Genomic DNA, 113660 nt, shown 5'->3' on the forward strand with positions numbered 1-113660 from the left:
CGACGACGGCCCAGTACTCCCCGGCGGGGATGTCTTCGGGCTTGCGGGTGTCGCTGACCGTGACGGTGGGCAGGGTGCCGGTGAACTGGCGGGCGGCGGCGTCCGAGCCGCTTTCCTGCAGGGAGACGCCGTTGTTGTCGGCCACGGTCATCGACAGCTGGCCGGGGGTGGTGGTGGGCGTGATGTTGACCGACACGTCGATGCCGCTGCTGGGGTTGTCGTCGGCGGCGGCGGGACCGGCCACGCCGGCGCCGGCGAGGGTGAGGCCGAGCACGGACGCGGCGAGTATCTGGGTGGTCCTGTTGATTCTCATGTATCGCTCCATTTATGAGGGGCGGGGCAGGGCGGATTCATGGGGACGGGGCCGGCCGGCTGGTCGGCCGGCCGGCCGCGGTGTGAGCAGCTCAGCGGCAACTGGCCGCGGTGTAGGTGGCGTCGTAGGTCGAGGTGACCTGCTTGCCGTCGATCGTGGCGGTCGCCTTCACGGTGGCCGTGCCGGCGTCGATCTGGGCGGCGCGGGTGTTGAAGGACTGGTAGGCCTGCTTGCCCGGGGCCACGTCGGCCACGGTCTTGGACCCGTACGGGGTGGTCAGCGTGATCGTCGCCGGCACGCCGGAGTCGTTGACGGCCGTGACCGCCACGTACGCCGAGCTGCCGATGCAGCGGGACGAGGAGGTGACGGTCAGCTTGACTTCAGGCGAGGACGACGGGTTCGCGTCGAAGGACCAGGAGTCGACCTCGAAGAGGTCCGCTCCGTCGGGCCCGGCGTAGGTGAAGTACACGTCGTGCACGCCCTTGACGCCGTCGAGCTTGGCGGTCAGCTTCGTCCACTCGCCGAGCGGCGCGTCGACGGGAATGGTCGCCACCACGGGCGAGGTGCGGCCGTCGAGACGAACCTCGATCTTCCCGCCGACCACGAGCGGGCGCACCTTGGCGGTGACGCCGGCGGCGCCGCCCGTGCCGAAGTCGACCTTCGCGAGCGACGTCCAGTCGCCGTTGTCGATGTCGTGCACCACGAGGTTCGGGGCCTGCGCGCCGAACTCCTCGGACCCACCGTCGATCTTCTTCGTCGCGATGCCCTGCTGCCAGGCGATCGTCTCGGCCTCGATCACCCGGTACGGGTCGAGGTTGTGGATCTGCTCGACGCCCTTGTAGTCGCCCTTCACCTCCTTGATCGTGCCGTCCGGGTTGAAGTCGAGCTTGGCGAGGTGCGGGCTGCGGAAGCCCTGCGTGGCACCGCCCGTGATGCGGCTGTTGAGCGTCTGGGCGTGGTAGGTGAAGTAGTACTGCCCGTCGAGCTTGAACACCGACTGGTGGTTGTTGCCGCCGGCGCCGAAGTAGGTGCCGGGGTTCTTGAAGATGATCCCCTTGTACGTCTCGGGGGTCCACGGGCCCATCGGGCTGTCGGCCATGAGGTAGGCGATCGCCCCGGTCGGCGGGCCGTTGGGGTCGATCGGGCCGCCGAACCCGAAGTTCGACGAGTACGAGTAGTAGTACTTGCCGTCGCGCTTGAACAGGTGACCGGCCTCGAACACGAGCGGCGCGTCGATGACCTCCGCCGAGCCCTTCGTGCTGATCATGTCGTCGCCGAGCCTGATCACCCGCGTGGACTTCGGGTGGTTGGTGTTCTCGGCGCTGCGCGTCCCGTCGTCGCCGCCACCGCCGAAGACGAGGTAGCCCTGGCCGTCGTCGTCGATGAACACGCCGGGGTCGAACAGCCAGTTGATGCCGTTGGACGCGCCCGGCGTCGCGCTCGTGATGAGCAGGTTGCCACGCTCGTCATGCCACGGACCGACCGGCGAGTCGCCGACGATGACGCCGGAGCCGCCGCCGTTGTTGGCAAAGTAGAGGAAGAACTTCTCCTTGCCGTCGACGACCTTGCTCTCCATCGCGGGGGCCCACGAGTTGTTCGCGTAGCGGGCGACCCCGTTCGGGCCGGCGACGGGGATCTCGCCGTGGTCGACCCAGTTCATGAGGTCGTCGGACGAGATGACCGTGATCGTGTTGATGCTGGCGTAGGTGTTCGTCGAGGAGACCCCGGTGGGGCCGGGCTTGTACTCCTGCGTGTCGTTGGTCATGTAGATGTACACGCGGCCGTCGTGGACGAACGCGTTGCCGTCCGCGCCGAACTTGTGCGAGATGAGCGGGTTGCCCTCGCCGGGGTTCTTGCCGAGCGCCTCGATGGTCGTCGACGGGACGAACTCCGTGACGGACACGTCGTCGACCTTGAAGTCCATGAGGTGCGTGTCCGGAGCGGACGCGGGGTTCGACGTCCACGGCGTCTCGAAGAACAGCCTGGCCGTGGAGACGCTCTGCCCGGCGGGAATCGTGAAGGTGCCCTGGATGAGCCCCCACTGTCCGCGGGCCACCGTCACCGTGCCGACGTTCGTGTAGGTCGAGCCGCCGTAGTGCATGGTGGCGAAGAACTGCTTGGTCGCCGGGCTGTTGGGGTTCTCGTACTTCACCCGCGCCGTGATCGCGTACGTCTTGCCGGCCTGCACCTTGCCGGACAGGTCCTGCATCGGGCCGGATCCGGTCGTCTTGCGGCCGGTGACGAGCACGGCGCTCGAGCCCGTGTACGCGTCCGTCGTGGCCGAGAGCGTGGCGCCGTCGGTCGCGTTGCCGTTGTTGACGAACCAGCTGCCGAGGCCGTCCTCGAACCCGCCGTTCACGATGATGTTCGGGGCGGCGGCCTGGACCGGGCCCGCCGTCGCGGCGACCGCCGCGCCCAGCAGGGCACCGGCCACCGCCATGGCGGCGACCCGCCGTCGGGTCGTCCTTCGAACACGCTTCAACACGAAATATTCTCCTTGACCTCAGAATTTTCCGGGGACACGGACCGCCGCGGGGCGGTCGGCTCACTGCGGCAGGGATGGGCGGCCGCCCGCCCTGGCGAACCGCGCAGATGCGCGCGACGTGTTGTGGGGGGCCGGCCGGCTGGTCGGCCGGCCCCGGTGTGGTCAGCGAAGCCGGCCGCGGTGTGAGCAGCTCAGCGGCAACTGGCCGCGGTGTAGGCGACGTCGTAGGTCGAGGTGACCTGCTTGCCGTCGATCGTGGCGGTCGCCTTCACGGTGGCCGTGCCGGCGTCGATGTGGGCGGCGCGGGTGTTGAAGGACTGGTAGACCTGCTTGCCCGGGGCCACGTCGGCCACGGTCTTGGACCCGTACGGGGTGGTCAGCGTGATCGTCGCCGGCACGCCGGAGTCGTTGACGGCCGTGACCGCCACGTACGCCGAGCTGCCGATGCAGCGGGACGAGGAGGTGACGGTCAGCTTGACCTCGGGTGTGGCGGACTTGAGCGTGCCGAGCCGCGCCAGCTGGTAGCTGAGCGCCCGCTCCGGAGCGTCGATCTGGTTCTGGGTGCCGAACTCACCGGCCCGCGCCGCCTTCGCGCCGTCGAGCGCCGCCTGCATGCCGGCCCAGGCGTCCGCCGGGTAGTCGCTCTTGTCGAGCGTGCCCGCGTACGCGATGGCCGCGTCGAGGGCGCTCGTGTCGAGCGCCTTGTTCTGCGCGGTCAGCGTGTCGCTGAGCTTGTAGTAGTCGAAGTCGACGTGCCCGCCCTTCTCCTTCGTCGCGTAGTCGAACAGGCCGATCCGGTGTCCCATGAAGTGCGAGAGGCTGCCGTCCAGGGTCTGCGGGCCGACACGGCTGCCCAGCTGGGTCCACTTCAGCCCGTCGAGGCTGTAGTAGAACGTCGTCCACAGCTGCCCGACGGGCGAGCTGAAGTCGAGGTCCGCCTTCACGTACACCTGGGTCGCGTCTCCCAGCGGCACCGTCGTGCCCGGCACGAAGTTCTCGATCGCCGCCTGGTCGATGTCGACCGCGAACGGCTGCACCCGGTTGACGACGCCCAGCGTGTTCTGGCCGTCGACGCGCTTGACCGCCGCATAGGAGAACCCGCGGTTGTAGGCGGCCAGACCGGCGACGTCACCGTTCTTCATGCCGGAGATGTCCATCCTGGTCTCGACGGACTGCCGCGGCCCGAACGTACGCTGCGAGAGCGTGTTCCGCGCCTCCTCGAACCAGGTCAACTCGTCCCGGTTGGACAGCTTGGTGTAGACGTACTTGCCGGTGACCACCTTGCCGGTCGTCAGCCGCAGCCATCCGTCCCGGTCGGTGAGCGACCAGTAGCGGTTGTCGGGGGCGTGGTTCCACTCCCACACCGGGTCGAGCCGCGACCCGTTGGGGGCGATCTCCTCCTTGGAGGGGCTCTCGGTCGTCACCGGCTGCCCGACGATCGAGACGTCGTCGATCAGGTAGTCCACGCTCGACGACGCCGGCTGCGGGTTGCCCCACGGGGTCTCGACCGCGAACTTGAAGTTGTCCACGTTCGCCGTCGCCGGGATGGTGTACTGGCCCGTCACGGTCGTCCACTGCCCGGCGGGAACGTTCCCGGACGTCATCGTCTGGACGCCCGCGCCCCAGTCGGCCACGAGGTTGAACCGGATGCTGCTCGGGCCCGAGGTGTACTTGATCTTCGCCGACACGGTGTAGGTCACACCGCGCTGCACCTTGCCGTTGAGGAACTGGTTCGGCCCGGAACCGTTGAGGGTGCGGTTGCTCACCTTCAGCGCGGCCGAGCCCGCGGCCGGATCGGTCGTGTCCCGGCCGAGCGTGGCGCCGTACTGCCCGGCCCACGGCGAGACCGCGTCGGACTCGAACCCGGGGTTCTGCAGGAGCTCGACGCCGATGAGCGAGTCGTCGTACTTGGGCGGGTCAGGGATCGTCCACTGCTCGTCCATGTACGCCTTGTGCGGCGCGTCGTTGGCGAAGTCGTCGGAGGCGACGAGGCTCTTCTGCTGCTCGAACCTCTCCTCCTCCGGGCTCAGCTTGATCGGCTTGTCGAAGCCGCCGTTCACCGGCACGACCCCGTTGTTGCCGAACGTCGGCCAGCCGTCCTGCCAGGTGGCGGGAATGAGCGCCGGGGTGCGCCCGATCGGGAAGTTGTCGCGGAAGAACATGCCATACCAGTCGGTGCCGCCGTTGCGGGAGATCGGCACGAGGCTGCCCTGGGCGAAGCCGTTGGAGTTGAGCACCCCGCGCGCCTCGTAGGTGTTCGAGCCGTCCGCCGACGTGTAGCGTCCGAGCAGGTCCTTCGAGCGGAACATGGCGACCTGGCGTCCCTGCCCGGACGGCCAGGTGATGATGACCACGTAGTAGTAGCCGTTGATGTGGAAGACCTGGGCGCCCTCGAACAGGCCGCCGATGAACGGCTTGCCGGCGTAGTCGCTCGCCGCGAAGATGCTCGGAAAGTCCTTGTCGATGCCCGACATGTCGGACTTGAGGCGCACGGCGCTCGTGCTGCCGGAGCCGTAGAAGATGTACGGCGTGCCGTCGTCGTCGAAGAAGAGCGACGGGTCGTGCAGGGCGCGGCCGAGCGGCGTGCGCGTCCACTTCCCGTTCTCGACGTCGTCGGTGCTGTAGAGGTACGCGCCGCCGAGGTTGTTGGTGTTGAAGACGACGTAGAACTTGCCGTCGTGGTAGCGCAGCGACGACGCCCACTGGCCCTGGCCGTACGAGTTCTGCCCGTTGCGCAGGGAGAACGCGTCGCCGATGTCCGCCCGGTCGAACACGTAGTTGACGATCTCCCAGTTCACCAGGTCGTAGGACTTCATGATCGGCGCGCCCGGGCTCAGGTGCATCGTCGTGCTGATCATGTAGTAGACGTCCCGGTGCTCCTTGTTCTCCGCGGCCGGGACGCGCTCCACGCTGATGTCCGGCACGTCGGAGTTGAGGATCGGCACGGTGTAGGTGCCGTCACCGTGGTCGGTCGAGGTGTACGACGGCGTCGGCGACCATCCGCCGGAGGCGTTCGCCACACCACCGTGGGACACGAGACCGCCGCACACGAGCGCGGCGGCAGTCGCGAGCGAGATCCTCCGGAACCGTCGGGGGATCGCCGTGGATCGGCGATTTTCGGGCACGCGAAACTCCTCTGATGGGCGATGTCAGGCGATGCCTGACAGCAGTGGGGGTGGGATCTGAGTGAGCGGTCGACGGGAGTGCGGGTGAATCGCCGGCCCGCGAAGGAGGAGGTCCCGGGTCCGGTCGGCGTGGCGGTCCCGCTGGAAGGGGCGGAGCGTGCGGGCTCGCGGTGAAGGCGGTGTCCTACCGGTTGTGCGGTGTGGACAGGGAGGCGTTCACCTCAGGTGCGCAGGTAAGGCGGACGTGATCCGATCGCGCATGAGGGGGGGCGTATTCGTGCGGGCGGGGCGGCGTGAAACGTTCCCGCGGAGGGGCGGGGTGAGGTGCGGCGGGGGGACCGCTCTCATCGGGGGGCTCCTCGACCTGTTAGCGCTAACATTTTTGGACTGCGGGTAGATGCGGCGATGTCCCGTGACCGTAGGTGGGGACGGCGCGCACTGTCAAGAGTGTGAGACGTGCACCGAGGCCAGTAACGTACTGTCCGTAAGTCGGAAAATTACCGTCGCGGCACGTCAGGGAGCGGTCCAGCAGGGTGGATAACGGATCCGCCTCCGGAGGAGCCCTCTTCGTGTCGGTTTCTGGCGTTCGATGACAAATTGGTGACGTGTCCTCCTTGTCGTGATCAAGGCCGTACCATCCTTGATGTACGACGAGGGGAGTGTTGTGGACGAGCGTAAGGCGCCGGCGGGCGTCGACCCGTTTACGCCGAGCGTCGCCCGGATGTATGACTACTACCTGGGCGGCAAGGACAATTTCGCGGCGGACCGCGAGGCGGCCGAGAAGATCATCGAGATCCTGCCCAACCTTCCCGACATCGCCCGGGAGAACCGCGAGTTCCTGATCCGGGCCGTCACCCACCTCACGCGGCAGGGCATCCGCCAGTTCCTCGACGTCGGCGCCGGGCTTCCGACGCAGCGCAACGTCCACCAGGTCGCCCAGGAACTGGCCCCGGAGTCCCGGGTCGTCTACGTGGACAACGACCCCATCGTCCTCGTCCACGCGCGGGCCATCCTCGCTGAGAACGAGCGGGTGCGCGCGGTCGAGGCGGACATGCGCGACCCCGAGGCGCTGCTGCGGCATCCGGAGGTCAGGGAGCACATCGACTTCTCCCAGCCGCTCGCCGTCCTCCTGCTCGGCGTGCTGCACTTCGTCCCGGACGACGACGAGGCCATGAAGATCGTCACGACCCTTCGCGGCTCGCTCGTGCCGGGCGGTTACCTGGTCGTGTCGCACGGCTCCCTCGGCGACCTGAGCGACGACCAGGAGGAGGAGGGCCGCAAGGTCTTCAGCCGGACCTCCGTCCCCGGCACCACCTCCCGGTCGTACGACCAGATCCTCGCGTTCTTCGACGGCGTCGACCTGGTCGAGCCGGGAGTGGTGCCGCTGCAGGAGTGGCGGCCCGACACCGACCACCCCTTCGTCCGGGAGGGCAAGGCCGGCGCGCTCGGCGGCGTGGGCCGCGTCCGCTGACGCCGAAGCGGGACACCCCGGCTCACGGGGGAGCGGGCAGGCGGGCTTCGGCGTGGTCCCAGGCGGTCTCCCCGCCCACGGGACGGTAGGTCAGGAGCGGTTCGCTGCGGCGTACGAGGTCGCGGATGTCGTCCACCTCGCCGTGGGCGCGGGCCTGCACCAGGCCGTTGCCGAGGGCGGCGGCCTCGACGGGTCCGGTGACCACGGGCAGCCCGGTGGCGTCGGCGGTCATCCGGCACAGCAGGGCGTTGCGTGCGCCGCCGCCGACCACGTGGACGACGTCCACGTCGCGGCCGCTGAGCCGCACGGCCTGGCGGATCGTGCGGCGATAGGCGAGGGCCAGGATCTCCAGCACGCAGCGAACGGTCGCCGCCCACCCGTCCGTACGGGGACGACGACGACCAGAAGTCGTTCCAGGAGACCCAAGGCCTGCTGCAGGCGTACCCGGACCTCAAGGGCATCATCGCGCCCACCACGGTCGGCATCTCGGCGGCGGCGCGCTAGAAGTTGTTCGAGCCGGCCTTCTACATGACCGACGTGCCGGACTGGGGCACCGCCTACGCCCACTGCATGGCGTTGGGGCCGAGGGCGCAGGTCGTGGTGGACACCGGTCATCACGCGCCGGGCACCAACATCGAGATCATCGTGGCGTTCCTGCTGCGTGAGGGCAGGCTCGGCGGGTTCGACTTCAACTCCCGCTTCTACGCCGACGACGACCTCATGGTCGGCGCCGCCGACCCGTTCCAGGAGAGCCGGCGGCACCCAGGCCGGCTGGGGCGCCTGACGTCTCGCGGAATCCCTCCGCACCGTCACCGGTCGCGCCTTGTCGCGGGCCGGTCCGGGGGCCGGTCTCCGGCCGCTCGGCCCGCCGCTGTAGCCTGCCGCCCGTCGCCCGTTTTGCCATAACTCGTCCCATAAGGCCATCATCGTCCGGACCCATCGAACCACTCGTAGGGGGAAATTTCATGACCACGCCGGTTGAGCAGTTGCTCGAACGCGCGCATCTGCTGGGAGCCGATCCCCGCAACACGAACTTCGCCGGGGGCAACGCCTCGGCCAAGGGAACGGCCCTCGACCCGGTCACCGGCACCGACGTGGAACTGATGTGGGTGAAGGGGTCGGGCGGCGACCTCGCCACGCTCACCGAGGCCGGCCTGGCCGTGCTCCGGCTCGACCGGCTGCGCGCGCTCACCGGCGTCTACCCCGGCGTCGAACGCGAGGACGAGATGGTCGCGGCCTTCGATCACTGCGCCTTCGGCAAGGGCGGAGCGGCGCCGTCGATCGACACCACGATGCACGGCCTGGTCGACGCGGCGCACGTCGACCACCTCCACCCCGACGCGGGGATCGCCATCGCTGCCGCCGCCGACGGCGAGGTGCTGACCCGGCGCATCTACGGCGACCGGGTCGTCTGGGTGCCCTGGCGGCGGCCCGGCTTCCAGCTCGGCCTCGACATCGCCGCCATCAAGGACGCCAACCCCCAGGCCGTCGGCTGCATCCTCGGCGGGCACGGCATCACCGCCTGGGGCGACACCTCCGCCGAGTGCGCGGACAACTCGCTGTGGATCATCCGCACCGCCGAGGCGTACATCGCCGAGCACGGCAGACCCGAGCCGTTTGGACCGGTGAAGCCGGGCTACGCGCCGCTGCCGGAGGCGGCCAGGCGGGAGCGGGCGGCGGCGCTGTTCCCCGTGCTGCGCGGCCTGTGCTCGACCGACGTCCGCCAGGTCGGCCACTACACGGACACCCCCGAGGTGCTCGACTTCCTGTCCCGCGAGAAGCACGCGGCGCTCGCCGCCCGCGGCACATCCTGCCCCGACCACTTCCTGCGCACCAAGGTCGCGCCGATGGTGCTCGACCTGCCCGCCGACGCGCCGCTTGAGGACGTGATCTCCCGCCTCGGCGAGCTGCACGCGGCCTACCGCGAGGACTACCGCGCCTACTACGAGCGGCACGCCACCCCCACCTCGCCGCCGCTGCGCGGCGCCGACCCCGCCATCGTGCTCGTGCCGGGCGTCGGCATGTTCTCCTTCGGCAAGGACAAGCAGACCGCTCGCGTGGCGGGCCAGTTCTTCCTCAACGCGATCAACGTGATGCGCGGCGCCGAGGCGCTGTCGGCCTACGCCCCGATCGAGGAGTCGGAGAAGTTCCGCATCGAATACTGGGAGCTCGAGGAGGCCAAGCTGCGCCGCCTGCCGGCGCCCAAGCCGCTGGCCACCCGGATCGCCCTGGTCACCGGGGGCGGCTCGGGCATCGGCGCGGCCACCGCCCGCCGTCTGGCCGCCGAGGGCGCCTGCGTGGTGGTCGCCGACCGCGACCTCGCCGCCGCGGAGAAGGTCGCCGCCGACATCGGGGCCCGCGCCTCCCGTCAGGCCGATGCGGCCGTGGCCGTCCAGGCCGACGTCACCGACGAGGCCCAGGTCGTCGAGGCCGTACGGCAGGCCGTGCTGGCCTTCGGCGGGGTCGATCTGGTGGTCAACAACGCCGGGCTGTCGCTGTCGCGCTCCCTGCTGGAGACCACCGTGGACGACTGGGACCGTCAGCACGACGTGATGGCACGCGGCTCGTTCCTCGTCTCCCGCGAGACCGCCCGCATCATGATCGAACAGGGCATGGGCGGCGACATCGTCTACATCGCCTCCAAGAACGCGGTGTTCGCCGGGCCCGACAACGTCGCGTACGGCGCGGCCAAGGCCGGCCAGGCCCACCAGGTGCGCCTGCTCGCGGCCGAGCTCGGCGAGCACGGCATCCGCGTCAACGGGATCAACCCCGACGGGGTGGTGCGCGGCTCCGGCATCTTCGCCTCCGGCTGGGGCGCCAACCGGGCCGCCGTCTACGGCGTGCCGGAGGAGAAGCTGGGCGAGTTCTACGCCCAGCGCACCCTGCTCAAGCGGGAGGTGCTGCCCGAGCACGTCGCCGCCGCCGTCTTCGCCGTCACCGGCGGCGACCTGTCCCTCACCACCGGTCTGCACATCCCCGTCGACGCCGGAGTGGCCGCCGCGTTCCTGCGGTGACGAGCTGGTGCCCGGCCGGCACGAGGTGCCGGCCGGACCGCGTGCGCGATGAGCCGGGCGGTTCGGCCACCTCGCCGCGACGGCGCGCGCCTCTCGTCGGGGCGGGCCGTCCCCTCGCCCGGCTCTCGGCGAATGATGCCGTTTCCGGGTTCGCCTAACCCGCGATCGCCGGCCCGCACGGTGAAGTAGTAGAAGGTTCATGAAATAAAAATCTGTTACATCTCTTTCACGCATTGTTCGGCGGGTTGAAATCTGTGCTTGTTTCGCGGTGGATAACGCGCTTCGTTTTCTTGTGATGACACCCGGTGGCCCTGTATATCAGCGGCGACGTGAAAAACAATGCTCGGGAATGTGATTGAAGCCACAAGTGAGCGGCGACTTACCGATCTCGTGGCCGGGCCGCGTCGGCTGCCACTGAAACCGCTTTCCTGTCATGAAGCGCGCTGCGGATCCATGATCGCGAAGGGCGTAGACAAAAGAATCTCGCAAAATTCAGAACTCCGCGAAAAAGCCTAGCGTGGTCGGCGTAGTGATCAACTCGACCACTTGGGAGACAACCCTTGCGGAGATCATCCGTAGCCGTCGTCGTCACGACGGCCGCCCTCCTCGGCCTGCCCGCCGTGTCCGCCGCGGCGCAGACCGGCCCCTCAAAGCCCTCAAGCCCCTCTGCCCCCTCCGGTCCTTCCGCGGCGTCGGGAGCCGCCGCGGAAGGCGACCACACGGTCACCCTCGTCACCGGCGACACGGTGAAGGCGCACCTGGAGAACCACGACCTGCGCGTCCTGTCCGTCGAGCCGGGTGAGGGACGTACGGGCATCACCTTCGCGGTCACCGACCGCGGCGACCAGGTGTCGGTGGTCCCGTCGGACGCGGCCCCCCTCATCCGGGCCAACCGGCTCGACCCCCAGCTCTTCGAGGTGGGCACGCTGATCGCGGACGGCTACGACGACGCGCGCAGCCAGATCATCCCGGTCCTGACCACCTATCCCAAGAGCGCCACCAGCCAGAACGCCGAGCGGGCCGACGCCGCGCTCGGTTCGGCGGCCAAGCGCCGGCAGGCCTTCCCCCGCCTGGGTGTCAGCGCCTTCGCCGTCGGCAAGAAGTCCGCTCCCGACGGCTGGCGCGGCCTGACCGGCGGCTCGGCCGCGCCGAGCACCCTGCGCGGCGGTGTCACCAAGCTGTGGCTGGACGGCAAGGTGTCGGCCGGCCTCGACCAGAGCGTCCCGCACATCGGCGCGCCGACCGCATGGGCGAGCGGATACGACGGATCCGGCGTCAAGGTCGCGGTGCTGGACACCGGATACGACACCGATCACCCCGACCTGCAGGGCAAGGTCGTCGCCTCCGCCGACTTCACCGGCAACGCGAACGGCGTCGAGGACGGCAATTCCCACGGCACCCACGTCGCCTCGACCGTCGCCGGGTCCGGCGCCGCCTCGGGCGGGCTGTACAAGGGGGTCGCCCCGGGCGCGAGCCTGGTCGTCGGCAAGGTCCTCGGCAACGACAGCTGGGGCACCAGCTCCGCGATCATCGCGGGCATGGAATGGGCGGTCGGAGAGGAGGGCGCCAAGATCGTCAGCATGAGCATCCAGAGCGACCCGGGCTTCTCCGACCACCCCGTCGCCGCCGCGATCAACACCCTGACCTCGCAGTACGACGCGCTGTTCGTGGTCTGCTCGGGCAACTACGGCCCCGGCACGTCCACCATCAGCTCCATCGGCGTCGCCCAGTCGGCGCTGACCGTGGGCGCGGTGGACCTGACCGACACCGTGGCGGGCTTCTCCAGCCGCGGCCCCGTCGGCACCCAGGGCCTGAAGCCCGACATGACCGGGCCGGGCGTGGACATCACCGCGGCCGTGCCCGGTGGTGGCTACGGCACGATGAGCGGATGCTCGATGGCCACCCCGCACGTGGCGGGCACGGCCGCGCTCGTCAAGCAGCGGCACCCCGCCTGGGGCGCGCAGCGGCTCAAGGACGCCCTGATGGGCACGACCGCGGCCGCCGCCGGGTCCACCCCCTACACGTACGGCACCGGCCGGGTCGACGCGGCCCGCGCCGTGAGCCAGCAGCTCACCGCGAACCCGCCGAGCGCCGCCCTGTCGGTCACCGCCGCCCAGCCCACGGCCACGCAGACCGTGACCTACACCAACGACGCCGCCACCCCGGTCACGCTCAACCTGGCCGTGTCGGCCACCAACTCCACCGGCAGCACGCCTGCCCCGTCCGGCCTGTTCACCCTGAGCGGCAACCAGGTGACGGTGCCGGCCAGCGGCACCGCCCAGGTGACCGTCACCCTGCACCAGCTGACCGGCACCACCAGCCTGTACGGGGGCGTGCTGACCGCCACCTCGACCGGCGGCGCGTCGCTGCGCACCGCGCTCGGCGCGAGCGTCGAGGCGCCCTCCACCACGACCACCGTCCGCGTCCACTACAACCCGGGCACGGGCAACAGGATCGTCCTCCGCGGTGACACACCCCTGAGCTGGACCGCCGGCCAGGACTGCGTCAGCAAGGCGGCCGACCTGTGGGAGTGCGGGGTGAACGTCCCCGTGGGGCAGCAGTTCTTCTACAAGCCCCTGGTCAACGACAGCCTCTGGTCCACCGGCTCCAACTACTACGGCGTCGGCGGACAGACCTACGACATCTATCCCAGCTTCTGATCCTCCGCATCAGCGCCCTGCCGGCCGTGGCCGGCAGGGCGTTCGCGCGTCACGGGTCCGGGTCGCCCACTGCGTCCGAGACGGACTCGGCGCCGGGGTCCGCGGTGGACCGGCCGCTGTAACGCATCCTGATCTTGATGTCGCCGTCACCGTGACGTACCACTTCCTTCAGGCCGAGTCGCTGGTAGAGGGCGTGCGCGCGGTGGTTGACCGCCAGCACGTCCAGGATCAGGTCCTGCCCCCGCCGACCGGCCTGGTCCAGCAGCCCGCTGATGAGGTGGGTGCCGATGCCGCGTCCCTGGTAGTCGGGATGGATCTCGATCCGGGCGAGGTAGATCTCGGTGGGACCGTGATCGACGCTGAGCATGCCGACGTCGACTCCGTCGGCGGTGACGATCCGCGTGTTGCCGGGGTCGAAAACGCGCATGTGATGGTCGCGCTGGTCCTGCTCGTCCCACCCCCAGATCGCGGCAACGACGTCGCCCATGGCGGCCTTGTGCAGTCGGAAGCAGAACTCCTTGTCGGCGGCCGTGGCCGGCCGCAGCCCAATGGTGGTCACGTGACCTCCTTCGGAACACTCCGCCGCCGGCGCCGATGTTCCGACCGGCGACTCGGCGTGCGGTGTGGCTCGCGAGAAGGAATCGTAATCCGGCGGGCTACTCCCTTCCGGATCCGGTGTCACCGGGTGAAGGAACGTGTAGCCGCCCCGTCCGATCGCCGTCCGGGTTGATCTCGAGCCGCCGAAGCGACGGCACCAGTAGCGGCACCAGCATCGCCACCGCCGCCACCCCGCCGCCGGTGACGGCGACCGCCGCCGTTCCGAAGGCCGCGGCGAGGACCGGCGTGGACAGCTGGCCGAGGGGGATGGGCACGAAGGACCAGAACTCGTCGTGGGCGCCGACCCGGGAGAGCAGCCGCTCCGGGACGTGGGTGTTGTGAACGGTCTCCCACACGACGGTGAAGAACTCCGCGACCACTCCCGCCACGAATGCCGCCGCAGAGAGCCAGAACGTGTTCGCGCCGGCGCCGAGCAGGATCAGCGGGCCGGTGGCCAGTGCCATCGAGGACAGCGCCGGCACCATCGGCCGCCGCACCGCCAGCTTCACCATGATCACACTGGCTGTCAGCGCCCCGGCACCACGCGCGCTCAGCACCAGCCCCCAGCCCTCAGCGCCGATCGTGTCGTTCGCGATCACCGGGCCCAGGATCTGCCACACCCCCATGTTGACCGCGTTGAAGACGGCGAAGGCCGACGTCACCGTCCAGATCCACGGCGTGGAGCTGAAGTAGCGCCAGCCTTCCCGTAGTTCGCCGAGCATCGTCGGGTCGCTCTTCGCGCGCGGTGGCGGGCCGGGCAGCGACATCCGAGCGAAGAACGCCGCCGCCAGGAGGAAGGACGCGGCGTCCGCGGCGATCGCCCAGCCGCCGCCCACGGAGGCGGTCAACAAGCCTGCCGCGGTCGGGCCGACGATACGAGTGGCGTTCCTGACGGTCGCCAGCAGGGAGCTGGCCTGCTGGAGACCGCGTCCCGCCGCCAGATTGGAGACGATGCCGCGCAACGCGGGCTTGGTCAGTCCCTGAAAGACGCCGTTAAGGGCGGACAGCGGCAGCAGGAACGCCGGGTGCTGGTGAGCCAGGAGGAGGAACGCGACGCCGACCTGGGTGAGGCCGGCGCCCAGGCCGGCGAGGCACAGCACGGTGTCGCGCCGGTAACGGTCGGCGATTCCGCCGCCGAGGAGGAGCATCGCGACCATCGGGACCAAGGCCGCCGTGGTGACCGCGGACAGCCAGGCCGCGCTGCCGGTGATCTCAAGGACGCCGAAGGCCAGGGCGACAGGCGACATGGCGCTACCGGCCATGGAGATGGACTGGCCGGCCAGGAACCACCGGAAGGCGGCGGAACGGAGCGGATGCCCGGCCGCGAGGCCGGCACCCGATACCGGCGATACGTCGCTTCCGGACGGTTCAGGATCTCGATTCTCTGGCGCATCCGTTGCGGGCACGAGGGACCACCGTGCCAGCGCACGCAGGTCACCTCAAGCGGTTTTCGCAGAGCGGTCGCACCGCCGATCACGTCGCCTCGGACCGCACGCCCGAAGCGACGGCATAAGACGTCGCCGAGGCCGCGGCACTCACAAAGCCACACAGGGGTCGCTCACCCGGACGATTGACTGCGATGCTCGGAATCAGCGGATGTGGGGCCAGAACTGCAGGAGAAAGACTTCGGCCTCGTACTCCTCGGCCCCCAATTCGAAGTACTCGACGTCCTCAGGCTCCAGTTCGACCTCACGAGCCGACAGCCGGACCTGCCAGCGCATGTCACGCGCGCCCAGGTCGATCTGGAGCGGGCTCGCCTCTTCGTCGTCATTCTCGAGATGAACGACCCCCGATGTCGCCCGGAACTGGACGACGGTCTGTTCGTCCCAGACGCCGGCCGCCGTGGGCGGCGGCTCAGCGGTCCAGACCTCGAAGACGAACCTGCCCTTTGTCAGCTCCAGCACGTCGTCGCGCCGCACGATCGTCTCGATGACCATCAGATTCTGGGTGGTGGAGCACAGTTCACCGCCCATGAGCCGCGCGTCTTCCGTGTCGATGGTCGGGCCGTCGGCGTCAGCGAGGAGATAGCGTCCGTATCTGCGCAGGAAGGTGTTCTCGACGGTGATCAGCAAATCGGCCATAACGGCGCCGCCCATCCACCCGTCTCGAAGATCACCCGTGTCGACGATCAACACCATAGCGTCGCGGGTTCAGAAGACGGCGGCGGGCAGGGCGTTGGCGCGATCTTCGCTACCGAGTCGGTGCCCGTGATCGTCGCGGGCGCCGTGCTCACCGGGTTCGCCACCGGGCTGCTGCTGCCGACCCTGCTCACGTGGGCGGTCGGCGGGCTGCCGTTCGCGCGGCGGGGCCCGCGGCACCGGGCTGTGGACCGCCGCGCTGTTCCTCGGCGAGTTCCTGTCGCCGTTGCTCGTCAGCGCCCTGACCGCGGTGACCGGAGGGCTCGGCACGTCCCTCGCGGTGATCGGCGTCGCGTCGCTGGCGCTGGCCGCCCTGGTCGCCACCGTCCTGACCGTCCCGGCGTCACCACTCGACGCCGCCACCACCGCGCAGTAGCGCCGGCGTCTCGCCCGGGGTCACAGACCGGCGAGCGAGATCAGGGGCGTCCGGGTCGCCGCTCCGGCCAGAAGGGGTCCCGGCCGATAAAACCCAGCAGTTTGGTCTGGTTATCCGCATCGCCGGGCACCTCGACGCGAGCGCCGAACTGGCCGGAGGAGCGGATGACCTGCTCCATCTGCTCCATTTCAGCCAGGAGCCGAGCGCAGAAGCCGGCGTCCAGACGGTCGTCCTGGCCGGTGGCCCTGGACAGATCCCAGGTGTGCATGAACACATCGGCGGTGTAGAACCGGTCGATCGCGGTCGCCAGAGGCAGGCTGCCGATGTGTGGATTGGAGAGTTCCCGGTGGGCCGTCCCCGGATCGTCCAGCACCGCCTGCACAGCGTCACAGTGAACCTGCCACGCGGCGACCGGGTTCTCGTCCACCGGCGGGCCGCAGGGCAGTTCGATACCGGCCCCGGCGGCGAGAAACCCGGGGAACCATTCGGTCAGGTGGCGGACGACATCGCGGGCGGCCCAGCCGGCGACGGGGGAGGGCACGTCCCACGCCCTGGTGCCGCGCACCCGTTCGGTGAACAATCCGGCGACCTGCCGGTGCCGCTCGGCGGGGCGATCAGACAGCGCCATCGATGAGCATCCTCTCCAGCTTCGCGTAACCCTCGTCGACACCGACCTTCATACCGCTGCGCAGCCACGCACGCTTTCGAAGCTGCCGGCCGGCGACCGCGCCCGCAGCCGCGTACGGTCGTCGCCCAGGTCCTCGAACCGCAGCGTCTCCGGCGCGACTCCGTCGGGATCGCCCTCGACGTGAACATCTGCACGATACGGCCCGGCCGTACCTCGTGGAAGCGGCTGCCTCTCACCTGGCGCGCTGGCAGCCGGGTGTCAGCGGACGGGCAGCGGTCACGATTACCTCGCGGCGGTGCTGCTCAAGCGCCGCGACGCATGACCGAAGCGGCCCATCTCTGCGCGACGCCATTCGGGTCAGAAGCGGAACGCCTCGACGAACCGGTGGAGAAGCGCGGGATCGCCGTGCACCCGGACGCTGCCGTCGGCGAGTGCTTGGCCGGGGGTCGTGGCGCCGGTCATCAGGGCGTGGATTCCCTGATCGTTCAGCCTCTCGACGACGAGGTCCGGGGCGGGGTGCGGGCCGATGCCGACCGTCAGGACCCCGTCGATGATCTGTAGGCGGAGGGTGAAGTCGCCCATGCGGACCTCGTAGCCGACCACTTCCTCGCCCACGTGCTGCTGCCCGTGCTGCGCTTCGAGACCGACGTCGCCGCGCTGCGCTCCGGGCCCGTGCCGGTCGCCGTCGGCGTCGGAGCGGAATCGGGCGACGGCGTTCCCGCTCTGTCCGCCCGGGTGCTGGCCGAACGGCTCGGCGTCGAGCCGCTCATCTTCCCCGGCGATCCTGGCCCTCGACGTCGCCGCCTGCGCCGATATCATCCACGCGGCCCTCGCCCGACCGGGTCGACAGGGCGGGCCTGAGGCTTCGTGAGCATGACGAGGCCCGGCCGTACGATTCCGACGATGGGACCTGATCGACGATGAACCGACACGACAAATTGTTCACCGGCACCCCGCGCGTGGTGCGGGCGGCGGCCCTGGCCGACGCCGACCTCGATCCGGACCCGCTCGACCCCGCCCAGGTCGTGTCCGGAACCCCCGAGGTCCGCCACCTGGAGCTGGCGTCGGGCACGGACCTGGCGGTCGGCGTCTGGCAGCACGGACCGGGCGTGAGCACCGACACCGAGGCGGACGAGGTCTTCGTCGTGCTCGGCGGCAGCGCGACGATCGAGGTGGAGGACGGCCCGGTGCTCGACGTCGGCCCGGGCGACGTCGTCCTGATGCCCGGTGGCGCACGCACCGTGTGGACGGTGCACGAGACGCTCCGCAAGGTGTACGCCGTGCGTCCCTGATGACCTCGAAGCCTGCTGGTGACCGCGTCGGCGGGGCGTCCGGGGCTACCGGGAGGCCGGCGGGGGCGTCCGGCGGTCTCCCGGATCGAAGGGGACGTGGACGCGGCCCTCGGTGTGCATGAGCTCGAACGTCCTGCGGATCGACGCGGTGTCGTTGAGGTGCGGGAACGGGGCGTCCGGGGGAGCGGCGACCCCGAGGAAGGCGCACAGCGGTCCCCATCCCTCGCGCACGTCGAAGACCAGGAGCCGCTCGGCGGGAAGGGCGGCCAGCACCGCGGCGACATGCCGGTGGTAGGCCGCGACGGCCCGCTCCTCGTCCGGTGTGTGACCGGGCCGCCAGTGCTCGCCGAAGACCGACACGCTGATCCGCTCGAAGAGCGGCCGGAGGCTCGTCATCGCGGCGACGACGGGACGGATGGCCTCGGGTGCCTCGTCCTCCCGCATCGGCTCGCGCGGGCCGAGCGAGCCCAGCACGCGGAAGCTGGCGTACCAGCTGCGCGGGTCGCGGACCGTGAGGACGACCTTGGCGTCCGGATAGGCCCGTGCCAGCTCCCGCCAGAAGAAGCTGGCGGGCCAGTCCACGCAGGACCGGAAGCCCTCGAAGACGCGTTCCCAGTCACCCGGCCCGCCCGAGCAGACGGGCAGCCACCGTTCGGCGAGCTCCGGGCGGAGCAGGACCTCGAAGGTGTGGTAGCAGGGCCCGAAGCCGAGCCGTTCCAGTGCCGCCTTCGTCGACGTCGTTCCGGTGCGCGGAAGTCCCGCGCCGATGACCTCCAGCATGTCCAGGCTCCCGTCGTCGCCCCCGCCGGCTGACGCGGTAGACCATGCCCGCCCGCCCGATGTTCTCACGGCGCGCTGACGCTCCCACGGCATGCCGCCTCCACGATCTGACAATATTTCGGCGTCTCCATGAAACTTTCCAAGAGTCGTCGGTCCCCGGACGGGGCGGAGTGCCCCTGACGTCCTCCTCCTCGTCGGCACAGAACTCGCGATGATCTGCGGCTTGAGTCGCCAGAAAGTTTTAGGCACGCTTCGGAAACATTCACGCCGCCGGATCCGGTGAGGGTGTGGCATCCGCGATCTGCGAGCAGTACGGGAGCCCCGTCCCGGGCACCGTGGCCGCACGCCCCGGTCGGCGCAACCGGAGGAAGGACAGCTCACGTGAGACGACGCATCGTGGCCTTACTGGCCGCCGTGCTGATGCCCGTGGTCGCGGCGGCCACGTTGCTGGTCACCCAACCTGCCGCCGCGGCCTCGCTGACCCGGGTGACCAGCTTCGGCAACAACCCGAGCAACCTGAACATGTACATCTACGTGCCGGACCGGGTGGCCGCCCGGCCCGCGCTGCTGGTCGCCGTCCACTACTGCACGGGCACCGCGTCGGCGCTGTTCAGCGGATACTTCCGCGACTACGTGACCGCGGCCGACCAGTACGGGTTCATCATCGTGTTCCCCGAGGCCACGCGCAGCGGGCAGTGCTTCGACGTGTACTCGCCCCAGGCGCTGAAGCGGGGCGGCGGCAGCGACCCGGTCGGCATCATGTCGATGGTCGACTACGCCAAGTCGCGCTACAACGTGGACCCCGGCCGCGTCTACGTCAGCGGCGTCTCCTCCGGCGCGATGATGACCAACGTGCTGGCGGCCGAGTATCCGGACGTCTTCAAGGCGGGCTCGGCCTTCATGGGCGTCCCGGCGGGCTGCTTCGCCACCACCGACGGCTCCACCTGGAACAGCCAGTGCTCCGGCGGGCAGAGCATCAAGACCGCCCAGCAGTGGGGTGACCTGGCCCGTTCGATGTACTCCGGCTACAGCGGCTCCTACCCGCGCATGCAGCTGTGGCACGGCACCACCGACACCACGCTGAACTACAACAACTTCGGCGAAGAGATCAAGCAGTGGACCAACCTCAACGGCGTCAGCCAGACGCCCGTGTCCACCGACAGCCCGTCGTCGGGGTGGACCCGCACCCGGTACGGCAACACCGGCACCCAGCCGCCGGTCGAGGGCATCAGCGTCTCCGGTCAGGGGCACTCGCTGCCTCTCAACGGCATGATCGCCTATGCGATCGACTTCCTCGGCCTCACCAGCACCACGCCGAGCTCTCCCTCGCCCTCACCGTCGCCCACGCCGTCCCCCACACCGTCGCCCACCCCGCCGGACAGCCCGTCCCCGAGCCCGTCGTCCGGCCCGAGCGGCGGCCCGCCGGCCACGACCCTCGGCGCGGCCGCGGCCCGCAGCGGCCGATACTTCGGTACGGCGATCAGCGCGAACAAGCTGAGTGACTCGAACTACACGACGATCGCGAATCGTGAGTTCAACATGGTGACGGCCGAGAACGAGATGAAGATCGACGCCACCGAGCCGAACCAGAACCAGTTCAACTTCACCAACGCCGACCGGATCTACAACTGGGCGGTGCAGAACGGCAAGCAGGTGCGCGGCCACACGCTGGCCTGGCACTCCCAGCAGCCCGGCTGGATGCAGTCCCTCAGCGGCAGCGCGCTGCGCCAGGCGATGATCAACCACATCAACGGCGTGATGGCCCACTACAAGGGCAAGATCCCCTACTGGGACGTCGTCAACGAGGCCTTCGACGACAGCACCGGCGGACGGCGCGACTCCAACCTCCAGCGCACCGGCAACGACTGGATCGAGGTCGCCTTCCGCACCGCGCGCGCCGCCGACCCGGCCGCCAAGCTCTGCTACAACGACTACAACATCGACAACTGGACCTGGGCCAAGACCCAGGGCGTCTACAACATGGTCAAGGACTTCAAGCAGCGCGGCGTGCCGATCGACTGCGTCGGACTCCAGGGCCACTTCAACAGCGGCAGCGCCTACAACAGCAACTACCGCACCACGCTGCAGAGCTTCGCCGCTCTGGGCGTCGACGTGGCCATCACCGAGCTGGACGTCGAGGGCGCCTCGGCCACCACCTACGCCAACATCGTCAACGACTGCCTCGCGGTCTCGCGCTGCGTCGGCATCACCGTGTGGGGCGTGCGCGACAGCGACTCCTGGCGCTCCAGCCAGACCCCGCTGCTGTTCGACGGCAACGGCAACAAGAAGCCCGCCTACACCTCGGTCCTCAACGCCCTCAACGCCGCCGTTCCCGACACCTCGCCCAGCCCCACCCCGCCGGTGAGCCCGAGCCCGAGCCCGACTCCGCCGGTCAGCCCGTCGCCCGGGAACTCGCCGGAGCCGGGCGGGTGCAGCGCGACGATCCGGACGGTCAACTCCTGGCCCGGCGGCTTCCAGTCGGAGGTCACGGTCCGCGCCGGCAGCTCGGCGGTCAGCGGCTGGACGGTGGACTGGAGCTGGTCCGGCTCTCCGTCCATCACCCAGCTGTGGGGCGGCCTCAAGTCCGGATCCGGCGCCTCGGTCTTCGTGCGCAACGAGTCGTGGAACGGCGCGCTGGCCGCCAACGGCACCACCACCTTCGGGTTCGTCGCCAACGGCAGCGCGGAGACGCCGACGCTGACGTGCGGCGCCTCCTGACCGGTGGAACCGCTATGACGCGCTCCTGACCAGGAGGAGCGCCACGGGCACCCCCGCCACGCGCGGGGGTGCCCCGTGTGCGTGGCGGGGAGTCAGTGCGCGAAGCCGCCGGGCCTGCCGTTCCTGTCGGCGATCAGGCCGGCGAGCGTGGCCACCGCGATCTCCGGAGGCGTACGGGAGCCGATGTTGAGCCCGATCGGGCGGTGTACGCGGGCGATCTCCTCGGGCGGGACGCCCAGCTCGGTCAGCGCCCGCACGTGGGGACCCGGGTGGCGGGGACTGCCCATGACGCCGATCCAGCGCGCGGGGCTGCCGAGAACGTCACGCAGTAGCGGCCCGATCTCCGCGCGATGGTGATCGGTGACGACCACGTCGGCCGTGCCGTCCAGGTGGCCGTCCACCTCCCTGACCACCGGGACCGAGTCCGCCGGGAGGCCGCCGAGCCCGTGGTCCGGATCGGGCTCCAGCAGGATCGGCCGGAAGCCCAGCTCGGCGCCGAATCGCAGCAGATGATTCGCCACCGGAGACGCGAACACCGCGACCAGCGTCCGCCTTGCCTCCTGGGGAAGCGCTTCGCCGTGGGCGGCCGCGCACGCGGGGTCCTCGTCATGGCTGTGGCTCATGTCCGCAGTTTCTCAGCCGTGCGGCCCGGGAGACGACCCCCGGGTCCCGCCGTGCCGCGCAGGCGCGGGCAGGATCGGGGGCGTGAACACGATGCTTCCGGTGACCCCGATGCTCGGCGTCGTGGTGGCGCTGCTCGCGCTGGCCGGGGCGGCCGTCGCCGCCCTGGGCCGATCCGGGCACGCGGCGGCCATCCTGACCGCCGCGGGGCGGGCCGCCGTCCAGCTCGCGCTGGTCTCCCTCGTCATCGGGTGGGCGACCGGGCTGCTGCCCGCCGTGGTGCTGTTCCTGCTCGTCATGTACGGCGTGGCGAGCGGCACCGCCGGTCGGCGGATCACGCGGGGAAGGACCGGCTGGTGGGCCGCCGTGCCGATCGCGGCGGGCACGGCGCCGGTGCTGGTCCTGATGCTGGTCACGGGCGTCCTGCCGGCGCGCGGGATCACGCTGATCCCGGTGACCGGCATCCTGCTGGGTGGATGCCTCACCGCCACGGCGCTGGCCGGCCGCCGCGCGCTCGACGAGCTGCGGCAGCGGCGCGGGGAGGTCGAGGCCGCGCTGGCGCTGGGACTCTCCCCCCGGGACGCGGCGCTGGAGATCTGCCGCCCGGCCGCCGCGCGGGCGCTCGTGCCCGCGCTCGACCAGACCCGAACGGTGGGCCTGGTCACGCTGCCCGGCGCGTTCGTCGGCATGATGCTGGCCGGTTCCGACCCCGTGCACGCGGGGGCCGTGCAGCTCGCGGTCCTCGTCGCCCTGCTGGCCGCAGAGTCGGCGGCCGTCGTGGTCACGATCGAACTCGCCGCCCGCGGGCGTTTCGCCCGCTGAACGACGCCCACGCCCTCTCGGAGCGCTATTGCCTTTCGTCCGCGAGTGGTCAAGACTGAGCAACATCGATCAGATTCGGTCGTCCTGTCGGATGAGGTGCGACCGAACCTGAGCGATTTCGCCTGTCGTCACCCCCCTCAAGAACGCCCGAGGTGACCATGAGACACGCCGTCGCGGTGCTCGCGACGCTCGCGGCGCTGGCCGCGCCGACCGCCCTGACCCCCGCCCCGGCCGAGGCCGCCCACGCCCAGGCGCCGCCCGCGGCGTACCCGGAGGTCGGCAGGGGCACCGCCTTCCTGGACCACGACGCGCTCGTGTCGGGCTACGCCGAGCCGGAGTGGTACAAGGCCAACATCCCGTTCCTGGAGGTTCCCGACCGGGAGATCCAGGACGTCTACTACTACCGCTGGAGCACCTACAAGCGGCACATCCGCTACACCGACTCCGCGACCGGCGACGTCATCACCGAGTTCCACAACCCGCCCGGGTACTCCGCCCCGCTCGGCGGCATCGTGGCCGCCGCCGGTCACCACGTGTACGAGGGGCGCTGGCTGCGCGACACCCGCCCGATCGACGACTATCTCACGTACTGGCTGCAGGGACCGGGCGCAGGCCCCAAGCCGAAGGAGGACTACGTCAACAAGGACACCGACGACTGGGCGCACCAGTACTCCTGGTGGGCGGCCGATGCCGCCTACCAGCGCTATCTGGTCACCGGCGACGCGTCCTTCGTCGAGCGGCTGCTGCCCGACCTGGTCCGGCAGTACGACAAGTGGGGCGGCCAGTACGACAAGGCGCTGGGCCTCTACTGGTCGGTGCCGGTGTGGGACGCGATGGAGTACACCGCCTCCTCCTACGAGACCGACCCGGCCGATCCCTACCACGGCGGCGCGGGCTACCGGCCGACGCTGAACGCCTACCAGTACGGCGACGCCAAGGCGATCGCCGCCATCGCGGACATGGGCGGCGACAAGGCCCTGGCCAAGAAGTTCGAGAAGCGGGCGGCGTCGCTGCGGGACGCGCTGCACCGCTACCTGTGGGACCCGGAGCGGTCCTTCTTCTACCACAAGGCTCGCGCCGACCTGGACCCCCGGCAGCGGCTGGTGTCCACGCGGGAGCAGATCGGGTTCGTGCCGTGGGCGTTCGACATGGCCGAGCCCGGCACGGAGAAGGCATGGGCGCAGCTGCTCGACCCGCAGGGGTTCGCCGCGCCCTACGGGCCGACCACCGCGGAGCGCCGCAGCCCGCTGTTCATGCGCGACGCGCTGAGCGGCTGCTGCCGCTGGGACGGGCCGAGCTGGCCCTACTCCACCTCGACGACGCTCACCGCGATGGCCAACCTGCTCGACGACTACGACCAGGACGTGGTCACCGCCGCCGACTACTACAAGGTGCTGCGGGGCTACGCGCTCACCCAGTACAAGGACGGGCACCCGTACGTCGCAGAGGCGCACCACCCGGACGAGCCGCGCTGGATCTACGACTCCCGCGGGCACAGCGAGCACTACAACCACTCGACCTTCAACGACCTGGTGATCAGCGGCCTGATCGGGCTGCGCCCGCAGCCGGACGGCACGGTCGTGCTGAACCCGCTCGTCCCGGCCGGATGGGACTACTTCGCGCTGGAGAACGTGCCCTACCACGGGCACAACGTGACGGTCCTGTGGGACCGAGACGGCAGCAGATACGGCCAGGGCGCGGGCATGCGCGTCTACGTGGACGGCAGGCAGGCCGCCCGCCGGGCCACGGTCGGCGAGCTGACCGCCCGGGTGCCGGCCGCCGTGACACCCGGCCGGTCCTCCCGGCCGAGCGACGACGCCGCCAACCCGTACGGCACCGGCTACCCCAAGCCGTTCGCGTCGTACACCAACGGCATCGACAACGTGTGGGACGCCGTGGACGGGCGGATCTTCTACGACGACATCCCGCACAACCGGTGGACCAACTACCGCTCCCCGAACGCCGAGGACCATCTCGGCGTGGACTTCGGCGTGCCGACCCGGGTGAGCGACGTGCGGTTCTACGCCTACGACGACGGCGGCGGGGTGAAGGCCCCGGCGTCGTACCGGCTGGAGTTCTGGGACGGCGCGGCGTGGCGCGAGGTGCCTGACCAGACGCGCACGCCCGAACGGCCCGTGGGCGCGGCGCTGAACCGCGTCACGTTCCCGGCCCTGACCACGACCGGGATCCGGCTGGTGTTCGGCAACCCGCCGGGCGCGTACGTCGGCGTCACCGAACTGCAGGCGTGGTCGCCGGCCGCGGGCGACACCACCGTGGACGCGGCGGTCGCCGGGCAGGCGCGTCCGGGCGTGCCCGCCGAGGTGACCACCACCTTCGCCAACCGGGGACGCACGCCCGCCACCCGGGTCACCGCGTCGCTGGCCGTGCCGCCGGGCTGGTCGGCCGAACCGGTCGGCAGCCCGCGGACACCTGTGGTGCGGCCGGGCGGCGAGTTCGCCGTACGCTGGCGGGTCGCGCCGCCCGCCGGAACCGCGCCGCGCCCCGGCGCCCACCCGGTGCGCGCGATCGCCGAGTACGACGGGTCGGCGCGGGCCGTGAGCCCCTACGCTCAGGTGACCGTGGGGCTCGACCCGGACGCCTACGGGAAGGCGGAGGTCGAGGACGACTTCGGTGCCGACACCTCGGCGGGCTACACCCTCTACAGACCCGAGGGCGGCGAGGCCCTGCCGGCGGTCACGGCCGGCGGCGGCCGGTTCGCGGGCACCGGCGCACAGCCGTTCTTCGGCCTGGCCGCCGGCCCGGCGGGGCTCTCGTCGTCCGACGCGATCAGCGTGGTGACGGCAGGGGAGTTCGCCGGCACCGGCAGCCCGGAGGACAGCGTGTTCGTCGGCTGGGTGAAGGACGCGGGCACCTACGTGACCGCCTGGTACAACAACACCCGCAAGCAGTCGGGCATCAACGTGCGGGTCGGCGGCCGGTTCCTGGACACACCGGGCGACGCCCCGCTGACCCTGAGGCCGGGCGACCGGTTCGCGCTGGTGCTGTCCGGCGACACCATCACCTCCTTCGCCTACACCGGGGGCCAGTGGCGTCCGCTGCGTACGGCGGACATCGGCGGCACGCTCGCCACCCCGCAGGCCCGCGAGGGCTTCCGCTACGGCTTCGGCCTGCGCGGCACCTCCGGCACGATCGCGGTCGCGGGTCTGGAGGGCCGTAGTTCCTCGTAGTGAGGGCCGCACGTGAAGGACGCGCGCCGGCACCGGCTGGCGGGGCTCGCTCATTCGAGCAGTCGCACCGCTCCGGTGTCGGCGGACTGCGCCAGCGCCGCGTAGGCGCGCAGGGCCGTGGAGACGTGCCGTTCGCGGTCGCGGGGCCGGTAGCCGGTGCCCCGTTCCAGCCGGGCACGGCGGGCGGCGAGGTCCGCGCCGGGCACCCGGAGGTGGAGGGCGCGTGCGGCGACGTCGACGGTGATGACGTCGCCGTCCTCGACGAGCGCGAGGGGACCGCCCGCGGCGGCCTCGGGTGAGACATGGCCGACCGACAGGCCGGAACTGCCGCCGGAGAAGCGGCCGTCGGTGACCACGGCGCACGTGCCGGCGAGACCGCGGCCCTTGAGGTAGGCGGTGGGGTAGAGCATCTCCTGCATGCCGGGGCCGCCGCGCGGGCCCTCGTAGCGGATGACCAGCACGCTGCCCGGCGTCACCCGCCCGGACAGGACCGCTTCCGCGGCTTCCTCCTGTGACTCCGTCACCACCGCGCGGCCGGTGAAGACGTGCATGCCGTCGGGAACGCCGGCGGACTTGATCACTGCGCCGTCGGGGGCGAGGTTGCCGCGCAGGACCGCCAGCCCGCCGTCCGGTGAGTAGGCGTGGGCCGTGTCGCGGATGCAGCCGCCCGCAGGGTCCGTGTCCAGGGACTCCCACCGCGCCGACTGGGAGAAGGCGGATGCGGAGCGGACGCCGCCGGGGGCGGCGTGGAAGAGATCGAGGGCCTCGGGTGCGGGCGCCGCGCCGCGGATGTCCCAGGTGGCCAGCCACCGGGTGAGCGAGCCGGCGTGGACGGCGTGCACGTTCTCGTGGAGAAGCCCGGCGCGGTGCAACTCGCCCAATATGGCGGGGACCCCGCCGGCCCGGTGGACGTCTTCCATCAGATAGGGGCTGTTGGGGGCGACCTTGCACAGGCACGGCACGGTGCGTGAGCGGGCCTCGATGTCGCGCAGAGTGTAGCCGAGCTCCGCCTCGTGGGCCGCGGCGAGCAGGTGGAGAACGGTGTTGGTGGAGCCCCCCATGGCCAGGTCCAGGGCCATGGCGTTGTCGAAGGCCGCCCGCGAGGCGATGGCCCGGGGCAGGACGGAGGCGTCGTCCTTGTCATAGTGGCGTGCGGTCAGCTCCATGACCGTACGGCCTGCCTGCTCGTACAGCCTCCGGCGGGCGGTGTGGGTGGCCAGGGTCGAGCCGTTGCCGGGCAGGGCCAGCCCCAGCGCCTCCACCAGGCAGTTCATCGAGTTGGCGGTGAACATGCCGGCACACGAGCCGCAGGTGGGGCACGCCGCTTCCTCGATGCGGGCGATGTCCGCGTCGGACACGGCCGGGTCGACCGCCTCGGACATCGCCGTGACCAGCTCCAGGCGGGTGCGCACCGTGCCGTCGGTGAGCACCGCCCGTCCGCCCTCCATGGGACCGCCGGAGACGAACACGGTGGGGATGTTCAGCCGCAGCGCGGCCATCAGCATCCCCGGCGTGATCTTGTCGCAGTTCGAGACGCACACCAGGGCGTCGGCGCAGTGCGCCTGGACCATGTACTCGACGGAGTCGGCGATCAGATCCCGGGACGGCAGCGAGTACAGCATCCCGGCGTGTCCCATCGCGATGCCGTCGTCGACCGCGATGGTGTTGAACTCCCGCGCGATGCCGCCCGCGGCGGCGATGGCCTCGCACACGATGCGGCCCACCGGCTGCAGGTGCGTGTGGCCGGGGACGAACTCGGTGAAGCTGTTGGCCACCGCGACAACCGGCTTGACACCGATGTCCCGGCTCGGCACGCCGGAGGCGCGCATCAGGGCGCGCGCTCCGGCCGTGTTCCGTCCGTGGGTGACCGTACGTGATCTCAGCTGTGGCATGTCCCCATGCTTGCGGCGCGCGAAGGCGGGGCGAAGACGGCCACACTGCTAGTACTTCCACTACCAGCGCTTACCCTGATCCCCGTGGGAACGGCATCGCAGCGGCAGGCGGAACTGGGCGGCTTCCTGCGTGCGAAGCGCACACGCCTGGACCCGGCCGCGGTCGGCCTGCCCCCGGCCGGGCCCCGCCGCCGGGGCGGCCTGCGCCGTGAGGAGGTCGCCACGCTCTCCGGGGTCAGCGCCACCTGGTACACCTGGCTGGAGCAGGGCCGCGACATCCAGCCCTCCCGCCAGGTCCTGGACGCCCTCGCCCGCACCCTCCGCCTGACCGCCGCCGAGCACACCTATGTCCTCTCCCTGGCCGGATACGCCCCGCGGCCCAGCCGGCCCGCGGAGCCGACCGCGCAGGCCGCGCCCGCTCACGTCCAGCGCCTCCTCGACGCGCTCGCCGGCTTCCCGGCCTACGCCATCGCCCCGGACTGGACGATCTGCGGATGGAACGCCGCCTACACGGCGCTCTATCCGAACGTGGCCACGGCCGGACCGGACGAACGCAACCTGCTGTGGCTGGTCTTCACCGACCCTTACGTCCGCGACCTGCTGCCCGACTGGGAGACCACCAGCCGCCGGTTCCTCGCCGAGTTCCGTGCCGAGGCCGGGCCGCGCCTCGGCGACCTGGCCCGCTCGCCGGTCGTCCAGCGCCTGCTGCGGATCAGCGAACCGTTCCGCGACGCCTGGCAGAGCCATCACATCGAGGGCTTCACCTCCCGCGAGCGGGTCTTCAGGCATCCGGTCGCGGGCGTGGTGCGCTTCGAGCACCACCGGCTGGCTCCCGCCGACCACCCGGACCTGCACCTGGTCGTCTACACCCCCGTGGCCGGGTGAGAAGCAGGCACCTGCTTTCCCGAAGACGCGGGGGAGCCGTCGCGCGGACCCTCCGCACGACGGCTCCCCCTTGCGGTTATGGAGCCCAGGCGGCGGTGACGGCCCAGCTCACGTCCTCGGCGTACGAGGCGGGGTTGTCGTAGGGATGCGCGCCGCCGCTGGAGGCGACCCAGACCTCCTCGGCGTAGTGCCGGACGTTCGCGCCCAGTTCGTTGAGCGACGCCAGGCGCACGCTTCCCGGCGTGCCGCCGGGCTGGGCGCAGAAGGTGGCGTCGCGACGGAACAGTTCGCTGCCGTCCGGGGCGTCCAGGCGGACCCGGAAGTCGGCATGCCGCAGGTAGCGGCCCGGATAGTTGCGCGACTCCAGGGAGTAACAGGTCGGCTGGGCCAGGCCGCGCCGTACGACGAACGTCGCGTCCGACTTGAGCAGGGCGTCGCTCCCGCTGGTGACCACGTCGGTGCGGGCCAGGCCGTTCTGGTGCCGCAGGTAGCGGTCGGTGAACCCCGGAGTGGTGACCCGGAACGAACGGGCCTGGTCGAGCGGCAGGCCGGCGCCGCTGCGCCACAGCGGGACGGTCACGGCCCACGTGGTGTCGGCGGCGAAGCTCGCGGCGGCGTCCCACGGGTTGGCGCCGCCCTGCTTCGCGACGTAGACCAGCTCGTTGTAGTGGCGGATGTAGTAGCCGCGCAGGTTGTAGGACTCCAGCCTGGTCCCGCCCTGCCCCTCGCGCGGGCAGAACGTGGCGTCGGCCGCGAACAGGGCCGTGCCGTCCTGGCGGTCCTTGCGCAGCCGGTAGTCCGAGTGGCGCAGATACTCGCCCGGGAAGTCGCGCGACTCGAACGACACGCACGAGGAGTCGGCCAGGCCCGGGCGCGTCCAGAACGTCGCGTCCTGCTTGGCCAGGTCGGAGCTCGCGCCGTCGATCACGTCGGTGCGCGCGAGCCCGTCCTGATGGCGCAGGTAGCGGCCGGTGAAGCCGGGCGTGGTCACCCGCAGCGACACGAGCTCGCCCCGGGGGACGTCGGTGCCCGCCGCGACCGCCAGCAGGTGCCGGTTGGCCTCCCGTACGCGTGACTCGGTCATCTTGAGCACCCGGCGGTCGTAGGTGTAGAACCCGTTGACCTCGTTCTCCACGTCGTACGGCTCGGTGTAGACCGAGGCGGACAGCCCCCGGGTGTGCACGAGCCGCTCCACCTGCCGGGTGACCTCGACGTAGCGGTTCGTCAGCGACCCTTCGTCGGGGTACAGGTCGCCGTAGGCGAACCCGGCGCCGGGCTGGTACTCGTGGCCCTGGACGCGCCTGCCGAGGCCGCCGAACTCGCCCAGCACGGCGATCCGGGTGGCCGAGGGAAGCCGGGTGTCGGTCTCGCCGGGGACCTGATACCAGTGGTCGTCGATCACGTCGCCGTTGGTCGGCTCGGGGTCGGAGATACAGCAGTTCGACCCGGAGTCGTGGTCGATCAGCCGGGTCGAGTCGACGGAGCGGACCAGGTCGACGATGCGCTGGTTGTCGTACTCGCCCCAGCCCTCGTTGAACGGGACCCACATCACGATTGAGGTGACGCCCCTGAGCTGCTCGACGATCCGGCGCAGCTCGGACTCGTAGTTGGCGTGGCTCCGCTCGGGCGTGTCGTCCACCGCGTCGAGCGAGGGCATGTCCTGCCACACCATCAGGCCCAGTTTGTCGGCCCAGTAGTACCAGCGGGCGGGTTCGACCTTGATGTGCTTGCGGACCATGGTGAAGCCCAGGGCCTTCTGCCGCTCCAGGTCGAAGCGCAGCGCCTCGTCCGTCGGCGCGGTGTAGATCCCGTCCGGCCAGTAGCCCTGGTCGAGGGTGCCGAGCTGGAACACGAACTTCCCGTTGAGCACCGGGCGCAGCACCCCGCCGACGACCGCCTTGCCGATCGACCGCATCCCGAAGTAGCCGGTCACGACGTCGCCGCCGCCGTTCCCCGTGAGCGTGACGCGCAGGTCGTAAAGGAACGGGTCGTCGGGCGACCACAGGCGGGCGTTGGGGACGGGCACGCGGATGTGCGCGCCGACCGCGCCGGTGGCCGAGCCGACGACCGTGCCGCCGCTCAGCACCTCGGCCCTGGCCTGGTCGCCGGTGCCCTGCACGACGAGGTCCAGGACCCCGGCGGGCACGTCGGGCGTGGTGTCGAGCCGGGTGACGTGCGCGGTGTTCACCGGTTCGAGCCACACCGTCTGCCAGATGCCCGACGACGCGGTGTACCAGATGCCGCCCGGGTTGCGGCGCTGCTTGCCGATGGGGAACGTGCTGCCGTCGATCGGCGAGGACACCCCGACGATCAGCTCGTTGTCACCGGACCGCAGGGCCGAGGTGATGTCGAAGGAGAAGGCGTCGTAGCCGCCGGTGTGCCGGCCGACCTGGACGCCGTTCACCCACACCCGGGCCTCCCAGGTGACCGCGCCGAAGTTGAGCATCACCCGGCGCCCGGACCAGCCGGACGGGACGGTGAAGGCGCGCCGGTAGAACATCGTGTCCTCGTGGCGCTTGATGCCCGACAGGGCGGACTCGATCGGGTACGGCACGAGCACGCCCTCCGCGAGCGTCCGGCCGATGGGAGGCGAGTCGAGGGTGGACGCGCCGGCGAACTCCCACACGCCGTTGAGGTTGAGCCATTCGGGCCGGACGAGCTGGGGACGCGGATAGTCGGGCAGGGCGTTGGCGGGGGACACCTGGGCGGTCCAGGGCGTGGACAGGGGCGGTGTCTTCGGCTGCCAGACGGCGGCGGACGCGGTGGGCGCGGTGAGCCCGGTGAGGATCAGGCAGGCCGTCGTGAGCAGGAGGGCGGTCGCGGCGGCGAGAATCCGGCGAAGCTGGATCACCGGCATCAGCCCCGCCGCCACTTCTGGTTGGCGCCGCCATGGCACTCCCACTGGATCAGCCGGGCGCCGTCGTTGGGGTTCCAGGCGTCGATGTCGACGCACTTGTTGGACTGCGGGTTGACCAGGTCGCCCGCCGCGCTGAGCACGAACTGCTGAGCGGGGTTGCCGCTGCAGGTCGCGATCTGGATCACCGCGCCGTTGTCCCTGGACCCCCAGGCCACGTCCATGCACAGGTTGTTCTGCGTCCGCAGGGTGCCGCCGGTGAACGTCCACTTTTGAGCATTGGTGCCGTTGCAGGTGTACATCTGCAGCGGCACGCCGTCGCTGAAGTTGGAGTTGGGCACGTCGATGCACTTGTTGTTGAGGCTGCTGATCAGCGCGCTCGTGTCGCCGCCCGTGGTGGTCAGGCTCAGGCCGTACGCGCCGAGGATCTCGTTGACCGGCTGGAAGAAGGTGGTGCCGCCGGTGGAGCAGTTCCCCGCGGCGCCGGAGGTGACGCCCTGGGCCTGGTCGCCGGACATGTAGGCGCCGCCCGAGTCGCCCCCCTCGGCGCAGGCGCTGGTCTGGGTGAGCCCGTAGACGAGCGAGCCGGAGTAGTTCACGGTCACGTTCCTGGCCTGGACGACCCCGCAGCGCCAGCCGGTGGTGCGCCCGGATCGGCAGATCGACGCCCCGACGGGGGCCTCCTGGGAACCGGCCACCGAGACGCTGCCGCCGCCGTAGTTGTTGACCCAGGGACGCGGCGTCCAGTCGCCGTTGGTGCGCACCCAGGCGTAGTCGTTGTCGGGGAACGACGAGGCGACGAAGGTGCCCTGGGCGACGTTGTTGTATCCCAGCGTCGGATTGCCGGCGCGCCCGCAGTGCCCGGCGGTGACGAAGCCGCCGTTGTTCACCGAGAACCCGACGGAGCACAGCACGTTGCCGTTGATGACGTACTGGTCGCCGCCCCGGATGTCGTAGACGAGGCGGGGAGCCTGGGCGACGGAGATCCGCGTCGCCGCGGTGTCGGCGGACGCGGCCCGCACGAATCCCTCCGCCGCCGCCTGATCGGCGGCCGACACGACGACCGCGTTGGCGGCCGGATCGACGTACCAGCCGTAGACGCCGGTGCCCGCGGCGCCGGCGGCCCGGTCGAGCGCGGCCTTGACGGCGCTCAGCTGGCTGTCGCTGCGCTTCACGGAGACGGGCACGGCGCCCGCCTCGCGTACGCGCTCGGCGTCGCTCGCGTCCAGGACCCCGGCGGCCAGGCGCTGCTGCGCGGGGTCGTACCAGGCGCCGGCGAAGCGGTCGCCGAGTTCGGCGCGGACCCGCCGCTCGACGGCCGCCGCCGCGGCCTCGTGCGTCTGGCGGACGCGTGCCTGCTCGGGGGTCAGGCGCAGGTCGCGCTGCAACGCCTGCTGCATCGTCGCCGCCGGCGTGCCGGGATCGGGCCGGGGGACGGGGGAGGGGGCGGCGTTCGCGGACACGGAGGGGAAGGCGAGCGCGACGGCGAACACCGCCGCGCCGGTCAGCACGGTGAGTCTCACGGCAGTCCTTCTGGGGGGTGACGAGACGTGAGAGCGCTCTCTGAAAAGAACCTTTACAGTAGTGTGGCTGTCCGTCAAGACCCAACATTTCCCAACACATCCCGCCGTTCGCGGGGATGGGACGCGTAGGAAAGGGTGCACGAATCCGGTCCTGCCGTCGATCTTCGGCGGGATACTGGAGTTCCCGAACGTGCCCCCGACCCACCGGAGAGTCATGCCGCAGCCGCTGGAGCCGAGCGATCCCGCACGCCTGGGCTCCTATCGCATCACCGGCAGGATCGGCGAGGGAGGGCAGGGCGTCGTCTATCTCGGCGAGGCCGAGTCCGGCGACCTCGTCGCGGTCAAGCTCTTCCACGCGCGGCTCGGCCGGGACGCGGCCCGCGCCGACTTCACCCGGGAGGCGGAGCTCGCCCGCAGGGTCGCCCGTTTCTGCACGGCCCAGGTACTGGAGTCCGGCATGGACGGCAACCGGCCGTACATCGTGAGCGAGTACGTCGAGGGGCCTCCGCTGAACCAGGTGGTGGCCGCGCGGGGGCCGTTGTCGGGCGGCGCGCTCGAACGGCTCGCCATCGCCACGGCCACGGCTCTGGTCGCCCTGCACGACGCCGGGGTCCTCCACCGGGACTTCAAGCCGCAGAACGTGCTGGTCGGCCCGGACGGGCCGCGCGTCATCGACTTCGGGATCGCCCGCGCCCTCGCCACCACGAGCACGATGACCAGCCAGGTCGTGGGAACCCCCGCCTACATGGCGCCCGAGCAGCTCGCGGCCGGTGAGCTCGGCTTCGCGCTCGACGTGTTCGCCTGGGCGTCCACGATCGCGTTCGCCGCCACCGGCCGCCCGCCGTTCGGCGCCGACGCCATCCCCGCCATCATCAACAGGATCCTCAACCACGAGCCCGACCTGGAGGGGATCGAGGCGCCGCTGCGCGACCTGCTCGCGGGCTGCCTCGCCAAGGACCCGGGCCTGCGGCCGACCGCGCGGGAGATCCTCGACCGCCTCGTACGCCCGCGCCACGACGCGCAGGCCGCACCGGCCGTACCCGCCCCACCGGATGTGCCGGCCGCGCCGCCTGTATCCGCGGCGCCCGCTGTGTCGGCCGCGCCGGCCGCGCCGGGCGGCCCGGCCGGATCCGCCTCCTCAGGGTCGTCGGCCCGGAAAACGCCCCCGCCCGGCCCGTCTGACTCGCCGCCCGGGACGTCCGGGCCCGTCACCGTGCCGGGCGGCGGCCGACGCAGGCGGGTCCGGGCCGCGATCGCCGCCGTGGCCGTGGCCCTCGCGGCCACGGTGGCCGCCGCCTTCGCGCTGCTGCCGTCTCTGCACTGGCCATCAGCGGGAAGCGGCGGCTCCGAGACGGAGCGAGCGGCGGCGGTCGGCACGGCTCCGGCAGCGTCGGCGGACACCGGCGGAGGCTCGTCTCCGTCCGGGGCCCCGTCGGCCACCGCCGCCTCGCGATCCCCGTCGCCCGCCTCCTCACACCGGCCCCGGGTGGGCCGGTCCACGGCCAAACCGGACGTCACCCAGCCGGCCCCGACGCGGACGGTCACCGCACGGCCGACCGTCCGCCACTCGAAGACGACCGCGCCGGTCCCCGCCGATTCTCCGGCCGCGAAGCCGGCCAAGCCCTCGCCCACGCCGGCCAAGCGGGTCGTGGAGCTGGGACCCGGGCACTTCACCGAGTACTGCGTGAGCCTCGGCTGGGAGTGGGTCGAGTACCGGGAGACGCCCACGCCCGGCGCCTACTGCATCAAGCGGAAGGGCGACACCATGTACCTCACCCAGAGCCGGCGCGACGCGGGCTGCCGATGGCGCTACCACGACCCGAAGGCCTTCCACCGGTTCAAGGACAAGTCGAACTACTGCTACACGTACCGCTGACCCCTTCGCCGGCGCCGGCCCGCTCAGGACGGGATCGCGGGCACCTGGCCGGTCGTGCTCTCCCGGACGATCAGGCGATGCGGCACCACGATCTCGGCGGGTGGGCGGGCCGCGCCGTTGATCGACTCCATGAGGACGTCCATCGCCATGCGCGCGATCTCCTTCTTGTCCGGGGCGATGGTGGTGAGACTGGGGGTGCTGTATTGACCTTCCTCGATGTCGTCCATGCCGACCACGGCGACGTCGTCGGGGATGCGCAGCCCTGCACGGGTCAGTGCCCGCATCGCGCCGAGCGCGAGCAGGTCGTTGTAGCAGAACACGGCGTCGGGCGGCTCGGGCAGGGCGAGCAGTTGCTCCATGGCCGCGGCGCCCTGCCGGCGGTGGAAGCGCGAAGTCGGCGCGATGAGCCGCTCGTCCACCTCCAGTCCCTCCCTCGCGTGCGCCTGCCGGTATCCGCTGGTGCGAAGCTGCGCGGTCTCGCCGGTGGCGTACGGCTGGTCGCCGATGGCGGCGACGCGACGCCGGCCGAGGCCCAGCAGATGCGCGGTGGCTTCCCGGGCGGCGGCCACGTTGTCGATGGCCACGTGGTGGAAGCTGCCGTTGAAGATGTGTTCGCCCAGCAGCACGATCGGGACCCTGTGGCCGCGCGCCCGCAGCTCCTCGGCCGAGACGCTCAGCGGGCTCAGCAGTAGTCCGTCGAACATCGTGGCCCGCGAGTTCCGGCCCAGCAGCTCGCGCTCGCGCTCCCTGTCGCCGTCGGTCTGGTCGACCATCACCACGTACCCACGGGCGCGGGCGGCGGTGATCACCTCGCGCGCCAGCTCTGCGAAGTAGGGGACGTCCAGCTCAGGCACGACCAGTGCGATCATCCCGCTGCGGCCCTGTTTGAGGTTGCGGGCGATGAGGTTGGGGCGGTAGTCGAGCTCGTCCAGTGCGGCCTGCACGCGAGCGCGCAACTCGTCCGACACTGGTGCGTACCCGTTGACCACGTTGGACACCGTGCGAATGGACACGTTCGCCCGCTTGGCGACGTCACGCAGCGTTGGACCGGCCATGCGTCTCCTATACCTCCGGGTGCTGGGGTTGGGAAGATCCTAACCGGCGCTTGCATCGTTGCAGACAAGCATGCACTATGTCTGCATCGTTGCAGAGCCCTCACAACGTCTTTTCCGGGACGGCGAGGAGTACTTAGATGACCTCATCCCCCATGGATCGCCGCGGGTTTCTCAAGGGAGCCCTCGGCGTCGGAGCCCTCGCCGCCACGGGCGGCGCGCTGACCGCCTGCGCTCCCGGCACGGGCGGCGCGGCGCCGAGCAAGCTGGCCAAGCCCTCCGCCTCCGCGACGGCGGCCAAGGGCGAAATCACCGTTTGGAACCGGTCCGGCGACCTGTTCAAGGTGTTCGACGCGGCGATCGGCAGGTTCCGCCAGGCGTACCCGGGCGTGAAGGTCAACCACATGGCCGTGGACATCGACGCCAAGCTGGCGAACACGCTCATCAGCGGCACAGACGTGCCCGACGGCAGCTTCTGGGACGACGCCAAGATCGGCGGGCAGGCCGAGCACCTCTACGACCTCTCCGATCTGATCGCGCCGTACCGGGACCAGGTCGCGCCGTACAAGCTGTCGGTGAACACCGTGGCGGGCAAGATCTACGGCGTGCCCTGGGATCTCGATCCGGGGCTGCTCTGGTACCGGGAGGACATCCTGCAGGAGGCCGGGGTCGATCCCGCCGGGCTGGCGACCTACGACGACCTGCTGACCGCGGCCAGGACGGTCCAGGACAAGTTCCCGAAGACCAAGCCCATCCACCTGGACAAGAACCCGTTCCTCGGCCAGCTGTGGCTCGAGATGCTGGCGAACCAGCAGGGCACGAGCCTCACCGACACACAGGGCAAGCTGCGGCTGGACTCGGCGGAGTACCGGCGGATCTTCACCTGGATCCAGACCGCGGTCAAGGACGGGCTCGCTACCCGGGCGCCCTACCTGGAGCCCGCCGACGTCAACACGCTCGACGGCGGCCAACAGGTGTTCGTGCCGTGGGCGATCTGGTGGTCCTTCGCGCCGCAGCAGCTTCTCAAGGCCACCAAGGGCAAGTGGCGGGCGGCTCCGCTCCCCGCCTGGACGCCGGGCGGCCCGCGGAGCGGCGCGATGGGCGGCAGCAGCTTCGTCATTCCGGCCAAGGCCAAGAACCCGGAGTTGGCCTGGCTGCTGTACGAGTTCCTGTGCTTCAAGGAGCCCGGATACACCGCGCTGTACGGCCCGAGCAGCGTGTACCCCGGTGGCCTGTCGACCTCGGTCCCCGGTTTCACGCCCGCGCTCGACCCTGCCAAGCCGCTGTTCCAGCCGATCGACGCCCTCGGCGGTCAGGACCTGTGGAAGGTCGCCGTCGAGGCCGCCGCCACCATCCCGGCCGCGGCGCCCATCCCGGCATGGTGGGCCAAGTCGGTCGACTACCTGGGCGACAACATGCAGCGCCTCATGGACGGCACGATGTCGCCCGACGACGTGATCGGCGAATCAGCCGAGAAGATCCAGCGCAACCTGATTGACCGCTCCTGATGTCGGCTCTCACCACGACGGCGAGGTCCGGGCGGGCCGCCGGCGCGCGGCCGAGGTCGCGTCGCGGCATCCGGCTGTCGCCGTACCTGTTCGTCGCCCCGTTCTTCCTGGTCTTCGCCGCCTTCGGGATCTACCCGCTCGTCTTCGCGCTGCAGCTCAGCTTCACCCGCTGGCACGGCGCCGGGGAGGCCACCTGGGTCGGCCTGGGCAACTATGCCTACCTGCTGACCAGCCCGGAGTTCTGGGCCTCGCTCGGCAACAGCGCGGTGATGTGGCTGCTCATCGTGCCGATCCAGATCGTGGCCGGGCTCGGCGGCGCGGTGCTGCTGGCCAACGCGAAGCTGCGGTTGCGAGGCCTGTTCAGAGTGGCCTTCCTCGCGCCGTTCGTGACCCCGCTGGTGGCCATGGCACAGGTCTGGATCGTCGTGTTCGACCAGGACTACGGCCTGGTCAACCACCTGCTCAACCTCGTGGGCCTGCCCGGGGTGGGGTGGCTGACCTCGACGGCGTGGTCCAAGCCGACGCTGGCGCTGTTGTTCCTGTGGAAGACGACCGGATTCGCGATCATCATCCTGCTGGCCGGGCTGCAGGCCGTGCCGGCTGCGGTGTACGAGGCCGCGGCGATCGACGGCGCCTCTCGCCGGCGGCAGTTCTGGTCGCTGACCGTCCCGCTGGTGCGCCGGAGCATGGCCTTCCTCGTGGTCGTGCAGACCCTCGCTGTGTTCCAGATGTTCGCCGAGCCCTTCGTGGTCACCGAAGGCGGCCCGTACGGCTCGACCACCACCGCCGGGCTCTATCTCTACGAGCACATCACCGCTTCCGACCTCGGCACCGGCGCCGCGAACTCGTTCCTGCTGGTGCTGCTGGTCTTCGGGCTATCCCTGGGCGCGGTCAGGCTGCTGCGCCCGAAAGACGAGGTGTCATGAACCAGACCAGGCCGGGCCCGGTGCAGTACGCCCTGCTGGCGCTGCTCGCCGCGGCCTTCCTCTACCCGATCTGGTGGGCGGTCAGCTCCTCGCTCAAGCCGGCCGCCGAGATCATCACCAACCCCCTCTCACCAGGGCCTGTGACACTGGACAACTACAGGGCGATGTTCGCCGACGTGCCGATCGGCACCGGCTTCGCGAACACCGCGCTTGTGCTGGTCGTCAAGGGCGCGATGACGATGTTCTTCTGCCCGCTGGCCGGATACGCATTCGCCAAGTACGCCTTCCCCGGCAAGAACCTGCTGTTCGGGATGGTGCTGCTCACCCTCATGCTGCCGACCCTGGTGCTGATCATCCCGCTGCTGCTGGAGATGAGCGCCCTCGGCTGGGTCAACACCTACCAGGCGCTGATCCTGCCGGGGAGCATCGACGCGTTCAGCATCTTCTGGATGCGCCAGACCATCGCCGCCATCCCCAACGAGTTGATCGACGCGGGACGCGTGGACGGCGCGAGCGAGTTCGGCGTCTTCGCCAGGGTCGTGCTCCCGGTGATCCGCCCCGGGCTGGCCGCGCTGGCCGTGCTGACCACGATGAACATCTACAACGACTTCGTCTGGCCGGTCGTCGCCGTCAACGACACCTCGCACCAGACGCTCCAGGTGGTGCTGTCCACGCTGGCGCAGAACGTCACCGGCAACAGGATCGGCGCGGACTTCGCCACCGTCTGGGGCGAGTTGCTCGCCGCGGGCAGCATCGCGATGTTGCCGCTCCTGGTGATCTTCGTCCTCCTCCAGCGCCACTTCATCAACGGCATCCTCGCCGGCAGCGTCAAAGGCTGACCAGGCACATCTCTCATGAAACGGAGCACCATGACCCCGCGCGCGGAATACCCCCGGCCCCACTTCGACCGATCGCACTCCTGGTCAAGCCTCAACGGCGAGTGGGACTTCCGGGCCGACACCGAGCAGGGCTGGAATCGGACCATCACCGTGCCCTTCGCCTGGGAGACCCCCGCCTCCGGCGTCGAGGCCCACTGGCTGCCCGTGGCCTGGTATCGCCGCCGCGTCACCGTGCCCGCGGCCTGGGCAGGGCAGCGGGTCGTGCTCCACTTCGGCGCCGTGCACCACGAGGCCACCGTGTGGGTCAACGACGTCGAGGTGGCCGCGCACCGCGGCGGCTACACGCCGTTCGAGGCCGACATCACCGAGGCGCTGCGCGAAGACGAACAAGAGATCGTCGTGCGGGTCGCCGCGCCGCTCGACAAGCGGGACATCGCGCACGGCAAGCAGCGCAGCGTTCCCCGAGACGACTTCGACGGCGTGTGCTTCACCCCCTCGTCGGGCATCTGGCAGAGCGTCTGGATGGAGGCGCGGCCGGCCACCCACCTGGCCGCGCTGAAGCTGCGCCCCGCCGAGGGCCTGACCGGCATCGTGGCCGAGGCCCGCGTCGAGGGTCCGGCGGCGGAGACCAGGCTGCGGCTGTCCGTGCGCGGGTGCGGCCCGTCGATCGAGGTGCCGGTCGGCCACGGGCCGGTGCGTGTGGAGCTGCCGATCGAGGAGCCGCGGCTGTGGTCGCCGGACGACCCGCACCTCTACCACGTGGACGCCGAGCTCGTCTCACCCGGCGGCGTCGACCGGGTCGCCGCATACACCGGGCTGCGCACGATCGACGTGGTGGGGGAGGATCTGTATCTCAACGGCCGCCGGCTGTTCGTACGCGGGGTGCTCGACCAGGGCTACTGGCCGCGCACCGGCATCACGGCGCCGGACGACGCCGCGCTGCGCCGCGACATCGAACTGGCCGCCGCCGCGGGGTACAACCTGGTGCGCAAGCATCTCAAGCTGGAGGATCCCCGCTTCGTCTACCACGCCGACACCCTCGGCATGCTGGTCTGGGCCGAACCCGCCGCCACCGGACGCTTCTCACCCGAGTCCGTGGCCGCTTTCGAGGAGCAGATCGCTCCCATGGTCGAGCGTGACGGCAACTCCCCGGCGATCGTCATCTGGGGCCTGTACAACGAGGAATGGGGTCTGGACTGGGACATCCCGGGCGACCCCGCCAAGCAGCAGGCGGCCGCGCGGGCGTACGACCTGCTCAAGGCCCTCGACACGACCCGGCCCGCCGTGGACAACTCCGGCTGGACCCACGTCAGGACCGATCTGCTCGACTGGCACTACTACGACGAGTCCGCCGCGTCGTGGGCCAGAACCGTGGCCGCGCTGCTCGACGGCGAGCAGGACGACTTCCCCGTACGGCTCGGCCCCGACTTCGTGGTGCGCAAGAAGCTGGCCGGCACGCCGTCCCAGCCCCTGCGCGGGCTGCCCAACCTGAACAGCGAGTACGGCGGCGGCTTCACCTCGGTGGAACGCGCCTGGCATCTGCGCTGGCAGACGCAGGAGATGCGCCGCCACGACAGGCTCGCCGGGTACGTCTACACGGAGCTGTACGACATCGAGCACGAGTCGGCAGGACTGCTCGACTTCGAACGCCGCCGCAAGGATCTGGCCGGTGTGAACCCTGCCCATGTCAACGCCACCACGACGCTCGTGCTCGACGTCGTCCCGGTCGCGCCCGGCCGTGACCTGCTCAGCACGTCGCGCGAGGTCGCCGTCGGCGTACGCATCTCACACCACGGTGCCGAGCCCGTGACAGGCCGCCTGCACACCGCCTGGACCCCGGTCTTCGGTCCCGCCCCCGAGGACGCCGCGCTCATGGGTTCCTGGGAGCCGGGCCCTGCCGCAGAGGCGAAGCCCTTCCTGCTCGGCGCGCCCACCGAGGTCCGCGCCGTGCTCCCGGACGGCTGGACCAGCGGACGGCTGCACATCGCTCTGGTCGGCGACGGGGTCGTCGTCGCGCGCTCCGCCCTGGACGTGGACACCCACACCGCCTTCGTCATCGGAGACGACGCGCAGGCCCGGCCCTGACGAGCCGGGTGAAGGCCTGGCCCCCTGGGCGGGGGACCTCCTGAGCACACCGTCGTCACGTGCCCGACCAAAGCGGGCCGAACTCGGCCACGGGTTCGGCCCGCCGTGGGGCGACCTCCTCGATCGCACGGACGTCCCGGGCGGGTGAGAACGCGACGGGCAGGGTCGCCACGGCCATCAGCGCGGTGCCGCCGATCGCCGCGGTGATCGGGCCGAGGATCGTGGTGAGGACGCCGCCGAGCAGGGCGCCGATCGACAGCGCGCCCCAGGAGGCGAGCCGGTAGCCGGCGTTCACCCGGCCGCGGACCTCCTCGGTGACGGCGACCTGCCGGATGCCGGTGGCCTGCGAGTTCGCGACGCCGATGCCGATCCCGGAGACCAGGAAGGCGGCGCCCAGGAAGAGATACGCCCCGGCGGGCACCAGTGCCGCGGCGAGCACGCCGAGCAGCGGGGTGGTGTTGCCGAATGCCATGCTGACCCCCAGTGCACGGCCGTACCCGTAGCGCGCCGTCAGCCGGGCGCTGGTCACGCTGCCGGCGAAGGCGCCCACGCCGCCGCAGGTCACGATGAGGCCGAGGGCCACCGGCCCCGCCGCCGCGGCGTCGAGCACCTGGACCGTCAGGGCCAGCATGAAGATCTCGCTGCCGAAGTTCCACAGCGTGGCCTCGGCGCCGAGCGCGCGGAGGATCCGGTGCCGGAGCAGCAGGCGCAGGCCGGCCTTCGCCTCCGCGAGGGCCGACCGTCGCGCCGACGCGTCCGGCCGGGGCTCGGCCAGCCGTACCCGGCTGATGAGCAGCCCCGACAGCAGGTAGCCGAACGCGTTTACGACGACGGCGATCGGCGCGGTGAGCAACTGCACGAGCGCTCCACCGACCCCGGCCCCCGCGATCTGGAGGGCGGACTGCGTCGCGGTGATCTTTGCGTTCGCGTCGACGAGGTGCCGTTCCGGGACGATCCGCGGCAGGAAGGCGAAGTCGGCCAGCTTGGACGCCGTGGCCGGCCGGGTCGTCGGCGCGGTGGCGGCGGCCCTGGCCGACGGCACCTGGGCCCGCCTGAAGGTCTGCGTCAACGACGACTGCCAGTGGGCCTTCTACGACAACTCCCGATCCCGGACGGGCCGATGGTGCTCGATGCGGCTGTGCGGCAACCGCGCCAAACAGGCGCGCTGGCGCACCGGCCGGGCCACGTAGCCGCGGGTCGTAGTTCTCCTCCCAGGCGGCGTCCCACGCGGCCTCGTGCGGTACGCGACGACGGCGCCCGTTCGAACCAGGGCGTCACGGTGTCAGGACGACCTTGTTGCACTCGTCCAGCTTGTCCCTGAACATCTGGTAGCCGCGCGGTGCCTCGTCGAGCGGCAGGCGGTGGGTGATGACGAAACTCGGGTCGATGTCGCCCTCGCGGATCCGCGCGAGCAGCGGCTTGAGGTAGCGCTGCACGTGGCACTGGCCGGTCTTCAGCGTCAGCGACCGGTTCATGACCGCGCCCATCGGGAACTTGTCGAGGAAGCCGGCGTAGACCCCGATCACGGACACGATCCCGCCGTTCCGGCAGGACATGATGGCCTCGCGCAGGGCGTACGGCCGGTCGGTCTCCAGGCGGGTCGCCTGCTTGGTGCGATCGTAGGCGTACAACGCGGGGTTGGGATAATGGGCCTCCATTCCGACGGCGTCGATGCACGCGTCCGGGCCGCGGCCCGCGGTCAGGTCGAGCAGGGCGTCCCGGACGTCGACTTCCTCGTAGTCGAGCGTCGTCGCGCCCGCGCGTTCGGCGATCCTCAGGCGGTAGGCGAAGCGGTCGATGCAGATGACCCGTTCCGCGCCCATCAGGTAGGCGCCGGCGACCGCGAACTGGCCGACCGGTCCCGCCCCCCACACGGCGATGACGTCGCCGGGCGTGATGTCGCACATCTCGGCGCCCATCCACCCGGTGGGCAGGATGTCGGACAGGAACAGCACCTGCTCGTCCGCCAGCCCGTCCTCGATCTTGATCGGGCCGACGTCCGCGAACGGAACGCGGGCGTACTCCGCCTGGCCTCCGGGATAGCCGCCCAGCATGTGGGAGTAGCCGAAGATCCCGGCGGGGGCGTGGCCGAGGAACTTCTCCGCCAGCCCGGCGTTCGGATTGGAGTTCTCGCACACCGAGTAGAGGCCGAGTTCGCACGCGGCGCAGCGGCCGCAGGCGATCGGGAAAGGGACGACCACGCGGTCGCCGGCGCGGAGGTTCCGCACGTCGGGGCCCACCTCCACGACCTCGCCCATGAACTCGTGACCGAGGATGTCGCCCTTCTTCATCGTCGGGACGAACCCGTCGTACAGGTGTAGATCAGAACCGCAGATGGCGGACGAGGTGATCCGCACGATGGCGTCGTGGCTGTTGAGGATCCGCGGGTCGGGCACTTCGCGGACCTCGACGCTACTCCGGCCCATCCAGCAGTTGGCCTTCATGGCTACTCCTCACCGCACCGGCTGGGCCGGACGCTGTTTCAGCTGCCGCAGCGCCCGCGTGCCTTCCGGGCTGCCCTCCGACCGGACGACCTCGCCGGTCTCCAGAACCTGCTTGAACCGGCGCAGGTCGTCGCGCACCTGCTGCTCGGGGTGCTCGCCCAGCAGCCTGGCGAGGGCGAGACCCGCCCTGCCTCCGGGCGGGTCGTACCGGAGGTGGACCCGCACCTCGGTGCCGCGCCCGCCGGGCGCATCGCCGAACCGCACGGTTCCGCTGTTCGGCACCAGGGCGCCGCTCGTCGAGCGCCAGGAGATCACTTCGTCCCGGAGATCCTCGACGATCTCGGCGTCCCACTCGACCGCCTTCCCTGCGGGCCCCCTGGCCTTCCAGTGTGTGATCCCGTCGACGGTCGTCACCGACTCCACGTGGATCATGAATCTCGGCAGCTGCTCGAACCGGTGCCAGAACCGGTACACCTGATCGCGGGGGCATTTCACCGTGACGGCCGCGTGCAGGTCCATGCCCTCACCGGGTGCGACCTCGGGACGCCGCACGAACGCCCGCGCCGCCGCGTACGCGCCGGCTCCGGTGGCGGCGACCGCTCCCGCCACCGCCACTGGGCGGCCTAACCGCCGGACGGCGGACGGCGCGGCGACCCGTACGCGTTCGAGGGCGGGACCCATCCGTTCCATCGCGCCGGACAGAACCCGGGAGAGCCGTTCGGATGCGCGCTGATGTTTTCCGGTCATGTCGGCTTCGCCTCGCTTCCCGCTCGGGCCGTACGTGGTGATCAGTGATGGACGGCGACGAAGCGGTCATAGGGCCGTACCCGCGATTCGCCGCCCGACACCCCGCGCGGCCGCTCAGCAGGACGGCGACCCACTGCTCCTCGTCCGGCGTTCCAACGACCTGCCGTGAGACGGCTCAGGCGAGGCAGGCACCTGTCGGTGCCGTCGTATCCGGCCTCGCGCATCGTCGTGAGCAACTCCTGCGGCCCCAGCGGCGCGCCGTCGGCGCGGTACCTCGTCCTGCTGACGCTGTTCGGCGCCCTGCCCGTCTATCGGCGGGCGGCGGCCGAGAGCCCGTACGGCCAGGGCTCGGTCGCGATGCTGGAGAGGGTTTGCGCTGCCGGGACGGGGGTATGCGGCTGCGCGACCGGGAGGCGAGGCTCATGACTGATCGCCTGTTTTCGGATCGCCGGGACGCGGGCCGCGTGCTCGCGGGACTCCTCACTCACTATCGCGGGCTTCCCGACGTCGTCGTCCTCGGCCTGTCGCGCGGCGGCGTGCCGGTGGCGTACGAGGTGGCGATCGCCCTGGGCCACCCGCTCGACGTGTTCCTGGTCCCCAAGCTCGGCACGCCCGGCCGCGAGGAGCTTGCCATGGGCGCGATCGCCGGCGGCGGGGTGATCGTGATCGAGGAGGACGTCGTACGCGGGCTCGGCCTCCAGGCCGACACCATCCGGCAGGTCGCCGAGCGGGAGGCCCGAAAGCTGGCGAGGCGGGAGCGGGCCTATCGGGGCGACACGCGCGCCGCGGATCTGCGCGGCAAGATCGTGATCATGGTCGACGACGGGCTGGCGACCGGGGCGAGCATGCGCGCCGCCGTCCGCGCGGTCCGGCAGCGGAAGCCGGCCAGGATCGTGGTCGCCGTGCCCGCCGCGCCGCAGTCCACCTGCGAGGAGCTGTCCACCCTGGTGGACGAGGCCGTCTGCGCGACCACGCCCACGCCCTTCTTCTCCGTGGGGGAGTCGTACTGGAACTTCACCCAGACCCCCGACGAGGAGGTGCGCAGGCTCCTCCGCGCGGCGGCCTCCGCGCGGGCCGCGGCCCCGCCCGCCCGGACCGACCTCGCGATCCTGCGCTCGGAGCTCGTGCCCGCCCAGGACGGTGTCCCCTCGGACGAGGTGCTGTTCCACATCGTGGGCGACGCGCGGTTCGTGCTGATCGGCGAGGCGTCGCACGGCACCCACGAGTTCTACGCCGCGCGTGCCCGGATGACGCGGCGGCTGATCGAGGCCAAGGGCTTCGTCGCCGTGGCGGTGGAGGCCGACTGGCCCGACGCCTACCGGGTGAACCGGTATGTCCGGGGACGCGGCGACGACGCGAGCGCCGAGGAGGCGCTTCGCGGCTTCCGGCGCTTCCCGGCATGGATGTGGCGCAACGCGGACGTGCTGGAATTCGCGGGGTGGTTGCGCGAGCACAACGATCGGCTCGGCGAGCGGTCGCGGGCCGGGTTCTACGGGCTGGACCTCTACAGCCTGCACCGGTCCGCCGACGAGGTCGTCGCCTACCCGGAGAAGGTGGACCCGGTCGCGGCGGAACGGGCCCGCAACCGCTACTCCTGTTTCGACCACAGCGACGGCGACGACGGGCAGGCGTACGGCTTCGCCGCCGCCTTCGGCGCGGGGGAGTCGTGCGAGCGGCGGGTGATCGACCAGCTGGTCGACCTCCAGCGCAACGCGCTGCGCTACCAGCGGGCGCAGGGGCTGCTCGGCGAGGACGAGTTCTTCCACGCCGAGCGGAACGCCGCGGTGGTGGCGGCCGCGGAGCGGTACTACCGCACGATGTTCGGCGGCCGGGTGTCGTCGTGGAACCTGCGCGACCGGCACATGGCCGACACCCTGTTCGCGCTGGCCGAGCACCTCGGCTGGCAGCGCGGCGACGCGGCGAGGATCGTGGTGTGGGCGCACAACTCCCACCTCGGGGACGCGCGGGCGACGGAGATGGGCGCGCGCGGCGAGCTCAACCTGGGCCGGCTGGTGCGCGAGCACAACCCGGAGGACTGCCGGCTCATCGGCTTCACCACCTACACCGGCACGGTCACGGCGGCCGACGACTGGGGCCGCCCGGCCGAGCGGAAGAACGTGCGACCGGCGCTGCCCGACTCGGCCGAGGAACTGTTCCACGAGGTCGGGCACAAGGAGTTCCTGCTCGACTTCGCGCATTCGGCCGGCGCGGCGGACCTGCTGCGCAAGGCGCTGCTCGAACGGGCCATCGGCGTCGTCTACCGCCCGGGCACGGAACGGCAGAGCCACTACTTCCAGACGCGCGTCTCCGACCAGTTCGACGCGGTGATCCACATCGACGAGACCCGCGCCCTGGAACCCCTGGAGCGTACGGCCCGCTGGGAGCGCGGCGAGGTTCCCGAGACCTACCCGGTGGCGGTCTGAGGGCAGGACGACGGGGCGGTGATCCGCCCGAGGAGGGGCCCGCGCGGCCGGGCCGGAGTCCGGCTCGCCGACGTCACCGGCCGTTCGGCTGCCGCTTCTCCGGTTTCCCCGAGCCCTCGCCGTCCGTGAACCGGTCGACGTCCGGCCGCATGGCTCTGAGAAGGCACTCGACGAGGGCGTCGGCGTACTCAGGGGTGAGCGGGCCGGAGCGGAGCAGCCAGCGCTGGTAGAGGGGCGCGTACAGCAGTTCGAGCGCCAGGTCGAGGTCGGCATCGGCGGCGAGCTGCCCGGCTCGCTGCGCGCTGCGCAGCCGGTCCTTCTTGGCCTCGTCCACCGGGCCGGCCAGCTTGGCGCGATACTGGGCGGCCAGAGCGGGGTCGTTGATGATCTCAGTGTTGAGCGCGCGGATCGGGCCCTCGAACGCGGGATCGGCGAATTCGGCCACCGTCGCCCGCATCACCACCTTGAGGTCGGCCTCCAGGTCGCCGGTGTCGGGCAACGCCATGCTCCGCTCCGGTCCGGCCTCGCTGAGCGCCAGGAAGGCGTCCAAGACCACCGCGCCCTTGGAGGGCCACCAGCGGTAGATGGTCTGTTTGCCCACGCCGGCCCGGGCCGCGATGGCCTCGATGGACAGCTTGGCGTACCCCACCTCGTGAACCAGCTCGCGGGCCGCGGTGAGGATGGCCTGCCGGGATCGCTCGCTGCGGCGGGCGGGATTTGGCTGCTTGACCATGCCCAGGATCGTACCACGCTGATGAGACGAGACGTTGCGTCTTGACAATCCCGCGAGGCGAGACGTACCGTCTTGCCTCGTCGTAACAGACCAGAGCAAGAGGGGGTGGAGCCCATGACCCGGGTGTGGTTCATCACGGGCGCGTCACGAGGACTGGGCCGGGCGTTCGCGGAGGCGGCGCTACGGGCGGGTGACCGGGTGGTCGGGGCCGCGCGCGACGTCGAACCGATCGCCGACCTCGCCCAGCGGTATCCCGACGACCTGGTACGGCTGTCGCTCGACGTCACCGACCGCGCGGCCGTGTTCGCGGCCGCGGAGCGGGCGGCCGCGGCCTTCGGCCGGCTCGACATCGTGGTCAACAACGCCGGCGCCATGCTCCTCGGCATGCTGGAGGAGGCGACGGAGGAGCAGATCAGAGCCCACTTCGACGTCAACCTGTTCGGCGCGATCTGGGTCACCCAGGCCGTGCTGCCCCACCTGCGGGCCCAGGGCGGCGGGCGCATCCTGCAGGTCACCACGATGGGCACCGGCGGGGGTTTCCCGATGGTCGGCCTGTACGCGGCCGGCAAGTCGGCGCTCGACTCGGTGAGCGAGGCCGTGGCGATGGAGGCCGAACAGTTCGGCGTCAAGGTCACCATCGTCCAGATGGGCGGCTACGACACCGGCCTGTTCACCACGGGCACAACGATGACGACGCCCGGCCCGCTCTACCAGGAGCTGCGCGACAAGCTGATCGAGATGTGGGGCGACGACGCCGGTCCAGCCCCGGACACCGCCGCTCCCGTGATCATGGAGCTGGTGGACCTGCCGGAGCCGCCGCGGCGTCTGATCGTCGGCGGCGCGTCCTACGACATGGTCCAGCAGAACCTTCAGGACCGTGTGGCGAACTACCGCGCCTGGGAGCACCTCAGCCGCAAGGCGCCCGGATGACGCGGGTGCCGGTGCACCGGCGATCGACGCCGGCATCGGTCAGGCGCCGCGTCAGGCCGGAGCGGTTGCGGGAGCGGTTTGCCGGACCGGCAACACGATTCACGGCGGCGTCACGGCCCGGTGGATGATCCACGCAGGAACCACCAGGTGCTTTGGAGGAATCAATGGCGCAGTCCGCTCCCGCCGCGGCCGTCACACATCGTCTGGTCCCGTCTCCCGCCGGTCGTGTCCACGTGGTGGAGCAGGGCTCCGGGCCGCTGGTGCTGCTGGTGCACGGGTTTCCCGAGTCCTGGTATTCCTGGCGGCACCAGCTGCCGGCGCTGGCCGCGGCCGGTTACCGGGCCGTCGCCCTGGACGTCCGGGGCTACGGCCGCTCCTCCAAGCCCGGGGACGTGGCCGCGTACCGGATGCTGGAGCTGGTCGAGGACAACGTCGCCGTCGTGCACGCCCTGGGCGAGCGGACGGCGGTGATCGTGGGCCACGACTGGGGCGCGACCATCGCCGCGAACTCCGTCCTCGTGAGGCCCGAGGTCTTCCGTGCGGTCGGCTTGCTGAGCGTGCCGTACGCCCCGCGCGGCGGGCCACGGCCCAGCGAGGTGTTCGCGCGGATGGGCGGAGAGGAGGAGTTCTATGTGAGCTACTTCCAGGAGCCCGGCCGGGCCGAGGCCGAGATCGAGCCGGACGTCCGCGGCTGGCTCGCCGGCTTCTACGCCGCCCTGTCCGCCGACACCATGCCGCCCGCCGCGGCCCCGGACCCGCACTTCGTGTCCCGGGGCGGCAGGTTGCGCGACCGCTTCCCCGCCGGCCGGCTGCCCGCCTGGCTCAGTACGGACGATCTCGACGCCTACGCGGCCGAGTTCGAACGGACCGGGCTGACCGGGGCGCTGAACCGCTACCGGAACATGGACCGGGACTGGGAGGACCTCGCGGGCTTCGACGGTGCTCCCATCACGCAGCCGTCGCTGTTCGTCGGCGGCGCGCTGGACGCCTCCACCACCTGGATGGCCGACGCCGTCGCGGCCTACCCGGTCACCCTGCCGGGCCTGGTCTCCTCGCGCGTACTCGACGGATGCGGCCACTGGATCCAGCAGGAACGGCGAGACGAGGTCAACGAGATCCTCACCGGCTGGCTCTCCTCCCTGCCCGCCTGAACTCCTGCCCGCCCGCCTGAAACGGCGAACGTCCGGGCCGGCCCGTGTGGGCCGGCCCGGACGTCATGTCAGGCTCAGACCAGGTCGAACCGGTCGAGGTTCATCACCTTGTCCCACGCCCGGACGAAGTCCTTCACGAACTTCTCCTTGGCGTCGTCGCTCGCGTAGACCTCCGCGACCGCGCGCAGCTCGGAGTTCGCGCCGAAGACGAGGTCGGCCCGGGTGCCGGTCCACTTGACCTCGCCCGTGGCGGCGTCGCGACCCTCGAACGCGGTCTGGTCCTCCGACGTCGACTTCCACTCCGTGCCCAGGTCGAGCAGGTTGACGAAGAAGTCGTTGGTCAGGACCTCGGGGGTCTCGGTGAAGACACCGAGCTTCGACTGCTGGTGATTGGCGCCCAGGACGCGCAGGCCGCCGATGAGGACCGTCATCTCCGGGGCGCTGAGGTTCAGCAGGTTCGCCCGGTCGACCAGCAGGTACTCGGCCGGCAGCCGGTTGCCCTTCCCGTAGTAGTTGCGGAACCCGTCGGCCGTCGGCTCGAGCGCGGCGAACGACTCGACGTCCGTCTGCTCCTGCGACGCGTCCACGCGGCCCGGCGTGAAGGGGACCTCGACGTCGAAACCGGCGTCCTTGGCGGCCTTCTCGACGGCGGCGCACCCGGCGAGCACGATCACGTCGGCGAGGGAGACCTGCTTGCCACCGGTCTGGGCGGCGTTGAACGACTGCTGGACGCCCTCCAGGGTGCGCAGCACGGCCGCGAGCTGGTCGGGGTCGTTGACCTCCCAGCCGATCTGCGGCTGCAGGCGGATGCGCGCGCCGTTGGCGCCGCCGCGCTTGTCGCTGCCGCGGAAGGACGCGGCCGACGCCCACGCGGTGGACACGAGCTGGGAGACCGACAGGCCCGAGGCGAGGATCTGGTCCTTGAGGGCGGCGATGTCGCCGGCGTCGACGAGCTCGTACGTCCGCTCCGGCAGCGGGTCCTGCCACAGCAGCACCTCGCTCGGGACCTCCGGGCCGAGGTAGCGGGCGACCGGGCCCATGTCGCGGTGGGTCAGCTTGAACCACGCACGGGCGAAGGCGTCCGCGAACTCGTCGGGGTTCTCCAGGAAGCGCCGCGAGATCTGCTCGTAGATCGGGTCGAACCGGAGCGCGAGGTCGGTCGTCAGCATCGTCGGGGCGTGACGCTTCGACGGGTCGTGGGCGTCGGGGACGGTGCCCGCCCCGGCGCCGTCCTTCGGCCGCCACTGGTTGGCGCCGGCGGGGCTCTTGAACAGCTCCCACTCGTAGCCGAAGAGGACCTCGAAGAAGGTGTTGTCCCACGTGGTCGGGGTTGGCGTCCAGATGACCTCGAGACCGCTGGTGATCGTGTCGCCGCCCTTGCCGGTGCCGTAGCTGTTCTTCCAGCCCAGGCCCTGCTGCTCGATCGGGGCGGCCTCGGGGTCGGGGCCGACGTTGTCGGCCGGGCCTGCGCCGTGGGTCTTGCCGAAGGTGTGACCACCGGCGATGAGGGCGACCGTCTCCTCGTCGTTCATCGCCATCCGGCGGAACGTCTCACGGATGTCGCGGGCCGCGGCGATCGGGTCCGGGTTGCCGTTCGGGCCCTCCGGGTTGACGTAGATGAGGCCCATCTGGACCGCGGCGAGCGGGTTCTCCAGCTCACGGTCGCCGCTGTAGCGCTCGTCGCCGAGCCAGGTGGTCTCCGGGCCCCAGTAGACGTCGTCGTCGGGCTCCCAGGCGTCCACCCGGCCGCCGGCGAAGCCGAAGGTCTTGAAGCCCATCGACTCCAGGGCGACGTTGCCGGTGAGGATCAGGAGGTCGGCCCAGGAGATCTTCTTGCCGTACTTCTTCTTGACCGGCCACAGCAGCCGGCGGGCCTTGTCGAGGTTCCCGTTGTCCGGCCAGCTGTTGAGCGGGGCGAAGCGCTGCTGGCCCGAGCCGGCGCCGCCGCGGCCGTCGCTGATCCGGTAGGTGCCCGCGCTGTGCCACGCCATCCGGATCATGAGCGGCCCGTAATGGCCGAAGTCGGCCGGCCACCAGTCCTGCGAGGTCGTCAGCACCTCCGCGATGTCCCGCTTGACCGCCGCGAGGTCGAGGGACTTGAACGCCTCGGCGTAGTCGAAGTCCTCACCGAGGGGGTTGGCCACGGCGGGGTTCTTGGCGAGGATCTTCAGGTTGAGGCGCTCCGGCCACCACTGGTGGTTGGCGCTGCCCTGGGTCGGGTGCGGGGCGCGCGTGTGCGCGACCGGGCAGCCGCCTTCGCCCTCCGTCTTCGGGTCTACAACGATTGCGTCGTGGTTCTCAGTCAAGGGAATCCTTCTGAACTAGCTGGATCATGGGGCTCAGGAAGTGCGAACGGTGGAACAGCCGGGGCACAGGCCCCAGTAGATGACGTCGGCCTCGTCGATCGTGAAGCCGTGCGTGTCGGACGCGGTCAGGCACGGCGTCTCGCCGACCGCACAGTCGACGTCGGCGACGACACCACACGACCGGCACACGACGTGGTGGTGGTTGTCGCCCACGCGACCCTCGAACCGGGCCGGGCTGCCGGCCGGTTCGATGCGGCGTACGAGTCCCGCCGCGGTGAGCGCGTGGAGAGCCTCGTACACGGCCTGCAGGGAGACGTGGCCCACGCGGTCGCGCACCCCGGAGGCGATCGCCTCGACGTCGAGGTGGTCACCGCTGCGGACGGTCTCGAGCAGTGCGACGCGGGCGGCCGTCACCCGCAGGCCGACGCCCCGCAGTTCCTCGGCGGTGGTCGGAGTCCTGGGCGCGCTCATGCGGCTAAACCTATCGCACTAAACACGAACAATTCAAGAGAGCGAATCACCCAAATGTCTAGGTCTCTCAGGTGATGTCCGTCTCGCTGCGGCATGCGCACCTTGTGAGCGGTGCCGGGGGTGTCACGGACATGCCGGTGCCCGCCCCCCAGGTGATCGGGGGCGGTCCCGAAGTCCCGTGATCGCGGGACTTCGGCCCAACCGGTTCCCCGCGCCGTCCCTCAAACGGCGGTAGAACCTCTCATCGGCTTGCGCAAAAGCCGGTCGCGGCGCTGCCTCCGGCGTACGCGCGGGGGTACCTACGCACCAGTCCGCGGTTTTCGAGGAGGGGAATCCCCCCATGACCACAATGACCGAGCACCACCCGCACACCGGACACGATCATCATCATGGCGCCGAATGCGGCCATGTCGCGGTGCCGCACGGCGACCACGTGGACTACGTCCACGACGGCCACCTGCACCGGGTTCACGAGAACCATGTCGACGAGTGCGAGGTGAGCGGGCACGTCGTACACGACGCGCACGACCACGAGCACGGGCCGGGGTGCGGGCACGTGGCCGTGCCGCACGGCGACCACGTCGACTACATCCACGACGGGCACCACCACATGCACCACGACGGCCACTGGGATGACCACTAGGACACTCCCCGGCCGGGGCTCCCCGGCGGGGAGCGGACGATGCGACCGGCGCTCGCGGCGCCGCTGATCGCCGCGGCCGGCCCGGCGGGCGGGGCCGACCTGACCGCGGCGCGGACCCAGATGGCCCTGTCCCTGGGATGGCACATCATCGTCGCGTGCCTGGGGGTGGGCATGCCCGCCCTGCTGCTGTTCACCGAGTGGCGGGGGCTGCGCGGAGGCGACGACGACTACCTGCGCCTCGCCCGCCGCTGGGCGAAGGCGGTGGCCGTCCTGTTCGCCGTCGGGGCCGTCTCGGGCACGATCCTCAGCTTCGAGATGGGCCTGCTGTGGCCGGGCCTGATGGGCGTGTACGGCCAGGTGATCGGGCTTCCGTTCGCGCTGGAGGGCATCGCGTTCTTCCTTGAGGCGATCTTCATCGGGATCTACCTCTACGCGTGGGACCGGCTCTCGCCCAGGGCCCACCTGCTGAGCGGGGTGCCGGTGATGATCGCCGGTGTGGCCTCGGCGTTCTTCGTCGTCTCGGCCAACGCGTGGATGAACCAGCCGCGCGGCTTCCTCCTCCAGGGCGGCCGCGTCACGCACGTGTCGCCCTGGGCCGCCATGTTCAATCCCGCCACTCCGCCGCAGACCATCCACATGATCGTCGCGGCGTTCATGGTGTCGGGCTTCGCCACCGCGTCCGTCTACGCCGTGGCCCTGCTGCGCGGGCGGCGGGACCGCTACCACCGCCTCGGCTTCCTCGTGCCCTTCACCGTCGCGGGGGCGCTGGCGCCCGTCCAGATCCTGGTGGGCGACTACGCCGCGCGTTTCCTCGCCGACTACCAGCCGACGAAGCTCGCCGCGATGGAGGGGGTCGCCCGGACCGGGTCGCACGCGCCGCTCAGCGTGGGCGGGGTCTTCGTGGACGGGCGCATGCGCTACGCGCTGGAGATCCCCAACGGACTGTCGCTGCTGGTCGGCTACAGCCCGGACACCGTCGTCCAGGGCCTGGACCGCACGCCCCCCGCCGACCGGCCGCCCGTCACACCGGTCCACCTGTGCTTCGACACGATGGTCGGCATCGGCGTCCTGCTCCTGCTGCTGGCGGCCTGGCTCGCCTTCAGCTGGTGGCGGCGGCGCGAGATCCCGCGCTCCCGGCTGTTCCTGTGGCCGGCGGCCGCCTCCGGCGTGCTCGCCGTCGTCGCCGTCGAGGCGGGCTGGGTCGTGACCGAGCTCGGCCGTCAGCCCTGGGTCGTGTACGGCAGGCTGCGCACCGCCGATGCGGTCAACCCCGCGCCCAATCTGTGGGCGGGTCTCCTGCTGCTGGTCGCCGTCTACACCGTCCTCACGGTGTCGACCGTGTACGTGCTGCGGCTCATGGTCCGCGCCCGGCCGGTGGCCGCGCCGCAGGAACGGGAGACGCTCTGATGGACGCGGCGCAGGTCCTGCTCGGGGTCATGTGGGTCGGCCTGACCCTGTACGCGCTGCTCGGCGGTGCCGACTTCGGCGGCGGCCTGTGGGACCTGCTGGCCGGGGGCAGCCGGACGGGCATGCCCCAGCGGCGGCTCATCGAGCACTCGCTCGGCCCGGTCTGGGAGGCCAACCACGTCTGGCTGATCTTCGTGCTCGTGGTGCTGTGGACCGGTTTCCCGCCGGTCTTCGCGGCGGTGATGTCCACGCTCTACATCCCGCTCACGCTGGCCGCGGTCGGGATCATCGGCAGGGGGGCCGCGTTCGCGTTCCGCAAGAGCAGCACCGAGCTGTGGCAGCAACGCCTGTTCGGCGCGGCCTTCGCGCTGTCGTCGGTGCTCACGCCGTTCTTCCTCGGCACGGTGGCCGGGGCCGTCGCGTCCGGCCGGGTGCCGCCCGGCCTCGCCAGGGGAAGCCTGGTGGGCGCTTGGGTCAACCCGACCTCGATGCTGGGCGGGGTCCTGGCGGTGGCCGTCTGCGCCTACCTGGCCGCGGTCTACCTGTGCGACGACGCCGTGCGCTCCCGCCTGCCCGGGATGGCCGAGGTCTTTCGGCGCAGGGCGCTGGCCGCGGCCGCCGTCACCGGCGTGGTCGTCCTCGGCGGCATCGGAGTGCTGCACGCCGACGCCCCCCGGCTCTTCACCGGCCTCACCCACCGCGCGCTGCCGCTCGTCCTGGCGAGCGCCGTGCTCGGCGTCGCCTCCATCGCGCTGCTGTGGCTGCGGCGCTACCTGCTCGTACGCGGCACCGCCGCCCTGGCCGTGGCCGCCGTGATGTGGGGGTGGCCGGTGGCGCAGTATCCGCTCATGCTGCCGCCGGCCGTGTCCTTCCGGCAGGCGGCGGCGGAACCGGCGGTGATCACGGCGGTTCTCGCCGTCGCCGGGGCGGGCGCACTGCTGGTGCTGCCGTCGATCGCGTGGCTGCTCGCCGTCCAGCGCCGCCTGCCGTTCGAGCGGGGCAGCCCCGGCTGAGCCGCACCGGCGGCGGGCGCCACGGGGCGTCCCGACCTGCGGGGATAGGCTGGGTGCAGGGGTCGGAGGATGCGTGATCTGCTGAGGGAGTCGCGCCGGCCCCACCGCGTGCGCGCGCACCCGTACGCCCCCTGGTTCGCCGTGGGCGCGGTGTGCATCGGCGCGTTCATGGGACAGCTGGACGCGAGCATCGTCACCCTGGCCTTCCCGGCGCTGGAGCGGGAGTTCGGCGCCTCGCTGGCGGCCGTGCAATGGGTGTCCCTGGGCTACCTGCTGGTGCTGGTCGCGTTGCTGGCCGGGGCCGGAAGGCTTGCCGACGTGGCGGGCCGCAAGCTGGTCTACCTCTACGGTTTCGTCGTGTTCACCGTCGCCTCGGCCGCCTGCGGGCTGGCGCCGTCCCTGGCGGTGCTGGTGGCCTGCCGGCTGGTGCAGGCGACGGGCGCGGCCATGCTCCAGGCCAACAGCGTGGCCCTGGTCGTGTCGAGCGTCCCCCGGGCGCGGATGCGGGCCGGCCTCGGCATGCAGGCGGCGGCCCAGGCTCTCGGCCTGGCCCTGGGGCCGGCCCTCGGCGGAGTGCTGGTCGCCACGGCGGGATGGCGGTGGGTGTTCTGGATCAACGTGCCGGTCGGCTGCGCGGCCGTGATCGCCGGGCGCTACCTGCTGCCGCGCACGCGGCAACGGGGGAGGGGCGGCCGCTTCGACTGGCAGGGACTGGTCCTGCTCGGGGCCTCCACCAGCGCCCTGCTGCTCGCCGCCTCCGTGATCGCGGGCTTGGAGCTGCCGTCCTGGTCGGTCCCCGTCCTGCTCGCCGTCGCCGCCGGGGCCGCCATCGGCTTCTGGCGGTGGGAGGCGCGGGTGCCGTCCGCGCTCATCGACACCGGCCTGCTCCGCAACCGGGTCGTCAGGGCGGGCCTCGCAGGAGCGCTGTGCGGCTACCTGGTGCTGTTCGGCCCGCTGGTGTCGATCCCGCAGGTCCTCGTGGCCGGCGGGACCGGCGAACTGGTCGCCGGCCTGGTTCTGACGGCGCTGCCCGGGGGCTTCGCGGCGAGCGCCCTCATGGGCGACCACCTGCTGCCCCGGGCCTGGGGCGACCGGCGCAGGTGCGTCGCCGGCGCCATGGTGGCGGCCGCCGGCTGCGCGCTGCTGGCCGCGGATCCCGTCGCCGAGGGCTGGGCCGGGGCCTGCCTGGCGCTGACGGGCGCGGGGCTCGGCCTGTTCGTGCCCGCCAACAACACCGTCGTCATGGGCGCCGTCCCCGAACGGGTGTCCGCCACAGCCGGCGGCATGGTGAACATGGCACGCGGCGTCGGCACGGCGCTCGGCATCGCCGCGGTGACCCTGGCCCTGCACCTCGCGGGAGGCTCCCACGAGGCGGGCGCCCGCGCCGCTCCCGCCGTCCTGGCGGCCGTGGCGCTGCTCGCCGCCCTCACCGCTTCTGGCCGGGTGGTGCGGCCGGGGGCCGGCCCCTACCCTGGTCGCTCATGACGACCGTGCGAAAGGGCGAGCCTCGTGAGCGATGAGGATGCGGCGGCCCGGCTCCGGGAGATCTGCCTGAGCCTGCCGGAGGCCGTGGAGAAGCCGTTCGGGGGCCACACCGCGCCCTCATACCGGGTCGGCGACAGGTTGTTCGCGATGACCAGCGAGGACGGGCGGTCGCTGACGTTCAAGGCCGGCCCGGGGGTGCAGGACGCCCTCGTGGCCTCGGACCCGGAGCGCTTCTTCGTCCCGCCGTACGTCGGCCGCAACGGCTGGGTCGGCGCACGCCTGGACGCCGATCAGGACTGGGACGAGATCGCCGGGCTGATCGAGGACAGCTACCGGCTGATCGCGCCGAAACGGCTGGTCCGGCTCCTCGGCGAGTAGAGGGTGGCTCAGAGCGGCGGATAGGCGTTGGCGAGGAGCTGCCGGAACTGCGCCCCGAACCACTGCCCGGCCGGCGGGGCGTACGGGAGCGCCCCGCTGGGCACGGCCGCCTGGGCGTATGCGGGATCGCACATCGGGTCGGGCCGGATGCCGTCGGGACTCGTGACGTTCACGCTCGAGCCGTCGGAGACGCCCGGCGGCTTGATCCACGCGTACGCGTCGATGCCGGCGGCGGGGATGGCCGCGGGCCGCGCGCCGAGCCCGGCGCCCGACTGGTTGCACCAGTTGCCGACGCTGTGACGGCGGTCCGTCCGGGACTCGTCGACGAACCGGTTCACGTCGCCGGAGGTGCTGGTGCGGACCGGGCGAGACGGGCCGCCCCAGCCGCCGCGCGAGGTGTCGATCACCATGCCGATGCCCGGCCCGAAGCCGGCCGCGATGAGCCGCTGCCGGAACGCCTGGGCGAACGAGAGTTCGTCCACGTAGTCGTTTCCGGCCACCCACCGCGAGCTCTTCACCGGCAGGCCCATGTGGGTGTTGTAGTACGGCTCGACCAGGGCGCCGTACCCGGCGACGTTCACCGTGAAGCCGTGCACGGGTGAAGGCTGCCCTCCGGCCGCGCCCGCGATGCTCGCGAGCAGGTCGGCGGCCCGGCCGAAGTTGTCCGGATGGCCGACGACGCCGTGGTGGGAGGCGTCGAGGTAGACGTACACGTTGGGGATGGCGTGCAGCCGGGTCACCGCGTACCGCACCGCCGCGGGGTAGGCGCCGCTCGCCTGTACGGCGGAGCAGCGGGAGGTGGCGGCGGGCAGGAGCAGCCCGGGCAGGAAGTCGGGTTCGACGACCGCCACGATGCGCAACCGCTGGTAGGCCGGGTCGGCCAGGATCGCGGCGATCGGGTCCACGTACTCGCTCCGGTAGCGGTTCAGGCCGTCGGACGTCACGCTGAAGTCTCCGTTGGAGACCAGGTGGGTGCAGTTCCGGTCGGGCAGGTCGTCCAGCACGATCTGGATCGTGAGCGGGGCCTGGCCGAAGGCGTCCTGTACCACGGCCTCGTTCAGATGCGCGCGCAGCCCGGGGGAGGAGGCGGTGCCCTCGATGAGGGAGACGCGGTCGAGCCAGACGCCGGTCGGCTGGTCGGCCACCGCCGCACCGCCGGGCTCGGCGGCGGCCGACGCCGACCACCAGGGATCGACGTAGCGCTCGGCGGCCACGTAGGGGTTGTCGACGCGGGTGTCCGCGGCGGCGGGGGTGGCTGTGAGGACCGCCGTGACCGGCAGGAGGATGATCGCCGCGACCATCGCCATGAGACGCGCTCCCAGTCGCACCGCCATGCCGTGCCTCCTCGCCGCGTGAGATCTTCGTCACCACGCACGATTCACCGGCCGGGCGGGCGCGTACAGCGCCCGATCGCACCGCCCGCCGTACGCGCGGCCGCACCGGGGGAGACCACCCGCTCTCATCTCGGCGAACGCCGGCCGCCCGATGCCGCCGCCCGCCGCCTCGCCTGAAAGCTTCAGCACCCGGAAGCTTCAGTCGCTCGGAAGCTTCAGTCGCTCGGAAGCTTCGGCGCTCGGAAGCTTCGGGCGGGACGCCGTGGAAGCCGTCACCGCGCCGGGGCCGCGGACTCCGTGACACGGGCGCCGGTCACGACGAGTCCCAGGCAGACCAGGGCCGCGGCCGCCACCGCCGCCAGCATGACGGGGTAGGAGAGCCACGACGACAAGGTCGCCAGCACGGTGGGGAGCAGGAAGCCCGCGTAGGCGAGCGTGTAGTAGATGCCGGTCAGACCGGCCAGGTCGTCGGGGCCGGCCATGCGCTGGATCTCCAGCAGCCCGGAGACCACCGCGATGCCGTAACCGGCTCCGAGGGCGGCCGCGGCGACGGCCGCGAGCCACGGCGACAGCAGCACCGCGTTCGCCGCGCACAGCGCCGCGCCGAGGAGCATCACCGCCATCGCCGCCACCGGGGCCCGTCCCGTACGGGTTCCGGCCTCACCGTTTCCCGCCTTGCCGTTTCCCGCCTCACCGTGCAGCCACCTGGCCACGGGCTGCACGGCCGCGCCCGTGCCCAGGGTCAGCACGGTCAGCCCGGTCGCGTACGCCAGCCCCCAGTCCCCGACGCGGAAGCCGACCAGCTGGGGCATGACCGCGTACGCCAGCCCTGCCGCGCCGAACACCCACGGCGCCATCGGCAGGACCACGAGCCGGAACCGCCTGCGGGCCGGCGCGGGGACACGCAGGTCGTCCACCAGTGCCGTGAGGAGCTGTCGGACCGAACCCGTCGCGTCCGCGAGCGGCGGCCGCGTCTCCGGCACCCGCAGGAGCAGCACGGGTATCGCCACGGTGATGAGGAGGTGGACGGCGTACGGGCTCACCATGGGCCACGGCCCCCACTGGGCCAGCACGCCCGCGACCCCCGCGCCGAGGCCGAATCCCGCCGTCTGGCACAGTGCGGCGCGGCGTGCGGCGAGCCCGCCGTCGGCCCCGCTCGACAGCTCCTTCACCCAGCTGCTGCCCACCGACATGGCGATGCCGACCGCGAAACCGGTGATCAGCCGGCCCGCGTAGATGGGCCAGGCGCTCTGGCCGCCGAAGCAGAGCACCAGGCTCGCGACGGCCGAGGCGACGGCGCCGGCCACCAGCACCGGACGTCGCCCGTGCCGGTCGGAGACGGGCCCGGCGAGCAGGAGCCCCGGCACGAGTCCGACGACGTACGCGCCGAGGAAGGCGTCGACGCTGAGCGTGGAGTAGCCGCCCAACCTGCGGTACATCAGCAGCAGCGGGGTGAACTGGTTGCCGCCCCACCCGCAGGCGAACATCGCCGCGGCGACGGTCCGCCAGGAGTCCGGCCGGGGCGTGGTTGCAGGCAAGGGGGCGGCCTGCCGGGGTTCCGGCATCCGCTGGGTTTTTGGCATGGGGAAAGTCGGACCTTCGCGAGGAGTGATGTGCGTGAGGAAGACGCGGGTCAGCGGTCGTCGCGGCCGGCGGTGTACGGCGAGCCGTGCGTCGCGGTGAGATGACCGAGCAGGGCCGAGGCGAAGGCCGCGCTGTCGCCGCGGAGGAGGTGGTCGAGGAGGGCCTCGTGCTCGTCGGCCAGCAGGGACAGCCGCTCCGGCCGCGGGCTCAGCGCGGAGATGCTCATCCGCCGCTGCCGGTCGCCGAGCGTGGCGTAGAACCGGCCGGCCAGCCGGTTCCCCGACGCTTCGACGATGCACCGGTGAAACGCCTCGTCCGCGTCGGCGAACCGGCCGACGTCCGCGGCCTCGGCGAGGTCCCGCTGACGCCGCAGCAGTTCCCGCATCTTCTCGTGGTGATCGCCGTGCAGTCCGGTTCGCGCGATGCGCTCCGCCGCGGACCGCTCGAGGGCCAGTCGCAGCTCCAGGACGTCCGCGGCCTCTCCCGGCGGCACCGGCACCACCACCGCACCGCGCTTGGGGTGGAGCGCCAGCAGCTCCTCCGACTCCAGCCGCAGGAACGCCTCCCGTACGGGCGTCCTGCTCACGCGTACCCGTTCGGCGATCTCACCCTCGCTGATGAGGCTGCCTCCCGGCAGCTCGCCGGAGAGGATCAGCTCCTTGGTCACGGCGTACGCGGTGTGGGCGGCGGACGGGCGCTTCGCGGGATCGGCCATGCGGAGAGCGTAGCAGTGATAGATACAAGTTGTATCTATGGGGTCCGCGTCACGGGCGGCCGGGGTGGTGTCCGCCCTGACCTTCTGCGGAGCCGGCGCCCAGACGTCATTCCTGCTTCGGGTTCCCGAGTCAGAGGACCCCGCGTGGTGGACCTTCTTCCAGAGAGTCCAGACGTAGCACCAGGGCCCGCCGGATTTCTGGTGCGGTTGAGGCTTTCTCCCGGGCAGGGGGTCGTGATACAGATCACAGAGGAAACCGGAATTTCCCGCCGGTTGAGGAGGCTTTGTCGCGTTATGAGGTTCTTCCCGGTGATCGTGTGGCTCGTCGAGCGGCTGCACGTCGACCTGTGCCGCATGAACAGTCGACTCTGTCCCTGAACGCGGTCACCACCCCCTTCTCCTCACCCCGCATGCCGCCTCGGCGTCAGCATGCCCTTCTGTCGGAGTCTCGTTCGTGAAGAAACTCTCCTTCTCCCTGCAACTGCTGCTCGGTCTGGTGATAGGCGCCGCCCTCGGGTTCGTCGCCCGCGCCGGTGACGTCACCTGGCTCACCACCACCCTCACCGAAGTCGGCAAGATCTTCGTCCAGCTCCTCAAGCTCGCGGTCGCGCCCCTGGTCTTCACGGCGGTCGTCGTCAGCGTGGCCAACCTGCGCAACGTCAGCGGCGCCGCCAGGCTCGCGGGAAAGACGCTGCTGTGGTTCCTGATAACCTCGCTGATCGCGGTGGTCTTCGGCATCGGCCTCGGCCTGATTCTCAATCCCGGCCAGGGCGTCACCATCTCCACCGCGGGGGCGAAGGCCGTCGACCTTGAGGGCGCGGGAACCTGGCTGGACTTCCTGACCGGCATCATCCCGACCAACATCGTCACCGCCTTCACCGAGCTCAACGTCCTCCAGATCGTCTTCCTGGGGGTCGTCCTCGGCGCCGCCGCCCTGGCAGTCGGCGAGAAGGCCGAGCCGTTCCTCGACTTCAGCCGGTCCGTGCTCGATCTGGTGCAGAAGGCTCTGTGGTGGGTCATCCGGCTGGCCCCGATCGGCACCGCCGGTCTGATCGGCAAGTCGGTGGCCAGCTACGGCTGGGACCTGCTAGCCCCGCTCGCCAAGCTCAGCGCGGGCGTGTACATCGGCTGCCTGCTGGTGCTCCTGGTGAGCTACCCGCTTCTGCTCGCCTTCGTCGGCAAGGTCAGCCCGCTCACCTTCTATCGCAAGGCATGGCCTGCGATCGAGCTGGCCTTCGTCTCCCGCTCCTCAGTCGGGACCATGCCGCTCACCCAGCGGGTCACCACCGAGCGCCTGGGCGTGGACCGCGACTACGCCGCCTTCGCGGTGCCGTTCGGAGCGACCACCAAGATGGACGGCTGCGCCGCCATCTATCCCGCGCTCGCGGCGATCTTCGTGGCCCAGGTGTTCGGCGTCCATCTCGGCGTGGGTCACTACCTGCTGATCGCGTTCGTCTCCGTGGTCGGCTCGGCCGCGACCGCCGGTCTGACCGGCGCGATCGTGATGCTCACCCTGACCCTGAGCACACTGGGCCTGCCTCTGGAGGGCGTCGGGCTGCTCCTGGCGATCGACCCGATCCTCGACATGATCCGTACCGCGACGAACGTCACGGGGCAGATGGTGGTGCCCGTCCTGGTCGCCCGTTCCGAGGGCCGTCTCGACGAGGCGGTGTTCAACGCTCCGCCGCAGCCTCTGGACGAAGCCCCCGCCGCGGTTCGTCCCGCGTCGGGCCCCGAACCTGCTCTCACCTGAGCCTCCGTCCGGTCTGCCGGTGGCGACGGCCTCGCCCACGACTCCGGGTCGTGGGCGAGGCCGTCCGCCCGACGGGAGTGCCCGGCCTGTCACCGCGGCCCGGCACAGACGGCACGCGGTCGCGCGCGTCGCAGCCGTCGGGCCGGCAGCCCCGGTCACGTCGGCGCCGCGAGCGGCGAGATTTACGGGGTGCTGGGGGTGCCAGGCGACTACGACGGCGTCGCCCGGCAGTGCCCTGATGTGGGCGGCCAAGGCCGCGGCCGCCGGTCGTATCAAGGGGCCCCGAACGGCTGACCGTCTCCGCCTGCATCAAGGGCCTCCGCCACCGAGGGGTACCGGTCGAAGGCCGGCAGCAGGCGCGTGAGGGCCAGAATGCGCTCGACACGGGGCTCCATGCCGACGAGCGCGAGGCCGATGTCGAACGCCTGACAGCCTCTCAGGACGTACACCAGGGCGGACAGACCAGTCGAGTCACAGAACGGCACCGCGGAGAGGTCGAGCACGAGTCCGGCGGGTTCGGTCTTCCATACCGTCCTGGCGGCGGCCTTGAGCCGCTCGGCGGTGCTGCGGTCGAGGTCACCTGCGACCGTGAGGATGGCCCGCTCACGCTCATAGCGCGAGCGGATGTCGAAGGCGGGGTTCGCGGGCGGGATCACGGCCCTGCTCCTTTCGGGAACGGGGTCCACCTTGCCCGGAAACTCAGGCGGACGAGACCGAAGACCGGTCTCAGCCTTGATCCTTACTGGGATCGTTATCTGCTTCCCGAGGTCGGTCAAGGCGAGAACGGCCCCGCGTCCTCCCCGAGAAGGAGAGCGGGCGCCCTGATGGGTGGACCACCCGCCCCGTCGGTTCATGGCGCGCTTACGGGTCGTGACACTCAGCACGACGATCCGGCAGCCGGGCCGACGAAGCCGTAGACGCCGATTGCCGCCGTCCTGAGCACCCGGCACCTGCCTACTGGCCGTGCCGCCTCCGGCGGCCCTGCCGGAGGCGGCGAGGTCGCATCAGCCGACGCGCGCCGACCGGTTGGTCTCGCTGGTGCTGCTGCTGCGGCAGCACGGTCGGCTGTCCGCGGCCGCGCTGGCCCGCGAGCTGGAGGTATCCACCCGCACCGTGCTGCGCGACATCGAGGCGCTGTCCGCAGCCGGCGTCCCGGTCTACGCCGAACGCGGGCGGCACGGCGGGTTCGCGTTGTTGCCAGGTTTCCGGACCGAGCTCACCGGACTGAATCACGACGAGGCCCTTGCCCTGCTGGTCGCCGGATCGCGGCGCGGCGCACAGGCGTTCGGCCTCGGCTCGGCGCTCGCTTCGGCGATGCTCAAAGTGGTCGACGCGCTCCCCGAGAGCTATCGGGACACCGCGGCCGGCGCGGCCGAGCGATTGCTCATCGACCCGGAGACCGACCTCCTCTCGCGTCGGCTGGTCGACGAGGAGGTGCCTGACGCCATAGTCGCCGAGGTCCTGCGCGCGGTGTTCGCCGGACACAGGCTGCAGATCCACTACGCGGCTGTGGACCAGACCCCGAAGTGGTGCACGGTCGACCCGATCGGCCTGGTCACCGTACGCGACCGGGGCTACTTGCTGGCCACGAGGTCTGGCGCGGACCGCACCTACCGGCTGTCCCGGATCTTGGCCGCCAAGCGACTCGCCGAACCCGCACAGCGACCGGACCGGGTCGATCTGGGCCGGACCTGGGAGGAACGCAGCACGCGGTTCCGGACCGGCGGCGACCAGGTCACCGTGCTGGTTCGGGTGGACCCGGCGCGGCGGGAGGACCTGGTGAGCACCGCCTTGAGCGTCCGCGCCGAGGAATTCGACGCGGACGGCTGGCTGCGTATGGAGATGACCTTCCAAGATCCGAGACACGCCGAATGGGCGCTGTGGCAGCTCACCACGAACGCGGAAGCCCTGGCCCCGCAGTGGTTGCGCAACTCCCTGCGTGACCGCGCCGCCGCGATCGCCGCCCGCTACGAAGCGTCGTCCTGAGAGTCGTCCCCGCGTGCTGGTGGGGTGCCGCCCAAGGCGGCTCGGAGCGGCAGGAACGAATCCGCGCCGGCCGGCGAGCGAGGGCCCGGCGCGGTGACACGTCCTCGGGACGAGGTTAGGCTTACCTAAGCAGTCTGATGAAGGGAACCCCCTATGGCGACGACCGAACCGGCGCGGCGCGCGCCCCGGGCGACCACCGGCGTGGTGGAGCGCACCGAGCGGCTGACCCCGCACATGATCCGGGTGGTGCTCGGTGGTGAGGGGCTCGCCGGTTTCGAGGCGGGCGAGTTCAGCGACCACTACGTGAAGCTGCTGTTCCCGCTGCCGGGAGCGGCCTATCCGGAGCCGTTCGACATCGCGGTGATCCGTGCCGAGTTGCCCCGCGACCAGTGGCCGAAGACCCGGACCTACACCGTCCGGGCCTGGGACCCGGAGGCGCGGGAGCTGACCATCGACTTCGTCTACCACGGGGACGAGGGGCTGGCCGGGCCCTGGGCGCTGCGGGCCAGGCCGGGCGACGTGATCCACTTCCTGGGCCCCGGCGGGGCGTACGCGCCGAGCGCGGAGGCGGACTGGCACCTGCTGGCCGGGGACGAGAGTGCGCTCCCGGCGATCGGCGCCGCACTGGAACGGCTTCCCGCAGGGGCGCCCGCCCGGGTGTTCGTCGAGGTCGAGGGCCCGGAGGAGGAGCAGAAGCTGCAGACGCAGGGCGACGCGGAGATCGTGTGGCTGCACCGCCGCGGCGCACAGGTGGGCGAGGCGCTGGTGCGGGCGGTGCGGGAGCTGGAGTTCCCCGAGGGCGTCGTGCACGCCTTCGTCCACGGCGAGGCGAACTTCGTCAAGGAACTGCGGCGATACCTGCGGGTGGAGCGCGGCCTGCCGCTGGAGTGGCTGTCGATCTCCGGCTACTGGCGCCGGGGCCGTGACGAGGACGGCTGGCAGTCCTCCAAGCGCGAGTGGAACCGCAGCATCGAGGAAGAGGAGTCCGCCGCCCTCGGCGGCTGACAACGGCCCCGCGACCGGAACTCATCATCGTCACCCGCGCTCGCCCCGGCGACGATGATGGGCTCCGGGTCGATGCCCACGCGGTGCGCGCGCGGCGAACGGGGGACACGGCAGGCGGGTGCACGCGGCGCCGGGCGGTTTTAGATCCGCGTTACGCGCTCGCCGCTATGGTGACGCCCGACGACGTCTCGGGGAGCGGTCTCGGGAGTGCCCATGTCACAGCGAAAGGTGAAGCGCATGCGCGCCGCCATGCGGCGCGAGGAAGCCAGGCGGCGCGAGGAGCGCAGGCGGCTGACGCGCAGGGTCACATACGCCACCGCCGCGGTCGTGGCGGTGGTCGCCGTCGCGACGGGGGTGCTGGTCTTCATCTCCGCCGGAGCGCCGGACACGGCGACGCCCGTCGCGAACGCCACGCCGTATCCGTCCTCCTCGGCCACGGGATCGGCCACAGGGGCGGCCACGGCATCGGCCACGGGGGCGGCGGTGAACTCGGCCACGCCGTCGGCGCCCGTGTCGCCGTCCACCGGCGCGGCACGTAAGGCGACGGCATCCGGCGGATGACGCGGCCCGGGGGGCCGAGCCCGGCACGGTGACCGGGTGGCCGGGCGGGGTTCGCCGCGGCCGGGCGGGGGTTCACCGCGCCCGGCCGGGATGCACCGCGCCGGCCTTCTCCTGCCCGGGCGTGAACGGGCGACCCGGCCTACCCGACGACGCCGGAGACGCTGGGCGGCCAGATGCCGACGTTCAGGAGCCGGTGCGCGTAGAAGTAGGCCACGAGCTGACTGCGGTTGCTGCAGGCGAACTGGACGAGCAGCTTGCTGATGCGCTCCGCCACGGTGTACCGGCTGAGGTGCATCTCGCGGGCGATCCTCGTCGTCGTATAGCCCCTGGCCAGCATGACGATCAGCCACCTGTCGCGATCATTTATCAGGCCGTCGGAAACAAGGTCCATGTGCAGTCCCGGGTCGGATCGCCGTTCGACTGAAGGGAGCCTGGTGGGAGTCCCTTTTGCGCGACCCTAGAAAGGGGCGCTTAACGATCGGTATGGCCTGACCATGGCCCCGGTTATGGTCCTCCCGGCCGCGCCGGTAGCCCACGTTTGTGGGGTTGTGTTACCTGCTCTTCCCCGGCTCATACTCGACCTGCGACGCGTTCCGGTCAGTCCGGGGACGAGCGGAGAGCCGCTCACATCGCTCAGGAGCAGACCGACAGCGGGAGGGCGAAGTGAAGGGCAGGCTGTGTTGAGAGATGTCGTGACGGCCGTGGGGCTCACCAAACGCTATCGGGGCAGCGAGAGACCGGCCGTGGACGACGTCTCATTCGAGATCGCCGGGGGGGAGACCGTCGGACTCCTGGGCCCCAACGGCGCCGGCAAGACGACACTGATCAAGATGATCTGCGGAGTCACCACCCCCACCTCCGGTGAGATCCGGGTCTTCGACGCCGATCCGGTGCGCCAGCCCGTCCTCGCGAAGAGCGGCATCGGGGCGATGCACCAGACCGGTCCGTTCGACATGATGCTGCCGGCGCTCGACAACCTGCGGATCGCCGCCCGGTTCCGTGGGCTGCGGTGGCGCGACGTGCGGCCGTGGGCGCTGGAGGTGTCGGACTTCCTCGGCCTGAGCGGTGCGATGCAGCGCCTGGTCTTCCAGATGTCGGGCGGTCAGCGGCAGCGGTTGCAACTGGTGCGGGCGCTGCTCACCATCCCGCAGTTGCTCATCCTCGACGAGCCCTCCGCCGGCCTGGACGTCGCGGGGCGGCGCCAGGTCGAGCGCTTCGTGACCTGGCTGCGCGAGGAGCACGGCGTCACCGTGCTGTGGACCAGCCACCACATCGACGAACTGGAGCGCAACAGCCAGCGCGTCCTGGTCATCGACCGGGGGAAGGTGCTGCGCTTCGCCAAGCCGCGCGAACTCGTGGAGGAGTTCGGCAGCACCCACCTGCTGGTGACCGTCGAGGATCCCGCCTCGGGCGGTCTCGTGGCCGCCTGGGCGGAGTCCGCGGGCCTGCGGGCCAAGGCCGAGGACGACGAGGTGCGCATCGACGACGCGAACGCGCGCGACGTGCTGCCGGAGCTGTCCCGATACTGCCAGGACCACGCGATCGCGATCACCGGAGTGTCGACCGCCGTGGACTCGCTTGAGGAGGTCTTCCTCCGGATGACCGGGAACGAGGGGTGACGATGGCCGCCGGGCTGCACTTCCACACCGCGCCCCCCGCCCGGACCGCGAGGGCGGCGGACCTGTCCGCGGTGCTCTACCGGGAGTACGCGCTGCTCGCCCGCAACCGGGTCTACCTCATCCTCGGCCTGACGCCGATGCTGGTCTACCTGCTGCTGGTGAACACCTCGCTGAGCAACCTCGTCAGGGTCGTCGACTACAAGGGCGTCAGCGTCGGGTTCGCGGTCTTCCTGCTCCCCATGACGCTGGCGATGTCGGTCGTCAGCGCGGCGGGCACGTCCGCGATGGCCGTGTTCCAGGAGGAGATGAGCGGGGTGGCCACGCAGTTGTGGTCGTACCCCATGCGCAGGTCGCGCTTCCTGCTCGGCAAGATGATCGCCGGAGTGTCGCTCGTGCTGGGGCAGACCCTGCTGGGCCTCGCCGTCGCGGCGATCATGTTCCACCTCCCGTTCGGCCCGGAGAACTGGCTCGGGCTGCTGACGGCGCTCACGCTGTCGGCCCTGGCGCTCAACGGGCTGTACCTGGCGGCCGCGATCACGATCACGGACTACCAGGCCTTCATGGTGCTGTCGAACGTGTCGATGCCCGTTCTCGTCTTCAGCGCCCCCTCGATGTACACCACCGAGAGCATGCCCACCGTGCTGCAGTGGATCTCCGTGGTGAACCCGCTGACGTACGCGATCAACGGCATGCGGGACGCCGCGGTCTTCGGTTTCGGCGAGGCGTGGGTGGACCTGCTCGTGCTGGCGGTCATGGCGGTCGTCGGCTACGCCGTGGGCGGCCGGGCCCTGCTCAACCGCGCCGGCAACATCTGAGCCGGCGACATCCGAGCCCGCACCATCCGAGCGCACTATCCGACCCCGCCGGCTCGATCCCGGCACCTCACCTCGACCAGGGCAAGGGGACGATGCGGACAGACACCTCCTCCCACTCATGGATCCTCTCCCTTTCCGACCAGTCGAAGGTCCGGTTGCCGGGGACGGACCGGGCCCGGGACCCGGCCGCCTCGCTGGAGATGGCCGGCCGTGCCGGACACAGGGCCGGGATCACCCGGGTCGCGGACATCACGATGCTCGACACCCTCGGAATCCCGACGTTTCAGGCGATAAGACCCACGGCCCGGACTCTCGCCGTCTCTCAGGGGAAGGGCGTCACTCCCGACCTGGCGAAGCTGTCGGCGATGATGGAGGCCATCGAGCTCTGGCACGCGGAGCAGCCCATGCGGCCGGTCGCGACGGCCTCCCCCCGCGAGGTGGCAGGGAAACTGGGCTACGACGTCCACGCTCTCCCGCTGTGCACGCCGACCCTGCTGCACGACGGCCTGCCGCTGGACTGGGTCGCCGCCAAGTCGCTGGTCGACGGGTCGCAGACCCTCGTCCCGAGGGACGTGGTGGAGTTCACCCTCGTCCGCAGGACGGGCTGGAACCCGCCGGCGTTCTTCTCCTCGACCAACGGCCTGGCCAGCGGGAACACGCAGGCGGAGGCCGTCCTGCACGCGTTGTACGAGGTGATCGAACGGGACGCGGTGACGGCCTTCGTGACCGGCGGCGACCGGGGCGTCCGCGTCGACCCGCGCTCGCTCGGGTCGCCGGTCGTCGACGACCTGTGCGTGACGATGGAGCGTGCCGGGGTCCGCCTGGAAGCGAGGTCCCTGACGTCGCCCACCGGGCTGCCGTGCTTCGTCGCCCGGATCACCTGCGACGACTATCCTCCGCCGTTCCTGGGCTTCGGCTGCCACCTGAGCTCGGAGATCGCGCTCAGCCGCGCCCTCACCGAGGCCGCGCAGGCCAGGCTGGGCTACGTCTCGGGCGCCCGTGACGACCTGCGTCCCGACATCCAGGACGACCTGGGCGCCAAGCGCCGGCCGGAGCCGGTCGGGGAGGCCGGAGCGCCGATATCGCCCATGCACGCGCACGAGAGCCTGGTCGACGACCTGGAGGACGTGGTGAAACGGGCCGCGGTCGCCTTCTCCCACGCGCCCCTCGTCGTCGACCTGACGAGGGAGGACATCGGAGTTCCGGTCGTCAGGGTGCTGGCGCCGGGGAGCCGCGTCTGCCCGGAGGTGTTCTGATGAGCGGGGGTCTTCTGATGAGCGGGGTGTTCTGATGAGCTCGCCGAACGTGGTCGTCTACACCGGCCCGACGATCTCCCGGGACGAGGTCCTGGGCGTCGTGCCACAGGCTCGGGTACGGCCGCCCGTGGCCCGGGGCGACCTCCTCGCCGAGACCTGGAGCCCCGACGACACCGCCGTCATCATCGACGGCTACTACCGCGAGCGGTTGTCGGTGGGCCACAAGGAGATCCTCTGGCTGATCGACGAAGGCGTGCACGTCATCGGGGCGGCCAGCATGGGCGCGTTGCGCGCGGCGGAGCTGAGCCCGTACGGCATGAGCGGCGCGGGGACCGTGTTCGACATGTACGCGACCGGCGAGGTCGACGGGGACGACGAGGTCGCGGTGGTGCACGGACCGGCCGACCGGGGATACCCGGCCGGGACGGTGGCGCTGGTCAACATCCGGTACGGCTGCCGCGAGGGCGCCCGGACGGGCCTGATCCCGGCGGCGGCCGGGGAGCGGATCGTGCGTGCGGCGAAGGCGCTGCCCTTCATGCAGCGGACCTGGCGCGAGCTGGACGCGGCGGTGGACTCCGGCGACCGCGAGCATCTCGGGACGCTGGAGCGGCTGATCGGCACGGGCGAGTGGGACGTCAAGCGGCTGGACGCGATGGCGGCGCTGCGGGCGGTCGGCGGGCGCCGCGGCGAGAGGTCCGCGGACTGGGCGGCCGACACGGCGCTGACGGGGATCACCCACTACGAGGCGCTCAAATGGCGGTCGAGGCGCGAGTACGCGCCCGGCATGTGGATGACCGACCTCGACGTCGTGAACGCGGGGCGGCTGTTCGGCGACGACTATCCCCGCCTGCACGAGGAGGCGCTGACCGGCCTGCTGACGGACTTCGCCGCGGCTCAGGGCCTCGGCCTCGAGGCGTACGCCCGGGCGAGGCTCGGGGTCGCAGAGTCCGCCGCCCTGCCGCCCGTCCTGGCGTCGTGGCTCACGGAATCGGAGCTCGCCGCCCTCCCGGTCGCCGAGCAGCTCCGGCTGGTCATGGTGCGGGTCTGGCCGATCTGGCAGTCGGAGGACTGGAGGCCGGTCGTCCTGGAACGGGTCAGGGAGTCGGGCCACTGGCACGAGTGGTCCGAGATCGTCGCCCGCGCCGACGAAGCCGCGGAGCGGAGCCGCGGCAGGCTCGCCGTCCCGCCGCCGGAGATCTGCGCGAAGATCTTCCTGCGTCACTGGCACCGCAAGGGGACCTCGGCGGAGGTGGAGTTGGCCCGGCGGGGCTTCACCGGCATGCAGGAGCTGGGACACACCGTGAGGAGGTTCTTCGCCCTCGACGTCCAGAACGCGCGTGCCCCCGAGCGGCGAGCCGACGAGTGAGCGGAGCGGTGGGCCGAGGGACGAGGCCGCCCGCGTAGCGAATGAGGAGGGGAGCGCGACCATGAGAGCTGAGCGGCGAGCCGACGAGTGAGCGGAGCGGTGGGCCGAGGGACGAGGCCGCCCGCGTGGCGAATGAGGAGGGGAGCGCGCCTATGGGCACGGGAGCCGCTGACGCCGGCCGGGTTCGCCCCGGCGGACGGCCAGGTCCAGAACCGTCGGCGCGCCCCGTGAGGAGAGGGTCATGACCGCGACCACGCTCGAGCAGCCGTTCGATCCGGCGGCCGCGCGGCATCGTCCGAACCCCCACCCGCTGTTCCACCGCATGCGCGAGCATGCCCCGGTCTACCGGTACGTGAGCCCGGCGAGCGGCCGGGTGCTGTGGTACCTGACGCGGTACGCCGACGTGCAGCGCGCGCTGCTCGACCCGGACGTCGGGCGTCAGCTCGACCGGCTGCCCCCCGATCTCGCCGCGCCGCACCGCCGGGCGGAGAGCCGCGACCCGCTGGCCATGCTGCGGCGCAACGTGTTCCATCTCGACCCGCCCGACCACACGCGCATACGCCGACTGATGGCGCCGGCCTTCGGCACCCGTACGGTGGCCGTGCTGGAGCGGCACGTCCACCGGGTCGCCGGCGAGCTGGTGGACGGCATGGCGGCCGCCGGAGGCGAGGCAGACCTGATCCGGGACCTGGCGCTGCCGCTGCCGATCCTGGTCGTCGCCGAGCTGCTCGGCCTGCCCTTCGAGGACCGCGCCCTGCTGCGCGGGTGGAGCGACGAGATCGTGGGCAGCGGGGACCCGTTCCGGGTGCGCCGCGCCGGCATGGAGTTCATGGCGTACGCCAACGAGAGGATCGACGAGCGGCGGGCGCATCCGGGGGAGGACCTGCTGTCCCGGCTCGCCGAGGCGGAGCGGACGGGCGCGATCAGCCGCATCGAACTGGTCTCCAGCGTGTTCCAGCTGCTGCTCGCCGGGGACGAGACGACGGTCAACCTGATCGGGAACGGCGTGCTGGAGCTGTTGCGGCACCCCCGCGAGCTGGAGCGGCTGCGCGCGGGCCCGGAGCTGATCGGCTCGACGGTCGAGGAGGCGCTGCGGTACAACGGCCCGGTCGGGCACTCCCGGCCGCTGTACGCCCTCGCCGACGTGGAGATCGGCGGGACCGTGATCCCTCGCGGGGACATCGTGGTGCCGGTGCTGCTGGCGGCCAACCGCGACCCGGCGGTCTTCGCCCGGCCGGACGTCTTCGACATCGGCCGCAGCCCGAACCGCCACCTGGGCTTCGGCCACGGCGTCCACTTCTGCCTCGGCGCGGCGCTGGCGCGGCTGCAGGCCGCGGCCGCCATCGGCGCGCTGGTGCGCCGCTTCCCCGGGATCGCCCTGGCGGTCGATCCCGCCGACCTCGAGTGGACGCCCGACCTGTTCCTGCACGGCGTACGCCGCCTGCCTCTGCGGCTACACGCTCACCGGACACCTGTCAGACGCCGAAAGGAGCCGGCCCATGAGTGACCGACCGCGAGGCCTCGCGGGGTACGCGAACCTGTCCCGGATGGCCTTCGGCTACGCGTCCTCGCAGATCCTCTACGCGGCCGTCCGGCTCGGCGTGCCGGATCTGCTGGCTCAGGGGCACGTACCGGTGACGCGGCTCGCCGAGGCGACCGAATCGGACCCGCACGCGCTGGGCCGGCTGCTGCGCGCACTGGTGGTGCTGGGCGTGGCGGAGGAGGGGGAGCCCGGGTGGTTCGGGCTGACGGAGCAGGGGCAGCCGCTGCGCGCCGACCACCCGTGGTCGATGCGCTCCAGCCTCCTGCTGCTCGGCGACCCCGATACCTGGCGGGCGTGGGGGGCGCTGACCCACAGCGTGCGCACCGGCGAGGCGGCGTGGGACCACGTGCACGGCAGGCCGCTGTTCGACCACCTCGCCCGCCACCCGGAGTTGTCGGCGGTGTTCAACAGGGCGATGCGCGAGGGCACGGAACGGGTCGCGCCCGCGCTCCCCAGGGCGTACGACTTCACCGGCGCCCACACCGTGGTCGATGTCGGCGGCGGGAACGGCTCGCTGCTGGCCGCGGTGCTTGCCGCGACCCCGGGCATCAAGGGGATCCTGTTCGACACCGCCGAGGGGGTCGCGGGCGCCGCCGAGGAGCTCCGGCGGGCGGGGCTGTCCGACCGGTGCTCCATCGAGGCCGGCGACTTCTTCGAGGCGGTGCCCGAGGGCGACGTCATGCTGGTGAAGGGTGTCCTGCACGACTGGGACGACCGGCGCTGCATCGCTCTTCTGCGCGGTTGCCGCAGGTCGATCGCGGCTGACGGCCGCCTGCTCGTGCTGGAGCCGGTGATGCCGCCCGGTCTCGGCACGCCGGAGGCGGCAGGGGCCGTCATGAGCGACATCGCCATGCTCGTCTACACCGGCGGCCGGGAACGCGGCATGACCGAGTTCCGGGACCTGTTCGCCGCGGCCGGCTTCGAGCTGGCAGAGGTCACGCCCCCGCTGGGAGGCTCGGAGATCCGGGCCCTCGTCGCGAAACCGGCCTGAGCTCCGCCCCCGGACCGCGCTGTGAGCTCCGGGAGGCGGGCACGGGGTTTCAGCGGGCACGGGGTTTCAGCGGCGCGGCTTCCAGCGGGCATGGGGTCTCAGCGGATGCGGGGTATCAGCGGGTGCGGAGCTCAGCTGGTTGCGGAGCTCAGCTGGTCGCGGCGGCGAACCGCGAGCGCCGCCACGCGGCCAGGGCCGGATACTGCCCGATCGCCTCCTCGCCGGTGAGGAGGGGCTCCGGCCGCCCGGTCAGCACCCGGGCGATCTCCGACCTGTCCGTCGCGGTGTCGCAGGAGATCAGCGTCTGGACGCCGAAGAACGCGGCGGCGAGCCGCGGGCTGCTCAGCTTCGCCTGGGCCAGGCGGGTGCGGATCTCGCGTTCGAACGCGTTGGGCTCCCGCCGCGGCGCACCGTCGCGGCCGGCCCGCTCTGCGACCTGCTCCCCGGCTCGCTCCGTGACCTGTTCCCCGGCCCGCTCTGTGACCCGCTCTCCGTCCTGCTCGACCGCCATCCGCCAGGACCGCTCCGCCTCCGCCGCGAGGGCGGCCTGGAGCCCGGCGAACAGGGACGGCCCGATTCCGTGCCGCGCCAGCTCCTCGCGCAGCCTGAGCGCGCCTAGCGCGGCGACCGACATCCCGTGCGAGTGGACGGGGTTCACCGCGACGGTGGCGTCGCCGACGACGGCGAAACCGGCGGGCAGGCGCGCCCGCTCGAAGAACCGCCTCCTGTTGACGGTGTCGCGGTAGGGCCTGACGACGCCGAGGGGGGTGGCCTCCGCCATGAGGTCCGCCACGATCGGGTGGCGCAGCGAACGCGCGAAGGCCGTGAAGCCCTGCTCGTCCGTCGGCGGCTCGCCGCCCCGGGTGCCGGTCAGCGTGACGATCCACCGGCCGTCCTCGACGGGGAACAACGTCGCCCCCCGAGCCGGCTGCCCCTTCGCCGTCCCCGGATGCAGCATGATCGCCGGGATCGCGGCGGCCAGGTCGGCGGGCGCCTGGTAGAGGCGCGTCGCGTAGGCCAGCCCGGTGGCGACCGACACCTCCTCGATGTCCCCGGCACCGATCCGGGCGAGCCATCGGGGCGACTGCGACCGGCGTCCCGTCGCGTCGACGACGAGGTCCGCGCGTACGGTCTCGGGCGGGGCGCCCCGCCGGCTGACCGAGACGCCGGTGATCCGGGCCTCGTCTCCGGTGAGCCCGAGCGCCCGCGTGTTCTCCCAGACCTCGACGTCGCCGCCGCCGAGCGCACGCCGCCGCACCACCTGGTCCAGCAGCCCGCGGGTGCAGGAGATCAGGTGGGCGTCGGTGTGGAGACGGCGGAACCAGCCGTCGGCGGAGTAGATGAGGGCGTCGCCGGGCAGGCCCCGCAGGTGCGCGCCGTTCGCGAGGAGGGCGTCGACCGTTCCGGGCAGCAACGCGTCCAGTGCCCGCGCGCCGCCGGCCACGAGGACGTGACTGTGGTGCGACTGGGGCAGCCCCCGCCGCGGCCCCGGACCGGCCGGATAGAGGTCGCCCTCGACCAGGACCACCTCGTCCGCGTGCCCGGCGAGCACGGCGGCGGCGAGCACACCCGCGAGGCCACCGCCGAGGACGACCGCCCTGCTCATCGGGCGAGGCCAGCCGGACGCGGGACCGGTGGACACGGGACCGGCGGACACGATGCCGGCGGATATGGTGCCGGCGGATGTGGTGCCGGCCGACGCGTCACGACAGCGACTCTTCCTTGACCGCGGGCTCTCCGGCCGGGACCTCCTCTATGAGGCCCTGCTCGATCATCGCGCCGATGAACTCCTCGACGTCGGCCACGATGCGCCTGCTCATCGCGGAGTTGCTGCCGGCGAACTCGCGGGACAGCTTGAACATGACCGGCTCCCGCTCGCCGTCGCTCGCCACCAGCCTCCATATCCGGGAGCCGGTGTCGTTCAGGCTGTGGAAGTCGCCCGTCTCGGTGTTGTAGAGCGAGACGCCCTCCCCGGTCTCCTGCCAGATCACGGCCTCGCTGATCCGCAGCGACACATCGACCTCCTCTATACCGGCGTGATGGGAAGCAACTCGCCGACCCTGACGGTGCCGCGCGAGGGGGGAACATAGGTCTTCCAGTCGTCGAAGACGGGATGGACGTCGTCGTTGACGACCAGGCGGGGTGTCGTCATCTCGCGCTCGTCGGCGGCAAGTTCCAAGCGGCTGACACCGGCCTCCATCCACAGCTGCGTGGCGACGCCGTGCCGCAGGATGCGGCACTGGTGACGGCTGTTGCGCCGCAGGTCCCCGGACTCGGCCATGTGCGCGGCCCGGCATCCGCCGCCGCAGGACGCCTTGATGTAGCACTTCGCGCAGTCGGAGTGGTAGTCGCCGCCGAGCACGGTGCTGGTGCGCATCTCCCGCAGGAGCGGCCCGGCGAAGATCTCCGACAGAGGCTGCCGCCGTACGTTGCCCGCGTGGTGCGACCGTCCGGTGACGAGCTTGCACGGATACACGTCGCCCAGCGAGTTGACGTAGATCTCGTTGCCGCCCATCCCGCAGTTGGCCTTCACCGAGCACGGCGTGATCGGCCTCGGGCCGTCCGGCAACAGCTTGCCCGCGGCCGGAGACGTCCAGGTGATCTGCTGGATCCGCATGTGGTCTTCCCAGCCGAAGTCGTACTCGTCGGTCTCGCCCCGGCCCAGGTCGTTGTGGTACATCAGCCGGATGCTGTGGACCTCGAGCCCCTCGATGAACCTCGCGAAGTCCTCCAGCTCGTCGACGTTGTCGGAGGTGACGATGTGGTTGATCCGCGGCACCACACCGGCGTCGTTGAGCAGCTGCAGGGCACGGTAGGTCCGGGCGAAGGAGCCGGCGCCGCGGGTGCGGTCGTGGGTCTCGGCAGTGCCGCCGTCGACGCTCACCGTGACCATGCCGAACAGCTCGGCGAACCGCTTGGCCTGCGCGGGCTTCCTGATCATTGTGGCGTTGGTGACGATGTTCGACGTCAGCCCGCTGTCATTGGCGTGCTCCACGATCTGGAACAGGTCCTTGCGGAGCATGGGCTCGCCGCCGGTGAAGATCATGGTCTTGGCCCCGATGGCGGCGACCTGGGAGACCAGGCCGAGCGACTCGGCGGTCGTGAGCTCCCCGGGGAGGCACTTCTCGGAGGAGGCGTAGCAGTACGGACAGCGGAGGTTGCACCCGTCGGTGATCGCGTAATACACCTGGCGGAGCGCGGGCTCCTTGATGGTGAGCTTCGGACGGTTCCCGTTGTAGTAGACGATGCAGTTCAGGATGAGCTTGGCGAGGGTCCGCTCGGTCTCGCCGGTCTCGCCGGTCTCGCCGGTCTCGTCGGTCTCGCCGAGGGGGGCCGGCTCCCCGCCCGCCCGGGGACGGGCCAGGGCCGCCAGGACGGCGAACTCGCGTGCGTCGAGGACGATCCGGCCGCCCACCTGCGGGTTGAGGACCAGGTACTTCCCGTCGTGCACGAAGTAGGTCAGGTCTGCCGGTACGTCGATCAACGAGCGGTTCCGGGCGAGTTTCCCAGGCATCATTCCCCTTTACGCTCTCAGCCGCAGGTGCGGCCCCAGATTCTGTGGGCGACGCGCGGCCGGAGCCGCACCCGCGAACCGTTCTGACTAGTCCGCCCCGGACCCGGAGCCCGACCAGGCTCCGCACAGGCACTTGCCCTCGACCGGCACGGTGTGGGCCTCCACCTCGGGCCGGGACCACTCGCCGCCCGCGCCGGCGTGCGCCAGCACACCGGGCAGCGCGTCGGGGAGCTTGTCCTTGAGCGAGATGAGCAGGTCGACTTCCTCCCGGGTCAAGGTGGCGAACGCCTCCTCGACTTCGGCGGCCAGCGGGCTGTTCAGGATGCCGGCTTCACGCAGAGCTTCCCTCGGATCGAAGGCCATGCCTTCACCTCTCTGTCTGACGGGAATGCGGTGTATGTCGAGTATGTGCTGGTAGGAGATGGGTGAGACAACCCCACAAACGTGGGCTAGCCGCGGTGGGCGGCGAGGTCGTCAGGCCGCGGACACGTCGTCCCCGCCCACCCGGGCCAGCAGGGGGTCCGGATCCTCGGCGCGGCCGCCGCGCCAGGCGACGTGCTGGTCGGGCCACACCAGCACCAGGGCGGCGCCGTACCGCTCTTCCGTCCCGGGCAGCGTGGACAGGTCGAGCACCTCCAGCGGCGCCGACCGCCGGGCCGCGGCGTCCGCCAGCGGGCGGGTGTCCGCGCCCGCGGTCAGGCGGAGCAGGGTGAACCCGTCGCCGAGCGCGTCGTAGAGCGAACGGCCGTCCGGCAGTCAGGTGTGCGGCAGCCGGGCGCCGGGATGCGCCGACGGCGTGTAGACGGCAAGCCCCGGCGCGGGCACCGTGAGCTTCTGCGCGGTGCGGGCGGTGAGGTCGTTGAAGGCGGCGTAGCCGAGCACGGCCGCCGCGGCACTCGCCTGGTCGGCGTCGGTCAGCCGCCGCCCCACGACGGCGGCGACCTCGCCCTCCCAGTCCAGGCCGGGCTCACCGGCCGGCACCGGAGCGGGCGTCCCGCCCGCCGTGAGGGACGCCACCCAGCGGCCGAAGACGGTCGGATGCTCGGGCGGGGTGAAGCCGCCCTCCGCCGCGTGCGCCCGGTAGTTGAGCCCGATGCAGACCACCCGGGCCGATGGCGGCACCGGCGGGGCGAGGTGAACGTGCGAGACCGGGAGCAGCCCGGTCTCCGTACGGCGGGCCTGCCGCAGCCAGTGATCGAGGTCGGCGTAGAAGTCGCCGACCTCGGCGAGCGGGGTGACCCGGTCGCCGATCTGGACGGCGACGTCGACCCGCCGTCCCTCACGAATCCCGACGAGCCTCACCGGGCCACCTCCAGCGGAACGAGCCGCACGTCGAACACGAAATCGGCGAACGGGCCGTCCACCCCGTAGGACTCGCCCTCCCGGCGGATGACGGGCGTCACGATCAGTTCCTCCTTGACGGCGAACGCGGCGTCGGAATCCAGGTATTCGTCACCGGCGACGAAGACGTGCGTGGTCACCGGCCTGTGCCCCGGAGCCTCCACGCGGTAGTGGATGTGGGCCGGGCGCATCGGATGGCGGCCCAGCGCGCGCAGCAGCCGGCCGACCGGGCCGTCGGTGGGCACCGGATAGCTGGAGGGGACGACGCTGCGGAACCAGTACGCGCCGTCGGCCCCAGTGGTGAAAAGGCCGCGCAGGTTGCCGGGTCGCTGCGCCGGGTCCTGGCTGTCGTAGTGCCCGGCGTCGTCGGCCTGCCAGATGTCGACGGTGGCACCCTCGATCGGCGTGCCGCCGGTGTCGGTGACCCGCCCGCGCACCACCATGAGCTGCCCCCGGCGGCGCTCGGGGCCCGCGGCGATCCACGCGCCGTTCTCGCGCGGGGGAGCGGGCGCGTGGAAGGGCCCCTCGACGGAGGACGGCGTCGCCTCGGCCGGGCCGGCGTGGTTGACCTCGTCCACCGCTGAGGTGAGGCCGAGCATGTCCGACAGCAGGATGAACTCGTTGCGCAGGTCGGTGCAGGTGTGCCCGGTGCGCACGAGGAAGTCGATCCCGGTCAGCCACTCGTCCTCGGTCGGCCGGGTCTCGCGTACGAACGCGTGCAGGTGCCGGACCAGCGAGGTCGTCAGCTCCCGCAGCCGCGGGTCGCTTCCGCCGACCTGGCCGAGCACGGCGGACAGCAGGGCGTCGAGACGGTCCTCCCGGACGCGGTCCTCATCGGTCATGCGGATCTCCTGTCGTCGGGAAGAAGGGAGGTGCTCCGGACCGCTCAGGCGTGGAGCCGTTCCCGGAGGAACGCGATCGTGCGGTCGAGCGCGTCGCGCGCCCCAGACCGCGATCCGGCCGGTGTCGATTCCCAGCTCGCCGCCGCGTGCGCGCAGCCAGCGCACCGCGGCCTTCGCGTCGTGCACCTGGGCGGGCCATCGTCCATCGTGAAGATTCCGAACTGGCCATCGGTCTCGTCGCCGCCGAGCAGCACGGTGAACAGGTCGGTGAACAGCATCGCGCGCTCGCCCTCGCCGCGCCGGAGGAAGAACGCCTCGGGGGCGCCCGGCAGGGTTCCCTTCCACCGCGGGCCGCTCTCGGGGTCGGCCAGATATTCGAAGCTCATCGCGTCTCCGACTCGGCGTGGGCGGACTGGCCGATGATGCGCCACCCCGGCCGCCGGTCGCCAGGCGCCTGCCATTGGCGGCAGGCCTTCTCCCCACGGCGTACCACCGGTCTGCCCTCAGCAGACATACCGACAGGTCGCGGGGCTGCGGCGGATACAACTGCGCCATGAGTGTTTCATCGAGCACGAGTTACCGGGATCGGCTGAACGAGAAGCTGTTCCAGCAACGGACCCTGTTGCTGACCGGAGAGGTCGATGACGAGATGGCCGAGCGGGCGTGCGCCGAAATGGTGTTGCTGGCCTCGGCGGATCCCGAACGCGACATCATCCTGTACATCAATTCGCCGGGAGGGTCGGTGCTGGCCGGACTGGCGATCTACGACACGATGAAGCTGGTGCCGAACGACGTGGTCACCGTCGCGCTGGGGATGGCGGCGAGCATGGGTCAGGTGCTGCTGGCGTCCGGCACCCACGGCAAGCGGATCAGCCTCGCGCACAGCCGGATCATGATGCACCAGCCGTCGGCCGGCATCGGCGGCACGGCGATCGACATCTCCATCCAGGCCGAGAACCTCAAGTACATGAAGCAGCAGTCCGAGGAGATCCTCGCCGCGGAGACGGGACGCACGATCGAGGAGATCGCCGCCGACAGCGACCGGGACCGCTGGTTCACCCCGGAGCAGGCCCGCGACTACGGGATGATCGACACGATCGTCGACTCCTTCCACAGCATCGCACCGTACGCCGTTCCCAACCGGATGGGGTTCTCGTCATGAGCCAGTACACGATCCCGTACGTGGTCGAGAAGACCCCGGTGGGGGAGCGGTCGTTCGACATCTTCAGCCGGCTGCTCAACGAGCGCATCATCTTCCTCGGAACGGAGATCGACGACGGCGTCGCCAACGTCGTGATGGCGCAGTTGCTGCACCTGGAGGCGGAGAGCCCGGACCAGGAGATCAACCTGTACATCAACTCCCCTGGCGGCTCGTCGACCGCGATGCTCGCGATCTACGACACCATGCAGTTCATCCGCGCGAAGGTCGCGACGTACTGCATGGGCCAGGCGGCCTCGGCCGCCGCGGTGCTGTTCGCCGCCGGGGCCCCCGGACGGCGGTTCATGCTCGGCCACTCCCGCGTGCTGCTGCACCAGCCGTCCACGCAGGGGCAGGGCACGATCTCCGACCTGACCCTGCAGGCGGCCGAGGTGATGCGCGTGCGCGCGCAGACCGAGGAGATCCTCAGCCGTCACACCGGGGTCGACGTCGCCCGGCTGCGCGAGGACACCGACAGGGACCGCATCTTCAGCGCTCGCGAAGCCGTCGAGTACGGCCTCGCCGACGAGCTGATCATGACCCGCGAGTAGCGCTCACGCCGCCAGCAGCACCCGTGGCGTACCGGCGGACGACCCGCGCGTCGCGATCCGGCGTGACGCCGTGATCCGCCGGACGGCACGGGTGAGCAGCTGCTCGATCGGCAACCCGAGCGCGTCGCACACCGAATGCAGCATCTCCGACGACGGCTCCTTGCGGCCGCGCTCGACCTCCGACAGATACTGCTTCGACATGCCCACCGCACGCGCCACGTCGTCGAGTGTGCGGTCCTGGTCCAGCCGCTCGTCGCGGAGGATCTCCCCGTACACCGTGCGCAGCAACGGGTCCGGGCCGTCGGGGATCGCCGGGCCGCGTTCCTTGTCGGCCCGGCGCGTCCGGATGTCGATGACCACTGATCGGCCCGAGGCTGCCATGCCTGGCAGTCTGGCACGTCCGTACCTCCGGCGGACCGTCTGTTCGCCGACAGGTGAGCGGGCCGACCGCGCGGGGGTGAGCAGGGTGCGGGCGAGATCACGAGGGGCGGAATGCCCTGAGGTGCGGTGACGCACCTCAGGACCCGCCGAGCCCCCGGCTGATCGAGCGCGCCGCGGTCCGTACGGCAGGCCCGAGCAGCCGCCGCTGGGCCAGGCGCAGCGCCGAGCTCGCCGGAATCCCGCTGTGCCTGCTCAGCTCGGCGAGCGTCACGGAGCGGTGCCGGGTGTCGAAGGCGGCCAGGAGCGACAGCGCCCGATCGACCACCGGATCGCCGTGCGGCGGCCGACTGCCCCTGGTCCGGTGCGCCGGCGCCCCCGGGCCGCTCATGGGTGAGCGTGCTGTCTCGTCGGACTCATCGGAAGTGCGCGCTCGGCGCTCGTCTGACCTGCCGGCACTGTACCCCGGCGTCAGGGGGTGAGCCGGTGGCCGCCCAGCGAGATCTGCGACTCGGGCATGGGGGCGAAGAAGTCGAAGTTGGGCGGCGGTCCGACCCTGCGCTCCAGCGTCTTCACCACGTGCCTGACGTCGTCGTTCGGGCCCGCGAGGTAGAGGGGCTTGCCGTCCTTGCCGAAGGTGACGGCCGACTTCTCCTCCCACGCGCCGAGGTGGCCGGCCGCCCCGGCGAAGTCCGCCGCCGGCTCGAAGCCGAGATCACGGGCGTAGTCGACCGCGCCGAAGACGAGGTGCCGCGCCAGGTCGAGCGGCGCCTCACGCCAGCCGTGCGGATAGATCCTGAACCACTTGGGGAGGAAGCGGTGCAGTTCCACCTCGCTCATCACGTCGGGGCCGAGAGCGTGCTTGACGCCCAGGCAGTAGACGTCGACGAGGTAGGCGCAGACGGACAGCTTGTCCCAGCCGTGCTTGCGCGCCACCACCACGCTCACCGTGCCCGCGGTCCCCTGACCGTCCGGGGCGTCGTCGGCCCAGCCGGTCGTGTCCGGGACGCCCAGTCCCTCGCCCCAGCCGGCGTTGATCCAGCATCCCGCGAGCTCGGCCTCCGAGGCCTCCGTGCTGCTCGCCTGCTCGGCCACCGCACGGACGTACGGCGCGACCGCCGCCGGTGACATGCCGAGAGCGCGGGCGATCTGCTTGGGGGAGTTGCCCTGTCCGCGGAGCTCGCGGACCTTCTCCAAGATCGAGCTGTCCATAGGGTCCGAAGCCTACCGGCTGGACCTGACGGTCCAGGGCCTGCCGGATGACCGGCACCATAGGGTGCGAAGGCAGCGGGCTCGGGAGGAAAATGGACGACCGGCGGTTGGTGCGGGTCTCGAAATACCTGGCCAAGCATCTGCGGCACCAGCCCGAGCGCATCGGCATCGAACTCGACGCGCACGGCTGGGTGGACATCGACGCGCTGCTGACGGCGGCGGCCGCGCACGGGTTCCCGATCTCGCGTGCCGAACTGGAGCAGGTGGTCGCCGACAACGACAAGCGGCGATACGTGATCGAGGGCGATCGGATCCGGGCCAGTCAGGGACACTCGGTGCCCGTCGACCTCGACCTGCCGGTGGTCGCACCGCCCCCGATCCTCTACCACGGCACGGTCGCCCGGAACGTGGAGGCGATTCGCGCGGAGGGGCTGCGGCCGATGGCACGCCATCACGTCCACCTGTCGCCTGACCGGGAGACCGCGACCCGCGTCGGCGCGCGCAGGGGGAAGCCGGTCGTGCTCGTGGTGGACGCGGCGGCGATGCACGCCGCCGGGCATCACTTCAGGGTGAGCGCCAACGGCGTCTGGCTGGTGGACGCCGTCCCGCCGCACTTCATCAGAAGCGACCCATAGACGGATGCTCCAGACCGCAAGGGCGGCCTATTTCGGTGGCGATCCGCGCATATCCGGCCTATATCTTTCCTGCGTGGACGATCTCATCATTGCCCGGCGCCTGCGTGTTCCCGTGGACGACGCGGGGGACGACACGTCCGGTTGGGGCGGGGTGGCCGCCCGGCAGCTCGACGCGGCGCTGCTCAGCGTCGGCTTCACGTGCTCGCCGGCGCTGCTCGACCGGCTGAGCCGGCTGCCCGGCGAGCAGGTGATCGACCTCGGCGTGCGCGTCCTGGCCGCGGTTCGCCGCCTGGTCGGCGACCATGTCGAACACAACGCCTACTTCATCGACTTCCCGAAGAACGTCCCTGACACCCTGGAGTTCTGGGCGGGGCTGCTGCGCGAGGCCATGCTCGACCCGGTCGCCGCCGCCCGGCTCCAGCCGGGCATCCTCAACCTGCTGGACCTGCCGCGATACGGCAGCTACCAGCACACCTACGCCGACCTGCTGGCCGCGCACGCCGAGCTGATCCCCCTGGCCAAGGACCGGGTGACCGTGCTGGAGCTGGGCGGAAGCCTGCGGGACGAAGCGCGGGAGCTCTACCTCTCGCTGGCCGGATCCGAGGTCCCGCTCGCCGCCGAGGACCTGGCCGCGCTGCGCGCGCTGGCCGCCTTCTGCACCGCCTTCTGCGCCGACGATCAGCCCGAGCACGTCCCGGTGCGCGAGAACCGGGCCATCGTCAACGAAGTACGGCTGGCCGCCGGGCAGCCGCTGCTCGTCGACACCGTGACGGACGTGCTCCGGCTGGCCGCGCTCTGCTCCGATGGCGACGTCACCCTGGCCACCCCCGCCCGCCTGCGCTCCTTCCGCCGCGCAGAACGCCGCATCCTGCTGGCCGCCCTGGACACCGTCCCCGCCGCAAAACACGGGGACGTGCTCCGCCACCGGGAGCAGTGGAAGAGGCTCGGCGAGCGGCTGCACCCCCACGAGCATCCGCAGTTCCCCCGGGCGGCCCAGGTCTTCGACGTAGCGAGGGGTGTGCGCAAGGCGACGAGCTTCGCCGGCCGGGTCGAGGACGCGCTGGCCGCGGGCCGCACCGAAGAGGCCGTCTCCCTGCTGGAGCACACGCCCGGCGCGCTGCTGCGCCGCCTCGACCACCTGCTGCGCGTGGGTGGCGGCTCCGCCCTGCTGGAGGCGGCAGAAAGGTCCGCCGCCCGCGCCTCCGGCCGCGTGCTGCTCTCCCTGCGGGAGCACCTGCAGAACCGGCTCGCTCCCGTGAACCGGGTCTTCACCAATCGGTTCGGCAGAGCGTGGGCGACACCCGACACCCGCGCCCCGCTCGACGAGGAGGCTCTCAACCGGACGCTCGCCATCCTGGACGAGGAGATCGGCCGCCGTCTGCCCGACCTCGGCGAGGTGATCGCCGACCCCGCCGTTCTCGACGTGGCACTGCCTCTGTCGGGCAAGGCGGTCGCGCCCGGGCTCGGGATGCTGCCCCGCGGCTCGCTGTCGCCCGTGGACGGTGAACTGCTCCGGTTCTTCGTGCACTGGCGACAGCGCGAGCGGCGCACCGACTACGATCTGTCCGCGCTGATGCTCGGCCCCGCCTATGACAACCCGACCCACATCTCGTGGACGTCCTACGCCAACGACTTCGCGACCTACTCGGGCGATCTAACCGAGGCCCCCGACGGCGCCTCGGAGTTCATCGACGTGCGTCTGTCGGGCGCCACCAAGCCGATCGTCATCCCTCAGGTCAACATCTACGCCGGGGAGCGGTTCGACGAGGCCGCCGAGGCCTTCTTCGGCTACATGACCAGGGACGCCGCCCAGGAGGGCAGGCCGTTCGAACCGCGCACCGTGCGGATGAAGTCCGACCTGCGCGGATCCGGCCGCATCGCGCTCCCACTCGTCTTCCTGCGCGGGGACGACGACGCCTGGCGGGTGAAGTGGTTGCACCTTTACCTGTCCGGCTATCCGGCGTTCAACCAGGTGGAGGGCAACCGGGTCACCGCGTCGCTGCTCGTGCGCTCGATCGTGGAGCGGGACTACCTCCGGGTCGGCTACCTGGTCGACCTGCTGCGGGCCAAGTCCCCCGCGTCCTCAACGGGCGGGCACGTCACGTACATCGGGCTTGAGGCGCCCGCCGACCTCCCGGAAGGGGCGCGTGTCTACACACCGGCCACGCTGCACGAGCTGATCCCGGCCTGATATCGTGCTGGCCACAAGGCCATGGGAGGGCTTCCTTCTCACCTCTTTTGGAACCGGTCTGCCCGTACGGGCGCCGGTCTGGATCTAGCTCTCCCGCTTTCCTTGCGCCCCGGCGGGTGAGGCCATTCGGAGGCTTCCTTCTCACCTGGTTCAATTCCAGGTAGGCCCGTAATGGGCCTGCTGGCGAAAATAGCTTCCGAGCTTTCCTCACCCGTCCGGCCGGCGAACCAACCCACAGCAGCGGTCTTCGACCCCCGTTTCCCGATCGCGCTACAGCGGACAACCGAGGGGCCCGGCTAGAACTCAGAGTAACGATTCAATTACTCGGTGTTACCGTCCGTTCCGGCGTAGATACGGTCACGCTGTGGCACTAGCCGAACACGAAGCCGTCGTCCGTCTGTTCTGCGAACGACCCGACCTCGCCGCCGACCTGCTCACGCGCTCCCTCAGAGTCCAGCTGCCCGACTACGACTACGCGGGCCTCGAATCGGCTGATCTCACCGAGGTCATCCCCACCGAACGTCGCGCCGACTCGGTCATAGCCTTCCGTCGTAAGAGCCCCGACGACGAGCCCGAACCCGTCCTGGCAGTGATCGTGGAAGTCCAGCGCGACCGTGATTCGGACAAGCTCTGGTCGTGGCCGCTGTACCTCAGCAGTCTGCGCAGCCGGTTGAAATGTCCGGTCATGCTCCTGGTTGTCGCGCCTGATGCGGCGATCGCCCGTTGGTGCGCACGCCCCATCGGGCTGGGTCACCCCGGTATGGTGCTGACCCCGCTCGTCGTCGGACCGGCCGAGGTTCCGGTGATCACCGACCCCGGCCAGGTAACGGAGGACCTCGAACTCGCCGTGCTGTCGGTGATCCATCATGCCGACACGCCGCAGGGTCCGGAGATCCTCGAAGCCCTGCTCACCGCGTTGCACAATCTCGACCGCGATCAGGCGGGTATGTACGCTGACATGGTGCGTGCGGCACTGCCCGGGGAGATCTGGGATCACTTGGAGATGCACTTGAAGACCGAGACCTACGAGTACCTGAGTGACTGGGCCCGCGACAACATCGCCAAAGGCAAGGCCGAAGGCAAGGCGGAGGGACAGGCCGAGGCGATCCTGACGGTTCTGTCGGCCCGGGGCATCGAGGTGTCCGAGGACATTTCCGAAAAGATCCGGAAATGCAATGACCTCGACCGGCTGGCTGCCTGGCTGCGAGCAGCCGCCACGGTCGACTCTTCTGACGCGCTGCTCGACGATGACATTTCCTGACGCCGTCCGGCGGTGACGCGGCACCGCTGTGCCGCGCGCCCAGGGGAGATCGCACAGCCTCCGATCGCGACGGCGGCGACTCGTGTCGGCCTGCTCGCGCTGCCGACGCCGGCAGGCGGTCGGGAACTCGGCCTATGCGCGTCAGCGGGGGACGATCGGCAACGTGATGTACGAGTCGGGGAAGACCTTCTGGTGCTGGACGACCAGGTCCGCCTCGGTCGCCGCCATCCGGCCGGTGCCGGGGTTGCGGTCGAAACGGGGGAAGTTGGAGCTGGAGATCTCCACCCGGATGCGGTGACCGGCCTTGAAGACCTGGCTCGTGGCGACCAGATCGATGAGGAACGTCCCGGAGGGCTCGCGGACGCGGACGATGCCGTCGATCACGCTCATCGCCCGGCCGTCCGGATACACGTCCACGAGTTTGGCCGTCCAGTCCGTCGAGTCGGCCGAGGTCTCCGCGTGCAGGGTCACCGACACCGGGCCCGTCACCTCGACATCGCCGGTGAGCACGTCGGTCGAGTAGCAGAGCACGTCGGGCCGCCGTTCCACGTCGCGCTGGTCCTGCGGCCCGACGTTGGTGGGGTCGGGCAGCAGGGTCGGGCCGCCGACGGTCGGGACCGGGTCGCGCGGGTCGAAGGTGAAGGTCGCCGGCCCGTACGCCGAGGGAGGCTCGGGGGAGAGCAGGCCGCCGGTGTGCAGGTAGTAGGGGGTCTCGACGGCGCGCTCCAGCGGCCAGGCCTCCTCGTCCCGCCAGACGTCGTCGCCCATCACGAAGATCTTCACGGCGGGGCCGGTGTCCTCGCCCTTCAGGAACGCGAGCTCCCGTTGCTCCAGCCGGATCGCCTGCCCGGAGGCGGCGGCGCCGAAGAACAACCGTCCGGTGCCCGCGGCGCCCGGCGCCAGGTGGGACCAGGGCCCGATGACGAGAGGGCCGCCCAGCCGGCGGTGGTTCTCCAGCGTCCCGCCGAGGAACAGGTCGAACCAGCCCGCCACGTGCATGACCGGCACCTCGACGCGGTCGTGGCGCAGGGTCTCGGCCAGTTCCTCCCAGTAGGCGTCGCGGTCCACGTGCGAGGTCCAGTCGCGCCACCAGGGAATGCCGGGGATGTCGCCGACCGGCAGGGTGCGCGCCGCGGCGTCCTGGTCGCCCAGAACGGGAAGAACCGTGGCGAACCCCGCGCCGACGTCCTCACCCGCCTCGGCGGCGTGCAGCAGCCCGAGCATCGCCTGCATCGCGCCCCAGTTGAGGGCCGATCCCAGCGCGAACGCGCCGCCGTGATACTTGAGGCCGTCGTGGAAGTCGTGGGGCGTCATCGAGGCGACCACTGCCTTCAGCCCGGGTGGGCGCGTCGCCGCCGCCTGCAGCGCGCACCCGGCGAGGTAGGACATGCCGCTCATCACGACCTCGCCGTTCGACCAGGGCTGCGCGGTGATCCAGGCGATCGTGTCGTGGCCGTCGGCGCCCTCGTCCACCCACGGGCGGAACTCGCCGTCGCTGCTCCCGCGCCCCCGGCAGTGCTGCAGCACCACGGCGAACCCGGCCCGCAACGCGGGCGTCACCGGCGCCATCCGGAACGAGTCCTCGCCGTACGGCGTGCGCATGAGCAGCGCCGGGAACGGACCGCCGTCGGCCGGCCGGTGGACGGTGCCCCGCAGGATGGTGCCGTCCCGCATCGGCATCGGGACATCGTGCTCGACGGTGACCGGGAGCGAGGGGCGGTCGAGCTTCGGCATGAGGACTCCTCAGGTCAGGGCGTAGGCGTCGTAGCGGACGGCGGTGGCCACGCGGGCGGCCGAGGCCACGGCGAGGGTGCGGTTGAGCCACAGGTATCGATCGTCGCCCGTCTCGAAGCGGCAGAACAGCCGGAAGTAGTACTCCGACGGGTCCACGTCCTCGCCCCGCCCGAGGCGGCCGAGCACCTCGGGGGAGCCGTGCCGGACTCCGCTGGTGGTGATGTAGACGTGCGCGCCGTCGTGGGTGCGCAGCGTGTAGCGCGTGTCGATGCTGATCATGCCGTCGGCGTGCACGACCTGCCAGTCGGCCCCACCGGGCAGCACGGTGCCCGACAGGCGGGGACCGTCGAACGTCCCGCCCACGATGTTGACCACACGGCGGTGGCCCCACTGCGAGTCGCCGAGGTCGAGCACGGGGTCGAGATCCACGTGGAACGTGGCGAGCGGTTCCAGGTTCACGAGGCGGCACTCCGATCGACGCTCCAGGATGGGCGTTCGCTGAGCGAGGCGGGGTCGAACCCGGCCGTGCGCTTGTAGGAGGCGGCGATCTCCGCCCGTTCCGTGAGGGGGACGACCTGCTCGATGTCGTCGAACCCGCCGGGCGCGCGTTCGTGGGCGAGCTTCATGACGATCTCCGGCCCCATCTCGCGGTTGGACAGTTGCAGCGCCGTCGTAGCCGGGCGGCGCATCTCCTCGTACGCCGCCAGGTCGCCCCGGGCGAGGGCGTACGCCAGCACCCGGGCGTCGATGATCGCCTGGGAGGCGCCGTTGGAGCCGATCGGATACATGGCGTGCGCCGCGTCGCCGAGCAGCGTGACGTCGCCGAAGGTCCAGCGGGGGAGCGGGTCGCGGTCCACCATCGGGTACTCGTACGCGGTCTCGGCTCCGGCGATGATCCCCGGCACGTCGAGCCAGTCGAAGCGCCAGTCGGCGAAGTGCCTGCCGATCTCAGCCAGGTCGGCGGGACGGTTCCAGTTGCCCCGGTCGGGGGCCTCGCCGTCCAGGGGCCGCTCCGCGATCCAGTTGATCAGCGTGCGCTCGCCGGTCTCGATGGGGTAGGCGACGAACTTCTGCGTGCCGTCGCCCGCCATGATCATGGACCGGCCGGTCAGGAACGGCTCGCCGTACGTGACGCCCCGCCACAGGACCAGGCCGTTCCACGGCGGCGGGTCCTCGCCGGGGTAAAGATGCGCGCGCACGGCCGAGTTGATCCCGTCCGCCCCGATCAGCAGGTCCTCCGCGCCGGGGCCGGTGATCCGGCTGCCGGTCCGTACGGCGTCCGGGCCCAGCCGCTCGACCACCGCCTCCAGCAGGAGCATCTGCAGTCTCCCGCGATGGACGGAGTACTGCGGCCAGGCGTAGCCGGCGGCCAGCCCCCGGGGCTCGGACCAGATCGGCGTGCCGTAGCGGTTGAAGTAGGCCAGTTCGGCCGTGGCCACGCCGATCTCCGCCAGCCGGTCGGCCAGTCCCAGCTCGGCCAGCTCCCGTACGGCGTGGGGGAGGAGGTTGATCCCGACGCCCAGCGGCCGGATCTCGGGGGCGGCCTCGTGCACGGTCACGTCCTCGAACCCCGCCGCATGAAGGCTGAGCGCGGCGGTCAGCCCGCCGATGCCCGCTCCGGCGATGACGATGCGCACAGGCGCCTCCGGATAGAAGTTGTTATGGCCGAAACAATATCCACGACACGTCCGCGGCTACGCAAGACTTGAACGATGAGCAGCGAGCCCGACACCCGGCCGGACCTCGGCGTGGACATGCCGCCGGACCTGCGCTACGCGGCCTACGCGCGCGAGCGCCTGGCGGCCATGTCGCCTCCGGCCGACGCCGAGGCGTTCGCGCTGGCCTACCACCTGCTCCAGCTCGCCTACCTGCTGGTCACCGACCTGGAGACCCGCATCCACCGCCCGCGCGGCCTGACGCTGCCCGGTTTCCGGCTGATGTTCAAGCTCTGGCTGCTCGGCCCCACCCAGCCCGTACGGCTCGCCGAGATCTCCGCCATGTCGCGGTCCGCGGTGACCAACGCCGTCAACACCCTCGAACGCGGCGGCCTGGTCGAACGCCGGCCGGTGCCGGAGGACGGCCGCGCGGTGGTCGTCACGCTGACCGCGGCGGGCGAAGCGGCCGTGCGTGAGGCCTTCGCCGACCAGACCCGCAGGGAACGGGAGTGGTTCGCCTGCCTCGGCCCCGCCGAGCGCGAGCAGATGACGGCCCTGTTGGCCCGCATCCTCCACGCCCGCCCGGCGGATCTTCCATAGGGCGAATCGGGGCAGTCGCCCAGAAGCTACGCGTACAGTTCTCGCAAGCGTCTCCGGGGGCGGGACGCACCCGTTTCACCGTGAGGACCGCACCAGTGGCCGTTTCCGAGCAGTTCCCGCCGTTCGCGGCACCGGACGCCGACGCCGCAGCCGAGGACGGCCTCGGCTGCGCGGCGCCGGGCCCGTTCCCCGGGGACACCCACTGGTACGACCTGCCGGACGACGACGCCGCGCCGGAGGAGGACGAGCCCCTCACTCTGGGAAGGCGCCTGTGGCGGGCGCTGAGGCGGCGCTGAAGCGCCTCCCGGCGGCGGGATCAGCCGTCGCGCCGCCGGGTCGCGGCGTCGGCGAGCAGCCCGAGCCCGACGCCCAGCATCCACACGTCCTTGCTGACGCCGATGCCCGCCGGGGTCGGCCAGATGCTGCGGGGCTTGTGCAGCGCGGGCGTGCGCAGGTAGAGCGCGAGCAGACCGCCGGAGAACCCGGTGAGCGCGGCTCCGGCGACCGCGGCCGGCACGAACGGCGCCAGGAGCGCCGCGCCCGTCGCGATCTCGGCCGCGGACAGCAGCTTGAGAAACCGGCGAGGCGGGACGGACTTCAGGAACGGGAAGGCGCCGACGGCCATGCCGTGGATGCCTGCGGCCTGCTCGTCCCCGCCGTTCCATTTCTCGATCCCGGAGTGCAGGATGTACGCACCCGTGGCCACCCGCCCCGGAACCTCCCGGGCCCTCATGAACGTCATCGGCGACTCCTGTCCGTTGTGGTCTATGCCGTCCGGCCTGCGACGATACTCGCCCGGCGGGTGGAACCGGCGCCCGGGGCCGTCAGAGGAAGTAGAGGCGGTTGAGCGAGACGGACCGCGCCGGAGGCGAGCTCACCGGCTCCCCGTCGAGGCTCACCTGCCCGGTTCGCGGGTCGACCCGCACCTCGCCGGTGCGGTCGTTGCGCACCATAGCGGCGGGGCCGATGCTCCGGGTGCCGCGTACGCCGATCCGGGCCCGGCGGGTGGGCAGGCCGTCGGCGGGCCGGTGCGCCGACCCGGCGAACGCGGGGGTGACCGTGGCCGCCGCCGCCCCGGAGACGAAGGCCACCGACAGGTCCGCGGCGGTCCCGCCGTGGGCTCCGAACTGCGGGCCGAGGACCAGCGGCTCGCTGGAGTCGGTGGCGGCGTTGGGGTCGCCCACCACCCCGTACGCGGGGAACCCGGCCTTGAGCACGAGCTGCGGCTTGGCCCCGAAGAACTCCGGCCGCCACAGCACGATGTCGGCGAGCTTGCCGGGCTCGATCGAGCCGATCTCGTGGGCCAGGCCGTGGGCGATCGCCGGGTTGATCGTGAGCTTGGCGATGTAACGCAGCACGCGGGCGTTGTCGTGCTCCGCCCGGTCGCCGTCCAGCGGGCCGCGCTCCGCCTTCATCTTGGCCGCCATCGCGAAGGTGCGCCGCACGGTCTCCCCGGCACGGCCCATCCCTTGAGCATCGGACGAGGTGATGCCGATGAGCCCGAGGTCGTGCAGCACGTCCTCGGCGCCCATCGTGCCGGCCCTGATGCGGTCGCGGGCCAGAGCGGCGTCGCCGGGCAGGTCCGTCTTCAGCCCGTGACAGGACACGATCATGTCGAAGTGCTCGGCGAGCGCGTCCCTGCCGAAGGGCAGGGTGGGGTTCGTGGAGGAGCCGATCACGTTCGGCACCCCCGCCAGCCGCAGCACGTCCGGCACGTGGCCGCCGCCGCAGCCCTCGATGTGGAAGGCGTGGATGGTGCGCCCCTCCAGCACCGCGAGCGTGTCCTCCACCGACAGGCATTCGTTGAGGCCGTCGGTGTGCAGGGCGACCTGGACGTCGTAGTCCTCGGCCACCCGCAGCGCGGTGTCGAGCGCGCGGGCGTGCGCACCCATGTCCTCGTGCACCTTGAAGCCGCAGGCCCCGCCCTCGGCCAGCGCCTCGGTCAGCGGGCCGTCCCCGGAGGAGGAACCGCGGGCGAGGAAGCCGATGTTGACGGGCCAGGCGTCGAACGCGTTGAACGCGTGCCGCAGGGCCCAGGGGGAGTTGACGCCGACGCCCCACACCGGCCCGAACTCCTGGCCGATGATCGTGGTGACGCCGGAGGCGAGCGAGGCCTCCATGATCCGCGGTGAGAGGAGGTGGACGTGGGTGTCCACGGCCCCGGCGGTCGCGATCAGGCCCTCGCCGGAGACGATGGCGGTCCCGGTGCCCACCACGACGTCCACGCCGTCGAGGGTGTCGGGGTTGCCGGCCCGGCCCACGGCCGCGATCCGCCCGGCACGGATGCCGATCGACACCTTGCGCACGCCCAGCACCGCGTCGATGACGACGACGTTGCTGATCACCACGTCGCAGGTCTCGCGGACCGGCGCGGCCAACAGATGCAGGCCGTCGCGCGCCGTCTTGCCGAAGCCCGCGAGGAACTCGTCGCCGGGCCGCTGCGCGTCGCTCTCGACCTCGACCACGAGGCCGGAGTCGCCGAGCCGGACGCGGTCGCCGGCCCGTGGACCGTGCGCGGCGACATAACCGCGCTCGGCATACCTGTGCTCGCCATGACCGCTCATGTCGTCTCCACGAGGTAGCCGCATGCCCGGGCCTTCGCCAGGGCGGCCTCCTTCGCCCCGGGCGCGTCCAGCGGGCCGTCGACCAGTCCCGCGAAGCCGACCGCCACCCGGGCGCCGCCGATCGGCACCAGCGCGACCTCCCGCGTCGCTCCGGGGTCGAACCGTACGGACGACCCGGCGGGCACGGCCAGGCGCATGCCGTACGCGGCGGCCCGGTCGAACGCGAGACGCGGGTTGACCTCGAAGAAGTGGAAGTGGGAGGTCACCGAGATCGGCACCGGCGCGGTGTTGCGCACGCGCAGCCGCACGGAGGCGGCGGGCGGGTCGTAGCCGTCGCCGGGCCCGAGCACGACCGCTCCGGGGGCGTCGTCGCCGAGGGAACCTGCGCCGCCGAAGGGGTCGGTGACCACCGCGAGCCGGGTGCCGTCGTCGAAGACCGCCTCCACCTGCACCTCGGTGACGACGTCGGGCACTCCGGGCAGTACGTCGTCCGGGCCGAGAACCTCGCGGGCGGCCTGGATCGCCTCGGCCAGCCGCCTGCCGTCACGCGCCGCCTCACAGACGGTGTCGGCGATGATCGCGGTCGCCTCCGGGACGTTCAGCCGCAGTCCGCGGGCGCGGCGGGCGCGGGCCAGCTCGGCCGTGGTGAAGATCAGCAGCCGGTCCCGTTCCGAGGGGGTCAGACGCACGCGGCCCCGCCTGTCATCGGCGTTTGCTCACTTTTGGGCAGTCTCGTGGCGAAATGTCCCCGCATGGATGGTCAAGCTATCGCTGGCCCGCCCTGACCGTCCACAGCCCACCGGCTCGTCACCGCCTTGACACTGTCAGCTGGGCTGCCACAGCTCGATCCGATTGCCCTCAGGGTCGGTGACCCAGCCGAACCGGCCGACACCCTCCATGTCCTGAGTCTCCTCGGCCACGTCCGCTCCCTTGGCGCGCAATTGCGTGAGCATCGCATCGAGGTCGCGGACACGGAAATTGAGCATCGTCTGCTGGGCGCGGGAGCCGAAATACTCGGTCTCGGACTCGAAGGTCGCGAACACCGTCGCCCCGGCTTCCTGACGCCACAGGCCGTTCTCGTCGGCGTCCAGGCCCAGGCAGTCGCGATACCACGCGCTCAGGGCCACCGGGTCGGCGGCCCGCAGGAAGTATCCGCCGATTCCAAGCACACGCTCCATGTCGCCATCCTGGCAGGACCGTGATAGCCCGCTTCGCACTACGTCTCAATCGCGGGGAACTCGTTATCGTGCCTTCGGGATCGCGGCAGCGTTCTTCAGGCGGTGACCTGGTCGAGCAGTTCGAGCAGGTGGTGGTAGGTCTTCCCGGTGGCGCGGGTCAGGCCGATCTCGCAGGTGCGGTTGACCGACGCGTGCGCGGCGAAGCCGCCCTCGGCGACCGAGGCGGCCTCGGCGCGGGTGGCGGAGGCGGTCAGTTCCGGGTGCAGCAGCCCCCGGTCGCCGGCGAAGGCGCAGCACTGCCAGCCGTCCGGGACGACGACCTCCTTCGCCACCGCCCCGGCCACCTTGGCGATGGCGGCGTCGAGGCCGAGCCGGACCGAGGAGCAGGTCGGGTGCAGGGCGAGCGAGGCCGCCCTGCGGTCCTCCTGCGGCTGCGGCAGCCGCGGCAGGACGTGCTCGGCCACGAAGGTCACGGCGTCGAGCACCCGGACGACGGGCGAGGCCGCGCCCGTGGGCGGTTCGGACCCCGCGGCGACCAGCCGTTCGAACCCTTCGGTGCAGGAGGCGGCGTCGCTGACGACCGGGATCCGGCCGCCGTCGGTGGCCGTCAGGAGCGTCTCGCGCACCCGGCGGCGCATCACCTCGTAGCCTTCGCCGAAGCCCTTGGAGGACCACGGCGTGCCGCAGCACAGGCTCCCGACGCCCTCCGGCACGTGCAGTCGCAGGCCGGCCCGCTCGGCGAGCCGTAGCAGCGCGGCCATGACGCCGGGGCCGCCGTCGGCGGGGGCGAACATGGTGTTCAGGCACGACGGCACGTACACCGCGTCGGCGCCGGGAGCGGGGGCGGGACGGCGCCGCTTTCCGCCGCGTGGCAGGTCGCGGCTCCACTGGGGGACGGTGTCGGGGTCGCCGACGGCGCGGGCGGCCCGGCTGGCTTTCTCGGCCAGCCCGGCCGGGGCCGCGGCCGCCGCGTCCATCGCGAGGTCCATCGCCCGGGTCACCGCGTCCCAGTGCTTCGCGGCGGTCTTCCAGCCCGCCCGCGCGGCGCGCCCGTGACGGCCGGCGCGCAGGCGCTTGGTGAGGTCGCCGGTGTTGATCAGTACGGGGCAGGCGGTGGCGCACATGCCGTCCACCGCGCAGGTGTCGACGGCGTCGTAGTCGTACTCTTCCTCCAGTTGCCGGGCGAGCGCGTGGTCGCCGGCCGCGCGGGCCGCGGCGATCTCGCGGCGCAGCACGATGCGCTGGCGTGGGGTGGTGGTCAGGTCGCGGCTGGGGCAGACCGGCTCGCAGTAGCCGCACTCCACGCACCGGTCGACCTCGGGCTCGACGGTGGCGACGGGCTTGAGGTCGCGCAGGTGCGCCTCCGGGTCGTCGGTGACCAGCACGCCGGGGTTGAGCGTGCCGGCCGGGTCGCACAAACGCTTGACCTCCCGCATGACCTCATACAGCTCATCGCCGTACTGGCGGCGGACGAAGGGGGCCATGACCCGGCCGGTGCCGTGCTCGGCTTTCAGCGTGCCGGCCCGAGACAGCACGGCATCGACCATCTCCTCGGTGAACTCGGCGTAGCGGTCGAGGTCGGTGCCGAAGCGCTCGTTGAGCATGAAGTGCAGGTTGCCGTCCTTGGCGTGCCCGAAGATCACGCTGCGCTCGTACCTGTGCTTCGCGAACAGCTCGGTCAGCTCGTCGCACAGGTCGGCCAGCGCGGGGACGGGGACGGCGACGTCCTCCAGCAGCGCGGTGGTGCCGGACGGCCGGGCACCGGCGACAGACGCGTACAGGTTCTTGCGGATGCGCCACAGGGCCGCCCGGCCGGCGCTGTCCCCGCTGAGCCGGGCCGGGGCGGCCAGGTTCAGCCGGGCGAAGACCCGTCCGGCCTCCCGCTCGCGTGCGGTGAGCGGTTCGGGGTCGGACTCCTGCCACTCCACCAGCAGCGCGGCGTGCGACTGTACGTCCAGGGTGCGCAGGACGTCGTCGGCATGCGGGTCGGTCCGGGCCACCCGCAGCGACTCGGCGTCGAGCAGTTCGACCGCGGCGGGGCCGGCCGCGACCAGCTCGGGTGTGGCGGCCATCGCCTCCCGCAGCGAGGAGAAGACCAGCAGGCCGGTCGCGGCCAGCCGGTGCGCCGGCACCGTGCGCAGCACCGCCTCGGCGACGAAACCCAAGGTGCCCTCGCTGCCGACGACCAGGTGGGCGAGGATCTGCGCCGGGCTGTCGTGGTCGAGGAAGCTGTTGAGGCCGTAGCCCATGGTGTTCTTGATGGCGAACTGGGCGGTGATACGGCGTACCGACTCGGGGTTGCCGCGGATCCGGTCGCGCAACCGTTCCAGGCCCTTTGCCAGGGCGGGCTCCAGGGCGCGCAGCCGCGCGTCGGCATCGGGCGCGCCGGTGTCGATCACGGTGCCGCTGGGCAGCACCACGACCATCGACTCCAGCGTGCGGTAGGTGTTGGCGTGGGTGCCGCAGGTCATCCCGCTGGAGTTGTTGGCCACCACCCCGCCGATCGTGCACGCCGACTCACTGGCCGGGTCGGGGCCCAGCCTGCGCCCGTAGGCGGCCAGGCGGGCGTTGACCTGCCGCAACACCGCCCCCGGCTGCACCCGCACCCGCGCACCGCCGTCGAGCACCTCCACACCCCGGAAATGACGGCGGGTGTCGACCAGCAGATGCTCGCTCACCCCCTGCCCCGACAGGCTCGTGCCGCCGGAGCGGAAGGTCAGCGGCAGCCCGGCCCGCATCAACGCCGCCACCTGCGCCGCGCTTTCCGGCACCACCACCGCCTGCGGAGTCAGCAGATAATGCGACGCGTCGTGCGCCATGCCCAACCGGTCACTCACCCGCGCACGAGTGATCCCCGGAACGGCGGCCTCCACCGCCGCCAGCACGGCGGGGTCGGACGGCCCCGGCCGTCGCGGTCCTGCAGGGGTTCCGGCATCGGTAAGGTTCATGATCTCAACGCTTCCGTCCGGAGGCGCCGGTGCGCCCCCTCTATCGCCGAGGGTCGATGTGGATCTTGGGGCCCGGACCCGCGCCGGCCGGGCGGCGTCCCGCCAGCACGCCGGCGGCGTCGTCCAGGCCGACGGTGGCGGCCACGAGCGGGCGGGCGTCGACGGATCCGTCCGCGTACGCCTCGATGGTCCCGGCCAGACCGGCCGAACCGCTGAGCACGCCGACGGCGGTGACGTCCCTGAACACGAGGTCACGGGTGTCGATGCGGCTGGGGGACCCCGCGAGACCGACATAGACTACCCGGCCCGCGGGCCTGACCAGGTCGAGCGCGAGCGCCGGCAGGTCCGCCGCGGTGGACGCGTCGACCACGGCGTCCCACGGGAGGGACGGAAGTGACGCCCGGGTCCACACGCCCGCGAAGCCGAGGTCGCGGGCCAGCCGGAGCGTGGGCTCGTCGCGGCCCATCAGATGCACCTGCGCGCCGCGCGTCCGCGCGAGCAGCGCCACGAGCAGGCCGATCGTGCCCGTGCCCAGCACCAGCAGCCGATCGCCTGTCTCCAGGGCGGCGTAGCGCACCGCGCGCAGGGCGTTGCCGCCGGGTTCGACCAGCGCGCCCAGTGTCGCGTCGATCGTCTCGGGCAGCGCGTGCAGTGCCGTCGCCGGCACGGCGAGCCGTTCTGCCAGCGCCCCCGGGAAGCCCTTGCGGATGCCGATCTCGGCCCGGTCGGGGCACACGTGGTGCAGGCCGTCCCGGCACAGGGGGCAGCGGCCGCAGCCCAGCATGGTGTCGGCGGTGACGCGGCGGCCCAGCCAGCGGGGGTGGACGCCCTCGCCGAGCGCGGTGACGACGCCGCACCACTCGTGACCGGGGCGCAGCGGGTACGACGCGTGACCGCTGTGCAGATAGCTCATCCCACCGGTGAACAGCTCCAGGTCGGTGCCGCAGACGCCGACCCGCTCGACGTCGACGACCACCTGCCCGGGCGCGGCGACGGGCGGCTCGACGTCCACGACCTCGGCCGTGCCGGGGCCGGTGATGACCAGTGCCCGCACTACCGGGGGAAGGGGACGGGCGCGACGGCGCCGATGCGGGTGAGGGGCAAGGTCGTGTCTCCTTGACGGGGAACGGGGCTCATGATCGAGGCGGCACCCAGTAAGGCGTCGCCAGGCCGCGTACGCCCACTCGGGCGGTGAACAGGTGCCCCGATCCGGGATGTTCGGCCAGATCGACGCCCTCAGTGGACGTGGTGATGACGAGGACGTCGAGATCCGGCCCGGCGAAGGCGGGACAGGTCACGTTGGGCGCACCGACCTCGACCGTGGCGAGCAGGCGCCCGCCGGGATCGCGGCACTCCACCCGGCCGCCGCCGAAGACCGCGATCCACAGATTGCCCTCGGCGTCGGCGCACATCCCGTCGGGCATGCCGCCGGTGAGCCTGAACAGCTCCCGCCGCGGCCCGGTCCGCCCGGTGGCGGGGTCGTAGTCGCGCTCCCACACCACGTGCGGCGTGCTGTCGATGCTGTACATGCGGTCGCCCGCGGGGCTCCAGGCGAGGCCGTTCGACAGGGTCAGGTCGTCGTCGAGGCGGACGCAGGTCGTGCCGTCGAGGCGGACCAGCACCTCCTGGCCCTCCCGGTCGTCCAGCGCCATGCTGCCGATCAGGAAGCGCCCGGCCGGGTCCACGGCGCCGTCGTTGAGCCGGCTCGGCGCGCCGGGAGGCAGCACCCGGGCGAGCTCGGTGCGGCGGCCCGCGGTGTCGACCCGGGTGAGGACCTCGCGCTCGGCGACGACGAGCTCTCCGCCGGCAGAGACGGCGACCGCGCCCACTGTGCCGCCCACGGTGCCGCCCGCCGTGCCCCCCACGGTGCCGCCGAAGGTGTGCGCCGTGGTGGCGGCGACGGCGCCGGTCGCGGGGTCGAGCCGTCCCTCGTGCACCGCCCCCGCGTCGATGTCCACCCACAGCAGGCGCTGCCTGCCGGGATCCCACACGGGGCCCTCGCCGAGGGCGTACACCTCGGCGGAGGCCTGGGCGGCGGTGAACTGCCTGGTCGTCATCGGACCTCCTGTCCGGCGGCGATCGCAGGGATGGACGGCAGGCCGCCGGGAACCGCTCGCGGCGGAGCGAGCGGAAGCGCGGTCATGTTCGGGATACTAGAGCCGATTTCGGGCGGGAGAAAAGGCCATCACCGGGATCTTCCGGCCGCAGTGATCGGTGGGTTAGCCTCACACGGGTCTCTGCCTCCGCGCAGATTGGGTGCCGAATGGGGACGAGCCGCAGCGCCGAGTGGTACGCCGGGACCGGCCGCAACGCGTACATCCACCGAGCGTGGATGAGACGCGGGCTGCCCTCCCACGCCTTCGACGGCCGTCCGCACATCGCGATCGCGAACACCGCGTCGGACCTGACCCCGTGCAACATGCACCTGGACGAGGTCGCCGAGCACGTCAAGCGCGGCGTCTGGGAGGCGGGCGGCGTCCCGCTGAACCTGCCGGTGGTGTCGCTGGGGGAGACGCAGGTGCGCCCCACGGCCATGCTGTGGCGCAACATGGCCGCGATGGCCACGGAGGAACTGCTGCGGGCCAACCCGATCGACGGGGTCGTTCTGCTCGGGGGATGCGACAAGACGATCCCCGCGCTGCTGATGGCCGCCGCGTCCGTGGACCTGCCCGCGGTCGTCGTGCCGGGCGGGCCGATGCTCACCGGCCACTTCCGCGGCGTGCCGCTCGGCTGCGGCACCGACGTGTGGAAGCTCAGCGAGGAGGTCCGCGCCGGGACGCTGACCCGGGCGGAGTTCATGCGCTCGGAGTCGTCGATGATCCGCAGCAAGGGCCACTGCAACACCATGGGCACCGCCTCCACCATGGGCCTGCTCGCCGAGGTCCTCGGCATGACCCTGCCGGGCGTCGCGGGCACCCCGGCGGCCGACAGTCGCCTGCTGGAGGCCGCGCACGCCACCGGGTCGCTCGCCGTCGAGATGGTCGCCGCCGACCGCCGGCCCAGCACGGTGCTCAGCCGCCGGCTCCTTCCTCAACGCCATCGTCGCGCTCGCCGCGATCGGCGGGTCCACGAACGCCGTCGTCCACCTGCTCGCCATCGCGGGGCGGCTGGGGGTGGAGCTCACCCAGGACGACTTCGACCGTACGGGGTCGGGCGTGCCGCTGCTCGTCGACCTGCTGCCCGCCGGGCGGTTCCTCATGGACGACCTCTACCGGGCGGGCGGCCTGCACGCCGTGCTGCGCGAGGTGCGCGACCTGCTCGACCCGCGGGCGATCACCGTGACGGGCCGTCCGCTTGTGGACTACCTCGACGAGGCCCGCATCCACGACCCCGAGGTCATCCGCCCCCGAGAGACGCCCCTGCTGGAGGAGGCCGGGATCGCGGTGCTCCGCGGCAACCTCGCCCCCGACGGCGCGGTGATCAAACCGGCGGCGGCCTCGCCGCACCTGCTGCGCCACCGCGGGCCCGCCGTCGTGTTCGACTCCGTCGAGGACCTGCAGGCCCGGCTCGACGATCCGGACCTGGACGTCACCCCCGACTCGGTGCTCATCCTGCGCGGCTGCGGCCCCAAGGGCTATCCCGGCATGCCGGAGGTCGCCAACATGCCGCTGCCCGCGAAGCTGCTCGCCCAGGGCGTGCGGGACATGGTCCGCATCTGCGACGGGCGGATGAGCGGCACCGCCTACGGCACGGTCGTGCTGCACGTCGCGCCGGAAGCGGCCGCCGGCGGCCCGCTCGGCCTCGTCCGCACCGGCGACATCGTCGTCCTCGACGTCGAGAACCGCAGGCTCGACGTCGAGGTCCCCGCCGAGGAACTGGCCGCCCGCGAACCGTCACCGGCCATGGTGCGGGCCTTCGCCGCCCCGGGCCGCGGCTGGGAGCGTCTGTACGTCGAGACGGTCGGCCAGGCGGACACCGGCGCCGACCTCGGCTTCCTCACCGGCTCCAGCGGCCACCGGGTGTCCCGCGACTCCCATTAGATCCCGTCTCTCCGCTCCTCCTGTTCAGCCGCTCTCACCGGATCGACCAGACAGAGGCCGGCGCCTCCTCACATTCCGCGGTGCTGCGTCGTCGTAGTGCTGAAGACCAGGAAGGAGTGAGGAAAGCATGTCGACCACGACCACACTCAGCGAGCTGACCGGCGATTACGTCCTCGACACCGCCCGCACGAGGATCGGGTTCGTCGCCCGGCACACGATGGCCGGCAGAGTGCGCGGGCGGTTCGCCGAATTCGAGGGCGGCGCTCACCTCGACGGCGACGACCCGTCGAGGTCCAGCGTCCGGCTCACCGTTCAGGCCGCGAGCATCCAGACCCGCAACTCCCAGCGCGACGGCCACCTGCGCACCAGGTTCCTGAAGGCGGACGCCCACCCGGCGCTCACCTTCGCCTCGACCACGGTGGAACAGACCGGTGACGCCGGCTTCGAGGTCACCGGTGACCTGACCATCTGCGGCGTGACCAGGCCCGTGACGATGGACATCGAGCTGACCGGCGTCGAGAACGGTCCGAGGGGCGCTCTCCAAGTCGGTTTCAAGGGAAGCCTCACGATCAACCGCAGCCACTGGGGCGTGAACTGGAACGCCGCGACCACGGTCGTCGTCAGCCCGAAGGTGCTGCTGGAGTTCGACGTCACCGCGATCCGGCGGTCCTGAAAGAGCATGACTCGTCTTTAGCGGTAGGCGATGGCCTGCCGCGTGAGCGATCACCTGCCCGCTGTCAGGGCTTTCAGCTCGTCGAACGACTCCCGGACGATCTGCGACAGATCCGGCTCGCCGGGGTCGCCGATCCACCGTTCGAACGCGATCTTGAAGACGGCGATCCCCGCCTCGGCGGCCAGGCTCGCGGCCGGGTCCGTGACGCCGCGCCGCCGCAGCGTGTCGGCGAGCGCCGCGGACAACGACGCGAGCTTGATCAGCTCTCGTTCCCGGAGTTCGGCGTTGGCGGCGATGACGGTCTGCCGCTGCCGGGCGCTCGCGCGGCGCTCCTGGAACACGGCGCCGACGCTCTCGACGGCTCCGGCTATCACGTCGATCGGCGCGGCGGAGTCCGGCGCGGCGGTGACGGCGTTCACGAGGTGATCCCGCAGCGTTCCCGAGCCCCAGAACAGCACCTCGCGCTTGTCGGCGAAGTGCCGGAAGAACGTGCGCTCCGTCAGCCCCGCCCGCTTGGCGATCTCCGCCACCGTGGTCTGCTCGTACCCGCGTTCGATGTAGAGCTCGATCGCCGCCTGCGCGAGACGGCCGCGTGCGTTCGGCTCCCATCGACCCATGCCTCGGATCCTACCCTGATGACAGCGACTGACATCAGTGCTACGTTGATGACAGTCGCTGACATCGCTGTCCGCTCGGTGTGATCCGGTGCGGAGGGCAATCGACCACTTGGAGTACGTCATGCGCGTTTTCGTCACCGGAGCGTCCGGCTGGATCGGCTCCGCCGTCGTCCCCGAGCTCATCGGCGCGGGGCACGAGGTCGTGGGCCTGGCGCGGTCCGACGCGTCGGCCGCCGCACTCACCAGGGCCGGGGCGCAGGTGCGCCGCGGCACCATCGACGATCTCGGCACCCTGCGGAGCGCGGCCGCGGAGGCGGACGGGGTGATCCATCTCGCGTTCAAGCACGACATCGCCTTCACCGGTGACTTCCAGGGCGCCGCCGACGCGGATCGCCGCGCCGTCGAGACGTTCGGCGAGGCGCTGGCGGGCTCCGACCGGCCGTTCGTCCTCGCCTCCGGCCTCCTCGGGCTCACACAGGGGCGGGTGGCGACCGAGCGGGACGGGCGTGATTCCGGCTCCGCCGGGGCGCACGACGAGGGCCCGCGGGCCCGGCAGGCCACCGCGCTGAGGACGCTCGACCTCGCATCCAGCGGCGTCCGCTCGTCGGTGCTGCGCCTGCCCCCGACCGTGTACGGCGAGGGAGACCACGGCTTCATGGCGGCGCTGGTCGGCATCGCCCGCGACAGGGGCGTCTCCGGTCACGTCGGCGACGGGTCCAACCGCTGGCCCGGGGTGCACCGGCTCGACGCCGCGCACCTGTTCCGCCTCGCGCTGGAGAAGGCCCCGGCGGGTTCGGTGCTGCACGCGGTCACCGACGAGGGTGTGCCGATCCGCGCCGTCGCCGAGGTGATCGGCCGCCACCTCGGCCTGCCGGTGGTCTCGATCCCCAGCGAGGAGGCGAGCGAGCACTTCTCCTGGCTGGGCGGCATGATCGGGATCGACGCCCCCGCGTCGAGCGCGCTGACCCGTGAACTGCTGGGATGGCAGCCGGTGCAGCCGGGGCTGATCGACGACCTCGACAAGGGCCACTACTTCCGCGCAGAGTGACCGGCGAGCGGTGACCGGCGAGCGCCGGCGCGGCGGTGCGGGATCGTCAGGGCCCGGGATCGTCAGGGCAGGGGGAGGGCGATGGAGGTCGCGATGTGCCCGTCGCTCACCACCCACCGGCCCGGCAGGGTGCTCGTCGCCATGGCCGGGTCGGCGACCAGGAGCCGTGCGCGGAACGCGCCCGAGGGTTCGATGTCCACGACCGCCCCGGTGAAGTCGAGCCAGCGGCCGGTCAGCGGGAACCACACCTTGTAGACCGACTCCTTGGCGCTGAACAGGATTCTGTCCCAGCAGACCTCCCCGTCCGCGTCCCCCATCGCCCGGAGGGCGGCGATCTCCCCGGGGGAGGCGATCGTGGAAAGGACCTCCTCGGGAAGGGGTTCGTGCGGTTCCGCGTCGATGCCGACCGCGCGCGCGACGTCCGTGGAGGCGACGGCCGCCGCGCGATAGCCCGAGCAGTGCGTGATGCTGCCGACCGTGCCGGCGGGCCAGACGGGCGCGCCCCGCTCGCCGCGCGGGATCGGCACCGGCGTGACGCCGATCCGGGCCAGCGCGAGCCGGGCGCAGTGGCGTCCGGTGACGAACTCGCGCCGCCGCCGGTCGACGGCCCGCGCGATGAGCGGCCTCTCCTCCGGGAACAGCGTCTCCTCCGGCACGTCGCCGAACTTCTCGGCCGACGCCACCCACGGGGGCAGGATCTCGTTGATCATGCGGCCGTCCCCGGCGCCGCGAACATCCCCTCCATCGACGCGGCCATGTGTGGAGAGTACAGATCTCCGTGCGGCAGCGGAAGATCGATTCCGGGCGGCCGCACGGGCGGGCGGGGCCTCGCTACCGGCGATCCCGGGCGGTCAGGTCCTTCCCCGCGCGCTCCTCACGGCGGTTCCTGGCTTCGCTCGCGCCCACGGAGACCACGAGGCAGGCACAGATGACCGCGAGCGACAGCCATACGGGGATCTTGTACACGTCCGCAAGGAGCATCTTCGCGCCGACGAACACGAGGATCGCCGCCAGGCCGTACCGCAGATAGCCGAACCGGTGCATGGCCCCGGCCAGCAGGAAGTACATCGCGCGCAGCCCCAGGATCGCGAACGCGTTGGAGGTGAAGACGAGAAACGGCTCGGAGGTGACGGCGAAGATCGCCGGAATCGAGTCGACGGCGAAGACGATGTCGCTGGTCTCCACCGCGACCAGGACGGCCAGCAGCGGCGTCGCGGCCCACCGGCGGCCCGGCCGCCCGTCCCGCCCGTCCACGTCCTGCCGTACGAGGAACCGCTGGCCCTGGTAGGAGTCGGTGACGGGGATGAGCCGGCGCATCGCGCGCAGCACCGGGTTGCGGTCGGGGTGCACCTCGATCGCCGAATGCCTGGCCATCTTCACGCCGGTGTAGAGCAGGAACGCCCCGAAGACGTACAGGATCCAGTGGAAGCGGTCGAGCAGGACGGCGCCCGCGCCGATGAACGCCGCACGGAAGACCAGCGCGCCGAGCACGCCGAAGAACAGCACACGATGCTGCAGCTCGCGGGGGACCGCGAAGAACGAGAACAGCAGCGCGATCACGAAGACGTTGTCGACGGCCAGGGATTTCTCGATGAGGTAACCGGCCAGATACTCCCCGCCCGCCTCCGGCCCCCAGGCAAGCCAGACCACGACCCCGAAGCCGAGGCCCAGCGCGATCCACACCCCCGACCAGGACAGCGCCTCGCGTACGCCCACCACGTGGGCCCGGCGATGGGCGAACAGGTCCACGGCGAGCATGGCGAGGATGACCGCCAGAACCGCGGCCCAGACCCACAGGGGCACAGACATCGTCAACCTCCTCACCGCCGCATGGGCGGGCTCGGCAGGCCGACGGTCTCCCCGTGCCACCGCCAGCGGTGACCCTCGCGCCGGGACGCCCTACGACGGCGGCCGTGATGACGACGCTGAGGAAGCCGGGTACTCCCCCTCGAACTGTGTTCAAGTATTCACGAAATCAGCTTCGTGCGTCAACCGCCGCCCCGAACAGCTCCAGGAGCTCGCCGATGTGCCGGTGCCGCTCGATCGGGTGGCGGAACGGGGCCAGAGGGTTGATCGTGTAGTGGTTGCGCCGCCCCACGCGCTCACGGCGCAGGTAGCCCGCCGCCTCCAGGTCGGAGACGATCGCCTGGGCCGCCCGCTCCGTGATCCCGACCGCCTCGGCGACGTCCCGCAGCCGCGCGTCGGGGTCGCGGGACAGCGCGAGCAGGACGTGCGCGTGGTTGGTGAGGAACGCCCAGCCGCCCGCCGGGGAGGAGGTGCTCATACCTCATTATGCGATGGCGGATTCGGGAAACCCAGGTCGGGGGCACCCTCGCGACGTACCTGCCCGGGCCGTACACGGAGGAGTGAATCACAGACCGGGCAGAATGGGGCTTTCGGGATCTTCTGGGAGGCTTCACGTGACCATCGACGTCGGACGGGTGCGGGCGGACACGCCGGGATGCGAACACGTCGTCCACCTCAACAACGCCGGTTCGTCCCTGCCGCCGCGGCAGGTGACCGACGCCGTGGTGGACCACCTGCGACTGGAGGAGCGCGTCGGCGGCTACGAGGCGGCCGCCGCCGCCCTCGACCGGTCGGAGCGGACCTACGACGCGCTGGCCGATCTCGTCGGCGCGGACCGCGACGAGATCGCCCTCGTCGAGAACGCCACCCGCGCCTGGGACATGGCCTTCTACTCCCTGCCGTGGAAGCCGGGCGACCGCATCCTCACCTCGCGCGCCGAGTACGCAAGCAACGCGATCGCCTTCCTGCAGACCGCCCGGCGGCACGACGTGCGGGTCGAGGTGGTGCCCGACGACGAGACCGGCGCCCTGTCCGTCGAGGCGCTGCGCGACATGATCGACGAGCGGGTCAAGCTGATCGCCGTCACCCACGTGCCGACGCAGGGCGGCCTGGTCAACCCGGCGGCGGAGATCGGCGCGGTGGCGCGGGAGGCCGGGGTGACGTTCCTGCTGGACGCCTGCCAGTCGATCGGGCAGCTGCGGGTCGACGTCCGCGAGATCGGCTGCGACCTGTTGTCGGCGACCGGCCGCAAGTTCCTGCGCGGGCCGCGTGGCACCGGGTTCCTGTACTGCTCGCGGCGGATGCTCGACCGACTGGAGCCGCCGTTCCTCGACCTGCACGCCGCCACCTGGACCTCCGCGGACTCCTATGAGGTGCGCGGCGACGCCCGGCGGTTCGAGAACTGGGAGGGCTATGTGGCCGGCAAGATCGGTCTCGGCGTGGCGGCCGACTACGCGCTGAGCCTCGGGCTCGACGCCATCGAGGAGCGGGTGACCGGCCTCGCCGAGGCGCTGCGCGGGCGGCTGGCCGCGATCCCCGGGGTGACCGTGCACGACCGGGGGGCGCGGCGGTGCGGCATCGTGACGTTCACCGTGGACGGGCACGACAGCGGGGACGTGGCAGCCCGGCTGTCGGCCGCGAAGGTCAACGTCTCGGTGTCCGCCGCGACCTCCGCCCGTTGGGACTTCGAGGCCCGCGCGCTGCCCTCGCTCGTGCGGTCCTCGGTGCACTACTACAACACCGAGGACGAGCTGGACCGGCTGTGCGAGGCCCTGCCCTCCGCGTGAGCTACAGGCTCCAGTCGATGACCGGCCCCGCGGGCACGATGCGCAGCGGGTTGATCTTCGGGTGGGTGCCGTAGTAGTGCCGCTTGATGTGGTCGAAGTTCGTCGTGCCGCCGAAGGCCGGGTGCGCGTAGAGGTCCCGGGCGTAGCGCCAGAGGTTGGGGTAGTCGGCAAGGCGGCGCAGGTTCGCCTTGAAGTGGGTCACGTAGACCGTGTCGAACCGGGCCAGCGTGACCCACAGGCGGACGTCGGCCTCGGTGAGCCGGTCGCCGAACAGGTAGCGGCCGCCGGCCAGGCGCTCCTCGAGATCGTCGAGCGCCGCGAACAACGTCGTCACGGCCGCGTCGTACGCCTCCTGGCTCTCGGCGAAGCCGCACTTGTACACGCCGTTGTTGACGTCGGCGTACACGCGATCGTTGAGCGCGTCGATGTCGCCCCGCAGGTCCTCCGGGTAGAGGTCGATGCCCGGCGTGGCCCACCGCGCGAACGCCCGGCCGAGGTCGAGGCTGATGTCGGGGAAGTTGTTGCTGACGATCCGGCGGGTGCGCCGGTCCCACAGGACGGGCACCGACACGTGGCCGTCGTAGCCGGGCTCGGTCGCCTCGTACGCCTCCCGCAGCAGCGTGAAGCCGTTGAGCTCGTCGGGGCCGTGGCCGGGGCCCTCGCGGAACGCCCACCCCCGCCCGTCGCGCACGGGATCGACGACGGACATCGACACGACGTCCTCCAGGCCGAGGAGCGCCCGGACGATGACCGAGCGGTGGGCCCACGGGCAGGCCAGCGACACATACAGGTGATACCGGCCGGGCTCGGCGGGATATCCGCCGCTCCCGTCGGCCGTCACGCGGTCGCGGAAGCGGTACAGGGGCCGCTCGAACGACCCGTCCGGCCGGGTCGCCGCCTTGATCGCGTAGTCGCCGTAGGCCGCGAAGTCCACCGGACTCGCGACGGGGGCCGTTGTCGTCACGTCGCCACCGTCCTCTCGTCTCCGACGAGACGAGAGTAACGGGAGCCGGTGACACGACCGCCATGGCGTGGCGTCGATCGCGCCCGGACCGCATCCCGGGGCCGGCGGTGCCGGCGCCTGCGCGCCGCCTGTCCGGCGCGGGGCGCCGTCCGCCGGAGGCCGGGGTCCGGTCAGCGGGCCGGTCCCATGTGCGCCGATCCCGTCGTGCGGAAGCCGCCGGGCTGCCGGCGCTCCATCATGCCGAACCGCATGGTCGCCAGGCCGAAGAGCAGGATGAGCGCGCCGACGACCACATTGCTGATGATCGTCGCGGTGGTCGCCATGCCCCCGCGGATCACCCAGGGGGCGATGATGGTCCAGATACCGAGCAGCGGGGCGACCCAGGAGATTCCGTAGGTGCGCCCGAACGCCGAGCTGTACCCCATCGCCAGGAGTGCCACGGCGAGGCCCGTGATCAGGTTGTTCACGGCGAGCGGAGTTCGCGTGCCGCTGAATCCGACGATCCACGGTGAGAGCGCTAGATACAGGCCGCTCAGAAGCGTGAGACCGTCGGCGAGCTGCGCGGCGGGGTTCGCCGCGGCGGCCTCGTAGCGGGCCCGCATCTGCATGATGTCGGGATGCGTTCCGATGTCGGCGCCGTGTGTCATACGTCACACCACCCTTCAGAGGTGTGTGCTGTAGTCCTTATTCCTAGCGTACGCCCGGTTCGTCACTTTTTCCCGTTTTGGTGGGATTGTGTTTGCGGGATGTGAGCGGCGACACGCCGAGCGGCGTTTAGGCCCTTCACCAGCGGAAAGAGGGAGTCCGTCAGCTTCTGGAACCGAGAGGAGCGTCCGGATGAGCACGGAGGACAAGTTCCGCAACAAGTCGGAAGAGGTCGCCGGCAAGGCCAAGGAGGGGCTCGGCAGGGTCACCGACGACGAGAGCCTGGAGGCCGAGGGCCGGGCCGACCAGTCCAAGAGTCACATGAAGCAGGCCGGCGAGAAGGTCAAGGACGCCGCCGGCAAGGTGAAGGACGCCTTCAAGGACTGACCCGCGCGGGGACGACGATCCCGCGGGAGGCGGCAGGCCGCAAGGGGCCCGGAGCGAACGGGCCGGCGGCCGTCGCCGGGGGGCGAGGGGTCGCCGAGCCGGGCATGATCGCCCGGCGCTCCCGTCCCCCTTGATGGTGTGGAGAGCGGCCGGCTCCGCGGGGAGCCGGCTTCCGCATTCACGGGGGTGTTCACCGGCTGTTCACCGGGCCCGACGGCCGCCTTGTGAGAACCGTCGGTTCCGGGCCGGCGGCACCGGCCCGCGATGACGAAAGATGCCTGCCGGTCAGGCCGCGTGCGGCAGCCGGACGCGGAAGGTCGACGTCACAAGAGCCTGGACGAGACGCACGAGCAGCGCCTCCAGGACCATCAGGGCCGCCCGGGAGAGTACGGCGGCGAGAAACTCAGACACTTCACACCTCATTAGGACAAATCGGCTTCTAGGGAAGATTGACGCATCAACCTCCCAAAACGGCGTAGTTAAGGTTACCGTTCGGTGAACGGTCGATGACCGTTGCGGATACACGTCCCGATCAAGCGTCCCCTGCCGTGTCCCAGATCATGAGCCCAGATCATGCCGGGCCCTCCGCGCGGCCGTGGGCGTGCCCGGGCCGCGCGGCCTCACGCGCCGGCCCCGCACCGCTCCCGTGTCCCCGGCCGCCGCACCCCGCCCAGCCGGGTGCCGCCGGCCGCCGGATGCCGTTGGGCGCGCGCCGATCGCGCGGTGCCGCCGGTTCGCGGACCCGCGCGATGCGCCCCGCGTTACTTGGCGCCGGCCCTGGTGCGCCGGGCGGTGGTGGTGGCGGGGGTCTTCGCCTCGCCCTTGGCCGTGGTGCTTCTCCTCCCGGCCGCGCGTCCTGTCGCCGGCGTCGCCGGCTCCTGCATGGCTCCGGCTCCGGTGGCGGCCGTCCCCGGCGTGGGCGTGGTCCTCCCGCGGGTCTCCTTCTGCGGACCGCCGAGCGGGGACCAGCGCTGCTCGCGGCCCCTGGCGCGCTGGGCGATCATCGTTCCCGCGCCGATCGCCGCCGCCACCGGCCACTCCAGGATGCCGAGCGCGGCCAGCGCGCCGAGACCGCCGTAGTACATGATCCGCTCGGGCGGCGGAAGGAACGTGCGGGCGACGTCCACGGCGTGCCCGACGTCCTGGCCGCTGATGTGCGGCATGCCGACGTGCGGCAGGTGCATTTCGGGCGCCCGCAGCTGGACTCTCAGGAACGGCAGGTTGAGGTCCAGTTGGGGCCGGTGCTCCTCCTTCATCTCCATGCCCGGGCCCGTGGGCGGAGCCGGAGTGGGTGTGGGCGTGCGCGGCGTGGTCGTCGTCCGGGCACGGGTCGTCCGGCCCCGGGCGGTCGTCGTGCCGGTCGTGGCCGTGCCGGCAGTCGTGCCTGCCGTGGTCGTGCCCGGCGTCGCCTCGGTCGTGGTCATGGATCCTCCCCGATGACGTGTCCCCGACGCGGATCTCTGCCGACCCGCGAGAGCTTCGGGAAAATGACCTTTCTATCCTCTATCGAGCCCTCTGTGGTTGCTGGTGCTGATAGCGACTATTTGCTCACTTTTGCCGGTGCTTTCGTCTCCGTACGCCCCTGCGCGAGGATGGCGGGCATGACACGGATAGGGATCTTGCTGTTCGACCAGGTGGAGGAACTGGACGCGGTGGGCCCGTGGGAGGTCTTCGGTGTGTGGGCGAAACTGCACCCGGACGAGGCGGAGGTCGTCGCGTTCGCGCCGCGGGCGGGAACCGTACGGGCGTCCAAGGGGCTGACGTTCCACGCCGGCAGGTCGGCGGCCGACGTCGGCCACCTGGACGTCTTCCTGCACCCGGGTGGCGCCGGGACCCGTCCCCAGCTCAAGGACCCGGACCACCTCGCCTGGGTGCGGGACCTGCGCGGACGCGTGCCCCTGATGACCAGCGTCTGCACCGGGTCGCTCGTCTTCGCCGCGGCCGGGCTGCTGGCGGGCCGTCCGGCGACCACGCACTGGGGCGCCCTCGACCTGCTCGCCGAGCTGGATCCGACCGTCGACGTCCGGCGCGAGGAGCGCTTCGTCGACGACGGCGACGTCGTCACCTCGTCGGGGGTGTCGGCGGGCATCGACATGGCGCTCCACCTGGTGGCACGGCTCGCGGGGGTCGAGCGGGCCCGCGAGGTGCGCCGGCACATGCAGTACGACCCCGAGCCCCCCGTGTGAGCCTGGATGCACTCGCCAGGGAGGTCGGTGACGAGGCTCCTGGGCGGCGACCTTGTCGTCGGTCGGCGGGGGCGGATGCGCTCGCGGGTCAGGACTCCCGCGGTGTGCGGCCTGTCACCAGGTCTGGTCGCCGGCGCGCACCAGGATCTCGTTGACGGCGACTCGGCGGTCACGGGTGACGATGTAGGAGACGGCGTCGGCGATGTCCTCGGGACGCAGCAGCTCCATGTTCTCGATCTGGCGCTCTACGGCCTGTCGCACGCCGTCGCGGAGGTGGGAGCTCAGCTCGGTGTCCACCGTGCCGGGCTCGACCACGCTCACCCGGAGGCCCTTCCGCACGACCTCCTGCCGCAGGGCCTCGGTGAACCCGTTGACGCCGAACTTCGTCAGGTTGTAGACGGCCGTTCCGGGCCGGGCGACCCGGCCTGCCGTGGAACCGATGTTGACCAGGTCCGCCACCTTCCGAGGGGAGTCCTCCGCGGCGCGGAGAAGGTGGGGCAGGGCGGCATGGGTGGTGTACAGCAGGCCCTGGACGTTGACCGCGATCATGTGATCCCACTCCTCGATCGGGGATTCCGCGGCCTGCCCCACGCCCATGAAACCGGCGTTGTTGACGAGCGTGTCCAGGCGGCCGAGCTCGGTCACCACGCTCCGCACCGCCGCTGCCGCCTGCCGCCGGTCGGTGATGTCGGCCTCCACGACGAGGGCGGTGCCGCCGTCGGCCCGGACCTTGTCCGCGAGCTCCTCCAGCCTGCCGCGCCGCCGTCCGAGGACGGCGACAGCCGCGCCCTCCGCGGCGAGGCCGCGGGCGGTCGCCTCGCCGATGCCGCTGCCGGCGCCGGTCACCAGCGCCACCGTGTTCCGCAGTCGTCCGGTCATGTCGTCTTCCTCCATGCGTCTGGGTCGTGGCCCCTCACAGAGACGCTCGAAGCCGCGGTAGCCTCGTATCCGGAACCGGTTCCGGTTGGACCATAACCGGAACCGGTTCCGGTTTCAAGTCTGAGAGAAAGGGCCGGGAGTGGCCGACAACGGCGAGGACGGCGCCGCGCGGCGGCACAGGCCGCTGCGAGCCGACGCGCAGCGCAACGAGGACCGTCTGCTCAAGGCCGCGGCAGCCGTGTTCGCCCGCGACGGAGCCGACGCCTCGGTCAAGGACGTCGCCCGCGAGGCCGGCGTGGGTGTCGGAACGCTCTACCGCCGGTTTCCGTCCAAGGAACTGCTGATCGAGGCGGTGTACCGGCACGAAGTGCGGCTCCTGTGTGAGGCGGCGCCCGAACTCGTGGCCACGCTGCCCCCGGTGGACGCGCTACGGACGTGGATGGAGCGCTTCATCGACTTCATGGCCACCAAGCACGGCATGGCCGGCGCCCTCCGCGTGGTGCTGACCGACGACAGCGAGCGGCTGCAGACCCGCGCCTGCCTCGCCGAAGCAGTGGAT

The 113660-nt window shown here is 71.4% G+C and carries 102 protein-coding genes and 4 pseudogenes (1 of these 106 running past the window's edge); 49 read left to right on the forward strand and 57 right to left on the reverse strand.

All coding sequences use genetic code 11. The annotated features are described in order from the left end of the window. The 3 genes from FLW16_RS13820 to FLW16_RS13830 form a co-directional block, all read right to left on the reverse strand. Positions 1 to 313: hypothetical protein (locus FLW16_RS13820; protein ID WP_221891060.1), on the reverse strand; the 313-nt coding region annotated here is incomplete at its 3' end. 91 nt (positions 314 to 404) lie between these two features. Next, entirely contained in the window at positions 405 to 2798 is a 2394-nt protein-coding gene (locus FLW16_RS13825) for a family 43 glycosylhydrolase (protein WP_142560427.1), read from the reverse strand. A 191-nt stretch (positions 2799 to 2989) separates the two neighbouring features. After that, positions 2990 to 5923 carry a family 43 glycosylhydrolase gene (locus FLW16_RS13830; RefSeq protein ID WP_142560428.1) on the reverse strand — a complete coding sequence of 978 codons (2934 nt, stop codon included), beginning with the start codon at positions 5921 to 5923 and terminating at the stop codon, positions 2990 to 2992. 664 nt (positions 5924 to 6587) lie between these two features. Between FLW16_RS13830 and FLW16_RS13835 the strand changes: the two genes are divergently transcribed. Continuing rightward, a complete protein-coding gene (locus FLW16_RS13835; protein ID WP_260615242.1) occupies positions 6588 to 7394 on the forward strand; it encodes an SAM-dependent methyltransferase in 807 nt (268 codons plus the stop codon). Between the two features lie 22 nt (positions 7395 to 7416). Here the strand turns inward: FLW16_RS13835 and FLW16_RS13840 are convergent. Beyond that, a pseudogene (locus FLW16_RS13840) lies at positions 7417 to 7755 on the reverse strand (FGGY-family carbohydrate kinase); the annotation flags it as partial. A 143-nt stretch (positions 7756 to 7898) separates the two neighbouring features. Between FLW16_RS13840 and FLW16_RS13850 the strand changes: the two are divergent. The 3 genes and pseudogenes from FLW16_RS13850 to FLW16_RS13860 all read left to right on the forward strand — a co-directional run. Then, positions 7899 to 8141 (forward strand): annotated as a pseudogene (locus FLW16_RS13850) (rhamnose isomerase); the annotation flags it as partial. Between the two features lie 218 nt (positions 8142 to 8359). Then, positions 8360 to 10408 (forward strand): bifunctional aldolase/short-chain dehydrogenase, encoded by a 2049-nt coding sequence (locus tag FLW16_RS13855; RefSeq protein WP_142560429.1) that lies wholly within the window; start codon positions 8360 to 8362, stop codon positions 10406 to 10408. Positions 10409 to 10968: 560 nt separating this feature from the next. Then, positions 10969 to 13068, forward strand: coding sequence for a S8 family serine peptidase (locus FLW16_RS13860; RefSeq protein WP_142560430.1), 2100 nt, complete (start codon positions 10969 to 10971; stop codon positions 13066 to 13068). Between the two features lie 49 nt (positions 13069 to 13117). On the opposite strand, the gene FLW16_RS13865 is transcribed toward FLW16_RS13860, so the two are convergent. The 3 genes from FLW16_RS13865 to FLW16_RS13875 all read right to left on the reverse strand — a co-directional run bounded on the left by FLW16_RS13865 (position 13118) and on the right by FLW16_RS13875 (position 15797). Then, complete coding sequence (locus FLW16_RS13865) at positions 13118 to 13627, reverse strand: GNAT family N-acetyltransferase (protein WP_142560431.1); 510 nt, start codon at positions 13625 to 13627, stop codon at positions 13118 to 13120. A 97-nt stretch (positions 13628 to 13724) separates the two neighbouring features. Further along, positions 13725 to 15071 carry an MFS transporter gene (locus FLW16_RS13870; RefSeq protein ID WP_260615243.1) on the reverse strand — a complete coding sequence of 449 codons (1347 nt, stop codon included), beginning with the start codon at positions 15069 to 15071 and terminating at the stop codon, positions 13725 to 13727. A 183-nt stretch (positions 15072 to 15254) separates the two neighbouring features. Then, the gene (locus FLW16_RS13875) at positions 15255 to 15797 is read right to left on the reverse strand and encodes a hypothetical protein (protein WP_142560433.1); all 543 of its coding nucleotides are present in this window, start codon (positions 15795 to 15797) and stop codon (positions 15255 to 15257) included. Positions 15798 to 16029: 232 nt separating this feature from the next. On the opposite strand from FLW16_RS13875, the gene FLW16_RS43645 reads away from it, so the two are divergent. Further along, positions 16030 to 16179, forward strand: a complete 150-nt coding sequence (locus FLW16_RS43645) for a hypothetical protein (RefSeq protein ID WP_185949409.1) — start codon at positions 16030 to 16032, stop codon at positions 16177 to 16179. A gap of 40 nt (positions 16180 to 16219) precedes the next feature. Here FLW16_RS43645 and FLW16_RS13880 read toward each other — a convergent pair whose 3' ends face one another. Continuing rightward, positions 16220 to 16807, reverse strand: a complete 588-nt coding sequence (locus FLW16_RS13880) for a TIGR03086 family metal-binding protein (protein WP_142560434.1) — start codon at positions 16805 to 16807, stop codon at positions 16220 to 16222. 357 nt (positions 16808 to 17164) lie between these two features. Next, the gene (locus FLW16_RS44465) at positions 17165 to 17626 is read right to left on the reverse strand and encodes an SCP2 sterol-binding domain-containing protein (RefSeq protein WP_142560435.1); all 462 of its coding nucleotides are present in this window, start codon (positions 17624 to 17626) and stop codon (positions 17165 to 17167) included. Positions 17627 to 17727: 101 nt separating this feature from the next. Here FLW16_RS44465 and FLW16_RS13895 point away from each other — a divergent pair, with 101 nt between their 5' ends. After that, positions 17728 to 18099, forward strand: a complete 372-nt coding sequence (locus FLW16_RS13895) for a cupin domain-containing protein (RefSeq protein WP_142560436.1) — start codon at positions 17728 to 17730, stop codon at positions 18097 to 18099. Between the two features lie 45 nt (positions 18100 to 18144). Here the strand turns inward: FLW16_RS13895 and FLW16_RS13900 are convergent, their stop codons facing one another. Continuing rightward, positions 18145 to 18879, reverse strand: a complete 735-nt coding sequence (locus FLW16_RS13900; protein ID WP_185949410.1) for a sulfotransferase family protein — start codon at positions 18877 to 18879, stop codon at positions 18145 to 18147. 381 nt (positions 18880 to 19260) lie between these two features. Between FLW16_RS13900 and FLW16_RS13905 the strand changes: the two genes are divergently transcribed. Next, positions 19261 to 21597, forward strand: a complete 2337-nt coding sequence (locus tag FLW16_RS13905) for a PHB depolymerase family esterase (RefSeq protein WP_142560437.1) — start codon at positions 19261 to 19263, stop codon at positions 21595 to 21597. A gap of 92 nt (positions 21598 to 21689) precedes the next feature. On the opposite strand, the gene FLW16_RS13910 is transcribed toward FLW16_RS13905, so the two are convergent. Then, positions 21690 to 22220 (reverse strand): XdhC family protein, encoded by a 531-nt coding sequence (locus FLW16_RS13910; protein ID WP_142560438.1) that lies wholly within the window; start codon positions 22218 to 22220, stop codon positions 21690 to 21692. A gap of 91 nt (positions 22221 to 22311) precedes the next feature. On the opposite strand from FLW16_RS13910, the gene FLW16_RS13915 reads away from it, so the two are divergent. Then, on the forward strand, positions 22312 to 23040 hold the full coding sequence (locus FLW16_RS13915; protein ID WP_142560628.1) for an ABC transporter permease: 729 nt from the start codon (positions 22312 to 22314) through the stop codon (positions 23038 to 23040). A gap of 158 nt (positions 23041 to 23198) precedes the next feature. Next, on the forward strand, positions 23199 to 26228 hold the full coding sequence (locus tag FLW16_RS13920; protein WP_142560439.1) for an MGH1-like glycoside hydrolase domain-containing protein: 3030 nt from the start codon (positions 23199 to 23201) through the stop codon (positions 26226 to 26228). 50 nt (positions 26229 to 26278) lie between these two features. Here FLW16_RS13920 and ilvD read toward each other — a convergent pair whose 3' ends face one another. Next, complete coding sequence (gene ilvD / locus FLW16_RS13925; protein ID WP_142560440.1) at positions 26279 to 28120, reverse strand: dihydroxy-acid dehydratase; 1842 nt, start codon at positions 28118 to 28120, stop codon at positions 26279 to 26281. Positions 28121 to 28204: 84 nt separating this feature from the next. Between ilvD and FLW16_RS13930 the strand changes: the two genes are divergently transcribed. After that, positions 28205 to 29005, forward strand: coding sequence for a helix-turn-helix transcriptional regulator (locus FLW16_RS13930; RefSeq protein WP_260615245.1), 801 nt, complete (start codon positions 28205 to 28207; stop codon positions 29003 to 29005). 76 nt (positions 29006 to 29081) lie between these two features. On the opposite strand, the gene FLW16_RS13935 is transcribed toward FLW16_RS13930, so the two are convergent. Both FLW16_RS13935 and FLW16_RS13940 read right to left on the reverse strand, forming a co-directional pair. After that, positions 29082 to 31856 carry an AbfB domain-containing protein gene (locus FLW16_RS13935; protein ID WP_260615246.1) on the reverse strand — a complete coding sequence of 925 codons (2775 nt, stop codon included), beginning with the start codon at positions 31854 to 31856 and terminating at the stop codon, positions 29082 to 29084. Between the two features lie 5 nt (positions 31857 to 31861). Further along, positions 31862 to 33382 (reverse strand): ricin-type beta-trefoil lectin domain protein, encoded by a 1521-nt coding sequence (locus FLW16_RS13940; protein ID WP_260615247.1) that lies wholly within the window; start codon positions 33380 to 33382, stop codon positions 31862 to 31864. A gap of 214 nt (positions 33383 to 33596) precedes the next feature. Between FLW16_RS13940 and FLW16_RS44470 the strand changes: the two genes are divergently transcribed. Continuing rightward, positions 33597 to 35258, forward strand: coding sequence for a serine/threonine-protein kinase (locus tag FLW16_RS44470; protein ID WP_221891062.1), 1662 nt, complete (start codon positions 33597 to 33599; stop codon positions 35256 to 35258). Positions 35259 to 35281: 23 nt separating this feature from the next. Here the strand turns inward: FLW16_RS44470 and FLW16_RS13950 are convergent, their stop codons facing one another. Continuing rightward, positions 35282 to 36313 (reverse strand): LacI family DNA-binding transcriptional regulator, encoded by a 1032-nt coding sequence (locus tag FLW16_RS13950; RefSeq protein ID WP_142560442.1) that lies wholly within the window; start codon positions 36311 to 36313, stop codon positions 35282 to 35284. Positions 36314 to 36450: 137 nt separating this feature from the next. Here FLW16_RS13950 and FLW16_RS13955 point away from each other — a divergent pair, with 137 nt between their 5' ends. From FLW16_RS13955 to FLW16_RS13970, 4 genes are read left to right on the forward strand one after another with little or no spacing between them, the layout of a single operon-like run. Further along, on the forward strand, positions 36451 to 37818 hold the full coding sequence (locus FLW16_RS13955) for an ABC transporter substrate-binding protein (protein ID WP_142560443.1): 1368 nt from the start codon (positions 36451 to 36453) through the stop codon (positions 37816 to 37818). After that, complete coding sequence (locus FLW16_RS13960) at positions 37818 to 38744, forward strand: carbohydrate ABC transporter permease (RefSeq protein ID WP_142560444.1); 927 nt, start codon at positions 37818 to 37820, stop codon at positions 38742 to 38744. Before FLW16_RS13955 ends, FLW16_RS13960 begins: the two co-directional genes overlap by 1 nt. Then, on the forward strand, positions 38741 to 39583 hold the full coding sequence (locus FLW16_RS13965) for a carbohydrate ABC transporter permease (protein WP_142560445.1): 843 nt from the start codon (positions 38741 to 38743) through the stop codon (positions 39581 to 39583). Before FLW16_RS13960 ends, FLW16_RS13965 begins: the two co-directional genes overlap by 4 nt. A gap of 30 nt (positions 39584 to 39613) precedes the next feature. Continuing rightward, positions 39614 to 41668, forward strand: a complete 2055-nt coding sequence (locus tag FLW16_RS13970; RefSeq protein ID WP_142560446.1) for a glycoside hydrolase family 2 protein — start codon at positions 39614 to 39616, stop codon at positions 41666 to 41668. Positions 41669 to 41723: 55 nt separating this feature from the next. Here FLW16_RS13970 and FLW16_RS44475 read toward each other — a convergent pair whose 3' ends face one another. Then, complete coding sequence (locus FLW16_RS44475) at positions 41724 to 42710, reverse strand: MFS transporter (protein ID WP_221891063.1); 987 nt, start codon at positions 42708 to 42710, stop codon at positions 41724 to 41726. On the opposite strand from FLW16_RS44475, the gene FLW16_RS44480 reads away from it, so the two are divergent. Next, positions 42685 to 42858, forward strand: a complete 174-nt coding sequence (locus FLW16_RS44480) for a CGNR zinc finger domain-containing protein (RefSeq protein ID WP_221891064.1) — start codon at positions 42685 to 42687, stop codon at positions 42856 to 42858. The two genes, FLW16_RS44475 and FLW16_RS44480, sit on opposite strands and share 26 nt — an antisense overlap. Before the next feature lie 84 nt (positions 42859 to 42942). On the opposite strand, the gene FLW16_RS13985 is transcribed toward FLW16_RS44480, so the two are convergent. Both FLW16_RS13985 and FLW16_RS13990 read right to left on the reverse strand, forming a co-directional pair. Beyond that, complete coding sequence (locus tag FLW16_RS13985) at positions 42943 to 44112, reverse strand: zinc-dependent alcohol dehydrogenase (RefSeq protein ID WP_142560448.1); 1170 nt, start codon at positions 44110 to 44112, stop codon at positions 42943 to 42945. Between the two features lie 9 nt (positions 44113 to 44121). Further along, positions 44122 to 44859 carry an SRPBCC family protein gene (locus tag FLW16_RS13990; RefSeq protein ID WP_142560449.1) on the reverse strand — a complete coding sequence of 246 codons (738 nt, stop codon included), beginning with the start codon at positions 44857 to 44859 and terminating at the stop codon, positions 44122 to 44124. Positions 44860 to 45024: 165 nt separating this feature from the next. On the opposite strand from FLW16_RS13990, the gene FLW16_RS13995 reads away from it, so the two are divergent. Both FLW16_RS13995 and FLW16_RS14000 read left to right on the forward strand, forming a co-directional pair. After that, on the forward strand, positions 45025 to 45285 hold the full coding sequence (locus FLW16_RS13995) for a hypothetical protein (protein ID WP_142560450.1): 261 nt from the start codon (positions 45025 to 45027) through the stop codon (positions 45283 to 45285). After that, the gene (locus FLW16_RS14000) at positions 45282 to 47282 is read left to right on the forward strand and encodes an erythromycin esterase family protein (protein WP_142560451.1); all 2001 of its coding nucleotides are present in this window, start codon (positions 45282 to 45284) and stop codon (positions 47280 to 47282) included. Before FLW16_RS13995 ends, FLW16_RS14000 begins: the two co-directional genes overlap by 4 nt. Positions 47283 to 47355: 73 nt before the next feature. Here the strand turns inward: FLW16_RS14000 and FLW16_RS14005 are convergent, their stop codons facing one another. After that, positions 47356 to 48015, reverse strand: coding sequence for a TetR/AcrR family transcriptional regulator (locus tag FLW16_RS14005; RefSeq protein ID WP_260615248.1), 660 nt, complete (start codon positions 48013 to 48015; stop codon positions 47356 to 47358). Between the two features lie 114 nt (positions 48016 to 48129). On the opposite strand from FLW16_RS14005, the gene FLW16_RS14010 reads away from it, so the two are divergent. Next, positions 48130 to 48945 (forward strand): SDR family NAD(P)-dependent oxidoreductase, encoded by an 816-nt coding sequence (locus FLW16_RS14010; protein WP_142560452.1) that lies wholly within the window; start codon positions 48130 to 48132, stop codon positions 48943 to 48945. Positions 48946 to 49109: 164 nt separating this feature from the next. Next, a complete protein-coding gene (locus tag FLW16_RS14015; protein ID WP_142560453.1) occupies positions 49110 to 50096 on the forward strand; it encodes an alpha/beta fold hydrolase in 987 nt (328 codons plus the stop codon). Between the two features lie 74 nt (positions 50097 to 50170). Here FLW16_RS14015 and katG read toward each other — a convergent pair whose 3' ends face one another. Both katG and FLW16_RS14025 read right to left on the reverse strand, forming a co-directional pair. After that, a complete protein-coding gene (katG, locus tag FLW16_RS14020; RefSeq protein ID WP_142560454.1) occupies positions 50171 to 52402 on the reverse strand; it encodes a catalase/peroxidase HPI in 2232 nt (743 codons plus the stop codon). 33 nt (positions 52403 to 52435) lie between these two features. After that, the gene (locus FLW16_RS14025; protein ID WP_142560455.1) at positions 52436 to 52873 is read right to left on the reverse strand and encodes a Fur family transcriptional regulator; all 438 of its coding nucleotides are present in this window, start codon (positions 52871 to 52873) and stop codon (positions 52436 to 52438) included. 340 nt (positions 52874 to 53213) lie between these two features. Between FLW16_RS14025 and FLW16_RS14030 the strand changes: the two genes are divergently transcribed. The 5 genes from FLW16_RS14030 (at position 53214) to FLW16_RS14050 (ending at position 57799) form a co-directional block, all read left to right on the forward strand. Beyond that, a complete protein-coding gene (locus FLW16_RS14030) occupies positions 53214 to 53516 on the forward strand; it encodes a hypothetical protein (RefSeq protein ID WP_142560456.1) in 303 nt (100 codons plus the stop codon). Positions 53517 to 53555: 39 nt separating this feature from the next. Then, positions 53556 to 54923, forward strand: a complete 1368-nt coding sequence (locus FLW16_RS14035; protein WP_142560457.1) for a cytochrome ubiquinol oxidase subunit I — start codon at positions 53556 to 53558, stop codon at positions 54921 to 54923. Beyond that, complete coding sequence (locus FLW16_RS14040; protein ID WP_142560458.1) at positions 54923 to 55936, forward strand: cytochrome d ubiquinol oxidase subunit II; 1014 nt, start codon at positions 54923 to 54925, stop codon at positions 55934 to 55936. The genes FLW16_RS14035 and FLW16_RS14040 overlap by 1 nt, the downstream gene beginning before the upstream one ends. Positions 55937 to 56005: 69 nt before the next feature. Next, entirely contained in the window at positions 56006 to 57421 is a 1416-nt protein-coding gene (locus tag FLW16_RS14045) for an MFS transporter (protein WP_142560459.1), read from the forward strand. Between the two features lie 24 nt (positions 57422 to 57445). Further along, positions 57446 to 57799 carry an MmcQ/YjbR family DNA-binding protein gene (locus FLW16_RS14050; RefSeq protein ID WP_142560460.1) on the forward strand — a complete coding sequence of 118 codons (354 nt, stop codon included), beginning with the start codon at positions 57446 to 57448 and terminating at the stop codon, positions 57797 to 57799. Between the two features lie 8 nt (positions 57800 to 57807). Here the strand turns inward: FLW16_RS14050 and FLW16_RS14055 are convergent, their stop codons facing one another. From FLW16_RS14055 to FLW16_RS14065, 3 genes are all read right to left on the reverse strand, one after another. Further along, a complete protein-coding gene (locus FLW16_RS14055; protein ID WP_142560461.1) occupies positions 57808 to 59133 on the reverse strand; it encodes a glycoside hydrolase family 6 protein in 1326 nt (441 codons plus the stop codon). A 272-nt stretch (positions 59134 to 59405) separates the two neighbouring features. After that, positions 59406 to 60671, reverse strand: coding sequence for an MFS transporter (locus tag FLW16_RS14060; RefSeq protein ID WP_221891065.1), 1266 nt, complete (start codon positions 60669 to 60671; stop codon positions 59406 to 59408). 95 nt (positions 60672 to 60766) lie between these two features. Further along, positions 60767 to 61432, reverse strand: a complete 666-nt coding sequence (locus FLW16_RS14065; protein ID WP_142560462.1) for a GntR family transcriptional regulator — start codon at positions 61430 to 61432, stop codon at positions 60767 to 60769. Between the two features lie 454 nt (positions 61433 to 61886). Here FLW16_RS14065 and FLW16_RS14070 point away from each other — a divergent pair, with 454 nt between their 5' ends. Next, positions 61887 to 63185 carry a dicarboxylate/amino acid:cation symporter gene (locus FLW16_RS14070; RefSeq protein WP_142560463.1) on the forward strand — a complete coding sequence of 433 codons (1299 nt, stop codon included), beginning with the start codon at positions 61887 to 61889 and terminating at the stop codon, positions 63183 to 63185. 272 nt (positions 63186 to 63457) lie between these two features. Here the strand turns inward: FLW16_RS14070 and FLW16_RS14075 are convergent, their stop codons facing one another. Next, positions 63458 to 63841 carry an STAS domain-containing protein gene (locus FLW16_RS14075; protein WP_260615249.1) on the reverse strand — a complete coding sequence of 128 codons (384 nt, stop codon included), beginning with the start codon at positions 63839 to 63841 and terminating at the stop codon, positions 63458 to 63460. A 307-nt stretch (positions 63842 to 64148) separates the two neighbouring features. Here FLW16_RS14075 and FLW16_RS14080 point away from each other — a divergent pair, with 307 nt between their 5' ends. Next, positions 64149 to 65171 carry a YafY family protein gene (locus FLW16_RS14080; protein ID WP_260615250.1) on the forward strand — a complete coding sequence of 341 codons (1023 nt, stop codon included), beginning with the start codon at positions 64149 to 64151 and terminating at the stop codon, positions 65169 to 65171. Between the two features lie 153 nt (positions 65172 to 65324). Beyond that, complete coding sequence (locus tag FLW16_RS14085; protein ID WP_142560464.1) at positions 65325 to 66176, forward strand: siderophore-interacting protein; 852 nt, start codon at positions 65325 to 65327, stop codon at positions 66174 to 66176. 140 nt (positions 66177 to 66316) lie between these two features. Here the strand turns inward: FLW16_RS14085 and FLW16_RS14090 are convergent, their stop codons facing one another. Both FLW16_RS14090 and FLW16_RS14095 read right to left on the reverse strand, forming a co-directional pair. Continuing rightward, positions 66317 to 66700: a hypothetical protein gene (locus FLW16_RS14090; protein ID WP_142560465.1), complete on the reverse strand. Its 384-nt coding sequence runs from the start codon at positions 66698 to 66700 to the stop codon at positions 66317 to 66319. A gap of 176 nt (positions 66701 to 66876) precedes the next feature. Next, positions 66877 to 67128: a LuxR C-terminal-related transcriptional regulator gene (locus FLW16_RS14095; RefSeq protein ID WP_139577711.1), complete on the reverse strand. Its 252-nt coding sequence runs from the start codon at positions 67126 to 67128 to the stop codon at positions 66877 to 66879. 352 nt (positions 67129 to 67480) lie between these two features. Here FLW16_RS14095 and FLW16_RS14100 point away from each other — a divergent pair, with 352 nt between their 5' ends. The 6 genes from FLW16_RS14100 (at position 67481) to FLW16_RS14125 (ending at position 74327) form a co-directional block, all read left to right on the forward strand. After that, positions 67481 to 68356, forward strand: a complete 876-nt coding sequence (locus tag FLW16_RS14100; RefSeq protein WP_221891066.1) for an ABC transporter ATP-binding protein — start codon at positions 67481 to 67483, stop codon at positions 68354 to 68356. A gap of 2 nt (positions 68357 to 68358) precedes the next feature. Continuing rightward, positions 68359 to 69171: an ABC transporter permease gene (locus FLW16_RS14105; RefSeq protein ID WP_142560466.1), complete on the forward strand. Its 813-nt coding sequence runs from the start codon at positions 68359 to 68361 to the stop codon at positions 69169 to 69171. A gap of 92 nt (positions 69172 to 69263) precedes the next feature. After that, positions 69264 to 70427 (forward strand): YcaO-like family protein, encoded by a 1164-nt coding sequence (locus FLW16_RS14110; protein WP_142560467.1) that lies wholly within the window; start codon positions 69264 to 69266, stop codon positions 70425 to 70427. A gap of 34 nt (positions 70428 to 70461) precedes the next feature. After that, on the forward strand, positions 70462 to 71793 hold the full coding sequence (locus tag FLW16_RS14115; RefSeq protein ID WP_142560468.1) for a TfuA-like protein: 1332 nt from the start codon (positions 70462 to 70464) through the stop codon (positions 71791 to 71793). 241 nt (positions 71794 to 72034) lie between these two features. After that, the gene (locus FLW16_RS14120) at positions 72035 to 73300 is read left to right on the forward strand and encodes a cytochrome P450 (protein ID WP_142560469.1); all 1266 of its coding nucleotides are present in this window, start codon (positions 72035 to 72037) and stop codon (positions 73298 to 73300) included. Continuing rightward, positions 73293 to 74327 (forward strand): methyltransferase, encoded by a 1035-nt coding sequence (locus tag FLW16_RS14125; RefSeq protein ID WP_142560470.1) that lies wholly within the window; start codon positions 73293 to 73295, stop codon positions 74325 to 74327. The genes FLW16_RS14120 and FLW16_RS14125 overlap by 8 nt, the downstream gene beginning before the upstream one ends. A 148-nt stretch (positions 74328 to 74475) precedes the next feature. On the opposite strand, the gene FLW16_RS14130 is transcribed toward FLW16_RS14125, so the two are convergent. The 8 genes and pseudogenes from FLW16_RS14130 to FLW16_RS46175 all read right to left on the reverse strand — a co-directional run. After that, positions 74476 to 75933 carry an NAD(P)/FAD-dependent oxidoreductase gene (locus FLW16_RS14130; RefSeq protein WP_142560471.1) on the reverse strand — a complete coding sequence of 486 codons (1458 nt, stop codon included), beginning with the start codon at positions 75931 to 75933 and terminating at the stop codon, positions 74476 to 74478. 97 nt (positions 75934 to 76030) lie between these two features. After that, on the reverse strand, positions 76031 to 76342 hold the full coding sequence (locus FLW16_RS43655; RefSeq protein WP_185949411.1) for a PqqD family protein: 312 nt from the start codon (positions 76340 to 76342) through the stop codon (positions 76031 to 76033). 11 nt (positions 76343 to 76353) lie between these two features. Beyond that, positions 76354 to 77844 (reverse strand): StsB family radical SAM/SPASM domain sactipeptide maturase, encoded by a 1491-nt coding sequence (stsB, locus tag FLW16_RS14140; RefSeq protein ID WP_396686238.1) that lies wholly within the window; start codon positions 77842 to 77844, stop codon positions 76354 to 76356. Between the two features lie 84 nt (positions 77845 to 77928). Continuing rightward, positions 77929 to 78204, reverse strand: a complete 276-nt coding sequence (locus tag FLW16_RS14145) for a StsA-related sactipeptide RiPP (RefSeq protein ID WP_142560474.1) — start codon at positions 78202 to 78204, stop codon at positions 77929 to 77931. 111 nt (positions 78205 to 78315) lie between these two features. Further along, positions 78316 to 78597, reverse strand: a complete 282-nt coding sequence (locus tag FLW16_RS46170; protein WP_396686298.1) for a hypothetical protein — start codon at positions 78595 to 78597, stop codon at positions 78316 to 78318. Beyond that, entirely contained in the window at positions 78598 to 79143 is a 546-nt protein-coding gene (locus FLW16_RS14150; RefSeq protein ID WP_142560475.1) for a fumarylacetoacetate hydrolase family protein, read from the reverse strand. It lies immediately after the preceding gene. Next, positions 79140 to 80024 (reverse strand): dioxygenase, encoded by an 885-nt coding sequence (locus FLW16_RS14155; protein ID WP_142560476.1) that lies wholly within the window; start codon positions 80022 to 80024, stop codon positions 79140 to 79142. The genes FLW16_RS14150 and FLW16_RS14155 overlap by 4 nt, the downstream gene beginning before the upstream one ends. A gap of 150 nt (positions 80025 to 80174) precedes the next feature. Continuing rightward, positions 80175 to 80579: pseudogene (locus FLW16_RS46175) on the reverse strand (hypothetical protein); the annotation flags it as partial. Here FLW16_RS46175 and FLW16_RS14165 point away from each other — a divergent pair. Both FLW16_RS14165 and FLW16_RS14170 read left to right on the forward strand, forming a co-directional pair. After that, positions 80578 to 81186 carry a ClpP family protease gene (locus FLW16_RS14165; protein WP_142560477.1) on the forward strand — a complete coding sequence of 203 codons (609 nt, stop codon included), beginning with the start codon at positions 80578 to 80580 and terminating at the stop codon, positions 81184 to 81186. The pseudogene FLW16_RS46175 and the gene FLW16_RS14165 sit on opposite strands and share 2 nt — an antisense overlap. Continuing rightward, complete coding sequence (locus FLW16_RS14170; RefSeq protein ID WP_142560478.1) at positions 81183 to 81773, forward strand: ClpP family protease; 591 nt, start codon at positions 81183 to 81185, stop codon at positions 81771 to 81773. The genes FLW16_RS14165 and FLW16_RS14170 overlap by 4 nt, the downstream gene beginning before the upstream one ends. 3 nt (positions 81774 to 81776) lie before the next feature. On the opposite strand, the gene FLW16_RS14175 is transcribed toward FLW16_RS14170, so the two are convergent. From FLW16_RS14175 to FLW16_RS14185, 3 genes are all read right to left on the reverse strand, one after another. Beyond that, positions 81777 to 82154 (reverse strand): helix-turn-helix domain-containing protein, encoded by a 378-nt coding sequence (locus tag FLW16_RS14175; protein ID WP_142560479.1) that lies wholly within the window; start codon positions 82152 to 82154, stop codon positions 81777 to 81779. 136 nt (positions 82155 to 82290) lie between these two features. Then, positions 82291 to 82542, reverse strand: a complete 252-nt coding sequence (locus tag FLW16_RS14180) for a helix-turn-helix domain-containing protein (RefSeq protein WP_142560480.1) — start codon at positions 82540 to 82542, stop codon at positions 82291 to 82293. A gap of 80 nt (positions 82543 to 82622) precedes the next feature. Continuing rightward, on the reverse strand, positions 82623 to 83363 hold the full coding sequence (locus tag FLW16_RS14185; RefSeq protein WP_221891068.1) for a helix-turn-helix domain-containing protein: 741 nt from the start codon (positions 83361 to 83363) through the stop codon (positions 82623 to 82625). 92 nt (positions 83364 to 83455) lie between these two features. Here FLW16_RS14185 and FLW16_RS14190 point away from each other — a divergent pair, with 92 nt between their 5' ends. From FLW16_RS14190 to FLW16_RS14200, 3 genes are all read left to right on the forward strand, one after another. After that, complete coding sequence (locus FLW16_RS14190; protein ID WP_142560481.1) at positions 83456 to 83998, forward strand: RNA 2'-phosphotransferase; 543 nt, start codon at positions 83456 to 83458, stop codon at positions 83996 to 83998. Positions 83999 to 84071: 73 nt separating this feature from the next. Continuing rightward, entirely contained in the window at positions 84072 to 86189 is a 2118-nt protein-coding gene (locus FLW16_RS14195) for a hypothetical protein (RefSeq protein ID WP_142560482.1), read from the forward strand. 364 nt (positions 86190 to 86553) lie between these two features. Continuing rightward, entirely contained in the window at positions 86554 to 87450 is an 897-nt protein-coding gene (locus FLW16_RS14200) for a hypothetical protein (protein ID WP_142560483.1), read from the forward strand. Positions 87451 to 87591: 141 nt separating this feature from the next. Here FLW16_RS14200 and FLW16_RS14205 read toward each other — a convergent pair whose 3' ends face one another. Genes FLW16_RS14205 through FLW16_RS14215 form a run of 3 tightly spaced genes read right to left on the reverse strand, consistent with a single transcriptional unit; the run spans position 87592 to position 90821 of the window. Next, positions 87592 to 89184, reverse strand: coding sequence for a CocE/NonD family hydrolase (locus tag FLW16_RS14205; RefSeq protein ID WP_142560484.1), 1593 nt, complete (start codon positions 89182 to 89184; stop codon positions 87592 to 87594). A 9-nt stretch (positions 89185 to 89193) separates the two neighbouring features. Next, the gene (locus FLW16_RS14210; RefSeq protein ID WP_142560485.1) at positions 89194 to 89643 is read right to left on the reverse strand and encodes a DUF3237 domain-containing protein; all 450 of its coding nucleotides are present in this window, start codon (positions 89641 to 89643) and stop codon (positions 89194 to 89196) included. Beyond that, the gene (locus FLW16_RS14215) at positions 89640 to 90821 is read right to left on the reverse strand and encodes a flavin-dependent oxidoreductase (protein WP_142560486.1); all 1182 of its coding nucleotides are present in this window, start codon (positions 90819 to 90821) and stop codon (positions 89640 to 89642) included. Before FLW16_RS14215 ends, FLW16_RS14210 begins: the two co-directional genes overlap by 4 nt. Before the next feature lie 75 nt (positions 90822 to 90896). Between FLW16_RS14215 and FLW16_RS14220 the strand changes: the two genes are divergently transcribed. Further along, positions 90897 to 91439 (forward strand): MarR family winged helix-turn-helix transcriptional regulator, encoded by a 543-nt coding sequence (locus FLW16_RS14220; protein WP_260615252.1) that lies wholly within the window; start codon positions 90897 to 90899, stop codon positions 91437 to 91439. Positions 91440 to 91534: 95 nt separating this feature from the next. Then, complete coding sequence (locus FLW16_RS14225; protein WP_142560487.1) at positions 91535 to 91735, forward strand: hypothetical protein; 201 nt, start codon at positions 91535 to 91537, stop codon at positions 91733 to 91735. 20 nt (positions 91736 to 91755) lie between these two features. Here the strand turns inward: FLW16_RS14225 and FLW16_RS14230 are convergent, their stop codons facing one another. The 7 genes from FLW16_RS14230 to FLW16_RS14260 all read right to left on the reverse strand — a co-directional run bounded on the left by FLW16_RS14230 (position 91756) and on the right by FLW16_RS14260 (position 100186). Next, complete coding sequence (locus tag FLW16_RS14230; RefSeq protein WP_142560488.1) at positions 91756 to 92181, reverse strand: hypothetical protein; 426 nt, start codon at positions 92179 to 92181, stop codon at positions 91756 to 91758. Positions 92182 to 92263: 82 nt separating this feature from the next. Further along, a complete protein-coding gene (locus FLW16_RS14235; protein WP_142560489.1) occupies positions 92264 to 94003 on the reverse strand; it encodes an urease subunit alpha in 1740 nt (579 codons plus the stop codon). Further along, on the reverse strand, positions 94000 to 94692 hold the full coding sequence (gene ureA, locus FLW16_RS14240; RefSeq protein ID WP_142560490.1) for an urease subunit gamma: 693 nt from the start codon (positions 94690 to 94692) through the stop codon (positions 94000 to 94002). Before ureA ends, FLW16_RS14235 begins: the two co-directional genes overlap by 4 nt. 135 nt (positions 94693 to 94827) lie before the next feature. Further along, positions 94828 to 95181 carry a VOC family protein gene (locus FLW16_RS14245; protein WP_142560491.1) on the reverse strand — a complete coding sequence of 118 codons (354 nt, stop codon included), beginning with the start codon at positions 95179 to 95181 and terminating at the stop codon, positions 94828 to 94830. Positions 95182 to 95276: 95 nt separating this feature from the next. Next, the gene (locus FLW16_RS14250; RefSeq protein ID WP_142560492.1) at positions 95277 to 98129 is read right to left on the reverse strand and encodes an FAD-binding and (Fe-S)-binding domain-containing protein; all 2853 of its coding nucleotides are present in this window, start codon (positions 98127 to 98129) and stop codon (positions 95277 to 95279) included. Between the two features lie 40 nt (positions 98130 to 98169). Continuing rightward, a complete protein-coding gene (locus tag FLW16_RS14255) occupies positions 98170 to 99183 on the reverse strand; it encodes a zinc-binding dehydrogenase (protein WP_142560493.1) in 1014 nt (337 codons plus the stop codon). Between the two features lie 79 nt (positions 99184 to 99262). Further along, complete coding sequence (locus FLW16_RS14260) at positions 99263 to 100186, reverse strand: SMP-30/gluconolactonase/LRE family protein (protein WP_142560494.1); 924 nt, start codon at positions 100184 to 100186, stop codon at positions 99263 to 99265. Positions 100187 to 100548: 362 nt separating this feature from the next. On the opposite strand from FLW16_RS14260, the pseudogene FLW16_RS45170 reads away from it, so the two are divergent. The 3 genes and pseudogenes from FLW16_RS45170 to FLW16_RS14270 form a co-directional block, all read left to right on the forward strand. Further along, positions 100549 to 101079: pseudogene (locus FLW16_RS45170) on the forward strand (dihydroxy-acid dehydratase); the annotation flags it as partial. A gap of 106 nt (positions 101080 to 101185) precedes the next feature. After that, positions 101186 to 102109 carry a dihydroxy-acid dehydratase gene (locus tag FLW16_RS45175; RefSeq protein ID WP_260615282.1) on the forward strand — a complete coding sequence of 308 codons (924 nt, stop codon included), beginning with the start codon at positions 101186 to 101188 and terminating at the stop codon, positions 102107 to 102109. A 127-nt stretch (positions 102110 to 102236) separates the two neighbouring features. Continuing rightward, positions 102237 to 102782, forward strand: coding sequence for a YceI family protein (locus tag FLW16_RS14270; RefSeq protein WP_142560495.1), 546 nt, complete (start codon positions 102237 to 102239; stop codon positions 102780 to 102782). 50 nt (positions 102783 to 102832) lie between these two features. On the opposite strand, the gene FLW16_RS14275 is transcribed toward FLW16_RS14270, so the two are convergent. Continuing rightward, positions 102833 to 103399, reverse strand: coding sequence for a TetR/AcrR family transcriptional regulator (locus tag FLW16_RS14275; protein WP_142560496.1), 567 nt, complete (start codon positions 103397 to 103399; stop codon positions 102833 to 102835). Positions 103400 to 103520: 121 nt separating this feature from the next. Here FLW16_RS14275 and FLW16_RS14280 point away from each other — a divergent pair, with 121 nt between their 5' ends. Then, positions 103521 to 104447 carry an SDR family oxidoreductase gene (locus FLW16_RS14280; RefSeq protein WP_142560497.1) on the forward strand — a complete coding sequence of 309 codons (927 nt, stop codon included), beginning with the start codon at positions 103521 to 103523 and terminating at the stop codon, positions 104445 to 104447. Between the two features lie 62 nt (positions 104448 to 104509). Here FLW16_RS14280 and FLW16_RS14285 read toward each other — a convergent pair whose 3' ends face one another. From FLW16_RS14285 to FLW16_RS14295, 3 genes are all read right to left on the reverse strand, one after another. Then, on the reverse strand, positions 104510 to 105157 hold the full coding sequence (locus FLW16_RS14285; RefSeq protein ID WP_142560498.1) for a 4'-phosphopantetheinyl transferase: 648 nt from the start codon (positions 105155 to 105157) through the stop codon (positions 104510 to 104512). 121 nt (positions 105158 to 105278) lie between these two features. After that, positions 105279 to 106256 (reverse strand): TerC family protein, encoded by a 978-nt coding sequence (locus FLW16_RS14290; protein WP_142560499.1) that lies wholly within the window; start codon positions 106254 to 106256, stop codon positions 105279 to 105281. Positions 106257 to 106422: 166 nt separating this feature from the next. Beyond that, complete coding sequence (locus FLW16_RS14295; RefSeq protein WP_142560500.1) at positions 106423 to 106731, reverse strand: winged helix-turn-helix domain-containing protein; 309 nt, start codon at positions 106729 to 106731, stop codon at positions 106423 to 106425. Between the two features lie 136 nt (positions 106732 to 106867). Here FLW16_RS14295 and FLW16_RS14300 point away from each other — a divergent pair, with 136 nt between their 5' ends. After that, positions 106868 to 108040 (forward strand): aminotransferase class V-fold PLP-dependent enzyme, encoded by a 1173-nt coding sequence (locus FLW16_RS14300; RefSeq protein ID WP_260615254.1) that lies wholly within the window; start codon positions 106868 to 106870, stop codon positions 108038 to 108040. Between the two features lies 1 nt (position 108041). Here the strand turns inward: FLW16_RS14300 and FLW16_RS14305 are convergent, their stop codons facing one another. Both FLW16_RS14305 and FLW16_RS14310 read right to left on the reverse strand, forming a co-directional pair. Then, positions 108042 to 109004: a glutathione S-transferase family protein gene (locus FLW16_RS14305; protein WP_142560502.1), complete on the reverse strand. Its 963-nt coding sequence runs from the start codon at positions 109002 to 109004 to the stop codon at positions 108042 to 108044. Between the two features lie 170 nt (positions 109005 to 109174). Continuing rightward, the gene (locus tag FLW16_RS14310; RefSeq protein ID WP_142560503.1) at positions 109175 to 109651 is read right to left on the reverse strand and encodes an SPW repeat protein; all 477 of its coding nucleotides are present in this window, start codon (positions 109649 to 109651) and stop codon (positions 109175 to 109177) included. Positions 109652 to 109841: 190 nt separating this feature from the next. Here FLW16_RS14310 and FLW16_RS14315 point away from each other — a divergent pair, with 190 nt between their 5' ends. Further along, the gene (locus FLW16_RS14315) at positions 109842 to 110036 is read left to right on the forward strand and encodes a CsbD family protein (protein ID WP_142560504.1); all 195 of its coding nucleotides are present in this window, start codon (positions 109842 to 109844) and stop codon (positions 110034 to 110036) included. A gap of 285 nt (positions 110037 to 110321) precedes the next feature. On the opposite strand, the gene FLW16_RS45180 is transcribed toward FLW16_RS14315, so the two are convergent. Further along, positions 110322 to 110447, reverse strand: coding sequence for a hypothetical protein (locus FLW16_RS45180; RefSeq protein WP_260615256.1), 126 nt, complete (start codon positions 110445 to 110447; stop codon positions 110322 to 110324). A gap of 350 nt (positions 110448 to 110797) precedes the next feature. Continuing rightward, on the reverse strand, positions 110798 to 111460 hold the full coding sequence (locus FLW16_RS14320; protein ID WP_142560505.1) for a hypothetical protein: 663 nt from the start codon (positions 111458 to 111460) through the stop codon (positions 110798 to 110800). Between the two features lie 177 nt (positions 111461 to 111637). Here FLW16_RS14320 and FLW16_RS14325 point away from each other — a divergent pair, with 177 nt between their 5' ends. Continuing rightward, positions 111638 to 112222 (forward strand): DJ-1/PfpI family protein, encoded by a 585-nt coding sequence (locus FLW16_RS14325; protein ID WP_142560506.1) that lies wholly within the window; start codon positions 111638 to 111640, stop codon positions 112220 to 112222. Positions 112223 to 112336: 114 nt separating this feature from the next. Here the strand turns inward: FLW16_RS14325 and FLW16_RS14330 are convergent, their stop codons facing one another. Beyond that, positions 112337 to 113101 carry an SDR family NAD(P)-dependent oxidoreductase gene (locus FLW16_RS14330; RefSeq protein WP_142560507.1) on the reverse strand — a complete coding sequence of 255 codons (765 nt, stop codon included), beginning with the start codon at positions 113099 to 113101 and terminating at the stop codon, positions 112337 to 112339. Between the two features lie 139 nt (positions 113102 to 113240). Between FLW16_RS14330 and FLW16_RS14335 the strand changes: the two genes are divergently transcribed. Then, positions 113241 to 113660, forward strand: the 5' portion of a protein-coding gene (locus FLW16_RS14335) for a TetR/AcrR family transcriptional regulator (protein ID WP_260615257.1). 168 nt of this gene lie beyond the right edge of the window; 420 of the gene's 588 nt are visible here — the first part of the coding sequence; the start codon lies at positions 113241 to 113243; its stop codon lies beyond the right edge, outside the window.

The organism is Microbispora sp. KK1-11 (assembly GCF_006874435.1).
GTDB classification, from domain to species: domain Bacteria; phylum Actinomycetota; class Actinomycetes; order Streptosporangiales; family Streptosporangiaceae; genus Microbispora; species Microbispora catharanthi.

What these genes read in the sequence shown, in the direction of transcription:
- FLW16_RS14025 (WP_142560455.1), bottom strand. Translation starts at nt 52,873, where the DNA reads ATGAGCGCGCCCAGGACTCCGACCACCGCCGAGGAACTGCGGGGCGTC.
- FLW16_RS14010 (WP_142560452.1), top strand. Translation starts at nt 48,130, where the DNA reads ATGACCCGGGTGTGGTTCATCACGGGCGCGTCACGAGGACTGGGCCGG.
- FLW16_RS14155 (WP_142560476.1), bottom strand. Translation starts at nt 80,024, where the DNA reads ATGACCGATGAGGACCGCGTCCGGGAGGACCGTCTCGACGCCCTGCTG.
- FLW16_RS44465 (WP_142560435.1), bottom strand. Translation starts at nt 17,626, where the DNA reads ATGATATCGGCGCAGGCGGCGACGTCGAGGGCCAGGATCGCCGGGGAA.
- FLW16_RS13970 (WP_142560446.1), top strand. Translation starts at nt 39,614, where the DNA reads ATGACCCCGCGCGCGGAATACCCCCGGCCCCACTTCGACCGATCGCAC.
- ilvD (WP_142560440.1), bottom strand. Translation starts at nt 28,120, where the DNA reads ATGCCACAGCTGAGATCACGTACGGTCACCCACGGACGGAACACGGCC.
- FLW16_RS14115 (WP_142560468.1), top strand. Translation starts at nt 70,462, where the DNA reads ATGAGCTCGCCGAACGTGGTCGTCTACACCGGCCCGACGATCTCCCGG.
- FLW16_RS13855 (WP_142560429.1), top strand. Translation starts at nt 8,360, where the DNA reads ATGACCACGCCGGTTGAGCAGTTGCTCGAACGCGCGCATCTGCTGGGA.
- FLW16_RS14310 (WP_142560503.1), bottom strand. Translation starts at nt 109,651, where the DNA reads ATGACACACGGCGCCGACATCGGAACGCATCCCGACATCATGCAGATG.
- FLW16_RS14280 (WP_142560497.1), top strand. Translation starts at nt 103,521, where the DNA reads ATGCGCGTTTTCGTCACCGGAGCGTCCGGCTGGATCGGCTCCGCCGTC.
- FLW16_RS14330 (WP_142560507.1), bottom strand. Translation starts at nt 113,101, where the DNA reads ATGACCGGACGACTGCGGAACACGGTGGCGCTGGTGACCGGCGCCGGC.
- FLW16_RS14035 (WP_142560457.1), top strand. Translation starts at nt 53,556, where the DNA reads ATGCGACCGGCGCTCGCGGCGCCGCTGATCGCCGCGGCCGGCCCGGCG.
- FLW16_RS14015 (WP_142560453.1), top strand. Translation starts at nt 49,110, where the DNA reads ATGGCGCAGTCCGCTCCCGCCGCGGCCGTCACACATCGTCTGGTCCCG.
- FLW16_RS14245 (WP_142560491.1), bottom strand. Translation starts at nt 95,181, where the DNA reads ATGGAGCGTGTGCTTGGAATCGGCGGATACTTCCTGCGGGCCGCCGAC.
- FLW16_RS44470 (WP_221891062.1), top strand. Translation starts at nt 33,597, where the DNA reads ATGCCGCAGCCGCTGGAGCCGAGCGATCCCGCACGCCTGGGCTCCTAT.
- FLW16_RS14235 (WP_142560489.1), bottom strand. Translation starts at nt 94,003, where the DNA reads ATGAGCGGTCATGGCGAGCACAGGTATGCCGAGCGCGGTTATGTCGCC.
- FLW16_RS14250 (WP_142560492.1), bottom strand. Translation starts at nt 98,129, where the DNA reads ATGAACCTTACCGATGCCGGAACCCCTGCAGGACCGCGACGGCCGGGG.
- FLW16_RS14085 (WP_142560464.1), top strand. Translation starts at nt 65,325, where the DNA reads ATGGCGACGACCGAACCGGCGCGGCGCGCGCCCCGGGCGACCACCGGC.
- FLW16_RS14105 (WP_142560466.1), top strand. Translation starts at nt 68,359, where the DNA reads ATGGCCGCCGGGCTGCACTTCCACACCGCGCCCCCCGCCCGGACCGCG.
- FLW16_RS13990 (WP_142560449.1), bottom strand. Translation starts at nt 44,859, where the DNA reads ATGACCGGAAAACATCAGCGCGCATCCGAACGGCTCTCCCGGGTTCTG.
- FLW16_RS13900 (WP_185949410.1), bottom strand. Translation starts at nt 18,879, where the DNA reads ATGCTGGAGGTCATCGGCGCGGGACTTCCGCGCACCGGAACGACGTCG.
- FLW16_RS14110 (WP_142560467.1), top strand. Translation starts at nt 69,264, where the DNA reads ATGCGGACAGACACCTCCTCCCACTCATGGATCCTCTCCCTTTCCGAC.
- FLW16_RS14190 (WP_142560481.1), top strand. Translation starts at nt 83,456, where the DNA reads ATGGACGACCGGCGGTTGGTGCGGGTCTCGAAATACCTGGCCAAGCAT.
- stsB (WP_396686238.1), bottom strand. Translation starts at nt 77,844, where the DNA reads ATGATGCCTGGGAAACTCGCCCGGAACCGCTCGTTGATCGACGTACCG.
- FLW16_RS14000 (WP_142560451.1), top strand. Translation starts at nt 45,282, where the DNA reads ATGACTGATCGCCTGTTTTCGGATCGCCGGGACGCGGGCCGCGTGCTC.
- FLW16_RS14045 (WP_142560459.1), top strand. Translation starts at nt 56,006, where the DNA reads ATGCGTGATCTGCTGAGGGAGTCGCGCCGGCCCCACCGCGTGCGCGCG.
- FLW16_RS14130 (WP_142560471.1), bottom strand. Translation starts at nt 75,933, where the DNA reads ATGAGCAGGGCGGTCGTCCTCGGCGGTGGCCTCGCGGGTGTGCTCGCC.
- FLW16_RS14065 (WP_142560462.1), bottom strand. Translation starts at nt 61,432, where the DNA reads ATGGCCGATCCCGCGAAGCGCCCGTCCGCCGCCCACACCGCGTACGCC.
- FLW16_RS14315 (WP_142560504.1), top strand. Translation starts at nt 109,842, where the DNA reads ATGAGCACGGAGGACAAGTTCCGCAACAAGTCGGAAGAGGTCGCCGGC.
- FLW16_RS14175 (WP_142560479.1), bottom strand. Translation starts at nt 82,154, where the DNA reads ATGGCAGCCTCGGGCCGATCAGTGGTCATCGACATCCGGACGCGCCGG.
- FLW16_RS14230 (WP_142560488.1), bottom strand. Translation starts at nt 92,181, where the DNA reads ATGACGTTCATGAGGGCCCGGGAGGTTCCGGGGCGGGTGGCCACGGGT.
- FLW16_RS14165 (WP_142560477.1), top strand. Translation starts at nt 80,578, where the DNA reads ATGAGTGTTTCATCGAGCACGAGTTACCGGGATCGGCTGAACGAGAAG.
- FLW16_RS14275 (WP_142560496.1), bottom strand. Translation starts at nt 103,399, where the DNA reads ATGGGTCGATGGGAGCCGAACGCACGCGGCCGTCTCGCGCAGGCGGCG.
- FLW16_RS14295 (WP_142560500.1), bottom strand. Translation starts at nt 106,731, where the DNA reads ATGAGCACCTCCTCCCCGGCGGGCGGCTGGGCGTTCCTCACCAACCAC.
- FLW16_RS14145 (WP_142560474.1), bottom strand. Translation starts at nt 78,204, where the DNA reads ATGGCCTTCGATCCGAGGGAAGCTCTGCGTGAAGCCGGCATCCTGAAC.
- FLW16_RS14125 (WP_142560470.1), top strand. Translation starts at nt 73,293, where the DNA reads ATGAGTGACCGACCGCGAGGCCTCGCGGGGTACGCGAACCTGTCCCGG.
- FLW16_RS13895 (WP_142560436.1), top strand. Translation starts at nt 17,728, where the DNA reads ATGAACCGACACGACAAATTGTTCACCGGCACCCCGCGCGTGGTGCGG.
- FLW16_RS14030 (WP_142560456.1), top strand. Translation starts at nt 53,214, where the DNA reads ATGACCACAATGACCGAGCACCACCCGCACACCGGACACGATCATCAT.
- FLW16_RS14170 (WP_142560478.1), top strand. Translation starts at nt 81,183, where the DNA reads ATGAGCCAGTACACGATCCCGTACGTGGTCGAGAAGACCCCGGTGGGG.
- FLW16_RS13965 (WP_142560445.1), top strand. Translation starts at nt 38,741, where the DNA reads ATGAACCAGACCAGGCCGGGCCCGGTGCAGTACGCCCTGCTGGCGCTG.
- FLW16_RS13920 (WP_142560439.1), top strand. Translation starts at nt 23,199, where the DNA reads ATGAGACACGCCGTCGCGGTGCTCGCGACGCTCGCGGCGCTGGCCGCG.
- FLW16_RS14120 (WP_142560469.1), top strand. Translation starts at nt 72,035, where the DNA reads ATGACCGCGACCACGCTCGAGCAGCCGTTCGATCCGGCGGCCGCGCGG.
- FLW16_RS13960 (WP_142560444.1), top strand. Translation starts at nt 37,818, where the DNA reads ATGTCGGCTCTCACCACGACGGCGAGGTCCGGGCGGGCCGCCGGCGCG.
- FLW16_RS13985 (WP_142560448.1), bottom strand. Translation starts at nt 44,112, where the DNA reads ATGAAGGCCAACTGCTGGATGGGCCGGAGTAGCGTCGAGGTCCGCGAA.
- FLW16_RS13955 (WP_142560443.1), top strand. Translation starts at nt 36,451, where the DNA reads ATGACCTCATCCCCCATGGATCGCCGCGGGTTTCTCAAGGGAGCCCTC.
- FLW16_RS13950 (WP_142560442.1), bottom strand. Translation starts at nt 36,313, where the DNA reads ATGGCCGGTCCAACGCTGCGTGACGTCGCCAAGCGGGCGAACGTGTCC.
- FLW16_RS14260 (WP_142560494.1), bottom strand. Translation starts at nt 100,186, where the DNA reads ATGACGACCAGGCAGTTCACCGCCGCCCAGGCCTCCGCCGAGGTGTAC.
- FLW16_RS14285 (WP_142560498.1), bottom strand. Translation starts at nt 105,157, where the DNA reads ATGATCAACGAGATCCTGCCCCCGTGGGTGGCGTCGGCCGAGAAGTTC.
- FLW16_RS13910 (WP_142560438.1), bottom strand. Translation starts at nt 22,220, where the DNA reads ATGAGCCACAGCCATGACGAGGACCCCGCGTGCGCGGCCGCCCACGGC.
- FLW16_RS14040 (WP_142560458.1), top strand. Translation starts at nt 54,923, where the DNA reads ATGGACGCGGCGCAGGTCCTGCTCGGGGTCATGTGGGTCGGCCTGACC.
- FLW16_RS14205 (WP_142560484.1), bottom strand. Translation starts at nt 89,184, where the DNA reads ATGCCGAAGCTCGACCGCCCCTCGCTCCCGGTCACCGTCGAGCACGAT.
- FLW16_RS13915 (WP_142560628.1), top strand. Translation starts at nt 22,312, where the DNA reads ATGCTTCCGGTGACCCCGATGCTCGGCGTCGTGGTGGCGCTGCTCGCG.
- FLW16_RS14220 (WP_260615252.1), top strand. Translation starts at nt 90,897, where the DNA reads ATGAGCAGCGAGCCCGACACCCGGCCGGACCTCGGCGTGGACATGCCG.
- FLW16_RS14055 (WP_142560461.1), bottom strand. Translation starts at nt 59,133, where the DNA reads ATGGCGGTGCGACTGGGAGCGCGTCTCATGGCGATGGTCGCGGCGATC.
- FLW16_RS14095 (WP_139577711.1), bottom strand. Translation starts at nt 67,128, where the DNA reads ATGGACCTTGTTTCCGACGGCCTGATAAATGATCGCGACAGGTGGCTG.
- FLW16_RS14320 (WP_142560505.1), bottom strand. Translation starts at nt 111,460, where the DNA reads ATGACCACGACCGAGGCGACGCCGGGCACGACCACGGCAGGCACGACT.
- FLW16_RS14290 (WP_142560499.1), bottom strand. Translation starts at nt 106,256, where the DNA reads ATGTCTGTGCCCCTGTGGGTCTGGGCCGCGGTTCTGGCGGTCATCCTC.
- FLW16_RS14185 (WP_221891068.1), bottom strand. Translation starts at nt 83,363, where the DNA reads ATGGACAGCTCGATCTTGGAGAAGGTCCGCGAGCTCCGCGGACAGGGC.
- FLW16_RS13880 (WP_142560434.1), bottom strand. Translation starts at nt 16,807, where the DNA reads ATGGCGCTGTCTGATCGCCCCGCCGAGCGGCACCGGCAGGTCGCCGGA.
- FLW16_RS14005 (WP_260615248.1), bottom strand. Translation starts at nt 48,015, where the DNA reads ATGGTCAAGCAGCCAAATCCCGCCCGCCGCAGCGAGCGATCCCGGCAG.
- FLW16_RS14325 (WP_142560506.1), top strand. Translation starts at nt 111,638, where the DNA reads ATGACACGGATAGGGATCTTGCTGTTCGACCAGGTGGAGGAACTGGAC.
- FLW16_RS14180 (WP_142560480.1), bottom strand. Translation starts at nt 82,542, where the DNA reads ATGAGCGGCCCGGGGGCGCCGGCGCACCGGACCAGGGGCAGTCGGCCG.
- FLW16_RS14270 (WP_142560495.1), top strand. Translation starts at nt 102,237, where the DNA reads ATGTCGACCACGACCACACTCAGCGAGCTGACCGGCGATTACGTCCTC.